The sequence below is a fragment of the Pseudomonas sp. LAIL14HWK12:I10 genome, from assembly GCF_900184205.1.
In the GTDB taxonomy this organism is placed as follows: domain Bacteria; phylum Pseudomonadota; class Gammaproteobacteria; order Pseudomonadales; family Pseudomonadaceae; genus Aquipseudomonas; species Aquipseudomonas kermanshahensis.
This window is the reverse complement of sequence record NZ_FXWU01000006.1, coordinates 57,672-173,014: the sequence shown is the minus strand read 5'-3', so window position 1 is coordinate 173,014 and position 115,343 is coordinate 57,672. Positions and strand designations below refer to the sequence as shown.

The 115,343-nt window shown below is 63.4% G+C and carries 91 protein-coding genes and 3 pseudogenes (2 of these 94 cut by a window edge); 39 read left to right on the top strand and 55 right to left on the bottom strand.

The window, feature by feature from the left end:
• Positions 1–2,196 carry the 3' portion of a TonB-dependent receptor gene (locus tag QOS90_RS15380; protein WP_085273302.1) on the top strand. It extends 222 nt beyond the left edge of the window, so only the last 2,196 of its 2,418 coding nucleotides appear in the window; its start codon lies beyond the left edge, outside the window; it ends in the stop codon at positions 2,194–2,196.
• Between the two features lie 22 nt (positions 2,197–2,218).
• On the opposite strand, the gene QOS90_RS15375 is transcribed toward QOS90_RS15380, so the two are convergent.
• Entirely contained in the window at positions 2,219–3,031 is an 813-nt protein-coding gene (locus tag QOS90_RS15375) for a helix-turn-helix domain-containing protein (RefSeq protein ID WP_085273303.1), read from the bottom strand.
• A 110-nt stretch (positions 3,032–3,141) separates the two neighbouring features.
• Here QOS90_RS15375 and QOS90_RS15370 point away from each other — a divergent pair, with 110 nt between their 5' ends.
• Complete coding sequence (locus QOS90_RS15370) at positions 3,142–3,474, top strand: DUF2834 domain-containing protein (protein ID WP_085273304.1); 333 nt, start codon at positions 3,142–3,144, stop codon at positions 3,472–3,474.
• Between the two features lie 149 nt (positions 3,475–3,623).
• Here QOS90_RS15370 and QOS90_RS15360 read toward each other — a convergent pair whose 3' ends face one another.
• From QOS90_RS15360 to QOS90_RS15350, 3 genes are read right to left on the bottom strand one after another with little or no spacing between them, the layout of a single operon-like run.
• Positions 3,624–4,952, bottom strand: coding sequence for a TolC family outer membrane protein (locus QOS90_RS15360; RefSeq protein ID WP_027593774.1), 1,329 nt, complete (start codon positions 4,950–4,952; stop codon positions 3,624–3,626).
• A gap of 1 nt (position 4,953) precedes the next feature.
• Complete coding sequence (locus QOS90_RS15355; RefSeq protein ID WP_085273305.1) at positions 4,954–6,294, bottom strand: HlyD family type I secretion periplasmic adaptor subunit; 1,341 nt, start codon at positions 6,292–6,294, stop codon at positions 4,954–4,956.
• A gap of 6 nt (positions 6,295–6,300) precedes the next feature.
• A complete protein-coding gene (locus QOS90_RS15350) occupies positions 6,301–8,037 on the bottom strand; it encodes a type I secretion system permease/ATPase (protein WP_085273306.1) in 1,737 nt (578 codons plus the stop codon).
• Positions 8,038–8,492: 455 nt separating this feature from the next.
• Here QOS90_RS15350 and QOS90_RS15345 point away from each other — a divergent pair, with 455 nt between their 5' ends.
• On the top strand, positions 8,493–19,319 hold the full coding sequence (locus QOS90_RS15345; protein ID WP_085273307.1) for a peroxidase family protein: 10,827 nt from the start codon (positions 8,493–8,495) through the stop codon (positions 19,317–19,319).
• Between the two features lie 176 nt (positions 19,320–19,495).
• On the opposite strand, the gene QOS90_RS15340 is transcribed toward QOS90_RS15345, so the two are convergent.
• The 12 genes from QOS90_RS15340 to QOS90_RS15285 all read right to left on the bottom strand — a co-directional run bounded on the left by QOS90_RS15340 (position 19,496) and on the right by QOS90_RS15285 (position 36,196).
• Positions 19,496–19,792: a chorismate mutase gene (locus QOS90_RS15340; RefSeq protein ID WP_027593770.1), complete on the bottom strand. Its 297-nt coding sequence runs from the start codon at positions 19,790–19,792 to the stop codon at positions 19,496–19,498.
• A gap of 57 nt (positions 19,793–19,849) precedes the next feature.
• Complete coding sequence (locus QOS90_RS15335) at positions 19,850–20,635, bottom strand: ABC transporter ATP-binding protein (RefSeq protein WP_027593769.1); 786 nt, start codon at positions 20,633–20,635, stop codon at positions 19,850–19,852.
• A gap of 11 nt (positions 20,636–20,646) precedes the next feature.
• On the bottom strand, positions 20,647–21,402 hold the full coding sequence (locus QOS90_RS15330; RefSeq protein ID WP_085273308.1) for an ABC transporter permease: 756 nt from the start codon (positions 21,400–21,402) through the stop codon (positions 20,647–20,649).
• Positions 21,403–21,412: 10 nt separating this feature from the next.
• Positions 21,413–22,165, bottom strand: coding sequence for an ABC transporter permease (locus tag QOS90_RS15325; RefSeq protein WP_027593767.1), 753 nt, complete (start codon positions 22,163–22,165; stop codon positions 21,413–21,415).
• A gap of 362 nt (positions 22,166–22,527) precedes the next feature.
• A complete protein-coding gene (locus QOS90_RS15320; RefSeq protein WP_085273309.1) occupies positions 22,528–24,975 on the bottom strand; it encodes a TonB-dependent receptor plug domain-containing protein in 2,448 nt (815 codons plus the stop codon).
• 141 nt (positions 24,976–25,116) lie between these two features.
• The gene (locus tag QOS90_RS15315; RefSeq protein ID WP_085273310.1) at positions 25,117–27,360 is read right to left on the bottom strand and encodes a TonB-dependent receptor; all 2,244 of its coding nucleotides are present in this window, start codon (positions 27,358–27,360) and stop codon (positions 25,117–25,119) included.
• Positions 27,361–27,663: 303 nt separating this feature from the next.
• Positions 27,664–28,722, bottom strand: coding sequence for an ABC transporter substrate-binding protein (locus QOS90_RS15310; protein WP_027593764.1), 1,059 nt, complete (start codon positions 28,720–28,722; stop codon positions 27,664–27,666).
• Entirely contained in the window at positions 28,719–29,783 is a 1,065-nt protein-coding gene (locus QOS90_RS15305) for an ABC transporter substrate-binding protein (RefSeq protein ID WP_027593763.1), read from the bottom strand. The genes QOS90_RS15310 and QOS90_RS15305 overlap by 4 nt, the downstream gene beginning before the upstream one ends.
• Positions 29,784–29,801: 18 nt before the next feature.
• Positions 29,802–30,953 (bottom strand): LLM class flavin-dependent oxidoreductase, encoded by a 1,152-nt coding sequence (locus QOS90_RS15300; protein ID WP_085273311.1) that lies wholly within the window; start codon positions 30,951–30,953, stop codon positions 29,802–29,804.
• Positions 30,954–31,211: 258 nt separating this feature from the next.
• Positions 31,212–33,062, bottom strand: coding sequence for an ABC transporter ATP-binding protein (locus QOS90_RS15295; RefSeq protein WP_085273312.1), 1,851 nt, complete (start codon positions 33,060–33,062; stop codon positions 31,212–31,214).
• A complete protein-coding gene (locus QOS90_RS15290) occupies positions 33,055–34,830 on the bottom strand; it encodes an ABC transporter ATP-binding protein (protein ID WP_085273313.1) in 1,776 nt (591 codons plus the stop codon). Before QOS90_RS15290 ends, QOS90_RS15295 begins: the two co-directional genes overlap by 8 nt.
• Before the next feature lie 133 nt (positions 34,831–34,963).
• Positions 34,964–36,196 (bottom strand): acyl-CoA dehydrogenase family protein, encoded by a 1,233-nt coding sequence (locus tag QOS90_RS15285; protein ID WP_027593759.1) that lies wholly within the window; start codon positions 36,194–36,196, stop codon positions 34,964–34,966.
• Between the two features lie 378 nt (positions 36,197–36,574).
• On the opposite strand from QOS90_RS15285, the gene QOS90_RS15280 reads away from it, so the two are divergent.
• The 7 genes from QOS90_RS15280 (at position 36,575) to QOS90_RS15250 (ending at position 45,006) form a co-directional block, all read left to right on the top strand.
• Positions 36,575–37,630, top strand: coding sequence for an ABC transporter substrate-binding protein (locus QOS90_RS15280; RefSeq protein WP_027593758.1), 1,056 nt, complete (start codon positions 36,575–36,577; stop codon positions 37,628–37,630).
• Between the two features lie 27 nt (positions 37,631–37,657).
• Positions 37,658–38,389, top strand: coding sequence for a class II aldolase/adducin family protein (locus tag QOS90_RS15275; RefSeq protein ID WP_027593757.1), 732 nt, complete (start codon positions 37,658–37,660; stop codon positions 38,387–38,389).
• Between the two features lie 174 nt (positions 38,390–38,563).
• Positions 38,564–39,751 (top strand): LLM class flavin-dependent oxidoreductase, encoded by a 1,188-nt coding sequence (locus QOS90_RS15270; RefSeq protein ID WP_027593756.1) that lies wholly within the window; start codon positions 38,564–38,566, stop codon positions 39,749–39,751.
• 10 nt (positions 39,752–39,761) lie between these two features.
• Complete coding sequence (locus tag QOS90_RS15265; RefSeq protein WP_027593755.1) at positions 39,762–41,336, top strand: ABC transporter substrate-binding protein; 1,575 nt, start codon at positions 39,762–39,764, stop codon at positions 41,334–41,336.
• Entirely contained in the window at positions 41,329–42,408 is a 1,080-nt protein-coding gene (locus QOS90_RS15260) for an ABC transporter permease (RefSeq protein WP_085273315.1), read from the top strand. Before QOS90_RS15265 ends, QOS90_RS15260 begins: the two co-directional genes overlap by 8 nt.
• Positions 42,401–43,228, top strand: coding sequence for an ABC transporter permease (locus QOS90_RS15255; RefSeq protein WP_027593753.1), 828 nt, complete (start codon positions 42,401–42,403; stop codon positions 43,226–43,228). Before QOS90_RS15260 ends, QOS90_RS15255 begins: the two co-directional genes overlap by 8 nt.
• Positions 43,225–45,006, top strand: coding sequence for a dipeptide ABC transporter ATP-binding protein (locus QOS90_RS15250; protein WP_085273316.1), 1,782 nt, complete (start codon positions 43,225–43,227; stop codon positions 45,004–45,006). Before QOS90_RS15255 ends, QOS90_RS15250 begins: the two co-directional genes overlap by 4 nt.
• Before the next feature lie 149 nt (positions 45,007–45,155).
• Here the strand turns inward: QOS90_RS15250 and QOS90_RS15245 are convergent, their stop codons facing one another.
• The 6 genes from QOS90_RS15245 to QOS90_RS15220 form a co-directional block, all read right to left on the bottom strand.
• Positions 45,156–46,244: an LLM class flavin-dependent oxidoreductase gene (locus QOS90_RS15245; RefSeq protein ID WP_027593751.1), complete on the bottom strand. Its 1,089-nt coding sequence runs from the start codon at positions 46,242–46,244 to the stop codon at positions 45,156–45,158.
• Between the two features lie 28 nt (positions 46,245–46,272).
• Entirely contained in the window at positions 46,273–48,849 is a 2,577-nt protein-coding gene (locus QOS90_RS15240; protein WP_027593750.1) for a TonB-dependent receptor, read from the bottom strand.
• A 106-nt stretch (positions 48,850–48,955) separates the two neighbouring features.
• Entirely contained in the window at positions 48,956–50,509 is a 1,554-nt protein-coding gene (locus QOS90_RS15235) for an ABC transporter substrate-binding protein (protein ID WP_027593749.1), read from the bottom strand.
• A gap of 4 nt (positions 50,510–50,513) precedes the next feature.
• Complete coding sequence (locus tag QOS90_RS15230) at positions 50,514–51,713, bottom strand: LLM class flavin-dependent oxidoreductase (RefSeq protein WP_027593748.1); 1,200 nt, start codon at positions 51,711–51,713, stop codon at positions 50,514–50,516.
• A gap of 12 nt (positions 51,714–51,725) precedes the next feature.
• A complete protein-coding gene (locus QOS90_RS15225) occupies positions 51,726–52,949 on the bottom strand; it encodes a lipase family protein (RefSeq protein ID WP_027593747.1) in 1,224 nt (407 codons plus the stop codon).
• An 11-nt stretch (positions 52,950–52,960) separates the two neighbouring features.
• The gene (locus QOS90_RS15220; RefSeq protein WP_027593746.1) at positions 52,961–54,034 is read right to left on the bottom strand and encodes an ABC transporter substrate-binding protein; all 1,074 of its coding nucleotides are present in this window, start codon (positions 54,032–54,034) and stop codon (positions 52,961–52,963) included.
• On the opposite strand from QOS90_RS15220, the gene QOS90_RS15215 reads away from it, so the two are divergent.
• The gene (locus QOS90_RS15215; protein ID WP_027593745.1) at positions 54,033–54,290 is read left to right on the top strand and encodes a hypothetical protein; all 258 of its coding nucleotides are present in this window, start codon (positions 54,033–54,035) and stop codon (positions 54,288–54,290) included. The genes QOS90_RS15220 and QOS90_RS15215 overlap by 2 nt on opposite strands.
• A gap of 76 nt (positions 54,291–54,366) precedes the next feature.
• A complete protein-coding gene (locus QOS90_RS15210) occupies positions 54,367–55,431 on the top strand; it encodes a sigma-54 interaction domain-containing protein (protein WP_027593744.1) in 1,065 nt (354 codons plus the stop codon).
• 145 nt (positions 55,432–55,576) lie between these two features.
• Here QOS90_RS15210 and ttdB read toward each other — a convergent pair whose 3' ends face one another.
• Genes ttdB through QOS90_RS15195 form a run of 3 tightly spaced genes read right to left on the bottom strand, consistent with a single transcriptional unit; the run spans position 55,577 to position 58,480 of the window.
• Positions 55,577–56,185 (bottom strand): L(+)-tartrate dehydratase subunit beta, encoded by a 609-nt coding sequence (gene ttdB, locus QOS90_RS15205; protein WP_027593743.1) that lies wholly within the window; start codon positions 56,183–56,185, stop codon positions 55,577–55,579.
• Complete coding sequence (ttdA, locus tag QOS90_RS15200) at positions 56,182–57,081, bottom strand: L(+)-tartrate dehydratase subunit alpha (RefSeq protein WP_027593742.1); 900 nt, start codon at positions 57,079–57,081, stop codon at positions 56,182–56,184. Before ttdA ends, ttdB begins: the two co-directional genes overlap by 4 nt.
• A gap of 49 nt (positions 57,082–57,130) precedes the next feature.
• The gene (locus QOS90_RS15195; RefSeq protein WP_027593741.1) at positions 57,131–58,480 is read right to left on the bottom strand and encodes a dicarboxylate/amino acid:cation symporter; all 1,350 of its coding nucleotides are present in this window, start codon (positions 58,478–58,480) and stop codon (positions 57,131–57,133) included.
• A gap of 192 nt (positions 58,481–58,672) precedes the next feature.
• On the opposite strand from QOS90_RS15195, the gene QOS90_RS15190 reads away from it, so the two are divergent.
• From QOS90_RS15190 to QOS90_RS15175, 4 genes are all read left to right on the top strand, one after another.
• Positions 58,673–59,599 (top strand): LysR family transcriptional regulator, encoded by a 927-nt coding sequence (locus QOS90_RS15190; protein ID WP_027593740.1) that lies wholly within the window; start codon positions 58,673–58,675, stop codon positions 59,597–59,599.
• Positions 59,600–59,709: 110 nt separating this feature from the next.
• A complete protein-coding gene (locus QOS90_RS15185; RefSeq protein WP_027593739.1) occupies positions 59,710–60,219 on the top strand; it encodes a sigma-70 family RNA polymerase sigma factor in 510 nt (169 codons plus the stop codon).
• A 3-nt stretch (positions 60,220–60,222) separates the two neighbouring features.
• Complete coding sequence (locus QOS90_RS15180) at positions 60,223–61,170, top strand: FecR domain-containing protein (protein WP_027593738.1); 948 nt, start codon at positions 60,223–60,225, stop codon at positions 61,168–61,170.
• 327 nt (positions 61,171–61,497) lie between these two features.
• Positions 61,498–63,975 (top strand): TonB-dependent siderophore receptor, encoded by a 2,478-nt coding sequence (locus QOS90_RS15175; RefSeq protein ID WP_027593737.1) that lies wholly within the window; start codon positions 61,498–61,500, stop codon positions 63,973–63,975.
• 51 nt (positions 63,976–64,026) lie between these two features.
• Here the strand turns inward: QOS90_RS15175 and QOS90_RS15170 are convergent, their stop codons facing one another.
• On the bottom strand, positions 64,027–64,467 hold the full coding sequence (locus QOS90_RS15170) for a GNAT family N-acetyltransferase (protein WP_027593736.1): 441 nt from the start codon (positions 64,465–64,467) through the stop codon (positions 64,027–64,029).
• 167 nt (positions 64,468–64,634) lie between these two features.
• Between QOS90_RS15170 and QOS90_RS15165 the strand changes: the two genes are divergently transcribed.
• The 4 genes from QOS90_RS15165 to QOS90_RS15150 all read left to right on the top strand — a co-directional run bounded on the left by QOS90_RS15165 (position 64,635) and on the right by QOS90_RS15150 (position 68,650).
• Positions 64,635–64,889 carry a helix-turn-helix domain-containing protein gene (locus tag QOS90_RS15165; protein WP_027593735.1) on the top strand — a complete coding sequence of 85 codons (255 nt, stop codon included), beginning with the start codon at positions 64,635–64,637 and terminating at the stop codon, positions 64,887–64,889.
• Positions 64,873–66,111 carry a type II toxin-antitoxin system HipA family toxin gene (locus QOS90_RS15160; protein WP_027593734.1) on the top strand — a complete coding sequence of 413 codons (1,239 nt, stop codon included), beginning with the start codon at positions 64,873–64,875 and terminating at the stop codon, positions 66,109–66,111. Before QOS90_RS15165 ends, QOS90_RS15160 begins: the two co-directional genes overlap by 17 nt.
• A 111-nt stretch (positions 66,112–66,222) precedes the next feature.
• Positions 66,223–66,702 (top strand): cysteine hydrolase family protein, encoded by a 480-nt coding sequence (locus QOS90_RS15155; protein WP_027593733.1) that lies wholly within the window; start codon positions 66,223–66,225, stop codon positions 66,700–66,702.
• A gap of 97 nt (positions 66,703–66,799) precedes the next feature.
• Complete coding sequence (locus QOS90_RS15150) at positions 66,800–68,650, top strand: DUF3857 domain-containing transglutaminase family protein (RefSeq protein WP_027593732.1); 1,851 nt, start codon at positions 66,800–66,802, stop codon at positions 68,648–68,650.
• A 35-nt stretch (positions 68,651–68,685) separates the two neighbouring features.
• Here QOS90_RS15150 and pbpG read toward each other — a convergent pair whose 3' ends face one another.
• The 3 genes from pbpG to QOS90_RS15135 form a co-directional block, all read right to left on the bottom strand.
• On the bottom strand, positions 68,686–69,609 hold the full coding sequence (pbpG, locus tag QOS90_RS15145) for a D-alanyl-D-alanine endopeptidase (RefSeq protein WP_027593731.1): 924 nt from the start codon (positions 69,607–69,609) through the stop codon (positions 68,686–68,688).
• A 240-nt stretch (positions 69,610–69,849) separates the two neighbouring features.
• Positions 69,850–70,032, bottom strand: a complete 183-nt coding sequence (locus QOS90_RS15140; RefSeq protein ID WP_027593730.1) for a hypothetical protein — start codon at positions 70,030–70,032, stop codon at positions 69,850–69,852.
• Between the two features lie 94 nt (positions 70,033–70,126).
• Positions 70,127–70,474 carry a hypothetical protein gene (locus QOS90_RS15135; RefSeq protein ID WP_027593729.1) on the bottom strand — a complete coding sequence of 116 codons (348 nt, stop codon included), beginning with the start codon at positions 70,472–70,474 and terminating at the stop codon, positions 70,127–70,129.
• Positions 70,475–70,633: 159 nt separating this feature from the next.
• On the opposite strand from QOS90_RS15135, the gene QOS90_RS15130 reads away from it, so the two are divergent.
• On the top strand, positions 70,634–71,458 hold the full coding sequence (locus QOS90_RS15130) for a shikimate 5-dehydrogenase (RefSeq protein WP_027593728.1): 825 nt from the start codon (positions 70,634–70,636) through the stop codon (positions 71,456–71,458).
• A 115-nt stretch (positions 71,459–71,573) separates the two neighbouring features.
• Here QOS90_RS15130 and QOS90_RS15125 read toward each other — a convergent pair whose 3' ends face one another.
• From QOS90_RS15125 to QOS90_RS15115, 3 genes are all read right to left on the bottom strand, one after another.
• A complete protein-coding gene (locus QOS90_RS15125; protein ID WP_027593727.1) occupies positions 71,574–71,816 on the bottom strand; it encodes a hypothetical protein in 243 nt (80 codons plus the stop codon).
• Between the two features lie 95 nt (positions 71,817–71,911).
• Positions 71,912–72,439 carry a lactoylglutathione lyase gene (gene gloA / locus QOS90_RS15120; RefSeq protein ID WP_027593726.1) on the bottom strand — a complete coding sequence of 176 codons (528 nt, stop codon included), beginning with the start codon at positions 72,437–72,439 and terminating at the stop codon, positions 71,912–71,914.
• Between the two features lie 221 nt (positions 72,440–72,660).
• Complete coding sequence (locus tag QOS90_RS15115) at positions 72,661–73,020, bottom strand: histone-like nucleoid-structuring protein, MvaT/MvaU family (RefSeq protein ID WP_027593725.1); 360 nt, start codon at positions 73,018–73,020, stop codon at positions 72,661–72,663.
• A 359-nt stretch (positions 73,021–73,379) separates the two neighbouring features.
• Between QOS90_RS15115 and QOS90_RS15110 the strand changes: the two genes are divergently transcribed.
• Positions 73,380–74,669: an OprD family porin gene (locus tag QOS90_RS15110; protein WP_027593724.1), complete on the top strand. Its 1,290-nt coding sequence runs from the start codon at positions 73,380–73,382 to the stop codon at positions 74,667–74,669.
• A gap of 91 nt (positions 74,670–74,760) precedes the next feature.
• On the opposite strand, the gene QOS90_RS15105 is transcribed toward QOS90_RS15110, so the two are convergent.
• Positions 74,761–76,332, bottom strand: a complete 1,572-nt coding sequence (locus tag QOS90_RS15105) for a metallophosphoesterase family protein (protein WP_050580742.1) — start codon at positions 76,330–76,332, stop codon at positions 74,761–74,763.
• Between the two features lie 159 nt (positions 76,333–76,491).
• Between QOS90_RS15105 and cobF the strand changes: the two genes are divergently transcribed.
• Complete coding sequence (gene cobF / locus QOS90_RS15100) at positions 76,492–77,241, top strand: precorrin-6A synthase (deacetylating) (RefSeq protein ID WP_027593723.1); 750 nt, start codon at positions 76,492–76,494, stop codon at positions 77,239–77,241.
• Between the two features lie 67 nt (positions 77,242–77,308).
• Here cobF and QOS90_RS15095 read toward each other — a convergent pair whose 3' ends face one another.
• On the bottom strand, positions 77,309–77,659 hold the full coding sequence (locus tag QOS90_RS15095; RefSeq protein WP_085273317.1) for a response regulator: 351 nt from the start codon (positions 77,657–77,659) through the stop codon (positions 77,309–77,311).
• 249 nt (positions 77,660–77,908) lie between these two features.
• Between QOS90_RS15095 and QOS90_RS15090 the strand changes: the two genes are divergently transcribed.
• From QOS90_RS15090 to QOS90_RS15070, 5 genes are read left to right on the top strand one after another with little or no spacing between them, the layout of a single operon-like run.
• Positions 77,909–81,376, top strand: coding sequence for a response regulator (locus QOS90_RS15090; RefSeq protein WP_085273318.1), 3,468 nt, complete (start codon positions 77,909–77,911; stop codon positions 81,374–81,376).
• Positions 81,373–82,194 (top strand): CheR family methyltransferase, encoded by an 822-nt coding sequence (locus QOS90_RS15085; RefSeq protein WP_085273319.1) that lies wholly within the window; start codon positions 81,373–81,375, stop codon positions 82,192–82,194. The genes QOS90_RS15090 and QOS90_RS15085 overlap by 4 nt, the downstream gene beginning before the upstream one ends.
• Positions 82,191–82,766 carry a chemotaxis protein CheB gene (locus QOS90_RS15080; protein WP_027593719.1) on the top strand — a complete coding sequence of 192 codons (576 nt, stop codon included), beginning with the start codon at positions 82,191–82,193 and terminating at the stop codon, positions 82,764–82,766. The genes QOS90_RS15085 and QOS90_RS15080 overlap by 4 nt, the downstream gene beginning before the upstream one ends.
• Positions 82,760–83,986, top strand: coding sequence for a hybrid sensor histidine kinase/response regulator (locus QOS90_RS15075; protein ID WP_027593718.1), 1,227 nt, complete (start codon positions 82,760–82,762; stop codon positions 83,984–83,986). The genes QOS90_RS15080 and QOS90_RS15075 overlap by 7 nt, the downstream gene beginning before the upstream one ends.
• Positions 83,987–84,030: 44 nt before the next feature.
• Complete coding sequence (locus tag QOS90_RS15070) at positions 84,031–84,408, top strand: response regulator (protein ID WP_027593717.1); 378 nt, start codon at positions 84,031–84,033, stop codon at positions 84,406–84,408.
• 117 nt (positions 84,409–84,525) lie between these two features.
• On the opposite strand, the gene QOS90_RS15065 is transcribed toward QOS90_RS15070, so the two are convergent.
• The 3 genes from QOS90_RS15065 to QOS90_RS15055 are packed head-to-tail and all read right to left on the bottom strand — an operon-like array spanning position 84,526 to position 87,171.
• A complete protein-coding gene (locus QOS90_RS15065; RefSeq protein ID WP_027593716.1) occupies positions 84,526–85,113 on the bottom strand; it encodes a TetR/AcrR family transcriptional regulator in 588 nt (195 codons plus the stop codon).
• A gap of 12 nt (positions 85,114–85,125) precedes the next feature.
• Complete coding sequence (locus QOS90_RS15060) at positions 85,126–85,974, bottom strand: 3-hydroxybutyryl-CoA dehydrogenase (RefSeq protein ID WP_027593715.1); 849 nt, start codon at positions 85,972–85,974, stop codon at positions 85,126–85,128.
• A gap of 12 nt (positions 85,975–85,986) precedes the next feature.
• On the bottom strand, positions 85,987–87,171 hold the full coding sequence (locus QOS90_RS15055; RefSeq protein WP_027593714.1) for an acetyl-CoA C-acyltransferase family protein: 1,185 nt from the start codon (positions 87,169–87,171) through the stop codon (positions 85,987–85,989).
• Positions 87,172–87,339: 168 nt separating this feature from the next.
• Between QOS90_RS15055 and QOS90_RS15050 the strand changes: the two genes are divergently transcribed.
• Positions 87,340–88,356 (top strand): AraC family transcriptional regulator, encoded by a 1,017-nt coding sequence (locus QOS90_RS15050; protein WP_027593713.1) that lies wholly within the window; start codon positions 87,340–87,342, stop codon positions 88,354–88,356.
• 10 nt (positions 88,357–88,366) lie between these two features.
• Here the strand turns inward: QOS90_RS15050 and QOS90_RS15045 are convergent, their stop codons facing one another.
• Positions 88,367–88,804: a carboxymuconolactone decarboxylase family protein gene (locus QOS90_RS15045; RefSeq protein WP_027593712.1), complete on the bottom strand. Its 438-nt coding sequence runs from the start codon at positions 88,802–88,804 to the stop codon at positions 88,367–88,369.
• Positions 88,805–89,003: 199 nt separating this feature from the next.
• Between QOS90_RS15045 and QOS90_RS15040 the strand changes: the two genes are divergently transcribed.
• Both QOS90_RS15040 and QOS90_RS15035 read left to right on the top strand, forming a co-directional pair.
• A complete protein-coding gene (locus QOS90_RS15040; RefSeq protein ID WP_027593711.1) occupies positions 89,004–89,462 on the top strand; it encodes a nucleoside deaminase in 459 nt (152 codons plus the stop codon).
• Entirely contained in the window at positions 89,459–90,655 is a 1,197-nt protein-coding gene (locus QOS90_RS15035; protein WP_027593710.1) for a cyanate transporter, read from the top strand. The genes QOS90_RS15040 and QOS90_RS15035 overlap by 4 nt, the downstream gene beginning before the upstream one ends.
• On the opposite strand, the gene pdxR is transcribed toward QOS90_RS15035, so the two are convergent.
• The 9 genes from pdxR to QOS90_RS14990 form a co-directional block, all read right to left on the bottom strand.
• Positions 90,648–92,081, bottom strand: coding sequence for a MocR-like pyridoxine biosynthesis transcription factor PdxR (gene pdxR, locus QOS90_RS15030; RefSeq protein WP_027593709.1), 1,434 nt, complete (start codon positions 92,079–92,081; stop codon positions 90,648–90,650). The two genes, QOS90_RS15035 and pdxR, sit on opposite strands and share 8 nt — an antisense overlap.
• Before the next feature lie 77 nt (positions 92,082–92,158).
• A complete protein-coding gene (locus QOS90_RS15025; protein ID WP_027593708.1) occupies positions 92,159–92,497 on the bottom strand; it encodes a hypothetical protein in 339 nt (112 codons plus the stop codon).
• A gap of 383 nt (positions 92,498–92,880) precedes the next feature.
• Entirely contained in the window at positions 92,881–94,104 is a 1,224-nt protein-coding gene (gene glcF / locus QOS90_RS15020; RefSeq protein WP_027593707.1) for a glycolate oxidase subunit GlcF, read from the bottom strand.
• Positions 94,105–94,113: 9 nt separating this feature from the next.
• Entirely contained in the window at positions 94,114–95,166 is a 1,053-nt protein-coding gene (gene glcE, locus QOS90_RS15015) for a glycolate oxidase subunit GlcE (RefSeq protein ID WP_027593706.1), read from the bottom strand.
• The gene (glcD, locus tag QOS90_RS15010; RefSeq protein ID WP_027593705.1) at positions 95,166–96,665 is read right to left on the bottom strand and encodes a glycolate oxidase subunit GlcD; all 1,500 of its coding nucleotides are present in this window, start codon (positions 96,663–96,665) and stop codon (positions 95,166–95,168) included. Before glcD ends, glcE begins: the two co-directional genes overlap by 1 nt.
• Before the next feature lie 132 nt (positions 96,666–96,797).
• Positions 96,798–97,115, bottom strand: a complete 318-nt coding sequence (locus QOS90_RS15005; RefSeq protein ID WP_027593704.1) for a DUF2388 domain-containing protein — start codon at positions 97,113–97,115, stop codon at positions 96,798–96,800.
• Positions 97,116–97,356: 241 nt separating this feature from the next.
• Positions 97,357–98,805 carry an aldehyde dehydrogenase family protein gene (locus tag QOS90_RS15000; protein ID WP_027593703.1) on the bottom strand — a complete coding sequence of 483 codons (1,449 nt, stop codon included), beginning with the start codon at positions 98,803–98,805 and terminating at the stop codon, positions 97,357–97,359.
• Entirely contained in the window at positions 98,802–99,770 is a 969-nt protein-coding gene (locus tag QOS90_RS14995) for an NAD(P)-dependent oxidoreductase (protein ID WP_027593702.1), read from the bottom strand. The genes QOS90_RS15000 and QOS90_RS14995 overlap by 4 nt, the downstream gene beginning before the upstream one ends.
• 11 nt (positions 99,771–99,781) lie before the next feature.
• On the bottom strand, positions 99,782–101,173 hold the full coding sequence (locus tag QOS90_RS14990; RefSeq protein WP_027593701.1) for an NAD(P)/FAD-dependent oxidoreductase: 1,392 nt from the start codon (positions 101,171–101,173) through the stop codon (positions 99,782–99,784).
• A gap of 312 nt (positions 101,174–101,485) precedes the next feature.
• Between QOS90_RS14990 and QOS90_RS27650 the strand changes: the two are divergent.
• Both QOS90_RS27650 and QOS90_RS27645 read left to right on the top strand, forming a co-directional pair.
• Positions 101,486–102,115, top strand: a pseudogene (locus QOS90_RS27650) (Tc toxin subunit A); the annotation flags it as partial.
• A gap of 1,312 nt (positions 102,116–103,427) precedes the next feature.
• A pseudogene (locus QOS90_RS27645) lies at positions 103,428–103,688 on the top strand (neuraminidase-like domain-containing protein); the annotation flags it as partial.
• A gap of 222 nt (positions 103,689–103,910) precedes the next feature.
• Here QOS90_RS27645 and QOS90_RS27640 read toward each other — a convergent pair.
• Together QOS90_RS27640 and QOS90_RS14980 are read right to left on the bottom strand one after the other, a co-directional pair.
• Positions 103,911–104,675 (bottom strand): annotated as a pseudogene (locus QOS90_RS27640) (toxin TcdB middle/N-terminal domain-containing protein); the annotation flags it as partial.
• Between the two features lie 49 nt (positions 104,676–104,724).
• Positions 104,725–105,354 (bottom strand): hypothetical protein, encoded by a 630-nt coding sequence (locus QOS90_RS14980; RefSeq protein ID WP_256577407.1) that lies wholly within the window; start codon positions 105,352–105,354, stop codon positions 104,725–104,727.
• On the opposite strand from QOS90_RS14980, the gene QOS90_RS14975 reads away from it, so the two are divergent.
• The 4 genes from QOS90_RS14975 to QOS90_RS14960 all read left to right on the top strand — a co-directional run bounded on the left by QOS90_RS14975 (position 105,349) and on the right by QOS90_RS14960 (position 109,081).
• Positions 105,349–105,867 (top strand): toxin TcdB middle/C-terminal domain-containing protein, encoded by a 519-nt coding sequence (locus tag QOS90_RS14975; protein ID WP_143491070.1) that lies wholly within the window; start codon positions 105,349–105,351, stop codon positions 105,865–105,867. The two genes, QOS90_RS14980 and QOS90_RS14975, sit on opposite strands and share 6 nt — an antisense overlap.
• Positions 105,868–105,947: 80 nt before the next feature.
• Complete coding sequence (locus QOS90_RS14970) at positions 105,948–106,553, top strand: RHS repeat protein (protein ID WP_085273323.1); 606 nt, start codon at positions 105,948–105,950, stop codon at positions 106,551–106,553.
• Positions 106,554–106,660: 107 nt separating this feature from the next.
• Positions 106,661–107,905, top strand: a complete 1,245-nt coding sequence (locus tag QOS90_RS27510; protein ID WP_085273324.1) for an RHS repeat domain-containing protein — start codon at positions 106,661–106,663, stop codon at positions 107,903–107,905.
• A 114-nt stretch (positions 107,906–108,019) separates the two neighbouring features.
• Positions 108,020–109,081 carry a GlxA family transcriptional regulator gene (locus tag QOS90_RS14960; RefSeq protein WP_085273325.1) on the top strand — a complete coding sequence of 354 codons (1,062 nt, stop codon included), beginning with the start codon at positions 108,020–108,022 and terminating at the stop codon, positions 109,079–109,081.
• A 72-nt stretch (positions 109,082–109,153) separates the two neighbouring features.
• Here QOS90_RS14960 and QOS90_RS14955 read toward each other — a convergent pair whose 3' ends face one another.
• The 5 genes from QOS90_RS14955 to QOS90_RS14935 form a co-directional block, all read right to left on the bottom strand.
• Positions 109,154–109,492, bottom strand: a complete 339-nt coding sequence (locus QOS90_RS14955) for a RidA family protein (protein ID WP_027593698.1) — start codon at positions 109,490–109,492, stop codon at positions 109,154–109,156.
• Positions 109,493–109,503: 11 nt separating this feature from the next.
• Positions 109,504–109,854, bottom strand: coding sequence for a cupin domain-containing protein (locus QOS90_RS14950; RefSeq protein ID WP_085273326.1), 351 nt, complete (start codon positions 109,852–109,854; stop codon positions 109,504–109,506).
• 12 nt (positions 109,855–109,866) lie between these two features.
• Positions 109,867–111,246: an MFS transporter gene (locus QOS90_RS14945; RefSeq protein WP_027593696.1), complete on the bottom strand. Its 1,380-nt coding sequence runs from the start codon at positions 111,244–111,246 to the stop codon at positions 109,867–109,869.
• A 213-nt stretch (positions 111,247–111,459) separates the two neighbouring features.
• Entirely contained in the window at positions 111,460–112,230 is a 771-nt protein-coding gene (locus QOS90_RS14940) for an NAD(P)-binding domain-containing protein (RefSeq protein ID WP_085273327.1), read from the bottom strand.
• A gap of 12 nt (positions 112,231–112,242) precedes the next feature.
• Positions 112,243–113,562, bottom strand: a complete 1,320-nt coding sequence (locus tag QOS90_RS14935; protein WP_085273328.1) for an NAD(P)/FAD-dependent oxidoreductase — start codon at positions 113,560–113,562, stop codon at positions 112,243–112,245.
• A gap of 190 nt (positions 113,563–113,752) precedes the next feature.
• Between QOS90_RS14935 and QOS90_RS14930 the strand changes: the two genes are divergently transcribed.
• Both QOS90_RS14930 and QOS90_RS14925 read left to right on the top strand, forming a co-directional pair.
• Complete coding sequence (locus QOS90_RS14930; protein ID WP_085273329.1) at positions 113,753–114,397, top strand: glutathione S-transferase family protein; 645 nt, start codon at positions 113,753–113,755, stop codon at positions 114,395–114,397.
• A gap of 201 nt (positions 114,398–114,598) precedes the next feature.
• Positions 114,599–115,138, top strand: a complete 540-nt coding sequence (locus tag QOS90_RS14925; protein ID WP_256214984.1) for a hypothetical protein — start codon at positions 114,599–114,601, stop codon at positions 115,136–115,138.
• Positions 115,139–115,270: 132 nt separating this feature from the next.
• Here QOS90_RS14925 and sfnR read toward each other — a convergent pair whose 3' ends face one another.
• Positions 115,271–115,343, bottom strand: the 3' end of a protein-coding gene (gene sfnR, locus QOS90_RS14920; protein ID WP_085273331.1) for a sigma54-dependent transcriptional activator SfnR. 1,025 nt of this gene lie beyond the right edge of the window; 73 of the gene's 1,098 nt are visible here — the last part of the coding sequence; its start codon lies off the right edge, out of view; it ends in the stop codon at positions 115,271–115,273.

Below are 115,343 nucleotides of genomic sequence, written 5' to 3'. Positions count from 1 at the left end.
GAAGGCCTGTACAGCCCAGGCCTCAACGGTCGCTATTCCCCGCGTGACGGCATGGCGCAACTGCTCGCCGGCAGTGGGCTCGAACTGGTCGAGCTGGGCGACGGCAGCTTCAAACTGATCAGGCAAGTGGCCAGTGGCGACGGCCTAACCCTGGCCGCGACCACCATCGACGCCAACAGCATGCGCCACGAAACCCTGCCAGAGGCTTATGCCGGCGGGCAAGTTGCCCGTGGCGGGCGGCTGGGCATGCTGGGCAACAAGGACGTGATGGACACGCCCTTCAACGTCACCAGCTATACCGCCAAAACCCTGTCGGATTTGCAGACGGTCACCGTCGCCGATGCCCTGGAGCGTGACCCTTCGGTGCGCTCCACGGGGCAGACCGGTGGCATCGTCGATTCGTTTTTCATTCGTGGCTTCCCTGTCGGTGAGGGCAACCTAGGGGAGCTTGCTTTCGACGGCGTGTATGGCGTGGCGCCCAACTACCGCGTGTTTACCGAATATGCCGAGCGCGTCGAGGTGCTCAAAGGGCCAGGCGCGCTGATGTATGGGATTTCGCCTAACAGCGGGGTCGGCGGCGTGATCAACATCGTCCCCAAGCGCGCCCTGGCCGAGGACCTGAGCCGTTTCACCGCCAGCTACAGCTCTGACACACAGACCGGTGGCCACCTCGACATCAGCCGCCGCTTTGGTGATCAGCGGCAATGGGGCGTGCGTTTCAACGGCAGCCTCGCCCAGGGCGACACGGCCATCGATGACCAGCAACGGGCGTTGGATATCGGTGCCATCGCCCTGGATTACCAAGGTGAGCGCCTGCGCCTGAACCTGGACTTCATCAGCCAGCGGGAGCGCTGGGATGCCGCGTCTCGGCCCTTCACCGTGGCGCCGGGTGTCGACGTGCCTTCGGCCGCCAATGGCCGCACCAACCTGCCACAGGACTGGGGCTGGTCGGACACCCGCGAGCAATCCGCGCTGCTGGGTGGGGAATACGACTTGAGCGATTCGTTGACTGTGTTTGCCCATGCGGGTGGCGGCAGGGCGGATGTCGCGCGGATGTCCGACCAGGTGCCGAAAATTCTCAATGACGCGGGCGACACCAGCAATACTCCGGGCTACTACAAGTTCAATGTCGACCGCTCCACCGCCGACGTGGGCGTACGCGGGCTGTTCGAAACCGGGCCGATCAACCATACCGTCACGCTCATGGCGACCCGTTACCAGGATGAGCTGTCGCGGGGCATCAACAATGGCACGGAAATAATCTCGAACATCTATCACCCCGTAGCGGTGCCCAAGCAGTACATCAGTGCGCCAAACGTGAATCGGGTGTCTGAAGCCGAGTTGTCCGGCGTAGCCATGACCGACACCTTGGCGGTGCTCGATGACCGCGTGCAACTGACCCTGGGCGTGCGCAGGCAAGCGATCGAGTCGCGTAACTACAGCACCGCAGGCGCTATGACTACCCGCTACAAAGACAGTGCGACGACGCCCGTTGTCGGGGTGGTGGTGAAACCCTGGGAGAATGTCTCGCTGTACTACAACTACGTCGAAGGCTTGAGCAAAGGCGATGTGGCACCGGCCACGGCGGACAATGCCGGTGAAGCCTTTGCCCCCTATGAAACCAAGCAGCACGAACTCGGGGTGAAGTTTGAACGGGACACCTTCATGACCACCTTGGCGCTGTTCCAGATCGAAAAACCCAGTGGCGAACTGGGCGCTGGCAACCTGTTTTCGGTGCAGGCGCAGCAGCGCAACCGTGGCATCGAGTTGAGCATGTTCGGTGAAGTCGCGCCCGGTACCCGATTGCTGGGCGGCGTGACCCTGCTGGACGGCGAACTGACCGATTCGGCCACGGCGGCCAACAAGGGCAATGAGCCTGTGGGCGTGCCCGATGTGCAGGCCAACCTCTGGGCCGAGTGGGACACGCCTTGGGTCGAAGGTGTCACCTTGACCGGTGGCGCGATCTACACCGGCAGCCAGTACATCAACCAGGCCAACACCCAGGAGCTCGATGCTTGGACACGTTTCGATGTGGGCGCGCGCTACACCACCCACATCGAAGGCCGTCCTACCACCTTCCGGGCCACGGTGCAGAACGTCTTCGACCGTGAGTACTGGTCGGGGGTCGCTTCGTATGGCGCGATATCGCCTGGCTACCCACGCGCCCTGCAGCTGTCGGCCACGGTCGATTTCTGAGGCCGGTTCGGCCTGGGCGCGTTCAGGGTTTTGCGGTCACTTGTTCATACGCCAGGGTCATGGTGTGCCAGGTATGCGTGTCTGCAGGTATCAGGTGTTCTATGCGCAGCGAGGCCACGGTCACGTCCAGCGGCATGCCAAAGGTGGTGAAGGTGGACAGGAACTTCAGCTCACCGTGGGCCGAGCGCAGGCGCGTCAACACGACCGGCGAAGGCGATGGGGCAATCGCCAGCGCGGCGGGGCAGGGCAGGTCTTGCAGTAGCTGCGCCAACTGAGGGTTGCCCGCCGCTTCCCGCGAGGCCCTGTGCCACGCGGTGGCGCGGATTTCATCGGCATTGATCAACTGGTCGCCCAGGCCCTCGGGGCACAGCAGCGTTTCCAGCAGGTTGAGCGGCGCATCATCACGGGGCTGTACCCCCGCCATCTGCAACAGCAGCCCGGCGCTGGTGTTGGCGGCGGTGATGTACCACCTGCTATCCAGGACGATCGCAGGGGCAGGGTTGTTGGCCTGCAAAATATGCGCAATCGCCTCGTGCACCATTGCCATGGCGGGCGCATTCAGCGGCGACGCGGTGTAGCGGGGCGCATAACCTGCCGCGAGGAAAACCTCGTTGCACTCCTCCAACGGTACGTCCAACGCAGAAAGCAGGGCATGCAACGTGCCTGGGCTTGGTTTGGCGCGACCGGTCTCCACGCAGCTCAGGTGACGCTGGGATACGTTGGCGCGTAGCGCCAGCTCAAGCTGACTCAAACCTGCCTGTTGACGGTGCCGGCGCAAGTGGTTGCCTGCCGGGTTACCGGCTGAGGCGGTCGGGTGGAAAGGGTGGTTACTCATGGGGCAACTCTGACGGGGCGTGAGCGGGGGCGTCGATGACCTGTGAGGTCATTGAGCAGGCTGCAACCATAGCACTACCTTGGCGCGGTATTGGTTAAGGAGCGTTGCAGATGAAAAGCACGTGGATCGCGCTGGCTACCCTGATGTCATTTTCGCTATACACCGGCTGGACGATGCTCATTGCAGAGCAATCATTGCTCGCATTTGGCCTTGAACTGATGGCCCGGCCTGACACCGCGCAGGTTGTAATCGACTTGTACGTGATGGCTGGGCTTGCGTGCGCCTGGATGATCTCGGATGCCCGTTCGAAAGGGCGATCGTGGTTACGGGTTGCCCCTTTTTTGCTGCTCACGGCTGTGTTTGTGTCGGCGGGGCCGCTTCTGTACATCGTGTTTGAAGGCTTTGGCAGGCGCTCGGCACATCCTGCTCAGGAGGGGGCGTGATGCACGGTGCCCTGTCTGTCTATGCGGTCTGTGTGGTCGCGCTGTTCCTGAAGATGCTGGCGATTTCTTGCTACCAAGGCTATTACCGCCTGCGTTACCAGGCCTTAAGCGCCCCCAACAATCTCAAGCTTAAACAAAGCCAGAGCAGGTCAGTTACTCACCATCAACTCCGGCCCAAGGTAATTATTGACCAGCTCGATATCGTCATCCCCCAGGCTGCCCACCGATGACGCCAGGCGCAGGCGCGACATCAGGTAGTTCAACTTGGCCTCGAACAGGTCATGCCGTGCGTCGAACAGCAATTCCTCCGCATTAAGCACATCCGAGTTGGTACTGGTACCGCCCTCCTTGAAGCCTTTGCGTGTCGAGGTCAGCGAGCGTTCGTTGGACGCGACGGCCTTTTCCAGCGCATGGATACGCATGGCGCCACTCTGCACACCTCGGTACTCACGGGTGGTGCCGGAGATGACTTCCTGGCGGGTGGCGTCGAGCTCGTCCAGCGCTTTCGAACTGTTGGCGCTGGCCTGGCGGGTCAGCGCGCTGGTGCTGCCGCCGCTGTACAACGGGATGTTCAGTTCCAGGCCGATCGAGCTGTACTGGTTGCGCTGGTTCAGCTCCGAAATCGATTGGCTGCTGCCCGCGGTGTAACCCGCAACGAAGTCCAGGGTCGGCCAGTGCCCGGCCTTGGCCCGGTTCACCTCTTCTTCTGCCAGTTCGTAGCTGTGCCGGCGGGCGTGAATCAGCGGGCTGTCGGTTTGTGCTTTGACCAGCCAGTCCTGCAGGTTGCCCGGTAGCAGCGGCGGGGTGGTGAAGCCTGGCTGCAAGGTGGTCAGCGATGCCGGGGTTTCACCGATGTACTCCTCGAGCTTGCGACGGGCGTTGACCAGGTTGTCCTGCGCCTCGATCAGGTCGGCTTCTGCCAGGTCGCGGCGAGCGACCGATTCGTCGATGTCGGTCACCGTGCCGGCGCCCAGCTCCATGCGCCGTTTCGCTGACGCAAGCTGCTCCTCGAAAGCGTTCAGCTTGGCCCTGGCCAGGGTGATGGTTTCGCTGGCCAACAGCACATCGAAATAACTGTCTGCCAGGCGCACCGCGGCATCCTGGCTCTTGGCATCGAACACCGCGACGCTGTAGTCGGCACGCTGCTGGCCCTGGCGGTATTCGGCCATCTTCTGCTTGTTGAACAGCGGTTGGCGCAGGCGCACGCTGGCGCCTTTGGAGTCGTAGTCCAGGTCGTTGTCCTGGCCGCTCTGGCGCTGCGAGCCATTGACCTTGTTGTAATAGGCCGTGGCATTGATCTGCGGCAGCAGGCCGGCTTGGCCGATGGCCCGGTTTTCCAGGCCGGCTTGTTTCTCATGCTCGGCGGCATGGTAGATGGGCCCTTGGTACTGCAGCAGGTCCCAGGCTTGCTTCAGGTCCATGGCACTGGCTGGCAAGGACAACCCCAACAGGCACAACATCAGGCAGTGACGGTTCATCTCATTGCTCCTTGAAAGCGCTGTCGACGCGTTCGAGCATGGGTTTGAGCAGGTAGCTGAGCAGGTTGCGCTCGCCGGTCTTGATGGTGACGGTGGCCGGCATGCCGGGGCGTATGTGGTTGCTGCCCAGCAAGCTCATACCGGCGGGTGAAACGTCCACCTGCGCCAGGTAGAACGGCTGCTTGCTCTCTTCATCGAGCAGGCGGTCGGCAGAGATGGTTTTCACACGGCCGGGGATGTTTGGGGTCTGAGCGTGGTTGAAGGCCGGGAAGGCGATGTCCACGGCAAGCCCTGGGACCATTTTGTCGATGGCCTGCACTGGGATCATCGCGTCGACCTGCAACGGCTCGTCGAGCGGGACGATTTCCATCAGCTTGGCGCCAGGCTGGATAACCCCGCCGACCGTGGCGATGCCCAGCGCCTGGACCATGCCATCGATGGGTGAGCGGATCACCGTGTGGGTCACTTCGTAGTCCAATGCACGCAAGCGGTCGGCCAGGGTGGTGTTTTCCTTGGCGGTGTCGGTCAGTTGCGACTCGACCTCTTTCAAGTAATCGTGCTGGCGCTGAAGCATGCGCAGCTTGATCTCGGTGGCCTGGCTGCGCACCCGGGCGATGTTGTTGAGGTTCTCGGCCTGGCCGGCGGAGAGGTCGGCGTTGCTGCGCTCCAGTTCCAGCAGGCGGTTGCGCGGCACATAACCTTCGGCGGCCAGCACGCGGGTCCCTTGCAGCTCCTGGCCGAGGAAGTTGATCTGCGAGGCGCGGGCGCCGTACACCTGCTGCAGGCCTTTGAGCTGCACGGCCGATGCCGCCAGGTTCTCTTCGAGGATGCTGAGCTCGCCCGCCAGGCCGGCGCGGCGGGTGTCCAGCAAGCGCTGCTGCAAGTCCATGGCAGCCAGCAGGCGTGGGTCTGCGCTGAAGCGCTTGAGCAGCGCGGGGTCGAAGGTTACCGAGTCGCGGTTGTCGCGCTCGGCTTCGAGGCGGTTTTCCACGGTCTTGCTGACAATGTACTGGGCGCTGACTGCGCCCTGTTCGGCCACGGCTCGCAGGGCATCGAGGCGAACCAGTTCCTGGTCCTTTTTCACCACGTCGCCTTCGCGCACCAGGATCGCCTCCACGGTGCCGCCGCTCAAGTGCTGCACGGCCTTGCGATTGCTGGTGACCTTGACCGTGCCGGTGGCCACCACGCCGGCATCCAGCGGCGCCAGCCAGGCCCACAGCAAAAAGCCGCCGAAGCCGGCCAGCACCAGCCACAGGCCCCAGCGCACCGGCTTGCCGGCATCCAGGTCGATCAGGCGCTTGGCCTCGGCAGGGATCAACTCGGTCGGTTGGCTCATGTGCATGATCGGTTACTCCCGTACTTTTACCGAAGCCAGCGGCGCTGCTGCGGCCGCCGGTATCACGCTTGCCTTGCGCAGGGCGGCAAAGACTTCGTCGCGCGTGCCCAGCATCTGCACGCCGCCGTCACGCAGCATCAGCACCTTGTCGACGGCGCACAGCACGTTGGGCCGGTGAGAAACCAGCACCACCGTGGCGCCACGGCCTTTGAGTTCGCCCAGGGCATCGACCAGGGCCTTTTCCCCAACATCGTCAAGGTTGGCGTTGGGCTCATCCAGCACCACCAGGTTAGGTTCGCCATACAGCGCACGGGCCAGGGCAATGCGCTGTTTCTGGCCACCGGAAAGCGGGCTGCCATCGGTGCCCAGGCGGGTGTCGTAGCCCTGCGGGAAGCGCAGGATCATCTCGTGCACGCCGGTGCTCTTGGCTGCGCGGATGACCGCATCGCTGTCCACCTCGGCAAACCGCGCGATGTTGTCGGCGATGGTCCCTTCGAACAGTTCGACGTCTTGCGGCAGGTAGCCGAGCCACGGGCCCAGTTCGCCTTTGTTCCAGGTGAAGATGTCGGCGCCGTCCAGGCGCACCTTGCCGGCCTGGGTCGGCCAGACGCCAACCAGCAGGCGGGCGAGGGTGGACTTGCCCGAGGCGGAGGGGCCGATGATGCCGAGGCTTTCGCCCGGCGCCAGGCTGAAGCTCACCCCGCGCAGAATGGTGGTGTTGGTGCCGGGGGCGCCAGCAAACACGTTCTCCACGGCGAGCATGCCCAGGGGCCGTTGCAGCGACATGCTCGGTGGGCGGCGCGGGTAGTCCTGCAGCAGTTCGGTCAGCCGCCCCCAGGCTGAGCGGCAGCCAAGCAGTTGCTTCCACGAGGCGATGACTTGTTCCACCGGCCCCAGTGCGCGACCGGTGAGGATCGAGCAGGCGATCATCATGCCCGGGGTGATCTTGCCTTCGATCGCCAGCAGCGCACCGGTGCCGAGGATCAGCGATTGCAGGGTGATGCGCACGAAGCGCCCGGTGCTGCTGATCAAGGCCGCACGGTCGGACGCCAGCGTCTGCATCTGCAGGATGCGCAGATGGCTCTGGTACCAACGCTTGCTGATCGACGGCAGCATGCCCATGGCCTCGATGACTTCGGCATTGCGCAGGTTGTTGTTGGCGTAGTTGGCAGACGACAGCGCCGCGTGGTTGGCCTCGGCCAACGGCTTGTGCGTGGCCTTCTCGGTGAGGTACGCCAGGCCGGCGAGGATCATCGAGCCGATCATCGTGACCAGCCCCAGCAGCGGGTGGATCAGGTAGCACACCAGCAGGTAGATGGGCGTCCACGGTGCGTCGAAGAAGGCGAACAAGCCATTACCGGTCAAGAACTGGCGGACCTGTGCCAGGTCTTGCAGGGCCTGGGCCGGGTTGCCACCGGCGCGGTTCAGGTTGCGCTCGAAGGCGGCGCTGAAGATGCGCCGGTTGAGGTCCATGTCCAGGCAGTTGCCGACCCGGATCAACACGCGGGTGCGGATCATTTCCAAGGCGGACATCAGCAGGAACAGCCCGACCACCAGCACGGTGAGCATCGTCAATGTGGTGACGTTACGGCTGACCAGGGCGCGGTCGTAGACCTGGAGCATGTAGACAGCTGGCGTCAACATCATGACGTTTATCACGCCACTGAAGCCTGCCAGTGAGTAGAAGCTGCGGCGCAGGCGAAAGAGCGCCTCTGCCAGCTCGGAACGGGTGCGCGGCTGCTTGTGCATCTGGGGCCTCCCTCTGTACCAAACCGGAGGCCGTTGCGGCGCTCTGGACTGCTCTAGATGTGGCTTCTGGACGGCACGCAGGCGGGTCGCTCTGTAGGCGAATCATCCGAAAACGCTGCGGTGCCCCACAAGCACGAGCGTAGGTTGCAACGAAATATCTTGTAATATCATTTCGCTCTATAAATTCTTTGAACTTTTTATAAGTCACGTAAAAACAGCGAGTTGCAACGCATTATCATCGAGAGTCATTTTTTCGACGGCTTATTGACAAGGCTTGAACCTACGACTTTAGTCTTGATTATTCGGGCCGCTCCAACGGGCCGCGCTTGACCAGAAGTCATCGCACCACCGATCCCGGAAAACCGAACCACGAACTGCGCACGTCAGTACTGACTGGGCGCGGGATGGACCCTGTTGCCCTGTGTCTTTCTCCCGATAGATCGAGGGCAATCTAAATGGCCAATTTCAGCAAGTCGGACCTGGAGTTCATCCTCAAGCAGATCTTCATCGCCGAAGCCCACGCCAAGGGCGCCAATCTCATCGATCTGCTGCCCAACAGCCAGGTGCCGTTTGGCTTGCGCACCGTGGACGGCAGCTACAACAACCTGGTGGCCGGGCAAAGTGAGTTCGGTGCCGCCGACAATTCCTTCCTGCGTTTGCTTGATGCGTCGTACCGCGCGGCCTATGCCGGCACCGGCACGGTGGTCGACGGGCAGCCGCGTACCATCAGCAACCTGATCGTCGACCAGACGCCGAACAACCCCGCCGCCGTCGAAGCCAATGGCGGCGCGGCGCCGGTGATGAGCCCTGGCCTCGATGGGGTGTTCGGCACGGCTGACGACAAGCCCGTGTTCTTCATCCCCAACCAGTCTGCAGACGCGGGCCTGACGGCCGGTTTCAACGCCTGGATGACTTTCTTCGGCCAGTTCTTCGATCACGGCCTGGACCTGGTGACAAAGAGCACCACCGACATCGTGTTCATCCCGTTGCAGCCGGACGACCCGTTGTACGTGCCCAACAGCCCGACCAACTTCATGGTGCTGCCACGCGCCGTGCGCACGGCCGGCGCGGACGGTGTGCTGGGCACGGCCGACGATGGCCAGCCCAACACCACCTCGCCGTTCGTGGACCAGAGCCAGACCTACAGCTCGCACCCTTCGCACCAGGTGTTCCTGCGCGAGTACATGCTCAACGCCGCGGGCGACCCGATTGCCACCGGGCGGCTGATCACCAACCGCGATCTTGGCGACGACGGCAAGTTCGGCACGGCCGACGATGGCAATAGCGAAAATGGCGGCATGGCCACCTGGGCCGTGGTCAAGGCCCAGGCCCGCGACCTGCTCGGTATCAACCTGACCGATGCCGACGTGCACAGCGTGCCGCTGCTGGCGACCGATGCCTATGGCAATTTCCTGCGCGGGCCCAATGGCATGCCGCAGGTGGTAATGCGCGTCAGCAATGGCGCCGATGGGGTTGCCGGCACGGCCGATGACGTGACTCAACTGGTCGAGGGCAATCGCGCCGCGCCGATCAGCTTGGCCAATGCTGTCAGCACTGGGCACGGCTTCCTCGACGATATCGCCCACAACGCCGCGCCCGTGGTGGTCGGCGGCGTGCTGCAGGCCGACGGCGACACCGCGGTGGGCAATGCGCAGCTGGTGGGCCCAGGTGGCAACAACCTGACCTACGACAACGAACTGCTCGACGCCCACTACATCGCCGGCGACGGCCGGGTGAACGAGAACATCGGCCTGACCGCCGTGCACCACGTGTTCCACTCCGAGCACAACCGCTTGGTCCAGCAATCCAAGGACACCATCCTCGCCGCAGGCGACCTGGCCTTCCTCAACGAATGGCTGGTGGATGACGTTGCCGTGCTGCCGACCACACCTGCCGCCATCGCCGCGCTGGTGTGGGATGGCGAACGCCTGTTCCAGGCCGCCAAGTTCGGCACCGAGATGCAATACCAGCACCTGGTGTTCGAGGAGTTCGCCCGCACCATCCAGCCGCAGATCGACGAGTTTCTGGCGCCTAACGGTTATGACACCTCGATCAACCCGGCCATCCTCGCCGAGTTCGCCCACGTGGTGTACCGCTTCGGCCACTCGATGCTGACCGAGACCGTCGATCGCTTCGACCCCGAGTTCAACCCCGTCCTTACCGACCCCAACAACCCCGACCAGCAGCTTGGCCTGATCGCTGCCTTCCTCAACCCGCTGGCATTCGCTGGTAGCGGGGCGACGGCCGATGAAGCGGCAGGGGCAATCATTCGCGGCGTGACGCGCCAGGTCGGCAACGAGATCGATGAGTTCGTCACTGAAGCCCTGCGCAACAACCTGCTGGGCCTGCCGCTCGACCTGCCGGCGCTGAACCTTGCCCGTGGGCGCGACACCGGCATCCCCTCGCTGAACGAAGCGCGCCGTGAGTTCTATGCCGCGACCGGCGACAGCCAGCTCAAGGCCTACATCAGTTGGGTCGACTTTGCCGACCACCTCAAGCACCCGGCATCGCTGGTCAACTTCATCGCCGCCTACGGCACCCATGCGACGATCACCGGGGCGACCACGTTGGCTGACAAACGTGCCGCCGCCATGGCCTTGGTGTTCGGGGGCGATGGCGCGCCGCTCGACCGCCTGGACTTCCTCAACGGCACCGGCGCCTGGGCCAACGTGACCCGGGCCGGCAAAGACGGCGTGCTGGGCACTGCGGACGACGTGAGCGGGGTGACCATCACCGGCGTCGACACCATCGACTTCTGGGTCGGTGGCCTGGCCGAGCAGAAGATGCCGTTCGGCGGCATGCTGGGTTCGAGCTTCAACTTCGTCTTCGAAACCCAGCTGGAGGCGCTGCAGAACGGCGACCGCTTCTACTACTTGTCGCGTACAGCGGGCCTGAACTTCGGCACGGAGCTTGAAAACAACTCCTTCGCCAAGCTGATCATGCTCAACTCCGACGTCACCCACCTGTCCAACACGGTGTTCCTGACGCCGACGTTCACCCTCGAAGTGAACCAGGCCAACCAGTTCACCGGGCTGGGTGCCGACGGCAAGGCCGACCCTACCGGCGGCATCATGATCTACGGCCAGGAAATCGTCCCGCTGGTGATCCGCGACAACCCGGATACCGTGGGCCCCGACAGCAACTACCTGCATTACACCGGCCTGGACCATGTGGTTCTGGGGGGCACTGCGGGCAATGACATCATCATCTCCAGCGAGGGTGACGACACGCTCTACGGCGACGGCGGCGATGACCGCCTCGAAGGAGGCGCCGGCAATGATGCGGTGCTGGGTGGCGCGGGCGATGACATCATCACCGATTCGTTCGGCGACAACCGCCTGGAAGGCAACGCCGGCAACGATGTAATCGTCGCCGGCAGCATGGGCGTTGCCGGCAACCTGATCCTGGGCGGCGATGGCCAAGACTTCATCATCACCACCGAAGACATCAGCACCACGTTCGGCGGCCAGGGCGACGACTTCATCCTCGGCGCCAAGACCAACCTGCCGCCCACCGGCAACGAGGGCGATGACTGGATCGAGAAGGGCACCCAGGACGGTGCGCCCGGCGACAACTTCGCGCCGCTGCTGGGTGACGAAGTGATCGGCAACGACATCTTCGTCGGCGGTGGTGGCTTCGACGAGATGATCGGCGAAGGTGGCGATGACATCTTTGTCGGCAGCGATGCCCAGGACAAGATGGACGGCATGTCCGGTTTCGACTGGGTCACCTACAAGAATGACCAGGTCGGCGTCACTGTCGACCTGAGCCTGGCCGCGCTGGCGCAGCCCCATGGCAACGCGCCTAACCAGAACGCCGGCGTGTTCAACCCGGTCGGCGCCTCGCCGGCCTCGATCCTCGACCGCTTTGCCGAAGTCGAAGGGTTGTCTGGTTCCAAGTTTGGCGATGTGCTCAAGGGTGACGACGTCGATGCAGTCACCATCCTCAACCACGGCGGTGCCACTGGCAGTGCGCTGACCAACGTGGCGCTGATCCACGGGCTGCAGCAGTTCCTGGCTGACGCGGGTTTGCCCACCACCGGCTTTGCCACCGGCAACATCATCCTCGGTGGCAATGGCAGCGACCTGATCGAGGGCCGAGGCGGCGATGACCTGATCGACGGCGACAAGTGGATCAACGTGCGCATCGCGGTGTATGCCGCCGGCGACGTCAACCATACCGGGCCGGAAATCGCCAGCTTCGACAGCATGGTCGACATGATCCCGTTCATGCTCGACCGCACCTATAACCCAGGCCAGCTCAAGGCCGTGCGGGAAATCCTGCCGGGCACTTCGACGGGCGGCGCGGCGTTCGATACCGCTGTATTCTCCGGTGTTCAGGCCGACTATGTGGTTACCCAGAACAACCGTGGCACGGCCGATGTGTCGGACGATGTATGGACGGTGACCGACACCGTTGCCGGCCGTGACGGCGTCGACACCCTGCTGCATATCGAGCGCCTGCAATTTGCCGATGGCCAGCGCGTACTGGTGACCGGCGTGAATGCGCAGCCAACCGGCAGCCCGACTGTCACCGACAACAACGCTGGCGCGATCACCGTGGGCGACATGCTGACCGTGAGCATGGCCGGGGTGCGCGATGGCGACAATGTGTCGCTGACCAATCCGCAAGGCGTGCTCAACAACACCTCGGTGTCGTACTACTGGCAGTTCGAGGCGGACCCGGGCAGCGGTGTGTTCGAGGACATCATCCTGCTGCCGGCCGGCGACCTGGCGTTCCAGAGCGCCGATGGCACGGCGTTCAAGGTCTCGCCAGACCTTGCCGGGCTGTCACTGCGGGTGAAGGCGATCTACCAGGATGCGCACGGCACCACTGAAGTGCTGTTCTCGCAACCCACGGCCGTGGTCGAGGCGGGCGCCCCCGTGGTCCCGACCGCGCCGACGCCGGTGGTTGACGCCAGCGAAGGTGGCGCGGGCCTGCACATGGTCCGTTCCGACCTCAACTTCATCCTCGCGCAAATCAAGATCGCCGAGGCTGATGCCGCCGGGCAGGACATCCTCTCGCTGATACCGAACATCCGTGCACCCCTGGGGCTGCGAGCAGTCGACGGTTCGAACAACAACCTGATGAACCTCAACGGCATCAACAACACCCAGTTCGGGGCGGCCGATAATGTCTTCCCACGCCTCACCGACCCGGTGTTCAACCCCGCTGAAGGCGCGCCTGCCGGCTTCTTCGGCCCAGGCTCGCCGGCCATTCCAGGGTCGTCCTACCAGCAAACCAGCGGCGCAGTATTCGATTCGCAGCCGCGCACCATCAGCAACCTGATCGTCGACCAGACCTCGAACAACCCGGCCGCCTACGCCACAGCCTATGACCCTGGCGCCGACGGCGTGCTCAACTTCGGCACACCGGGTAACGACGATGTGCTCAAGGATGGCGTGCGGGTCGTCGCCAGCCCCGGCCTGGACGGGCAGTTCGGCACCAATGACGACCACGACGTGTACCTGTTTGAAAACACCACGGCGGATGCCGGGCTGTCTGCGCCGTTCAACGCCTGGATGACCTTCTTTGGCCAGTTCTTCGACCATGGCCTGGACCTGGTCACCAAGGGCGGTTCGGGTACCGTGTACATTCCGCTGCAACCGGATGACCCGCTGTATGTGCCGGGTGGCAACACCAACTTCATGGTGCTGACCCGGGCCACCAACCAGCCAGGGCCGGATGGCATTCTCGGCAACGCCGACGATATCCATGAGCACAGCAACACCACCACGCCATTCGTGGACCAGAACCAGACCTACAGCTCGCACCCGTCGCACCAGGTGTTCCTGCGCGGCTATCAGATGACGGACCATGGCCCCGTCGCCACGGGCCGGTTGATCACCAACCGCGACCTGGGCGCCGATGGCAAGTTCGGCAGTGCCGACGACAGCGAAATCGGTGGCATGGCGACCTGGAAAGTGGTCAAGGCGCAGGCCAATGACCTGCTCGGCATTCACCTCACCGATGCCGACGTCAACAACGTTCCGCTGCTGGCGACCGATGCCTATGGCAACTTCATCAAAGGGCCCAATGGTTACCCGATGGTGGTCATGAAGGGCGCCGATGGCCTGGGCGGCACGGCGGATGACGTGCTGGTCGAAGGCAACCCGTTGGCGCCGATCGACCTGACCAACGCCGTGCGCACAGGGCACGAGTTCCTCGCCGACATCGCCCACAATGCCGTGCCAGTGTTCAACGGTGGTGTGTTGGCACCCGATGCCGGTACCCAGGTCGGCAACGCCGTCCCGGTCAACCCGCAGACCGGCGCCAACCTGGCCTACGACAACGAGTTGCTGGATGCGCACTACATCGCGGGCGACGGCCGGGTTAACGAAAACATCGGCCTGACCGCCGTGCACGCGATCTTCCACGCCGAGCACAACCGGCTGGTGGCGCAGACCAAGGACACCGTGCTCGACTCGGGCGACGTGGCCTTCCTCAACGAGTGGCTGCTCAACCCGGTCAACGCACTGCCGGCCAGCCAGGCCGAGATCGATGCACTGGTGTGGAATGGCGAGCGGTTGTTCCAGGCAGCCAAGTTCGGTACCGAGATGCAGTACCAGCACTTGGTGTTCGAGGAGTTCGCCCGCACCATCCAACCGCGTGTCGACCTGTTCTTCGCCCCGACCCAGGTGTACGACGTCGACCTCGACGCCTCGATCGTCGCCGAGTTCGCGCACACCGTGTACCGCTTCGGCCACTCGATGCTGACCGAGACCGTCGACCGTTTCGACATCGACTTCAACGTGGTCAAAGACCCCTCCAGCGCCGACCCCGACCAGCAGTTGGGCCTGATCGCCGCGTTCCTCAACCCGCTGGCGTACGCCGCCAGTGGCGTCACCCCCGAGGATGCGACCAGTGCCATCGTGCGCGGGGTTACCCGCCAGGCCGGTAACGAAATCGACGAGTTCGTCACCGAGGCGCTGCGCAACAACCTGCTCGGGCTGCCGCTCGACCTGCCGGCGATCAACATCGCCCGTGGCCGCGATGTCGGTATCCCTTCGCTCAACGCCGTACGCCGCGACATCTATGGGCAAACCGGCGATACCCAACTCAAGCCGTACACCAGTTGGGTCGACCTGGTGCAACACCTCAAGCATCCGGAGTCGTTGATCAACTTCATCGCCGCCTATGGCACGCACAGCACCATCACCGGGGCAACCACCCTGGTGGACAAGCGTGCGGCGGCGATGGCGCTGGTGTTCGGCGGCGATGGTTCGCCGCTTGATCGGCTCGACTTCCTCAACGGCACCGGGGCCTGGGCCAACGTGACACGGCCGGGCAAGGACGGCGTGCTGGGCACGGCCGATGACCTGAAGGGCGTCACGGTGACCGGTGTCGATGCCATCGACCTGTGGATCGGCGGCCTGGCCGAGGCGAAAACCCCGTTCGGCGGCATGCTCGGTTCAACGTTCAACTTCGTGTTCGAGAACCAGCTGGAAAAACTCCAGGACGGCGACCGCTTCTACTACCTGGAGCGCACCGCTGGCCTGTCGATGAACGCGGAACTGGAAAGCAACTCGTTCGCCAAGCTGATCATGGCCAACACCTCGGCCACCCACTTGCCGGGGCTGGTGTTCTCGGACCCGGCGTTCTACCTCGAAGTGGACCGCAGCAAGCAGTACAACGATGGCCTGGGCAATGCCGACCCGCTGGGCGAGAACGGCCAGCAGGTGGTGTTCCGCGACAGCCCGCTGACCGCAGGGCCGGACAGCAACTACATCCGCTATGCCGGTGACGAGCACATTGTGCTGGGTGGCACCAACGGCGCCGATGTGCTCGTCTCCGGCGGGGGGGACGACACGGTCTGGGGCGATGCCGGCAATGACCGCATCGAAGGCGGCAACGGCAACGACCAACTGCGCGGCGGTGCCGGCGACGACATCATCAGCGACATGGGCGGTGACGATAATATCCAGGGCGGCGACGGCAACGACGTGCTGCACGGCGGTAATGGCATCAACCTGATCATTGGCGGTTTCGGCAACGACTTCATCGTCACCGGTGAAGACGCCTCCGAGGCCATCGGTGGCCAAGGCAATGACTTTATCCTGGGCAGCAAGGCCAACGAACAGGACATGGGCAACGAAGGGGACGACTGGATCGAGAAGGGCACCTCGGACGGTGCCCCTGGCGACAACTTCGACCCGCTCGGCAACGACCCGATCATCGGCAACGATGTGTTTATCGGTGGTAACGAGAACGACAAGTTCAACGGCGAAGGGGGCGACGACATCATGGTCGGCAGCCTCGGCTTCGGTGACCGCTATATCGGTGGCTCGGGCTACGACTGGGCGACCTTCAAAGGGCTGGCCCAAGGCGTAACCATCGACTACAGCGACCGCTTCTTCGATGTGCCGCCGGTACCGGGTTCGGGGGCGTCGGCGCTGGTGCGTTTCGACATCATGGAGGGCCTGTCAGGCTCGGCGCACGGTGACTTCCTGCGCGGCGACAACGAAGATGCCGCCTCGCTGCCCACCGCCGGTGCCAATGGCAGCGTGCTGACCAACATCAACCTGATCAACGGCCTGGCCGATCTGCTGGCGGCTGGCGCGACGTTCTACGACGGCGGCAACATCATCCTCGGCGGCAGCGGCAGCGACCTGATCGAAGGCCGCGGCGGTGACGATATCCTCGACGGTGACAAGTGGCTCAACGTGCGCATCAGCGTACGCGCCAACAGCGATGGCACCGGCCCGGAAATCGCCTCGTTCGACAGCATGGAGCCGATGGTGCCGTTCATGCTCAACGGCACCTACAACCCCGGGCAACTGGTGATCGTGCGGGAGATCCTGAAAGGCACTGACAACTTCGACACTGCGCTGTTCTCAGGCGTGGCGACGGACTACAACGTCGTGGTCGATGGCAATACCGTGATTGTCACCGACCTGGTAGCGGGGCGTGACGGGGTCGATCGGCTGACCGGCATCGAGCGGCTGCAGTTCTCCGACCGGGCCATCGCCTCCGGTGTCGGCACGGCCGCCAACGCAGGCCCGTCGGGCCACCTGGTGATCCTCGACGATGCCACCGGCGTACGCGATGACACACCGGTGGCTGGCCAGCTGCTGCGGGTCACTGACCTGGCCGTGCATGATGCGGACAACGCCAGTGCAAGCAACCCGACCGGTGCGGTCAACGGGCCGGTGGCTTACTACTGGCAGGTCGAGCAATTGCCGGGTTCGGGGGTGTATGAGGACATCACCTTCGTCGCGGCCGGCGAAGTGTCGCGGGCCATCGGCAGCACCTACCGGGTGACCGACGATGTGGCGGGGCTGAGCATTCGGGTGCGGGCGGTGTATCAGGATGCCAAGGGCACCCTGGAAATTGTCGACTCGGCGCCCAACAGCGCGCCGAGCGCCGGGCCGGCCGTGACCGGCTTGCTGATACAGAACCAGACGCTGACGGCCAACCCGGCCACCATTGTCGATGCCGACGGCCTGAGCAACCCGCAGTTCACCTTCCAGTGGCAGTCGAACCGGGGCGTTGGCTGGGTCAACATTGCCGGTGCCATCAACAGCACCTTCGTCCTGACCCAGGCGCAGGTGGGGCAGAACATGCGGGTGGTGGTCAGCTACGTGGATGACTTCGGCGTGCACGAAAGTGTTGCCTCCGACATCCTCGACCCGGTGGCCAACGTCAATGATGCACCGACAGGCGCGGTGCTGATCAGCGACACCACACCCGACCGCGGCCAGGTGCTGACCGCGCTCACCGCTGGCATTGCCGACCTCGACGGGCTGGGTGCGTTCAGCTTCCAGTGGCAGCAAGGCAGCGGCAGCAGCTTCAGCAACATCGTCGGCGCAACGGCGGCCACCTTCACCCCGGGCTTTGCCCAGGGTAACCAGCAACTGCGGGTGATCGTGCGCTACACCGACGGCTTCGGCACGCTGGAGACGCTGACGTCGGCAGCAACCGCGCCCGTGGTGGTGCCGCCCGGTGTGACCCTGGTCGGTACCAACGCGGCCAACACCCTGACCGGTTCGGCGGGTAACGACGTGATCTCGGGCCTGGGCGGTAACGATACCCTCAACGGATTGGGCGGCGCGGACCAGCTGTTCGGCGGCCTGGGTAACGACGTGCTCAACGGCGGTGACGACCCCGACATCCTCAACGGCGACGATGGCAACGACACCCTCAACGGCGGGCTTGGCGCGGACGCCATGAACGGTGGTGCCGGCAACGACACGTTCGTGGTCGACAACGCCGGTGACACGGTGACCGAGGCGCTGAACGGCGGGACCGACCTGGTGCAGACCAGCCTGGCAAGCTACACGCTGACGGCGAATGTCGAGAACCTGACCTACACCGGCAGCAGCAGCTTCACCGGCACCGGCAACGCTTTGGCCAACACCCTCACTGGGGGGGCCGCCAACGATGTGCTCAATGGCGGTGCGGGGGCTGACCGCCTTGTGGGTGGCGTCGGCAATGACACCTACGTGGTCGACAATGCCAACGATGTGGTGGTCGAAGCGTCGGGTGCCGGTACCGACACCGTGCAGACCTCGCTGGGTACCTACACCCTGGCCGGCAACGTCGAGAACCTGACCTTCACCGGGGTGGGCAACTTCACTGCCACGGGCAATGGGCTGGCCAACCTCATCAACGGCGGGGCAGGTAATGACACGCTCAATGGTGACGGCGGCAACGACATCCTCAATGGCAACGCGGGCAACGACACGCTCAACGGTGACGCCGGCAACGACCAGCTGTTTGGTGGGCTGGGCATCGATACCTTGAACGGCGGCGGTGGCGATGACAGCCTCGATGGCGGTGATGGCAATGACTCACTGCTGGGGGGCGCTGGCAACGACACGCTGCTGGGTGGCCTGGGCAACGACACCCTGGACGGTGGCGTCGGCGTCGATTTGCTGCAGGGTGGCGATGGCAACGACACGCTGTTTGGTGACGTCGGCAACGACACCTTGCTGGGCGGTGCCGGCAACGACTTCATCAACGGTGCCGCTGGCAACGATACGGTCACAGGTGGGGCGGGCAACGACACGATGATTGCCACTGACGGCAATGATGTCTTCCAGTTCGCTGCAGGCTTTGGCAACGACCTGATCATCAACTTCGATGCCATCGCGTCGGGCGGCCAGGACCGGCTGGACATCACCGCGCTCAATATCACGGCTGCCACCTTCGCTGCCAGCGTCACCATCGCCGATGTCGGCGCTGATACGCTGGTCAGCATCGGCGCTGCCGACTCGATCCGCCTGGTGGGGGTGGCCGACGCCACGACGGTGACGGCGGCAGACTTCATTCTGGCGGGGTGAGTGGCTGAGCGTTCGTCGTCCCAGAGTTGACGCGCTCTCGTGTAGGAGCAGCCTTGTGCTGCGAAGAGGCCGGTAACAGCACAGCGTATTTTTGCTGCTGTCACCGGCCTCTTCGCAGCTCAAGGCTGCTCCTACCGGGTTCACGCATGACGAAGGGGTATGGAAGCGACCGCGGTTCACTCACGGCTCAATGCGGCATGCAGTTTCAGCTCTTCATCGATAAAGGCCGCAATCATCGCCCGGTACACCCGTTCCACCACGTCGGGCGACGCCCCGGTATCGCTGGCAATTGCACGCACCTTGGCAATCACCTGCTCGACCCGCGCCGGTGCGCGCACATCGTCGGTGGTCTTCTTGAAGGTGGCTGCCTGGGCGACCAGTTGGCCGCGTTGGGCGAGCAGCGCGACCAGGTTCTGGTCGATGTGGTCGATGCGCGAGCGAACGTCCTCGATCGATGTGCAACGTACGTCCATGTAGGGGGCTCCATGTTGATGGGCAAGCAAGTCGACCGACATTAGCACAGGCGCACCTCAATGCCCCACCAGCTCGCCCAGCAACCGCTGTTTGTACGCGTGCAGCACCGCACTGTCGCGCTCACGCGGGTGCGGCAAGTCGATGCGCAGGTCCTCGCGGATTCTGCCAGGGTGGGCATCCATCACGATCACCCGGTCACCCAGGTACAGCGCCTCCTCGATGTCATGGGTGACCATGATCACGGTGCACCGCTCCTGCACCCAGATGCGCTGCAGCTCTTGCTGCAGCCTCACCCGGGTCAGGGCATCGAGGGCGCCGAGCGGCTCGTCGAGCAGCAGCACCTTGGGTTTGTTCACCAGCGCCCGGGCAATGGCCGCGCGCTGGGCCATGCCGCCTGAGAGCTGGTGCGGGTAGGCGTGTTCGTAACCGCTCAGGCCCACCAGCTCGATGTGCTCAGCCACCAGGCGGTCCTTGTGCGTGGCTGGCATGGTGTGGTTTTTCAGGGCCAGGGCGATGTTCTGCTGCAAGGTCATCCATGGGAACAGGCGGTGGTCCTGGAACACGATGCCGCGTTCCAGGCCCGGCCCGCGCACGGGTTGCTGGTCGAGCAGGATCTGCCCGTGATAGTCCTGGTCGAGGCCGACGATCAGCCGCAGCAGCGTGGACTTGCCACAGCCGCTGGCGCCGACAATGCTGACGAATTCGCCAGGTTGGATGTTCAGCTCGATGTCCTTGAGCACTTGCATCGGCTTGCCCTTGAGGGCGTAGGTCTTGCTCAGGCCACGAAGGGTCAGTGCGCCGTGGGTGGCGGTGGTGGGTAGAGCATGGGCGATGGCGTTCATGGTCGGGCCTTTCAACGGGTCGGGCGCCAGCGCAGCAGGCGGCGGGAGAGGAGGGTGCAGAGCCAGGACATCAGGTAGCCGCACAGGCCGATGCACAGCACGCAGACCACGATGATCTCCATGCGCGCGCTGGCCTCGGCGGTCATCATCAGGCTGCCGAGGCCGGCACCGGACGACAGGAACAGCTCGCTGCCGACCGAGGTCACCCAGGCGAATGCCAGTGCCTGCAGCACGCCAGCGGCGATGCCCGGCAAGGCGGCAGGTAGCAGGATCAGGCGCAGTTGCTGGGCGCGGCTGAGCATCAGCACGCGGGCGGCTTCACGGTGCTGGCCCTCGACCTGGCGCAGGCTTTCGAAGGTGTTGAGCACCATGGGGTACAAAGCCGCAAGGCTGACGATCAGCAGCTTGGCGCTTTCGCCGTTGCCCAGCCACAGGGCGATCAACGGGATCCAGCCCAGCATCGGCACCTGGCGCAGGGCATGGAACAGCGGCGCGATCAGGCGGTTGGCAGGGGCGGACAGGGCCATCAGCGCGCCCAGCCCGATGCCACCGACGATGCCCACCGCCAGGCCGGTGCAGGTGCGCACCAGGCTTGCCCACAGGTTGATCAGCAGCTCGCCGCTGCCCAGCAGTTCGACCCATGCCGACCCCACCTGCGCCAGTGGCACGAAGGCGTAGGCGCCGGCGGCGTCCTGGCGCGAGGCGTATTCCCAGGCGCCGAGCAGCAGCAATGGCAGTACCAGGCCGCGGGTATTGTGTCGTTTCATCACTGCCTCCTCAGCGGCTTTGCCAGCCAGACAAGCGCCGCTCCACGCGGCGCAGGGCAAAATCCAGGGTGAAGCCGATCACACCGGTGATCACCACCCCGACCATCACGACATCGATGCGCAGCATCTGCCGGCCCATTTCAATCATCTGCCCCAGCCCGCTGTCGGCGGCCAGCAGCTCGCAGGCCACCAGCACCACCCAGGCGCGGGTCAACGCTACGCGCACGCCGGTGACGATCGCGGGCACGGCAGCGGGCAGGGCAATACGGCCGACCAACGTGGTCCAGCGCAGGCGGTACACCGCTGCGACCTCGAAGTGACTGCGCGGAATGGCGCGCACCCCTTCACAGGTGGCCAGGGCCACGGGGAAGAACGCGGTCTTGGCGACGATGACGATCTTGAAGGTTTCATCGACGCCAAACAGCAGCACGAACATCGGGATCAAGGCGATGCTGGGCACCTGGCGAAGCGTGTGAAACAGCGGTGCGCAGTAGGCCTCCACGGTGTATGACAAGGCCAGCGCCGTGCCGAATGCCAGGCCGCCGAGCGCGCCGCCGACAAAGCCCAGAGCCAGGCGCGAAAGGCTGCCAGAAAGGTGTTCCTGCAGCTCGCCGGTGGCCAGCAGTTCGGTGAAGCTGTGCCAGACCTCCAGCGGTGGCACCAGCAGGTTGGCAGGGAACAGCCCAGCGTTGGCCAGCACGGCCCAGAGCGCGAGCAGGGCTGCAGGGGAGATCAACCAGGAGAGGGGCGAGAGCAAGCGCATGGCGGGCCTTGGGGGAGCAGACGATACAAAGGGCTATCGCAAGAGCTGTGCCAGGCGCTGAAGGCCCGGAAATACGGGGGATGAGAATGTGGTGGTGCTGGAGCAGCACAGGGCTGCTGCTCCAGCAGCAGGTCGTCAGCACTACGTGTGCTGGCTTCATCGCGGGCAAGCCCGCTTCCACAAGTACGCAGAGTACAAAGATCGCAAGCGAGTTGCTGACCCTGTGAGAGCAACTGTCTTGTGGTGCTTGTTCTGGCCTCATCGCTGGCAAGCCAGCTCCCACAGGTGCGGTGCTAGCTTTGGAGGCTACACAGTTCGGGTGGGAGCGGGCTTGCCCGCGAAGAAGCCAGCGCGGTCGCTGATCAGAAATCGTAACTGACGCTGGTGTAGTAGAACGCCCCCTGCGCCCCCTCGGGGCTGGTGATGGAATACTTCGGCACCCCATACAGCTGCGCGCCTTCGAGCTTGTCTGGGTGGCTGTCGAACAGGTTGATCGCGCCCGCCGACAAGGTCAGGCCAAGGTCGAAGCGGTACGACACATCCAGGTCGGTCACCCACTGCGCAGCAAACGTCTGGTCCAGCGCCGGGTTGGCGGCGTTGCGGCTCTGCCATTCGCCATAACGGCGCTGGGCCACGGTGACGCTCCAGCCGTCATACAGCCAGTTGGCGCTCAAGGTCAGTTTGTCCTTGGGCGTACCGTCCTCGATCAGGCCTTGGGTGTTGCGGCCGATGATCTGGTTGCCGGAGATGCTGCCCACGTCGTCCAGCCCGGTGATACGGGTGTTGTTGCGCGCATAGCCGCCGTTGAAGTCCAGCCGGCCCCAGCCGCCCAGCTCGAGCTGGTAGTGGCCGGCCAGCTCGAAGCCATCGGTGCGGGTGTCGGCGATGTTGGTGTAGAACGCCGCACTCTGGATATTGGCGTAGGGCGTGCCGGCGAAAATCGGCGTGACCACTGACGACGGCAACTGGTCGGACAAGGTGATGCGGTTGTCGATGTCGATGCGGTAGGCATCCAGCGTCACCGAGGCATTAGGCAGCGGGCGCCAGACCAGGCCCACGGAGAAGTTGGTCGACTCTTCGGGCTTGAGCGACTTGCCACCCAGCAGCGCCGCTTCCGGGCTGTCGGCCCGCAGGGTGCGCTGTTGCACCTCGACCCAGTTGCCACTGCCCGGCGGTTGCTCCACCACCTGCACGCTGAACGAGGACAACCCGCTCTGCACCAGTGAAGGCGCGCGGTAGCCGGTGCTGGCGCTGGCCCGGGCGGCGATTTCGGGGGTGAAGTCATAGCGCAGCGACAGTTTGCCGTTGGTAGTGTCGCCAAAGTCCGAGTAGTGCTCGCTACGCACCGCCACGCCGGCCTGGAATTTCTCGGTGAGCTGGGCCTCGACATCCAAGTAGGCGCCGATCACCCGGCGGTCGAGCGACACCGCATCGACCTGGGTGATGCCCGAGTAATAACCGGGAATACGCCGGCCAGAAACCGGGTCGACGGTGTTGAACAGCGGCCCGTTGGACCAGCCGGCGGCGTCACCTTCGGTCAGGTCGAAGTTCTCCTGGCGCCAGGCCAGCCCTGCTGAAACGGTCAGTGGCTTGAACAGCCAGCCGTTGCCGAAGTCGCGTGTCCAGTCCAGGGTCAGGTTGGTCTGGTCGGCTTCGCGCCGGCCGGTGTAAATGGTCGAGGGGCTGGCGGTGCCCCAGCTGGGGTTGATGGCGTCGCGGTCGGTGGAGTCGACGCGATTGTTGCCGTAGTTCAGCGCCAGGTCGAAATTGCCCAGTGCTTCATTCTCCAGGCGCAGGCCACTGGTGACGGCGAAGTCTTCCAGGCCATAGCGGGTAATTGGCAAGCGGCCGTCGGGGTAGCGCGCCAGCGCCACGCTGCCGTAGTTGTTGCGCAGGGTGGTGGGCGGGTCGAAAAAGTTCTCGGCGTCGGTGTTCTTGTGCGCGTAGGTGGCGAAGCCATAAGCGCTCAGGCCCTCGCTCAGGCCCATCTCGGCGTTGGCGGTGAAGTTGTACTGGTCCGAGACGTTGCCCGAGCCCCAGCGCCAGTTGCGGTAGCGGTTGTTCTGTTCACGCGGGGTGTCGATGCTGGTCGAGCCGGGGTAGAACAGGCGGTTGTCGTCGCGCGTGTCGCTGGCCGGGTCCTGGCTGCCAGCGTCGAAGGCCAGGGTAAGGAAGCCGTCGTTGGGCAGGGTAAAGCCTTTCCAGCCGCTGAGCTTGCGTTGCAGGCCATCGCCTTTCTTGTAGCCGCCGAAGCGGTAGCCGGCGTTGCCGCCGTCGTCGCGTTCCTTGAGGACGATGTTGATCACCCCGGCGATGGCGTCCGAACCGTATTGGGCGGCGGCGCCATCGCGCAGGATCTCTACCCGCTCGATGGCCGACAGTGGGATCAGGCTGAGGTCCACTGCCGCCGCGCCGCGGGCGTTGACCAGGCCTTGGCGGGTAACGTTGGCGCTGGTGTGGCGGCGTTTGCCGTTGACCAGCACCAGCACCTGGTCGGAAGCCAGGCCGCGCAGCGAGGCGCCCTGGGCGATGGAGCCGGCAAAGGCGCCTTGTGGCGATTGCGGGAAGCTGAACGACGGTGACAAGGCCGTGAGCGCGGCGGACAGGTCGCTGGCGCCGGTTTCCTGCAGTTTTTCGCCACTCAGGACGTCGACGGGCGCAGCGCTTTGCAGGGCGGTGACGTCGCTGCGGTGGGTGCCGACCACGACCACGGTGTCGAGGTTGGTGGCGGGTTCGGCGGCGAATGCGGGCACGGCAAGGCTGCCGATGGCCAGGGCGATGGCGCTGGCCAAGGGGGTGTGGTGGGGCATAGTGGGTTCCTGCTGGAATAGGTGTTGTCAGTGCTGACGTCTTCGCGGGCAAGCCCGCTCCCACAGGAACCCCATTGTGTTCAGGGGAGGTGTTGAACCTGTGGGAGCCGGCTTGCCGGCGATAGGGCCTTGCACGGTGACTTAGAAGCGGCTGGTGACACTCAGCCCGACCGTGCGTGGGTCGCCATAGGTGATCACGTACTGCCCGGCAGTCCCGTTAGGCCGGCCATGCACTTGGTAGCGGCGGTCGGTCAGGTTGTTGACGAAGCCGGTCACGCTCAGCTTGTCGTCGGGGCTGAACCAGGTCAGGCGGGCGTTGGCCAGGGTGTAGTGGGGCTGGCTGAGGGTTTCGTCAGCGCTGCTCTGGCGGTCAGCAAGAAAGTATTCCTTGTCGCGGAAACTCACGTCGCCGCCGGCCACCAGCTTGCCGCCGACCTGCAACGGAAAGGTGTAGTCGGCACCCAGCGACACCACGTTGCGTGGCGAGCGCACGAAGCTGTTGCCGCTGTAGTCGCCGGTCACCGCGCCAGTGGTGGGGTTGGTGTTCTTGAAGTCGGTGTATTCGGTGTCGAGGAAGGACACCGCCGCACGCACGTGCAGGCGGTCGGTCGGCTGGCCTTCGATCTCCAGCTCCGCCCCTTTTACCTTGCCCTTGGCGCCGTTGGTCAAGGCGGTGGTGAGCACGCCGTTGTTGACCGTCAGCAGGTTCACCTGAATGTCCTTGTAGTCGTAGTAGAAGACGTTGGCGTTAACCGTCAGGCGGCGGTCGAACCACTCGGATTTCAGGCCCAACTCGTAGGCATCCAGCTCTTCCGGGTCCACCGTGGTCAGCTGTGCAAGGCTGGTCGATAGCCCGGTGTTGAAGCCACCAGAGCGGAAGCCATGGGCATAGCGGAAGAACACCCGCAGGTTGTCGTTGATGCGGTACTCGGGGGTCAGGTCGTAGGTCCAGGCTTCCCAAGTCTTGTCTTCCTGACGATTGCCGTTGGTGCCCACGCCTGCCAGCGGGATCAGCGGGCCGTTGGCGGTGGCGCGGGTCAACTGGGTCAGGTCCAGGTCGATGTCTTTTTTCTCCTGGGTCCAGCGCAGGCCACCCGTCACGCTGAAGTCATCGGTGAAGTCGTAGGTGAGGTTGCCAAACAGCGCGTAGCTGTCGGTGCGGTGGTCATAGCCCAGGTCGCGGAACGCGGTGGTGCCGACCTGGTTCGAACCGGTGCCGTTGGGTGTCGGGCCCGGGGTGACGATGCGCTGGGCCGCGCTGTCGAGGTCTTCATGGAAGTAGTGCGCGCCCGCCAGCCAGTGCAGCGGGCGATCTTCCGGCGATGCCAGGCGCAGCTCCTGCGACCACTGGCGGTAGCTGTTGTCGGTGATCGACGCGCCGTTGACCTCGTACGGGGTGTAGTCGGCGTCGCTGGTCGAGCGGTTGCGGATGTAGTCGTAGGCGCTGATCGAGGTCAGGGTGTAATCGCCCAGGTACCAGTTGAAGGTCAGCGACGCGCCGTCGTGGTCGAGGCGGTAGTCCTCGTTGACGTTGAGCGAAATGTCGCGGCCATTGGGGCGCTCGTAACCGACGTTGTAATAGCGGCCCACCGGCAGCGCGCCGTTGCTGCCATCGCCCTTGAACTGGCGGCTGTGCAGCTTCAGCAAGGCGTCCAGGTCGGGGTTGAGCTGGGCGAGGAACTGCAGGCGGATGGCTTTTTTGTTGACGTCGCCATAGGTGTTGCCGTCGAAGTCGTTGTGCTGGAAGCCATCGCGTTCTTCGGAGTACAGCGACACCCGGCCGGCCAGTTTTTCGTCCACCAGTGCGCCGCCGATGGCACCGGTGAGGATCCGTTCGTTCTTGCTGCCGACGCCGACCGTGCCGTAGCCGTCGGTGTCGAAGGTCGGCTTCTTGGAGATCACGTTGACCGCGCCCGCCGTGGTGTTCTTGCCATACAGGGTGCCCTGCGGCCCGCGCAGGATCTCGATGCGTTCGAGGTCGAACAGCGGGCCGCCGCCGGCGATCGGTGCGTTGAGGTAGACGTCGTCGGCGTAGATGCCCACCGGGTAGACCGTCGCGGCGCCGGTGTCACCGGTGCCCAGGCCACGGATGTACCAGCGCGGCCGGCCATCGCCGTCGGGGTTCTTGGCCGAGGCGTTGGGCACGAAGGTGGTGATGTCGCCCATCGAGCGCACGCCGTCGGCAGTGATGCTGGTGCCCTTGATCGCCGACACGGCGACCGGGACTTCCTGCAGGGTCTGCTCGCGGTGCTGGGCCGTGACGGTGACGGTTTCCAGGGCGGGCTCGGTCTTGGCGTCTTCGTTGGCGGCGACGGCCTGGCCGCCGGTGCCGGCCAGCAGCAGCGCGAGGCTGATCTGGCGGGCCAGTGGGTGGAGCTGGTGCATGGTGAATCTCCCCGTATGTAAAGCGTTGTTGGGGAGAGCTAGAGCAGGGACTGTGCCATGTTTTTAAGATATTGAATTATATGAATTTAATTGGATTTTTAGGGGCCTGTTGCCGGTAGGGCAGCAGTGGGGTGCTTGGCGGGTGTTGCTGGGGCAGCAGCGTTTGGATGAGCGTGTTGGGGCCGCGTTGCGGCCCTATCGCCGGCAAGCCGGCTCCCACCCGAACTGTGTGGCCTCCAAGGCTAGCGCCGCACCTGTGGGAGCGGGCTGGTCCCGCGAAGGGGGCGCATAGCGCCCCCAGGGTCACACAGCCAACCGCGAAGTCGAACCGATTACACGCTCCAGCACGCTGAAGTCGATCCACTCCCGCACATCGAACCGGCGCGGTATGAACCCCCACCTGAACAGGAACTCGGTAAAGTCCTGCAACGCATCGATCGAGCGGCTGTCCAGGGTCGTGCGCAAGCGCCGGTGGGCATCGTCGCCATAAGCCGCCGCCACCCAGTACTCGCTGGTGTTCAGCTCACGGGCAAGGAAGCGCCGGGTCTCTTCCGGGTTGGCCCACGCCCACTGCTCGGTGCGCAACACCGTGTCGACCAGTGTACGGCTGGCATCGAAGTGCTCTTCCAGCAAATGCCGGTCCACGGTCAAGGTGCGCGGTGTGCCGTTGTTGCTGCGGATCAGCGGGTCGGGGTGGCTGCCGGTATCGACGACTACACGCAGGCCAAACTCGTGGGCCAGGTGCACCGCATGGGCGCCCTTGAGGAAGATCGCATCGATGTCGCCGCGCAGCAGGCCGATCAGTTCGTTGTTGCGGCGGCTGAAACGGCTGGTGTCCAGGCTCACTTCGGCGCCATACAGGTGCTGCTTGGCGTCGTCGCTGTAGGTACCGCCGTAGGGGTAGTCGACCAGTTCGACATCCGCCACGCTCAAGCCTTCGAGCTTCAGCGCGTTTTCCAGCCCGCGCAGGGCCTGGGCGCGGGTGAAATCGATCTGCACATTGGCCCACTTGGGCAAGCCGAAGCGACGGTTTTTCAGGTCGCGGATACTGCGCACACCGCTTTCTTCGGTGGTCAGGATCAGTTGCACTTCATCGCTCCACGACAACCCCAGCACGCGGGTCTCGACACCACTGGCGTAGGCCCAGATTGCCGGGATGTTGCCGCCGTGGCGCACTGAGTTCTGCAGGTGGTGGTCGTAGTGGGCTTCGCGCACTTCCCGCTCGCTGGATTCGCGCAACGACTGGATGTTGGTGCCGAACGGCGCAAAGGCCTCGGCCAGGCGCCCGGATTGCACGGCGATGCCGAGGCCGGTGGGCACAGGGCTGTGGGTGTACCAGAGCGTTTCCAATGGCTTGGTCATGGGGTAACGGGCTTCCTGTCCAGGGGAGTGGGGGCCAGCAAGTGGTCCAGGGGTTGGCGGGCGATCCAGTCACGTACCTCGAACCGGTTGGGGATGAAGCGCCAGCGTTTGAGAAATTCGACAAAATCCTGCAGGGCGTCGATAGCCTGGTCATCCAGGCGGGTGCTTAGGCGCAGGTGGGCATCGGCGCCGTACGCGACCGTGACCCAGTATTCACTGCTGTTGGTTTCACGGGCCAGGTAGCGGCGGGTTTCGTCCGGGTGCTGATGGGCCCAGCGTTCGGCGCGCAGTACGGACGAGAGCAGGGTGCGCACCACCTGCGGGTGTTGCGCCAACAGGTGGCTGTCCACAGCGAGGGTGCGCGGCGTGCCGTTGTTGCTGCGGATCAACGGGTCGGGGTGGCTGCCGGTGTCTATGACCGTGTGCAGGGCAAAGGCATGGGCCAGTTGCACGGCGCTCGCGCCCTTGAGAAAGATCGCATCGACCTCGCCGCGCAACAGCCCGGCCAACTCCAGGTTGCGGCCTTCGCTTTGCGTGCTGGACACCGGTGTACCCGCCACATTGCGCACTGGGCGGTCGCTGAAGGTGCCGTCGTAGCGGTAGTTGACCAGCGCGACGTCGCCCACTTGCAGGCCTTCGAGTTTCAGGGCGTTTTCCAGCCCGCGCAGGGCTTGTGCGCGGGTGAAGTCGATCTGCGCCGAGGCCCAGTCGGGCAGGCCGAAGCGCCGGCCCTTGAGGTCCTTGACCGTGTGGATGCCGCTGTCCGGGCGGGTCAGGATCAACTGCGCTTCATCGGCCCAGGACAGGCCGATCACACGGGTTTCGCGACCTTGCGCGCGAGCCCAGATGGCCGGGATGCTGCCGCCGTGGCGGACCGAGTTGAGCAGGCTGTGGTCGAAGTGCGATTCGCGCACGGCCTGCTGGTCGGATTCGCGCAGGGATTGTACCTGGGTGCCCAGTTTGGCCAGGTCATCCTGCAGCCAGCCTTGCTGCACGGCGATGCCCAGGCCAGTGGGGACTGGACAGCGGGTGTACCAAAGGGTGTCGAGGGGTGTGCTCATGTTCCGGCTCCGTCGGGTTCAGGCGCTGGCCTTCAAGGGGGTGGTGGCGGCAGCCTGTTGCACCAGGGGCAGCACTTCCTGGCCGATGCGCAAGGCTTCTTCCAGGTGCGGGTTGCTGGCCAGAATGAACGTGCTGAAACCCGCATCACGGTATTCGGCCAGGCGCTCGGCGATGTTCTGGTGGCTGCCCACCAGGCCCACGGTCGGGCCGGGCTTGGCCTTGGCGAAGCCGGCCCACAGGTTGCGCGCCAGGATCAGTTCGTCGAAGCCTTGCAAGCCTTGGTGATAGGCCGCCTGGCGAGCGCCGCCGACCGAGTCGGAGCCGGTCACGAAGCCCTTGGCCGAGGCGCTGGCCTTGCCTTCCAGGCGCTCGAACTGCTGGCGCAATTCCCGCCATGCCTGTTCCTCGGTCTCACGGGCGAACAGGTCGACGCGCAGGCCGAAGCGCACGGTGCGCCCTTGTTTGTCGGCCAGTTCCCTGACCCGCTCGATGTGCGGTTTGAGCGTGTCGATCGGCTCGGCCCAGTTGAGGTACACATCGGCGTGGCGCGCCGCCACGTCCAGCGCTGCATCGGAAAACCCGGAGAAGTACACGCCCGGTTTGCGCTCGTGCTGCAGGCCGGGTGGCAGGCTGCCGTTTTCCAGGCGATAGATGTCGCCGTCGTAGGAAAATTTGTCCTGTGCCCATAGGCCCTGGATCACGTCGAGGAACTCACCGGTGCGCTTGTAGCGCAGGTCATGTTCGAGGAAGTCGCCGTTGGCCCGCTGGCTGGCCGGGTTGCCGCCGGTGATGATGTTCCAGTCCAGCCTGCCACCGCTGAGGTTTTGCAGGATCGCAGCCTGCTGTGCCGCATAGGCGGGCAAGGTCCAGGTGGCCTGGAACGCGATCAGAAAGCGTATGCGGCGGGTTTCGCGGGCCAGCGCTGCAGCAGCGATCCACGGCTCGGGGCCGGTGGGCAGCAAGGCACCCTCGAAACCTGCCAGCTCGGCGGCCTTGGCCACCTGGGCGATGTAGTCGATGTAGGTAAAGCCGTCGCTTTCGCCGTTGGGCAGGCGACCGGGGGCGATGTTGCCGGCGCGGTGCTGCGGGTTGCCACGGTTGTGGCGGTCGGTGGACAACTGCGGGCCATCGGTGCCCAAGGGCAGGCGCCAGAAAAATTCGGTGGTCATGGGGGCTCCTGAAGGGGAGGTTGTGCGGATGGGGAGGGTGGTGCAACGGCTGTGCCATGCGTGGCGTTGGGCTTGTGTGGCGGGGGTTTGTGGGTCAGCAGAGGGGTGGGGTGCTGCTGTGGCAGCAACCGGGAAGCAGTGGATGCTGGGAGGGCAGCATGGGCAGGCCTGGCCCTTTCGCGGGCAAGCCCGCTCCCACAGGGTCGGCGCTGGGCTCCGACCCGTGGCAGCGGGCTTGCCGGCGAAGAGGCTGCTGAATCAGGCCGGGGTAACTTCTATCGGCACCTCCCCGGCACTGCGCAGGTAGGCCTCATACAACGCCGCATAAGCCCCACCCCGGTCAATCAGCTCGGCATGCGCCCCTTGCTCCACCACCTGCCCATGGCGGACCACGGCGATGCGGTCGGCATCGCGGATGGTCGCCAGGCGGTGGGCGATGATGATCGCCGTGCGCCCTTGGCACAGCCGCCGCAAGGCCTGCTGGATACGCCGCTCGGTGTGCACATCCACCGCCGAGGTGGCCTCGTCGAGCACCAGTACCGCCGGGTCGGCCAGGTAGGCGCGCACCAAGCACACCAGTTGCCGTTGGCCATGGCTCAGGTGCGCGCCCAGAGGCCCGACTTCGGTATGGTAGCGCTGCGGCAGGCGCTCGAGCACTTCGTCTGCCCCCAGTTCGCGGGCGGCTGCCACCAGGCGTGTATCGTCGGCACCAGGTGCCGCCAGGCGCAGGTTGTCGAGGATGCTACCGCTGAACAGCACGTTGTCCTGCAGCACCACGCCGACGTTGCGCCGCAGGTCATGCTGGGCCAGTTCGCGCAGGTCGATGCCGTCCAGTTTCACGGCGCCGCGTTGCACTTCGTAGAAACGCGTCAGCAACTGCACCAAGGTACTTTTGCCATGCCCGGACGGGCCGACGATGGCCAACACTTCACCGGCGCGGATGTGCAGGTCGAGGCCATCGATCACCGGGCGCGGGCCGTTTGGGGTGTAGGCGAAGCCTACCTGTTCGAAGTCCACCTGGCCGCGTGCCCTGGCCAGCGGGCGGGGTGATTGCGGGTCGAGTACCTGTGGGCGGGTGTCGAGCAGCAGGAAGATCCGCTGCGCCGACGCACTGCCGGTGGCATAGCGCTCGAACAGGTCCGACAGCTCTTGCAGTGGCCCCAGGAACAGGAACACGTAGAACAGGCTCTCGGCCACCTGGCCGACAGTGACCTTGCCTTCGGCCAGGCCGTGGGCGCCTACCAGCAGCAATACGGCCATGCCTGCCGTGCTCAGCAGTGCCGTGAACGGCGCGAACCAGCCGGCGCGCAGGCTGCCGCGGATCAGGGCCTGGTTGAAGTCCTCGAGCAGGCGCCGGTAGCGCGTCTGGTTTTTTTGTTCCTGGCCACATTGCTGAATCAAGCGCACGCCGCTGACGCTCTCGACCAGGTGCGCGGTGAAGCGGCTGCGCTGTTCGGCGACCTTGGCCCAGTTGCGTTGCGACACCCGCTTGAAGCGCCAGGTGGCCAACGCCAGCAGTGGCACCGTGGCGGCCAGGCTGTAGAAGAAGCTCGGCTCGATGCGCCACAGCATCACCGCCGCCAGGCCGCAGCGCAGCAGGGCGCCGAGCAGCTCTGGCGGGCCTTGCACCAACAACGGTTCGAGCGCATCGACATCACGGTCAACGCGAGAAATGATGCGCCCGGCGCGGGTCTGGTCGAAGTAGCTCACCGACAGCGCCTGCACGTGGGCAAACACCTTCACCCGCAGGTCGTTGAGCACGCGGATCGCCGCCCGCCCAGCAATGAACTGCGACACGCCTGCCAGCAGGAAGCGCCCCAGCCAGCTGGCCGCCAGGCCCAGGCCCAGCCACAGCACCAGGCGTTCGTCCAGCAACCAGTGATCGGCGCTGGCCACCAACCCCTTGTCGAGCAGCTCGCGGACGAACCAGGGCCGCAGGAACACGGTGAACACCAGCAGCAGTTCGATGCCGATCACCGCCAGAATCTGCCGGCGAATGGGCCGCAGCAGCGGCAACAGGCGGTGGAACATGCCACGGTCCAGGGCCTGGCGCGCCAGGTGCTGCTCGATCTCGATATCGCTGGGGGCCTTGTTGGGTGCATTACTCATGGTCGATCCCCAGCAGGTCGCGGTAGTGGGCATTGTTCGCGCTCAGCTCGGCATGGCTGCCACTGGCGCTGATGCGGCCGTTTTCCAGCATCACTACCCGGTCGGCCAACAGCAGGGTCGAAAGGCGGCTGGTGATCAGCAGCAAAGTCGGCCCCTGGCCCGTGTCGCCGCGCAGGCGGCGGATGTTGTGCAGCACCTGGCGCTCACCCAGGGCATCCAGGGCGCTGGTGGCGTCGTCCAGGCACAGGATGTCCGGCGCGCCGAGCAGTGCGCGGGCCAGGCACAGGCGCTGGCGCTGGCCGCCGGAGAGGGTCACGCCACGGTCGCCCAGTGGCGTGTCGAGGCCATGGGGCAAGCGTTCGAGTACATCGTCTGCCGCCGCCAGGCGCAGCCCTTCGCGCAATTCAGCGGTGCTGGCATTGGCTGCCGCCAGGCGCAGGTTGGCCGCCAGGCTGTCAGAGAACAGGAAGCTTTCTTGCGGCAACACCTGGACGCGTCGGCGCAGGTCGGCCAGGTCGAGCGCGCGCACATCCTGCCAGCCCACGGCGTCACTGCCGACCAGCACGGCGCCGCCTTGCACGTCGGCCAGGCGCGGCAGCAGGCTGGCCAGCAGGCTCTTGCCGGTGCCCGTGGCGCCGACCAGTGCCACCACCTCGCCGGGCTGCAGGGTCAGCGAGCAGTCCTGCAGGATGGCGCGCTCGCCCGTAGGGGCGCTGACGCGCACCTGGGCCAGTTTCAGGCCCAATGGCCCAGGGGGCAGGGTGGCCTGGCCGCCAAGGATCGCCGGTTGCTCGTCCAGCAGTTGCCAGATGCGCTCGGCACTGGCGCGGGCATCGGCGAAGGTCTGCATGACCCGGCCGATGCCTTCGATACGGAACACCAGCGTGGTGGCCACCAGCAGCGAAGTGACCAGCTCGCCGATGCCCAGCGCGCCCGCCGCCACGCGGTGGGCACCGTACACCAGGATCCACACATGCCCCAGCGCCACCACCGCCTGTGGCAGCGGGATGCGTGAGCTGGCATAGGCCAGGGCCGAGCGCGCGTGGCCGGTGAACACGCCAACCTGCTGGGCGAACCGCTCGATGCGCTGGCCCTCCAGGCCGAACGCTTTGATCACGCGCACGCCACCGATGCCTTCTGCCAGGTCCTGGCTGACCTGGTCGTAGGCAGCACCCACGGCGCGATCGAGCGTGACCAGGCGATCGGTCTGCACGACGAACAGCCACAGCCCCGCCCCGGTCAACAGCAGCGGCACCAGGCCGAGCAGTGGGTCATACCCGCTCAGCAGCCCCACGGCGGCCATTACCACCAAGGGGGTTTCGATGATCTGTCGCCAGAAGGTGATCAGCGCATCGCGCACCTTGTCGGCGTCGCGGGTGGTGCGGGTCACCAGTTCACCCATGCCGTGGCGCCAGTGGTAGCCCAGGTGCAGGCGCTGGACCTGGGTGAGGATGCGCTCGCGCAGGCGCGTCAGCAGCGCCTGGCTAAGCACCAGCGACAGCACCGCGGCGGCGTATTGCAGCACACCACGGCCCAGGGCGATGGCCAGCAGCAGCCATAGCCAGTGCCAGGCCACGGCGGCATCCAGGTTGCCGTCGGGCAGGCGCACCACGGCGCGGCCAGCGCTGACATCGTCGACCGCGTGGCCAATCAGCCATTGCTGCCAGACCAGGCCAAGGTTGCCGGCGATGTACAAGGCGGTCACGAGGGCGAAGCGCCAGGGCATTTCACGGTAGATGGCCAGGGCGCGAAGAAGAGGGTGGTTCATGTAGAGGCTCGGTACTGGGGCTGCTACGCAGCCCATCGCAGGCAAGCCAGCTCCCACAGGTACGGTGGCGTGGCTTGGTGTGTGGGCGCTGGCTTGCCTGCGATGGGCCGCGCAGCGGCCCCCAGGGTTAGGTTCAACGGCGCGTTGCGCCCTGGGTTTCCTTGGCATTGAGCACGGCGGTGTACTCCCCTGGGTCGGCGCCATTGAGGTAGTAGTTGCCGACGTTGTGCAGCCGCCAGCGAATGGGGTCATGGGTGGTGTGCACCCGCGCGTTGCGCCAGAAGCGGTCGAGGTTCCACTTGCTCAACGAGGCACTGGCCCCAAGCAGAGAAAACAGGTCGCTGGAGATCTTCAGTGACGCCGCATCGGCGTGGGCGCGGGCAGTGGCCACCGAGAGAATCAGTTCATCCTGCAGGGCTTTGTCCTCCGGGTCGCGCTCATGCGCGTCGAACACCCGTGCGGCATCGCGCAGTACCGACTCGGCACCGCGCAGCGCCACGGCGTACTCGCCAATCTGGCGAATCACGTGCGGCTCGTCACTGGCGCGGTCCACGCCACTTTCCACCCAGGCCCGGGCATGCTCGCGCAGGTAGTCGACGCCTGCCTGCAGCGCGCCGGCGGCGATGCCGGTGTCGATGGCGGCATGAAGAATCTGCGGGAAGGTCAGCCCTGTGCGCTTCATCGGGCCGGTGCGCCGCGACAGGTAACGCTCGTCCAGCACGATCTCGTCGAAGTTGACCGTGCCGCTCACCGAGTTCTGCTGGCCGAAGGCCTGCCAGTCATCGACCAGGGTCAGCCCAGGGGTGTCGCGGTGCAGCAGCACACCGACGCCGCCGTCTTCGCTGGCGGCCGTCAGCGAGATCCAGTCGGCCAGGTAAGAGCCGGTGGAGTAGAACTTGCTGCCATTGAGCACCAGCTTGCCATCGGCGCGGCGCTCGACCCGGGTTTTCAGGGCGAACTTGTTCTTGCCGCCCACCTCGGCCAAGGCATTGCCGAAACGCTTGCCGGCCAGTACGTCGGCGATCAGGCGGTCGCGCACGTCGTCGGCGTAGCTGGTGAAGATGCCGCGCAGCATCACGTTGTGAATCTGCAGCAGTTGGCCGACACCGCCGTCGGCGGTGGAGATCAGGCGCACGGTTTCGACGATGGTTTGCACCGAGGCGCCAAGGCCGCCGAATTCGGCCGGTACGGCGATGGCGGTGAGACCGCTGCTGGACAGCAGGTCGGCCTGGCGGCGCGGCAGCTGGCCGTTGTTGCTGGGGTCGGCGGCGAGCACGGCGATTTGCGCGGCGACCTCGCGGGCGGCGGCGATGGCTTCGGCTTCGCTGGTCAGGCGGTGGATAGGGCTGGGTTCGATGGCGCTCATGGGTCGTCTCGCAAGGGTCTTCAAGGGCCAGTGCGCCTGCTTCGCGGGCAAGCCCGCTCCTACAGGTAAGGTGCCGGTTTCAAGGGCAATGAAGGTCCTGTGGGAGCGGGCTTGCCCGCGAATGGCCGCACCGCGGTCCCATAGCCTTGAGCAAGTTCTTTGCCATGACTCACCAGGCCCCGTGTTGCTTGGCTTCGGGCCGCGCCTGCTGCCCCAGCAACAGCCCGCCTGCTGATCTGGCAGCACCCCGCCCGCAATCCTGCTCCGTGCCCAGCACCCAACGCCTGTAAATGACACTCAAGTCCCCGTAAATCAAGGCCTCCAGCGGTTGGCACGCACGCTGCAATAGCGCTTTCACGACGCCCAAGGAGCCACCCCATGACACGCGCTACTGCCGCAACGCAAACCGACGACCCCACTGCCCTGGACCGCATCTGGTTTACCCGCTGCCCGGTGCCCACCGCTTCGGGCATCGCCTACAAGCTGGGCTGGCTGGACGAAGAATTCGCCCGCGACGGCCTGCCGGTCTCGACCCTGCAGGAAACCCGCCAGCTCGGCCATCACCACTACGATCACCAGCTCCCGGGGTTGTTTCGCGAGGGTGGCAACGTGCCGGCCTTGGCCGCCCGTGCAGCAGGCTCACCGAGCCGGCTGATCGGCCTGACCTGGATCGAGGAATGGCAGACCATCCTGGTCCGCCCGGACTCAGGCATCCGCAACGCCGCCGACCTGCGCGGTAAGCGCCTGGCACTGCCGGCCTGGGCTGACAGCCGCCCCGGCAGCATCGCCCGGGCCATGAGCCTGCACGGCTACAAAGGCGCCCTGGCCTCGGCCGGCCTGCACCTGGACGACGTGCAACTGGTGGAAGTGGCGTTGCTCGACCAGGCCAGCGCCGCCACCCCGCAGCTGGGCCTGCAGCGCCTGTGGTCGGGCCTGGATTACCTGGCGCGCGGCGAGGTCGATGCCGTCTACGTCAAGGGCGCGGCCGCTGCCGATGCGGCGCGGCGCCTGGGCCTGGTGGTGGGCGTCGATCTCGACCTGCTAGCCGACCCGCGCCACCGCATCAACAACGGCACGCCAAGGCCGATCACCGTGCACCAGAGCCTGCTCGACAACCACTTCGAGCTGGTCGCGCGCTTCCTGGCCCAGACCCTGCGCGCTGCCGAATGGGCGGCCGGCAACCGCGATGCGCTCAATAGCTTCCTTGAGGACGAGACCCGCGCCGGCAGCCAGGGTGTTGCCGAAGCCTATCGCGGCGCGTTCCACACCACCTTGGCGCCGGACCTGTCCGAGCAGCGCCTGGCGTTTCTGGGCACGCAAAAGGACTTTCTCTACCTGCATGGCTTCCTCGAAGCCGACTTCAGCATCGCCGACTGGGTCGACCCACGGCCCCTGCAGGCTGCCCATGAACTGCTGGCCCAGCGCCGCGCCTGACTTTGCATCCGCCTCCGGAGATTGAACATGACCGTACTGATCAACGAACGCCCCGTCACTGCCGAACTGCACGCTTTCATCGACCAGGTGGTCGCCGAAGCCGAAGCGGCGTTTACCGTATTCCGCGAGACCAACACCATCACCGCCAATGGCACTGTCGGCTTCATCGAGCGTGTGCCCGGTGAAGACCTGCTGGTGTCCGTCAACTACGGCGGCCCGTGGAACCACCGCAAACCGCTGCAGGCGACCGTGACCGACTTCTCCGGCAACGTGATCGTCGGCAAGGGTAAAGGCGGGCTGGGGCGCTACACCAAACTGTTCCAGACCCACGCTGACATCACCACGATCTCGCATGTGCACAGCCCATACCTCGGCGCCTGGGCCCAGACCCACCGTACCTTGCCGTTCCACTATGTGCCGGTGCAGCGCTATCAGCTGGCGCGGGAGCTACCGGTGTACATCGACCGGCGCCAGGCCGAGGTGGACTTCATCCTCGACAAGATCGCCGAAAACCCGTTCAACCTGGCCATTCTCGAAGCCAATGGCGGCTCGACGGTGTGGGGTAAGCAGGGGCTTCGTGCGACGGCCGAGTTCATCCTGCTGTTGGAAGAAGGCGCGCAGATTCAGCTGCTGGCCGATGCGCTGGGCGGTTCGCGGCCGTACGGGCCAGGGGTGCTGACGCAGCAGTGGAAGATGAGTGGGTTATACGAGCGCGCTACCGAGCTGGGGCTGGTGCCGGGTATCGATCGACGCAGCTGATTCGCAGTTCCAAGCCCACCACGCCCTCCTTTGTAGGAGCAGCCTTGTGCTGCGAAGAGGCCGGCCCGCCAGATGCAGTTGCTGCGCCTGGACTGGCCTCTTCGCAGCACAAGGCTGCTCCTACAGGGGGACGAGTGACAGTTTGGTATTTCACTCCAAGCAAGGACCACCCCCATGGCAGTAAAAATCCTCTGGTACCTCACCACCCCCGACGGTCCCTATCCCTGGGAGCCCGAAGGCCGCTGGAAAACCGACTTCGAGCACCTCAAGCAACTGGCCATCGCCGCCGATCGCCTGGGCTTCTACGGCTCGCTGCTCGGCTCCAGCCCCAACGAAAGCCTTGCGGTATCGGCCGCGCTGATCGACGCCACGTCACGCCTGCGCTTTCTGGTCGCACAACACCCAGGCGAGCTGTCGCCTGCGGTGTTGGCCAAGTGGGCACTGACCTTCGACCAGTTTTCCAACGGCCGCTTGCTGTTCAATGTGGTCAACGGCAACGACGCCGGCCTGGCCACGCTGGGCGTGCATTACCCACACGATGAACGTTACGACTTCAGCCTGGAATACTGGCGCGCGTTCCAGGGCTTTTACGCGGGTGAAACGGCAGGCTACGACGGCCGTTACGTCAAGCTTTCGCCACGCTCACCTGCGGCGGCCAGCCACCCCCTGGGCGGTTGGCACCCACCCAAGCAAAAGCCTGGCATTCCGTTGTGGGGCGCGGGCACATCGGCGCCGGGCGTGGCCCATTCGGTGCAGTTACTTGACGTCTACTTGAGCTTTGCCGATACCCCGCAAAAGCTAGGCGACAAGTTCCGCAGGGTGGCCGCCGAGGCAGCAAAAATCGGCCGCGAGCTGACCTACGGCACACGCCTGCAAGTCATCGTGCGCGAGACCGAAGAAGAAGCCTGGGCGCATGCCGAACGCCTGCTGCAGCGCACCTCGCTGGCCACCGCCCGCGCGGCCATCGAGCGTCAATTGCCGGCAGGGCAGACCCTGGACACCTACGTCAGCGACGACCCGCGCATTCAGCGCAACCTCGACAGCATTCGCGCCGGGCGCCTGCCCACTGCCCGCGAGCTGGAGATCTACCCCAACGTCTGGCTGGGCCCCAGCCTGTTCGGCTTCAACATCCTTGGCCCGGCTGCGGGTACCTACCTGGTCGGCAGCGCCGAACAGGTGGCCGAGCGCATCCGCGAGTACGAAGCCCAAGGCACGTCGGCGTTCATCCTGTCGGGCTTCCCGCTGATCGACGAAGCCCACCGGGTGGCCGACCTGCTGTTCCCGCTGCTCGACCTGGACCACGGGTTCGAGGTGCCGCGCCTGAGCGCCCGCACTAAGCCGACCGTGGCCCAACCGGCGTAAGGAGAGGGTGATGAGTGAGTTTTCGCGCCGGGTATTTCTCGGCAACAGCCTGGCCGTCGGGGGCGGCCTGCTGCTCGGTGGCGGGCTGCTCAGCGGCTGCGATGGCGGCGCGCCCGCTGCCACGGCTGACGGTATCGCATTACCCGCCACGCCGGTACATGGTGGGCGGTTGCGCGTGGGCATCATCGACGGTGACCAGGCGGGCAACCTCGATGCGCACAAGCCGGTGGGCGGCGGCATCATCCGCGGCTGGGCGCTGTACGCCAAGTTCTGGGAATGGAACCCGGATGTCAGCACGCGCCTGGCCCTGGCCGAGTTCGCCGAACCGAATGCCGATGCCAGTGCCTGGACCATCCGCCTCAAGCCAGGGCTGGAATTTCACCATGGCAAAAGCATCACCGCCGACGACATGCTGTTCTCGATCCTGCGTTTGACCGACCCGCAGTTGGCCTCGCCGTTTGCCGGGCTGGTCGGCGCCATCGACCGCCAGGCGCTGCGCAAGCTGGATGCGCGTACGATCGAGATCCGCTTCAAGCAGGGGCAAAGCTTCTATCCCTTGGATGAAACGCTGATCAGTTTCGGCGGCATCGTGCCGACCGATTATCATCCGTTGACCAACCCGGTCGGCGCCGGGCCCTACAAGCTCAAAAGCTTCATCCCTGGCCAACGCTCGCTCTACACCCGCTTCGAAAACTACTACAAACCCAACCGCCCTTATGCGGATGAGCTGGAGATCATCGAATTCAAAGACCAGGTCTCGCGTGCGGCGGCCTTGCGCGCAGGGCAGATCGACGTGGCCAGCGGGGTGCAGGCCGAGCACAGTGCCTTGCTCAAGGCTGACCCGCGCCTGCGCCTGTACGCTTCGCCCAGCACCTCGTTTACCGGTTTCAACCTGAACCTGGCCAAGGCGCCATTCCAGGACGTACGTGTGCGCCAGGCGTTCCGCCTGCTCGCCGACCGGCAAGAGCTGGTGGCGCGTGGGCTCAATGGTTTCGGCCGTATCGCCAACGACCTGTATTCGCCACACGACCCGACCTACAACCACACGATCGCCCAGCGCCCGTACGACCTTGATCAGGCCCGTTCACTGCTGCGCCAGGCCGGGCAGGACGACTTGCGTGTCGAGTTGACCACCACACCAGGGCCAGGGGTAAACGCGGCGTTGGTGTTTGCCCAGCAGGCGCAGAAGGCGGGGGTGCAGGTCAAGGTCAACCAGGTCGACGGCTCGGTGTTCAATGGCCCACAGCGCGAGCAGTGGCAGCTGTCACCGGGTTCGACGCCGGCCCGCGGTTTCCTCGCCTCGGCGCTGCACAACGATGCGCCGCAAGCCATCTACAACCGCAGCAATTTTCACGACCCACGGTTTACCGAACTGTACGGCCAGGCGCTGGCGCAGCCCGACCTGGAGCGGCGCAAGGCCTTGGTGCATGAAGCCCAGGTAATCCAGCACGAACGTGGCGGGCTGTTGATCTGGGGTTTCTCGGACGTGCTCGATGCAGCGTCCGCCAAGGTCGGCGGGCTCGCCCCCGAACAGACCACCTTCGCCTCCTGGCGCTTCGACGAACTCTGGTTGAACCATGCCTGATCACGCTCACCGTTCCCCACGTACGCCGGCCTGGCTGGCCTGGTTCATTGGCCGTCTGGGCTACGGCCTGCTGACCGCCTGGGTCATCAGCTTGGTGGTGTTCATCGCCACCCAGGCGCTGCCCTCGGACCCGGCGCGGGTCATCCTTGGCCCCGATGCGCCACTGGACAGCATCGTGACCTTGCAGCGCCAGCTGGGCCTCGACCAGCCGATCCTGGTGCAGTACCTGCGTTGGCTGGGGGCGGCACTGCGCGGTGACCTGGGCATCTCGCTGGACTCGCAGGTGCCGGTGGCACAGCTGCTGTTCGGGCGGCTCGGCCACACCCTGGCCTTGCTGGCCGGCGTGCTGGCGCTGGTGGTGCCACTGGCGCTGATCCTGGGCGTGAGCCTGGCACTGCGCCGTGACCGGCTGCTGGACCGCTGGGGGTTGTCGGCCTTGATCCTGTTGAAGGCTACGCCGAGCTTTCTGCTGGCCATCGGCCTGGTGCTGTTGTTTTCCATGCCCGGCATGGGCTGGCTGCCGGCGGTGTCGATCCTCGACCCGCAATTGCCTTTGTGGCGGCAGTTGCCATCGTTGGTGCTGCCGGTGGTTGCCCTGAGCCTGTCGGCGCTGCCGTACCTGACACGGATGGTCCGCGCCTCGATGATCGAGGCGCTGGAGTCCGACTACGTGGTGGCCGCACGCCTGCGCGGTATACCGGAGCGGCGCATCGTCTGGCGCCATACCTTGCCCAACGCCCTGACTCCGGCCATCCAGGGCGTGGCGCTGACCCTGCGTACGCTGGTCGGTGGCGCACTGTTGGCCGAAGTGATCTTCAGCTACCCCGGCATCGGCACGGCCCTCAATGCAGCGATCCAAATGCGCGACCTGCCGATGATCCAGGGCGTGGTGCTGGTCATCACCCTGGCTGTGGTGCTGATCAACCTGCTGGCCGACCTGCTGACTGTTCTGCTCACCCCCAAGCTGCGCACCGCGCGCCGGGTCAAGATGATCCGCCGCAACCGGCGCGGCATTCGCCCGTGGTGGCGACGCGCACGCCGTACACCTGCCCAGGAGGCAACCCATGACTGAGACCCGCTGGCTGGCCGACCCGCAGGTGCGGCGCGGCGCCGTGATTACCGCGCTGGTGATGTTGCTGGCGCTGCTGGGCCCTTGGCTTGCGCCGCATGCGCCGACGGCCATGGTCGGGCCGGTGTATGGGCCGCCGACTGCCGGTGCGCCGCTGGGGCGTGATTTTCTTGGCCACGACTTGTTGTCTCGCTTGCTCAGCGGGGGCGTGTCGGTGCTGTGGATGTCGGTGGCGGCGGCCACCCTTGCGCTGGTGGTCGGCGGCAGCCTTGGGTTGTTGGCCGGTTTTTCGCGGCGCCGCCTGGACCAGGCGATCAGTTGGGCGGCGGATGTCTCGCTGGCTTTTCCGGACCTGATTCTGGTGTTGCTGATCGTCTCGATGCTCGGCCGTGCGCCGTGGCTGATCGTGTTGACCGTGGCCATCGCGTTTACCCCAGGGGTCGTGCGCCTGGCGCGTGGCAGCGCGGTGGCGGTGGCGGGCCAGGAGTTCGTCGAGGCGGCGCAGATGATGGGCTACTCACGTTGGCGCATCCTGTTCAGCGAAATCCTGCCGAACATCCTGACGCCGCTGCTGGTGCATTTCGGCAACATGCTGACCTGGGCGGTGGGCATGCTCTCGGGCTTGAGCTTCCTGGGTTATGGCGTAGCGCCGCCGGCGGCGGACTGGGGGCTGATGATCAACGAAAACCAGGCCGGCCTGCTGGTGCAGCCCTGGGCAGTATTGGCACCGGCGCTGCTGATTGCCGTGTTCGCCTATGGCACCAACATTCTGGCGGAAGGTATCGGCCGGGTCAGTGCACGTATTGGGGAGAAGCAACCATGACGGCGGCGTTGAAAGTCGACAGCGACGTGTTGCGAGTCAGCGACCTGCGGGTGCAACTGGCCGGGCAGGTCGATGTGCTGGCCGATGTCTCGTTCAGCCTGGCGGCGGGAGAGATCGTGGGGTTGGTGGGCGAGTCCGGTTCGGGCAAGACCACCCTGGCCACGGCCTTGCTGTGCCATGCGCGGCAAGGTGCGCGGATTACCGGCGGGCGCATTGTGGTGGCGGGGCAGGCGGTGCTGGAGCTTGAGGGCGAAGCCTTGCGCCTGGCGCGGGGCGGGTTGGTGGGCTACGTCGCCCAGGACCCGGCCACAGCGCTGAACCCGGCTCTGCGCATAGGCGCCTTGTTGCGTGAAACCGTGTTGGCGCATCAGCCCAAGCTGACTGCAGATGCATTGCAGCAACGCATCAATGAGACCCTGGTGGATGTCGGCTTGCCAGACGACGCAGCCTTTCTGCGGCGTTTTCCTCATCAGTTGTCCGGGGGGCAGCAACAGCGGGTGATGCTGGCACTGGCGTTTGTTCTGCGGCCTAAACTGATCGTGCTCGACGAGCCGACCACGGCGCTCGATGTGACCACCCAGGCGCATGTGCTGGAAACCCTCAAGCGCCTGTGCCGGGGGCACGGTGTGGCGGCGTTGTACGTGACGCACGACCTGGCCGTGGTGCGCGACCTGGTTGACCGGGTGATGGTGATGTATGCCGGGCGGCTGGTGGAGGTAGCAGGGCGCGAGACCTTGTTCAAAGCACCGGCACACCCTTACACCCGTGCCTTGCTCGCGGCCATTCCTGATATTGCCCGACGCCAGCCGCTGCAAGCCATCGCCGGCCATGCACCGGCGCCGGGGCAGCGGCCTGCGGGCTGCGCGTTTGCCCCGCGTTGTGCCAGGCGACGTGCCGAGTGTGCGGTAATCGAGCCTTCGCTGCTGGCGTTCGAGGGCGGTCAGCAAGTCGCTTGCCTGGCGCCCTACCGTGAGCCGCTGCCCCTCGGCGAGCAGGGTGTCGAGGTAGCAGCGGCGCCCAGCGCAGAGGTGTTGCTGGAGGTGCAGGGGCTGGATGTGGCTTACGACCGACAAGTGCTGTTCGATGTTTCACTGCAGGTAGCGCAAGGCGAATGCCTGGCGCTGGTGGGCGAGTCCGGGTCGGGCAAGACCAGCCTGGCCAGGGCCATCGCGGGGTTGGGCGAGAACGTTCAGGGGCAACTGCGTTACGGCGGCGAGCCGCTGGCGTTCACCGCGCGTCAACGGGATGCACGGCTGCGTCACCAGATCCAGTACGTGTTCCAGAACCCCTACCGGGCGTTGAACCCTCGGCAGACGATCGCGCAGACCCTCAGCGCGCCCCTGGCGCATTTCTTCGCTGTACGTGGCGATGAGGCGCGTCATCGGGTCGAAGCGGTACTGGCGCGGGTGTCGCTGCCGGCGCGTGTGGCCGATCTGTATCCGCACAGCCTGTCAGGGGGAGAACGGCAGCGCGTGGCGATTGCCCGGGCGTTGATCTGTGAGCCACGGCTGTTGGTTTGCGACGAGATTACCTCGGCGTTGGATGTGTCGGTGCAGGCGTCGATCCTGGCATTGCTGAGGCGTTTGCAGCGTGAAGGGCTGACCGTGTTGTTCGTCACCCATGACTTGGGCGTGGTGCGGGCGATAGCCGACCGGGTGTTGGTGTTGCGCCAGGGCAGGGTGGTGGAAGAGGGGGCGGCTGAGCAGGTGCTTGGGCGGCCTGTTGATGCCTATACCCGGACCTTGGTGGCGCATTCGCCTAGCCTGTCAGTAGGTTGAATTCTGCTGACGCGATCTCTGTAGGAGCGGCCTTGTGTCGCGAAAGGGCTGCGCAGCAGCCCCACGATCTAAGCATCGACGCTTAGATTGCTGGGGCCGCTTCGCGGCCCTTTCGCGACACAAGGCCGCTCCTACAGTAGGTTGGGGTATCACCCGACAAATCGCGCCTGCCGCCGCCGCACTTCCTCGCGCACCGCCGGAATCACCCAGCGCCCGTAATCCACCGTGTCGTACAACGGGTCATACCCGCGGTTGAGGAAGGTGCTCACCCCCAAATCGACATAATCCAGCAACGCCTGGGCAACGGTCTCCGGCGTGCCCACCAGCGCCGTTGTATCGCCATAAGCCCCCACCGCTGTCGCCGTCGGCATCCACAATGCCCGGTCATGCCGGTCCGCCCGGGCGGCGGCGGCGAGCAGGCGTTCGGAACCGGTGCCCTTGATGCGCTTCTGCCAGGGGCTGTCCGCCGCAAACTGCGGGTTGGCCTTGATCTGCGCGAGGATCTGCTCCGCGCGCTGCCAGGCCAGCTCCTCGGTGGCACCCAGGATCAGCCGCACCGACAAGCTCACCCGTGGCGCCGCCACGCCAGCGGCACTCGCCGCAGCCTTGAGCTTGGCGATCTGCTCGGCGACGCCGCTCAGCGGTTCACCCCACAGGGCATACAGGTCGGCATGTTTGACGGCGATCTGGTAAGCGATGTCGGACGAGCCTCCAAAGGAAATCGGGATATGCGGCTGCTGCAGCGGCTTAACCGGCGAAAAAGCGCCCTTGATGGTGAAGTAGCGGCCTTCGAAGTCGAAGGGCTCTTCGGCAGTCCAGGTGCGCCGGACAATCTCCAGGTACTCGTCGGCGCGCTGGTAACGCGCGGTCTTGTCCAGCAGTGTGTCGCCTTCTTGTGGCTCGGCCGTGATGCCGGTGATCGCATGCAGGCGAATGCGCCCGCCGCCGGTGGTGTGGTCGAGGGTGGCGAATGCCCGCGCGGCCACCGTCGGCGCGGTCAGGGCAGGGCGGTGGGCGATCATGAAGCCGAGGCGCTCGGTGTGCGCGGCCGCATAGGCGGCAATCTGCAGGCTGTCGGCACTGCCTGGGCCGCTGGCGATCAGTACCCGGTCGAAACCGGCATGCTCATGGGCGCGGGCGTGGTGGCGGATGAACGGCAGGTCGAAGTCGGGCGAGCGCACGCCGCGGGTCTCGGACCACTGGCGGGGGAAAATCATGCCGACGAATTCAATGGACATGGCGATGGCCTTTTACGTTGAGGAAGGGTCAGAACTGGTAATCGACCTGGGCCAGCAAGGTGCGCCCAGGCATGGGTTGCAGGAAGGTGTTGGTCGAGCCGGCCAGGCCGCTGACGAAATTCAGTTCGTCGGTGACGTTGAGCATGCGCAGCGTCACGCCCCACTGTGGCTGGCGGTAATACGCGGCAAGGTCGAGGTTGTATTCGTCGGGCACCTTCACCGTCTTGCTCAGGTTCAGGTACCAGCTGCTGGTCCACCAACCAGAGAGCTCCACGCCGAACCCGGAATCGAAGCGGTAATCGACATAGCCGCCGGCGTTGTACTCAGGAATCTGCACCGCATCGAACTTGCCGGACGGGCGCTGGTTGAGGCTGTTGTTGTCGCCGAACACGGTGCCGTTGTCGGGGATGAACCCTGCGGAGGCGAACCCGGCCTGGCTGGTGAACTCGTTGTAGGCACTGATGCGGCTGAGGTTGAGGCCGCCGCGCAGGTGCGGGTCCTGGTAGCGCAGGGTTGCTTCCCAGCCTTTGACGATCAACCGGGCGATGTTGTTGTTGCTGTCTGGCGACTGGTCGCGCGCCTGCTTGTAGGCGGCCAAGGTGAAGAACAACTGGTCGGGCATGGCCTCGACCTTCAGCCCCACTTCGTGCAGCACGCTAAGGCTCTCGAACGCCAGCGGGTTGAGCTGGTTGGCCCCGGCGCCACTGCCCCAGCCCAAACCATTGGTGAAGAACCCGGTGTTGACGGCGAGGGAGCGGTCGAAGGTGTAGTACAGGGTGCTGTTGTCGGTGGGTTTGAAATAGGGGCTGACCTGTACCGAGAACAACCGGTAATTGTCCGAGTCCTTGCGCGGGTTGCCGCCGGCGAGCACGAAGGGGTTTTCGATACGGGCATCGATCCAGCTGCGGCTGGCCCCCACGTTCAGCCCCACGCGCTCGCCCAGGCGCAGGTTGTGCTGGCTGAACAGGGTTTGGGTGGTCCAGGTGCTGTCGGCGGTGTAGGGCGCCACCGATTCAGCGTACAAACCGTGCCCTGCCGGGTACATGGCGGGCAGGTTGAGCCAGCCATAGTAATTGGACAACTGTGGCACGCCGGGCCGGCCGATCCAGGCTCCGTTGCCACCGGCGGGGTTGCGCCCACTCAGGCCGAGCAGGTCGCCAGGGTTTTTCAGCGTCGGGTCGAGGGCGAGGTCGTAGGCGTTGATGGTGGAGCCAAAATTGTTGTTGGCGGCGATCGACTCGTTGGTCTCGCGGCGGTAGATCAGCCCGCTGTTGCTGTCGTCGACCAGCGTCAGGCCGCCCAGCTGCCATTGGCCACGGGCGCGGAACTCGAAGCGGTTGTCGAAGATGTCGTCCTTGCCCTGCACCTGGAACGCGCCCACCGCGTCGGTGGTGTCGGTGGAGTGCTGGTAGAAAGTGCTGTTGGCCAGGGTGATCGACGGGGTCAGGTCGCCCTCGACGCGCAGTTGTGTGGTGAAGCGCCGCGAGCGGTTCTGGTCCTGCGCGCGCTGGCCGGTCTGTGACGACAGCGAGGTCTGGCCATTGCCTGCCAGCGACGGGTCGTACACCCAGCCGCGCAAGCTGCCTGGGCTGGCCTGGGTATTGGGTGAGGCGCCCTGGAAGCTGCCATCGACCACCTGGTACTGGCCCTGCGCGTTGCGCTGGCGCTGCACCCAGCCAAGTACCTGGGCATCGCTGGCACCCGATGACAGCACCGGCGACCACAGGCTGTTGCCGTTCTGGATGATCGGCGTGGCGCGCCCGGCGTTGTACCTGCCGTGGTCGACCAGGTCTTGGGTGGCGCGGTTCCAGCCGTGGGTGATGTTGTAGTCGTAGTAGTCGTCGTACGCGGCGTTCCAGTCCACCCGCAGGTTGTCGTTGCGCCAGGCGAGGGCGCCGTAGAACGCGTCGAAGTTGTTGTCGACGTTGTCGTAGAAGGTTTCCTGGCGCTGGCGGGTGATGCTGACCCGGTAGGCCAGGCTGTCACTGAGGGGGCCGGTGTTGTCGATGCTGAATTGGGTGGCATCGCGTGATTCGCCATCGGGGATCCAGCTGCCGATTTCGCCACTCAGGCGGGTGCGGAAGCGGTTGAAGTCGGGCTTCTTGCTTAGGTAGTTGATGTAGCCGCCGCTGCCACTGACCGAGCCGTAGGTGACCGACGAAGGCCCGGCGACGATGTCGGCGCCTTCGTAGGCGTTGAAGTTGGCGGGGTGGCGTACGCCGTAGGCGCGTTGGCCATCCTGGAACACCTCGGAGCTTTGCCCGCGCATTTGCGGGGCGATGCCGGCGTTCTGGCCGCCGCCACGGGTGATGCCGGGGGCGTATTTGACCAGGTCGTCCGAGCTCTGGATCGGGTCGCGGGCCAATTGCTCGGCGTTGATCTGGGTGACCGAGCGTGGGGTGTCGAGGACTTTGCTTTCCAGGCCGCCGTAGATCGAGGCCGGTGGGCGCGTGGGCAGGGCGTCGTCGTCAGCCTGTTCGGCTTGGACGGTGACGGTTTGCAGTTGGGTGTCCTCGGCGTAGGCCAGCGGTACGCTGGCGGCCAGGATGGCCAGTGCCAGGGCGCTTGGCTGGAATGTCGGGTGCAGCAAGGCAACGCGGAGCATGGGGCTGAGCCTCGTTCTGTTCGGGAATGGGAAAAGCGAGGGCGCAGCCGCGCCTGCGGTTATTGGGTGCCTATGGCTCCCACAGAAGATTGTGCTGGCCCAGCGTTTAGCTCTTGAGCCACAGGCTCTCGAACCGCCAGGTACTGAACAGCGATTGCTCCGCCTGCGCCCCACCGACCCGTGTGCTGACACTGTCGAGCAAGTCGGCAAAGCCCCAGATCAGCATGCCGCCCCGTTCGTACTGGATGCGTTGGGCGCGGTGCACCAGGGCTTTGCGTTTTTCAAGGTCGGGCTGGGCCATGGCAGCGAGGAAGGCCTCGCTGAATGCCGGGTCGTGGAAGTGGGTCTTGTTGGCCACGGCGAACGGCGCGTCGGTATGAATGGCGCTGGCCAGAAACGGCGCACCGATGCTGCCCCCAGTGCTCAACGTCCAGTCGTCGCGTTGCGGCCCCTGGAACGTCGCCAGGTCGACTTGGCGCACCGTGATCGTCACGCCGATGCGCCGTGCTTGTTCGGCCAGCACCAGGGCCGAGGCAAGCCCAGGCCCTGGGGTCGTGACCAGTTCCACCTGCAGGCCTTCGCGGCCCGCGTCCTTGAGCAATTGCGCCGCCCGTTGTGGGTCATGCGGCCGTGGCCCGAGGCTGTGGTCGAAGGTGGGGTCGAAAGGGGCGTACAGGTCGTTGGCCACCCGGCCCTGGCCATTGAGTGCCCGGCGCACCAAGTCCTCTCGGTCTGCCAGCAGGCGAAACGCCTCACGCACCCGCGGGTCGTTGAAGGGCGCTTTGGTGGTGTTCATGTCGAACGACAACCAGTTGCCACTCACCGACTTCAGCAGGCGCAGGCGTGGGTCGGCCTGCAGCACTTGCAGGTGCTCGGTGGACATGACGTTGGCCATGTCGATCTGCCCGGCGCGCAAGGCCGCCAGGCGGCCGGTCTGGTCCTTGAAGTCGATGATCTCCAGTTCATCGGCATACGGTTTGCCGGGCTTGTAGTAATTGTCGAAACGGGTGAACAGCGAGCGCTGGCCCGGGGTGAAACTTTTGAGTTTGTAAGGGCCGGCACCGACCGGGTTGGTGACCGGGTGGTAGTCCACCGGCACGATGCCGCCGAAGTTGACCCACGTCTCGGGCAACGGCAGGTAGCTGCGGCCTTCGCGAAAAGCCAGGCGCACGGTGCGATCGTCGAGCTTGACCAGGTTGTCGCGGTCGACCCAGTGCAGCAGCGCCGCATAGGGCGAGGCCAGCTGCGGGTCGGTCAGGCGCCTGATGGAGAAGATCAGGTCGTCGGCGTCGATGGTCTTGCCGTGGTGAAACTCCAGCCCAGGCTTGAGCCGCAACGTCCAGCCGCTGGCGTCGGCGTTGGGCTCGGCGAACTCGGCCAGGGCCAGGCGCGGCTGCATCTGCTCGTCCCACTCCCACAGCTTGCTGTACAAGGCAAAGCCGCGGACGATGCCGCTGCCGACCGGTTTATGAGCGTCGAGGTTGCCGCTTTGGTTGCCATCGATGATGCCAAGACGCAGGCGCCCGCCATGGCGTGGCTGATCGGCAACCGCGTCGCCGGGGCTGTCGCTTGGGCCGCAGCCGGCCAGCAGCCCACCGGCCAGTACGCCGGCATGGCCAATGAAGGCGCGCCGGCTCAATGGGTAACCGTCCCAGGCCATGGCGTCAGCCCCCGTTGCTGGCGTGCAGTTGCACGGGGGTGGGCGCCGGGCGGGCGAGGGCGGCGCGCTGGCCACGGAAGTGCGGCAAGATATGCTCGCCGAGGCGGTAGGCTTCTTCCAGGTGCGGGTAGCCGGCAAGGAAGAACAGGTCGATGCCGATGCCGTGGTACTCGCGGATACGCGCCACCACGTTGGCGTAGCTGCCGACCAGCGCGCAGCCTGGCGGGATGCCGATATAGCCGAAGCCGGTCCACACGTTGGGGTGGATGAAGAAATCGTCGAAGGCCTGCTGCTCGTCCTTGTCGCTGTAGCCGTGCTCGTAGCTCAGCTTGCGTGCGGTGCGCAGGCCCGCGTGGGCGGCGCGGGCCTTGACCGTGCCCTTGGCCACGCCTTCGTCGAAGAAACGTTTGGCCTCGGCCCGCGCGGCCTCTTCGGTCTCGCGGGCAATCACGTCGATGGACAGGCCGAAGCGAATGTCGGTACGTCCCCACTTCAAGGCGCGGGCGCGGATGTCGGCGATCAGCGCGGCGATCTCGTCCGGGTGTTCGGCACGCATCAGGTAGAAGTCCGCATGCTTGGCGGCGAACTCGCGCGCAGCTAGCGAAGAACCGGCGGTGCAGATCAGCGGCAGCTCGGCTTTTTTCAGCGGCCCGCGCAGCCCGCCGCCCTCGGCACGGTAATAGGTGCCCTCGTAGTGGAATTGCTCGTTGTGCCAGTAGCCGCGTACCACGTCCATGAACTCGGTGGCGCGGGCGTAACGTTCGTCGTGGCTCTCGAAGTCGCCGACCTGGCGCTGGAGGGCGTCGGAGCCGCCGTTGATGATGTTCCATACCAGCCGGTTGCCGGTGGCGCGCTGGTAGGTCGCGGCCTGTTGCACGGCCACCCAGGGCGTGTAGTGATAGGGCTGGAACGCGGTGACGAACTTGAGCGTGCGGGTTTCCCGTGCCAGCAGCGAGCACACGGTCCACGGCTCTTCGCCGGTGGGCGCATTGACCATCAGTGCGCCGCCGAAGCCGTTGATTTCCGCAGCGCGGGCGATTTGCCCGAGGTAATCGATGTAGGTGAAGTGATCACCTACCGCGAACCCGGAAACCGCACCGCTGCTATCGCCGCCTGCGTGCCAGTCGCCGCGGTTGCGTGGGTCGCCAGGCAGGTACTGGGTTTCGCCATGCAGTGGCAGGCGGGTGAAGAATTCGATGCTCATGGGGTGGCCTCCTTACTGGACGCTGGGGCTGCAGTTGGGCGTGACTGGCTGGCCGCTGATGACCTGGCGGGCGAAGGGGATCGAGTCCTTGAGCGAGGCGTTGACCGTTTCGCTATGGCCCAGGCCTTTGTACAGGTGGCCCTGCACCACCGAGCCGGCCTTGCAGGCATCCTGCATCAGTGCAACCTGGGTCGCGGCGGCAGGGGTCTTGTCCTCGGCACCGGTGCCGATGAAGATCGGCTGGGCCAGTTTGAGGGTGGGGTACGACACTTGGGCCAGCCACGGTTTGAGCTGGTCGCCCTGGTAGTCCTTTTTGGCGTTGGCGGGGGTCAGGCCGGTGCCGACCACATCACTGACCAGTGCCGACAGGCAACTGGTGCGCGCCTGCTCGAACAGCGGCAGGGCCTTGTCGGTGTAGAAGTCGCGCGGGTCGATGCTCGGGTCGTACTGCTGTGCGGCGAGCAAGGTGTAGAAGCCGTAGGCCAGGGCCGGGTCGACCTTGTTCTGGTCCTGCTCACCGACGTTTTTCGACCCCACGGTGTAGATCACGCCGGTGCCGATGCTGCCCTTGACCCCCAGTTTGGGTGCATAGGTTGCGGCATAGGCACCGGCTGCAAAGGCACCAGCGCCACCCTGGGATTGGCCGATGATCAGGACCTTGTCAGCCAGCCCCGGTACGCCGGCGACCACGGCCTTGGCGGCATCGAGAATGCCGTAGGCGGCCATGCGGTTGTTCAGCAGCGGGTGGCCACCGGGCACACCCAGGCCTTGGTAGTCGGTGGCGACGATGGCATAGCCCTCTTCGAGCCAGCGGTTCAGGTATTGCACATCGCGGTAGGAACGCCCGGCCCAGGACGGTGCGCAGATATCCGCCACCCCGACGGTGCCGTGGCCCCAACTGGCGACCGGCCAGCCACCGGCGGGCGCCGGGCCCTTGGGAATGAACAGCGCGCCAGAGACCACGATTGGCGTCTTGCCGTCGATGCCGTCCAGCGAGGTGTAGAGGATGCGCTGGGCACTGGCGGCGTTGGGCAAGCTGAGCGCTGAGTCCAGCGGCTCGCTGCGCAGCAGTTTACCGGGGGTGTCTGGGATTGCCTTGGACCAGGTGTAGAAGCTCGAAACGCGGCCGTCGCCTTGTTGCGGGTCGGGTTTGGGGGCGTAGGTGTCGGCGGCCAGGGCACCAATGGAAAAGGCCAGGGCACTGAGGCCGAAAACGATGGAAACAGGCAATTTCATGGAAGATGTTCTCAAGGTTGTTGGCTGATTTGAGCGTCCAGGGACGGCCAGTAGTGGGTGAGCTGCAGGTCGATCAGCGCCTGGCGGGTGAAGCCTGTGGCCAGGTCGCTGCTGATGTCGTAGGGCGTGCGGATCAGGCGGTTGGCCAAGGCGTAGTGGCCCAGGGCGTCGTAGTGGGCTTTGAGTTGGGCATCGCTTTTCGGCGCCCAGCGCGCTTTCCAGGCCACCGGGTCGTCCTGGTCATCGCGGCGCAGCACGCTTTCGGCCACCCCGGCGCGGGACGACAGCGCGTAATAGGCGTCGCGGTTCTGCGCTTGGGAGATCCACCAGGCCGCGCGCACCCAGGCCGTGGCCACCAGCTGCGTAAGGTCGGCGTGCTGCTGCACGAAGCGGTCGGTGCCCCACAGGTCGGACACCAGCCGCCAGTCGTTGGCGCCTTGCTTGGTCGACCAGAGAATCCGCGCCACGCCTTTGTCTTCCAGGGCGTAGGCTTCGTTGAGCAGCACGGCGGCATCGACCTTGCCGGCCGACACGGCGGCGGCACCGACCTGCGGGTTGAGGTTGGCGATCTTGAAGTCGGTCAGCTTGAGGCCCTGGCTTTCCAGGAAGTTGCTGAAGGCAAATTCCCAGGGCCGCCCGCGGTGCAGGGCCAGGCGCTTGCCTTTGAGGTCCTGGATGCTGCGCACCGCTGAGCCGCTGGGCACCACCAGGTAAATGTTGTTGCCGCTGCCACCCGGCACGATCAGCTTGCCGGGCACTTGGCCGGCGCCAGCGATGACCGAGGGCAGGTCGCCGCGTACGGCGAAGTCCAGGCTGTCGTTGCTGAAGCCTTCGTTGATTTGTGGCCCGGCGCCGGCGTGGGGCAGGGCGGTCCATTGCAGTTTCACGCCGCGGGCGGCCAACTGCTGTTCGAGCCAGCCGTCTTCGATCACCCGCCCCGGGATGCCCCCGAAGACCGGCGCGCCGCCTTGGGTGAAGGCAACGATGGCGATGCGCACCGCTGCCGGTGGCTCGGCGGCCAATGTGGTCAGGCTGAGTAACAGGCCGCCCAACAGGGCCAGGCCGTGACGCCAGAGTGTGTTCATGTGCGGCTCCAAACAAGGGTTCAACAGGTCTGGGCCGCGTGCTGCAGCGAACCAGGCATTGCCAGGCCAGGAGCGAAATGCATGCCAGTCTTTGAAAAGGTGGCTGCAGGCCTTTAACGGCGGGGCCTTCAGCACATGGGAGGGGCGCGGCGTGGAGCCCAGCCTGCTGATCGGCACGCAGGGCAGTGCTGGCGCGTTGCTGCTGCAGCAGCAGTCGGCTGCTGGAAAATCAAATATTCAAAAATGGAATATATAAAGATGAATTAATAATTTTTTGATCTAATTTGTTTCGGGCACTATGAGGCTGCGCGTCAATTGCCAGGAATGCCCCCATGTCGCTGATCACCCACCCTAATGCCCGAGAGCTGACCAAGTCGGTACGTGCCACCGTGCTTGTGTTCAAGGACCCTCGCTCCCAGGAGCTGCTCAGCCGTATCGAGCGCCTGGCGCCCAGCGAGGCCAATACCCTGATCATCGGCGAAACCGGAACCGGCAAAGAACTTGTCGCTCGCCACATCCATCAGCTGAGCCGCCGTGGCCGCGAACCGTTCGTGGCGGTGAACTGTGGTGCCTTTGCCGAAACCCTGGTGGAAAGCGAACTGTTCGGCCATGAGAAAGGGGCGTTCACCGGTGCCACCTCGAACAAGGCCGGTTGGTTCGAGGCGGCCAATGGCGGCACGCTGTTTCTCGACGAGATTGGGGACCTGCCGTTGAGCATGCAGGTGAAGTTGCTGCGGGTGCTGCAGGAGCGCGAAGTCGTGCGGCTGGGCTCGCGTACACCGATCCCGATCAACGTGCGCCTGGTGGCCGCGACCAACGTCAACCTGGCCGACGCCGTGGTGGCGGGGCATTTTCGCGAAGACCTGTTCTACCGCCTGCACGTCGCCACCATCCGCCTGCCACCGCTGCGTGAGCGGCCCGGCGACATCCTGCCCTTGGCCGAATTTTTCATCGAAGAGCATTGCCGGCGCCTGGGTTATGAACGTGCGTCGCTCAGCCCGGATGCCGAGCGCAAATTGCTGGCCCACAGCTGGCCGGGCAACATCCGCGAGTTGGAAAACGCGATCCACCATGCCTTGCTGGTATGCCGCTACCAGGTGGTAGCGCCCGCAGACCTGCACTTGGTGGACATGAGGCCGCAAGGGGCGGCCCAGGTGTATGCCACGCAGGCCAACGCACCGGCCGCGCTCGCGGCGCCGCCTAACCTTGAAAGCGCCTTGTTGGCGTTGTTCGAGCAGAACGTGCCGAACCTGTATGAGCACATCGAGGAGACGGTGTTCCGGGCGGCGTATCGGTATTGCCACGGGAACCAGCTGCAGACCGGGCGGTTGTTGAACATCAGCCGCAACATCGTGCGGGCGCGGCTGGAGAAGATTGGCGAATTGTCGAAGGCATGAGGTGCCTGTATCGGGGCTGCTGCGCAGCCCATCGCCGGCAAGCCTGGCTCCCACAGGTACTGCACATGGCTTGAGGTCTGTGCAGTCGAGGTGGGAGTCCGGCTTGCCGGCGATGGGCCGCATTAGCGGCCCCGATTTGGCGCGGTTATTTGATGAAGCGAACCTGGCTGTTGATCTTCTCGATCACCGCCCCTTTGCGCGCGTTGAAGCGGGCCTTGTTCTGTTCGAACAGGTTATTGCCCTTGGTGTCGATGGAAATGATCAGCGGGCCGAACGCCCGTACCCGGTTGACCCACAGGGTTTCAGGCATCCCCAGGTCTTGCCACTCGGCACGTTCGATCTCTTCTACCTGCGTTGCAGCCAGCACCGCACAGCCCCCTGGGAACACCGCATGCACGGCTTTGTTTTCCAGGCAGCCGGTGGTGGTTTCCGGCCCCATGCCGCCTTTACCAATGATCAGCTTGACGCCGGTTTGCTCGATGAACTGCTTTTCGAACTTCTCCATGCGCATGCTGGTGGTCGGGCCAATGGACACCATCTCGAAACTGCCATCGTCTTTTTTTCGCACGATAGGCCCAGCGTGGAAGATCGCACCGCCGCGCAAGTCAACCGGCAACTCTCGCTTGAGCTCGATCAAACGACGGTGCGCGACGTCGCGGCACGTCACCAACTGGCCGGTGAGATAAACCACATCGCCGACATTGAGGTTGGCCAGGTCTTCGTCTTTGATCGGGGTGGTCAGGATCTTTTTCACAGTACTACCCCTTCGTGCGAGAGGATGTCGTAGGACAGGTCGGCGTTGATGCGGATCTTGCCGCGGCGGTGCGCCCAGCAACCGGTCGATACCGCGACGCCAATGGTCGAGGGGTGACGCGCGGAAGACTCGATGTTCACGCCCATGACACTGCTGTTGCCAGTCAGCCCCTGCGGGCCGATGCCGATTTCGTTGAGGCCGTCTTCCAGGAGCTTTTCCATCATGGCGGCGCTTTCGTTCGGGTGGCTGGAATCGACCGGGCGCAGGATCGCCTTTTTCGACAGGCGCGCAGCGGTCTCCACCGAGGTCGACACGCCAACGCCAACCAGCAAGGGCGGGCACGCATTGACGCCTCGCGAAGTGATCACGTCGAAGACGAACTCGGTGACCCCTTCATAGCCCTGGCCTGGCATCAGCACCTTGGCCGAGCCTGGCAAGGTGCAGCCACCACCGGCCATGTACACATCGACAATGGCGTAGTCGGCATCCGGGATGATTTCCCAGTCCAGCCACGGGATCTTCGAGCCGGTGTTGGTGCCGGTGTTCTTCTCGATGAAGGTTTCTACCGCGTTGTGGCGCAGTGGGCCCTTGATGGTGGCCTCTTTGGTGGCGTTTTCCAGAATGCCTTCAAGCTCGCTCAGTAGCGGGAACCTGGCCCCCGCCGAGATGAAGTACTGAATGACCCCGGTGTCCTGGCAGCTGGGGCGGTCGAGCTTGTCGGCGTACTCCTGGTTGTCGGCCATCGAGTCATACACGGCGATGGCCAGCGGGTTGGTTTCTGCGGCGCGCAGTTTTGCGGTTTTCTCCTTGACGTCTTTGGGCAGGCGCTTGCCGATATAGGCGGTGAACTTCGCCATCACGTCGGTGAGCGATGACACGGCTGATTCTTTATCCACGGTTTTTTCCTCACTGCATCACAAGGCTGATTGTTCGATGTCTGGGTGTTCAGGGGGCCAGGGTGCCGCTGGTGCTGGCCTCCCTGTGTAGAAGCGGGGTGTGTAGCTGAGTGGCCTCGGGTTTTTCGGGTTCTGCGGGTAGCTGGCCGTCCAGCACCTGGGCCATGCGCGGTTTGTCCAAAGCGCCAACCCAGTGCGCGATGGCCACGGTGCCGACGGCGTTGCCGATGGTGTTGGTGATGGCGCGGGCCTCGGACATGAAGCGGTCGACGCCCAGCAGCAGCACCATGCCGGCCACCGGGATGTTGTCCATGGTTGCCAAAGTTGCGGCCAGGGTGATGAAGCCAGAGCCGGTCACGCCTGCAGAGCCTTTGGAGGTCAGCAGCAGCACGCCCAGCACGATCAACTGGTCCATCAGCGTCAGTGGCGTGTTGGTGGCCTGGGCGATGAAGATGGCCGCCATGGTGTAGTAGATGCATTGCCCGTCCGGGTTGAAGGTCAGGCCGGAAGGGATCACCAGGCCCACCACCGGTTTGGACACGCCGACCTTCTCCAGCTTGTTCATCAGTTGCGGCACCACCGACTCCGATGAACTGGTGCCCAGTACGGTGAACAGTTCTTCCTTGAGGTACTTGAGGAACTTCCACAGGCTGAAACCGGACAGCCGAGCGATGGCGCCCAGCACAATCACCACGAACAGGAAGCAGGTCAGGTACATGGTTGCCATCAGCTTGCCGAGCGAGACGATCGAGCCCAGCCCGTACTTGCCGACGGTAAATGCCATTGCACCGCAGGCCGCGAGCGGCGCCACGCGCATGATCATGCCGACGATGAAGAACATGCCGTGGGAGAACGCTTCAAGCACATCGACCATCGGTTTGCCGCGCGGGCCCAGGTGCGAGAGGGCGATGCCGAACAAGGTCGAGAACAGCAGGATCGGCAAGATCTCATTCTTGGCAAAGGCATCGGTCACGCTGCCGGGGATGACATGCAACAGAAAGTCGATGAACCCGCCCGAGCTGTTTGCAGCTGCCGCGGTGTAGGTGGAAATGCTTTTGGCATCGAGGGTGGCCGGGTCGACGTTCATGCCTTGCCCAGGCTGTACAAGGTTGACCACGACCAGGCCCAGCACCAGGGCAAAGGTGGACAGTACCTCGAAGTAGATCAGCGCACGTACGCCCACGCGGCCGAGCTCTTTCATGTTTTCCATCTTGGCGATGCCCAGCACCACCGTGGCGAAAATGATCGGTGCGAAGACCATCTTGATCAGTTTGATGAAGGCATCGCCCACCGGCTTGAGGTCGGCGCCGACCTGTGGCCAGAACACCCCGATCAGTACCCCGAGGGTTACCCCGATCAGCACCTGCACGTACAACTTGCCTAACACTCGCTTGGCCATTGCCGTCTCCGAATTATTGTTGTGAGTCGGTTCTTGTGGCGGCTGGGCTTATCGGTGGCGGCAGGCAACACCTGGCCGTGGCAGCTCGATAGCCCAGGTTTCTTAGGGTTAATCACGCAGGGCCAAGGTAATGGTTTTTCAAAAACCGTGTAATACAATGAAATTCAACTCATTGTTTCCTTCAGGTTAATTATGAACCCAGTGTCCGAGCTGGCTTTTTTCACCCAGCTCATCCGCGTGGGCAGCCTGGCTGCCACCGCGCGTGAGATGAACCTGACCCCACCTGCGGTCTCCAAGCGCCTGGCGCAATTGGAACAGCGGCTGGGCGTGCGGTTGCTCAACCGCACCACACGCAGCATCAGCCTGACCGCCGAGGGCGAGACCTACCTGGTCAATGCCCGGCGCATACTGGGTGAGATCGAGGAGATGGAGCGCCAGGTGTCCAGCAGTCGCGCCGAGCCCAAGGGCCTGCTGCGGGTCAATGCGCCGTTGGGCTTTGGCCGTACCCATGTGGGGCCGGCGATTTCATCGTTTGCCAAGCGTTACCCCGAGGTGGAGGTGCAACTGCACCTGACCGATCGGCCCATCCAGCTGCCCAATGACGCAATCGATGTGGCTATCCGCTTTGGTGAACTGCCCGACTCGCGCCTGATCGCGCGCAAGATCGCAGCCAACCGTCGCAGGCTGTGTGCCGCACCCAGCTACTTGGAAGCCTGCGGAACACCCGAGGTGCCCAAGGACCTGGCTGCACACAATTGCATCGTGTTACGCCAGAACGATGCCGCCTTTGGCGTCTGGCGCTTGAGCCGTGGCAAGCAGTCAGAATCGGTCAAGGTGCGTGGAAGCCTGAGCACCAACGATGGTGAGGTGGCGTTGAACTGGGCGTTGGAGGGGCAAGGCATCCTGATGCGGGCCGAATGGAACCTGGCGGACCACTTGCGCAGCGGGCGCCTGGTGGAGGTGTTGGGTGATTACCAGACACCGCCGGCGGATATCTACGCGGTTTACCTTGAGCGTTTGAACCTGTCCGCGAAGGTGTCGTGTTTCATCGAGCACTTGAGGGCGTTTTTTAAAAGCCATGCCGATGGACCGGAAGACAGCTTGGCGGCATGGCAGTAGCCGCATGAATGAAGCCATGAATGATGTCGCGTGAATGAAGAGTTGCAGAGCGTTGGATGGCTCATGTTAAATGAGAGTCATTATTAAAGACGTCCTGACCGGTTCACCCCATGTCCTGCGCTGACCCTTCCCTGCAAAAAACCGTGCATACCCTATACGCGGAGCACCATCCCTGGCTGTGCGGTTGGCTACGCAACAAGCTGGGGTGTGTCGAGCATGCGGCGGACCTGGCCCAGGACACGTTCATCCGCGTGCTGACCCTGCGCAAGGCGGCCGAGCTGCGCGAGCCACGGGCGTACCTCTCCAGCATCGCTCGTAGCTTGATGATCGACATGTTCCGCCGCCGTGCTGTTGAGCAGGCCTACTTGGAAACGCTCGCCGCCCGCCCCGAGCAGGTCGACGTTTCGCCCGAGGCGCGTACGTTGATCATCGAAGCGTTGATGGAAATCGACCGCCTGCTCGACGGCCTGGGCGCCCGCACCCGGGAGATTTTCCTGATGGCCCAGCTGGATGGCTTGAGCTATGTCGAGATCGGGCGACGCCTGGACATTTCGGTTACCACCGTCAAGAAGCATGCAGTGCGGGCACTGACCCATTGCCTGATGCTGGCTGAGGACTGAACCGTGGCCGGGGCCCCGCCACTGGATCGGAACGTGCTCGAAGCCGCGGCGAGTTGGTATGTCGAGTTGCGCTGCGATGCCGATGAACATACGCGCGCCGCGCATCAGCGCTGGTTGCTCAGCGATCCACTTCACCGGCAGGCCTGGGAGCGCCTGGCGCGCTTGCAGGGCACCTTCGAGCACGTGGCACCGGGCATCGCTCGGCCAACCCTGAGCAGTGCCAGGGCCAAGCGCCGCGAAGTGCTCAAGGTGATGTCGATTGTGCTGGCTGCGGGTGGGGCAGGGGGGCTGGCCTGGCACGAGGGGGGCATCGCGCGGTTAATGGCCGACCAACGCACAGGGGTTGGCGAGCGCCGTTCGCTGCGCCTGGAGGATGGCAGCCGCTTGCAGTTGAACACCGCCACCGCCGTCGATATCCGTTACACCGCCCAATGGCGCGCCTTGCACCTGTTGGGCGGGGAGATCCTTGTGCAAACCGCGCGCGACGCGCAGGCCCGAGCGTTCATCGTGCACACCGAACAAGGCAGCATTCGCGCCCTGGGCACGCGTTTTACTGTCCGCTGTGATGCTGACGTCACTCGGGTTTGCGTGCTGGAACATGCCGTGGAGGTACGCACGGCGAACTCGCTGGCGGCCGTGCGTGTCGAGGCCGGTCAGCAGCTAATCTTTCGCGCGGATGAAGCCGGCCTGGTGCAGCCCGCGACAGCGCTGGCGGATGCCTGGACCCGCGACATGCTGGTGGTGGACGACTGGCGCCTTGCCGATGTTGTTAGCGAACTGCAACGTTATCGGCCCGGCCATTTGGGGTGTGACGCGGCCGTGAGCGAGCTGCGCCTGTCCGGCGCGTTTCAGCTGGGCAATATCGATACTGCCCTGGACAACCTCACCCGCACCTTGCCGGTACGCATTCGGCGGTTCAGCCGGTTCTGGACGCGGGTCGAGGCTGTTTGAGGGCTTAGGGGGGAAGGTGTTCGCTCAGCATTTTCAGCGCCTATGAGATCGAGCGCCGCCCGCGCGGCGCTTCGCAGTACAAGGCTGCTCCTACAGTTGTTTCGGGCCAGTCGCGCCTGTGCGCAGGAATAATTGCCCCGAAAAAATGTAGGAGCAGCCTTGTGCTGCGAAACGCCGCGTGCGGCGCTCGATAGACGCCTCACCTCAAAACCAAAAGCAGGCACTCTTTTACCCAAGGGGGGTTATCGATTTCAATTCTCATTCGACTTGTTAAGTAGAGGCGCATCAGACGCCGTAAAAAACTGCCGCAGGGCGAAAGGAATACCCATGCTCCCTTCAGACACTCGCAACCCCGTTATCCTCATCAACTGTGCCAAAAACCCCTTGACGCGGGCGGTCAATCGCGCGCTGTTCAGCATCGCGCTCGCGACGCCTCTGGCTGCGGCGATGATCGCCCCGCCAGCCATGGCCCAGACCCGTGTCGAAGCCGCATTCGACATCCCGGCCGGCCCGCTGGGCGCTGCGCTCACCCAGTTCGCGGAGGCGGCGGGGGTGACCGTGTCGTTCGAGCCGTCCTACGTGCAGTCGTTGAAGTCGCCAGGCTTGCATGGCCGCTACAGTGCCGAGGCCGGGCTGCGCCAATTGCTGGTAGGCAGCCAGTTGCAGGTGCTGCGCCAGGCCAATGGCAGCTATTCGCTGTTGCCCATGGTCGGGGATGCGTCGACGCTGCAACTCGACAGTACCAGCATCACCGGCACGTCCGTGGAGTCGGCCTACGGGCCGGTAACCGGTTACGTCGCCACCCGCAGCGCGACGGGGACCAAGACTGATACGCCGATTCTGGAAATCCCGCAGGCCATCAACGTCGTCACTGCCGACCAGGTACAGGCCCAGGGCGCGCGCAACCTGACCCAGGCATTGCGTTATACGCCGGGGCTGGCAACGGGGGGGTTCACCGATCGCAACAGCATTGCCGACGAAATCACCAGCCGCGGCTTCGCCCCGACCCCGCTGTACCTGGATGGCGCGTACCTGCCGTATGCGGGCAGCCTGGGCGGCGCGCCACAGATCGACCCCTATACCCTGGAACGCATCGAGGTGCTCAAGGGCCCATCGTCGGTGCTTTACGGGCAAAACCAGCCGGGCGGGCTGATCAACATGGTCTCCAAACGCCCGACCCGCGAGCAGCGCAACCAGGTCAAGCTGGGTGCCGGCAGTTACAACCGGGCCAACGGTGCGTTCGACACCAGCGGCCCATTGGATGAGCAGGGCGCGTTCACCTATCGCCTGGTCGGTGTGGCCGACAAAGGCAACGAGCAGGTGGCGCACACCCACAGCGAACGCCTGCTGCTGGCGCCAAGCCTGACCTGGGCGCCGAACGAAGACACCGCCCTGACGGTGCTGGCACAGGTGCAGCGCGACGACGGCCTTGCCGACTACCAGTCGCTGCCGATGATCGGTTCGCTCAAGCGTGGCCCGACGGGCCAGCGCATCGACCGCGACTTCTTCTCGGGCGACTCGCATTACAACGATTACAAGCGTAACCAGTACATCTTCGGCTACGACTTCAGCCACCGTTTCAGCGATGACCTGGCGGTACGTTCCACAGCGCGCTACACCGATGTGCGTGACCGCTACAAAGGCTTCTACCTGCGCAGTTTCGTTTCGGACGACGAGGGGGTGGATTACACCCGGGCCAACCGGGTCAAGCTCGACTGGCGCCAGCACAATATCGCCTACACCCTCGATAACAATCTTGAGTACAAATTCAATACCGGCGCGCTGCAGCACACCACACTGGCCGGCGTGGACTACCGCCACTTCTCCCGCAAATACGATGGCTATAACGCCTACAACGTGTTGCCCGTCGACCTCTACGGCAAGAACAACTACGACACCAGCAGCGTAACCCCTGTGCTGGACACCCAATGGGATAATACCGTTCGCCAGACTGGGGTGTATGTGCAGGACCAGATCAAGCTCGACCAGTGGATCTTGACCGTTGGTGGGCGCCAGGACTGGGCAGAAATCGACAACAAAGACCTGCTGGCCAAAAGCATCGCTTCACAGCGTGACAACAAGTTCACGGGCCGTATCGGCCTGACCTACGTCACCGAGTTTGGCCTGGCGCCTTACGTCAGCTATTCCCAGTCGTTCTTGCCGACACTGGGCACGGACAGCGCCGGCAAGTCGTTTGAGCCGACCGAGGGTGAACAGTACGAAGTGGGGGTTAAGTACCAGCCACTCGAGGGCACCTTGCTCACCGCGTCGTTGTTCCAGGTCAAGCAGAAGAACGTGCTGACTCAGGACGACGACAACCCCCAGTACCAGGCGCAGGACGGTGAGGTGCGCTCGCGTGGCGTTGAACTTGAACTCAAGTCCACCCTCGACAACATCGACGTGCTGGCGGCAGCCACCTACATCGACTCGTTCTACACCAAGAGCAACTACGGCGACCAAGGCAACCGCAGCGAGTCGCAGGCGCCGGTATCGGCGTCCCTGTGGGTGGATTACCACTTTACCCAGGCCATGCTCAACGGCCTCACCTTCGGCGCAGGTGCCCGCTACACCGGCCGTAAACCGGGTGATTCGTCCAACTCGTTCGACGTGCCGGCCTACGCGGTGTATGACGCTACCGTCAGCTACGACCTGGGCAAATTCGACGCGAGCCTGCGCGGTTTGCAGGCCAGCCTGAATGTACAGAACATCTTCGACCGCGAGTATGTGTCGGACTGCAACTACGCGTTCGGTTGCTATTACGGCCAAGAGCGCGTGGCGTCGGTGGAGATGACCTACGATTGGTGATCGGGGGGTAGCCATGACCGGTGTTCGCGGGTTCGCGTGCGAACACCCGCCTCACGAGAGGAATTTGACAAAGATGAGCTCGGGATCGCCTTCATCCAGGTTGTCGATCTGCCCGCTCCTGATGAAGCCCAGTTTGCTAAGAAGACCCTGCATCGGAGCATTCGATGCATTCGTCGAAGTGAACAACTTGCTACCCCTGCATTGCGCCTCCAATGTCCGCATGATGGCTCCGGCAATACCGCGGCGGCGTGCCGACTCCCTCACCACGACCAGCGCAATGAAGGGATGGTCGTAGAAGGCGTCGTTGAGTACGCCGTACCCCGTCAGTAGCGAGGCATCGTGCGCGTCCGCAGCTACCCAGCATTGGCGACTGGCGATTGCCTGGGCGATGAAGGATCGCCGTTGCGGCGCGTGCCGGGCAATGGCGTCCAGCGCTATAAGCGCATCGACGTCTTCGGGCTGAGCGAGGCGTGGGGTTGAGTGCAAATCCATTGTGCGGGCTGCCATGGAAGGAGAGTGGCGAGTTTAGCGGCGAAGACGAGTAAGCTGCGAGCACTCATCCGATTTGATCTATAAAACGCTATACAGCGTTTTTTGAATCAAATACGATGCATTTATCGGATTCTTCAATTAATGCACTGTATATGATGCGTGGCGATATGGGCGACCTAGGGCTTCTGATCAAAAAATTGCGTAAAGAGGCAGGCCTTTCCCAAGCGCAGCTTGCTCTACGGCACGGCATGAGCCGCGCGACCATCTCGGGGATTGAAAACAATACGATTGCGGAGGTCGGGATTCGCAAGGTTGCAGCGATCCTGGAGGGATTGGGGTATGAGTTGACGGCTATACCCAAGCGTCGACGCATGACGCTCGACGAACTAAAATCCGCAAGTGTCCATGATCATGGTCGCTGATCGTTTGTATATTGGTGCCAGCGGTGTGGCCGTCGGCACGCTCGGGCGCAGCGAGGCCAATACGCGCGATTCGATCTTCTCCTATAACGGGGCGGTCGCTCAGGAGCAAGCAGTCTCGCTGACCATGCCAGTACGTCTTGAGAGCTATACCTGGGAATACGGAATCCATCCACTGTTCGAAATGCACATCCCTGAGGGATACCTCAGAGACGAACTCGTGCGGCGTTTCAGCAAGTCAGTACGCGGTTTTGACGACTTCGCCTTGCTCGGTATCGTTGGTCCGCACCAGTTGGGCCGTATCAGCATCGCCCATCAAGTAAATGGCGAGCCGCTGCCGGGGGTCAAGCTCGCCTCGTTATTGATTCATGATGGGGCAAAGGATCTGTTTGATGATCTGATGAGAACTTACGCGTCGTACTCCGGGGTGTCAGGTGTACAACCTAAGGTATTGGTACGTGACATTGGCGATGCCGAGGTCGAGGTTGAGGTTGAGCGGCTCACGCATCGTGGTGCCACGCACATAGTCAAGGCGTTCAACGAATCTGACTTCCCGCAACTGGCGGCGAATGAGTTTTTTTGTATGCGGGCAGCATTCTATTGCGGTCTAGAGGTCCCTGAGTTTCAACTCAGTCAGCATGCAAGGTTCCTGGTTGTTAAGCGGTTCGACATCGGCGATAGCAACTACCTCGGCTTCGAGGACATGTGCGTGCTATCCGGCTGGGGGACAAGAAAGAAGTATGACGGCAGCTACCAGGGCTGCGCACAGCTGATCAAGTCCTACGTCACGCCTAGCCGAGTGACCAAGGCGCTGGAGGACTTTTTCATCATGGTGGCGCTTTCTGCGGGTATTCAGAACGGCGACGCGCATTTGAAGAATTTTGGTTTGCTCTATGAAAACTGCGCTGAAGACGCCGACATCTGGCTCGCACCGGTTTACGACCTAGTGACGACAACCGTGTACAAAGCCAATGACATCATGGGGCTGTTGCTGGGAGGGTCCAAGGCGTGGCCGAAGCGCAAGATGCTGGTTCAGTTCGGGCGTAGCGCCTGCAATTTCACAGAAGCCCGCTGCAACGAATTGCTCGGTAGAGTGCATACAGGGATGAACTCTGCACTGGCGGAGATTTCCGAGTACCGAAACCACCATCCTGAATTCGAGGTGGTTGGGGCAAAGATGGAAGCTGCGTGGATCGCGGGGATGGCTAGAAGTATCAGACCTTAGCATTGCATCGGCGGTAGCCTCGATGCGGGTCATGCAGGCACTGTTTTCAGCAAACCGCAGTGCTAGCACCACGTTATACTCGGCGCTTTTTGCCCATGGCCGGAGACCCTTATGCGCCAGGTTTTGCTCATCGTCGATGTTCAATCCACCTTCAGCCCGCCCGAATGGCTGGTCGACGGTTTGCGGCGGTTGTCGGCGAATATCCCGACCATCGCCTCGGTCGAACTGCACGATGAGCAGGCCACGCCGTTCCAGCGTCAGTTGGGCTGGCACCCGGCAGCCGAGGACGAGAGCCTGGTCGAAGCAGACCAGGTGTTCGTCAAGCATGGCTACGGGCAGACCGTCGAAACCCTCGAATACATCAAGCAACTGGGCGTGGAGCGGGTGCTGGTGTGCGGCATGCAAACCGAAACCTGCGTGCTGGCTGCAGGCTTTGCGTTGTTCGATGCGGGGCTCACGCCAACCCTGGTGACCGACATGACGGTAGGGTCGTCGCTGGACAGGTCCGGGAAGATGGGCATCGACCTGTGGAAGCACCACTTCCGCCAGGTGACGACGTCTGCCGAGGTGTTGGCCGCGCTGGCGATGTGAGCACAGGAAGTGCAATCATTTTGCTATCCTTCTACGCCAATGAGTATCATTGTCGATTAATGACGGCCTCGATACACCTGGATTGAGAAGGATCTCCATGCTGAAACAGTCTTACCTTGTCGCTGTGCTGCTGCCGCTTGCAATGAGCTGGTGTGGCTCGGCGCAAGCCTTCACCGATGGCACTGACCGCTCCGTGACCTTGGAAAAGGTCGAGCAGACCTTTGTCGTGCAGAAGGATGGCAGCCACCGCCTGGACGTCGACAGCGTCTTGCTGATCAATGACGAACGCGCCATCAAGGCCCGCGCCCAGCAGCCGGTGAGCTTCAACCGCTCGCTGGAAACCATGGAAGTGATCGAGGCCTACACGCAAAAGCCCGATGGGCGCAAAGTGCGGGTGGATGCCGCACACATCAAGGAACAGCAAGAGCAGGCGTCTGCGCAGGCGCCGATGTTTCAGGACAGCGTCAATAAGGTGATCATCTTCCCTGAGGTCGCGGTGGGGGATCGCCTGGTTCTGCATTACCAGCGCAACCGTGTCACGCCGCTGTTCCCGGGGCAGTTCGAAGACATCACCGTGCCGGAATTCCACCCGGTCGGGCAGTTCACGCTGACCTACGACATGCCCGAGGACATGCCCCTGCAAGCGGACGCGCGCAGCTTCAAGGCGTCGATGCCAGCGGCTGCACCCGGGCGCAAGGTCTACCGCTGGGATTACGTACCGGCGGACCGGGCGCGGATCGAAGCCAGTGCGGTGTCCTACCTGGACTACGGGCACTATCTGGCCGTCTCGACCTTCACCGATTTCAAACAGTTCGCCGAGGCCTACCAGGCACGGGCCAAGGTCGAGGTCACGGCACCGATCACCGAGTTGGCGCACCGCCTGACGGCCCACTTGCCTACCGCACGGGAAAAGGCGCTGACGCTCAGCGACTGGGTGCGTGAGAACATTCGCTATGTCGCCGTGTATGTCGGTGCCGGTGGGGTGGTGCCACATGCCGCGCAGACCGTGCTGGACAACCGCTACGGTGATTGCAAGGATCATGTGGCATTGCTTGAAGCGCTGCTGGCGGCGGCGAGTATCAAAAGCACACCGGCCTTGATCAACCTGGGCAATGCCTATGTGTTTCCCAAGGTCCCTGCGCTGGGGGTGTTGAACCACGTGATCACCTACGTGCCGAGCCTGGACCTGTATTTGGACTCCACCGACCCTTCGATTGCCGCAGGCTACTTGCCGCTGGGCACATTGAACAAGCGCGTGCTGCTGACTGCCACAGGCGAGTTCGGGCGTACCCCGGCCATACAGCTCAACAAGGTATCCAGCGACCTCAAGTTCAAGGTCAACGGCAAGGGAGCGGCGGACTTCACCAACGTTGCCACCGTGCAAGGCTGGGCCAGCGAGGTCAGCCGTTATGGGGTTAAATCGATGAAGCCGGCCGACCGTGAACTGCTCGTCGAAAAAGTGCTCGGCGCCTATGGGCAGCGCGGCAACGGCACGTTCGAGGTACGCCCGCCGAGCGCCAGTGGCGAGTTTGTCAGCACCGTCGATGGGCGCACGGAAAACCTCGTCAACTTGCCCGGGCCGGTGGGGGTGGTGGCCTTGAGCAGCCTGGCAGGGGGCATCTCGCAGAACGTCTACAGCTTCGCCATGGAAAAGGAGCGCAGCCAGCACTTCGTGTGCATTTCCAACGACACCGTGGAAACATCGCGCTTCGAATTCCCACCGGAGGTCAGCGTGCTGGCAATCCCCAAACAGGTGCGTCTGCAAGACGCCAATGTGGAATACAGCGCGCGGTACGCTCAGGAGGGAAATGCGGTGGTGATCGAGCGGCACTTCAAGTTCAGCCGCCCGAACGTGGTGTGTTCACCCGAGGATTTTGCCGCCATGAAGCCGACGCTCGAGGCGATGGTCAAGGACCTGCAGAGCCAGATCATCGTGCAAGCGAGCTAGCCCCCAGGTCGTACGCCAATAGCAACGCGCCTGGCTTACTCGGCCGCCAAGCGCCCCTTCACCCGGTCAGCCTTGTACTGCATGGCCACTGCTGGCGCAGGCTTGGCTGCACCGGTTTCCAGCCACTGGCGCATGCGGCTGGCATCGGCAAAGTGGGTGTACTTGCCGAAGGCATCGAGGATCACCATGGCCACCGGGCGGTTGTCCATGCGGGTCAGCAGCACCAGGCAGTGGCCAGCCTCGTTGGTGAAGCCGGTTTTGGTCAGCTTGATGTCCCAGTTGCTCTTGTTTACGAGGTGATCGGTGTTACGGAAGCCCAAGGTGTAGTTGGGCGCGCGGAAGGCCACGGTCTTCTCGCGGGTGGTCGACAGTTCGCTCAGCATCGGGTACTTGCGCGACGCCATCAACAGCTTGGACAGGTCGCGGGCGCTGGACACGTTCTGCGTCGACAGGCCAGTCGGCTCGACATAGCGGGTGTGCGCCATGCCCAGGCTGCGGGCCTTGGCGTTCATGGCTTTGATGAACGCCGGGTAGCCGCCGGGGTAGTGGTTGGCCAGGCTGTTGGCCGCACGGTTTTCCGACGACATCAGGGTAATCAGCAAGGTCTCGCGGCGGTTCAGCTGGCTGCCCAGGCGCACCCGCGAATACACACCCTTCATCTCCGGGTTGTTGGCGATGGTCATGGTGAGCATTTCATCCATGGGCAGCTTGGCGTCCAGCACCACCATCGCCGTCATCAGTTTGGTCACCGAGGCAATGGGCACCACGCGGTCGGCGTGGCTGGCATACAGTTCCTGATTGGTGTTCAGGTCGATCAGCAATGCGCTGCCCGAAGCCAAGTGCAATTTGGCCGGGTCACGTTGCACCTGGGCCGGGGGTTGTGCAGCAGCAGTCGACGGGAGGGTCGCGGTACCTGTGAGCAACAGCAGCAGGCTGAGGATGGACAGGGATGTTTTCACGTTGAGGCTCACTAAAAGTTGGTATGTCGTTGGCTGTGCAAGGGTTTTCCCCCAAAAAACCGCTGCATTGTGGAGTATGGTCGAAGTGCTGTCGATTGCTCGTTGAAGCGACCCGGCGAAATGAAAAAAGCTTCATGCTGGATCGGTTCTGCCGCCTCCACTCGTCGGATCACACGGGCAAAAAAAAAGACCCGCCAAGCGGCGGGCCATAAGGTAGGGAGCAACGCACAACAAATACTGTCAAGCGACCAGGGTATCTGGCTGCAACTGGTCGGCCAGGGCTTGAGCCGAGGCGCGGGTCGCCAAGGGGCCGCTCACGGGTTCACCGTTACGCACCAGGTACCAGCAGGCCAGCAGGCCCTGCTGGCGCAGTGAAGGGGGGACGGCGCTGCCGACGACGGACATGATCTGGATAGTGGCCATGTGGACCTCCTGTAAAACATGGCCCTACCTTACGCAGCGGCCGCAGCGGTTTGAAATTAACTGAGTTGATAGTGATCATTGGTTTTATCAACGATCACCAACGGGGTGGCCCGTAGTACACCGGGGGCGGGCCGTAATAAGGGCGATAGCCCGGTGGCGGCGGGGCCGGTGCATAGTAGGGCTGGTAGTACACCGGCTGCGGCGGCGGCTGTACGTAGACGGGCTGCGGTGCGTAATAGACTGGCTGGCGCTCCACATACACGGTGCGATCACGCCCGCCATAAACCGTTGCCCCCACCACGGCACCGACCACCGCCGCGCCTAACAGCGGGCCGGGTCCATACCAACCACCGCCACCACCATGGCCACCATGGGCAGCAGCTTGTCCGCTGATGGCCAGGGCACCGACCAGCAGGGCGATTACGGGAATGTGACGGTTCATAAAGCGTCCTCGCAGGGCAACCCACAGATGGGGCCCTAATACTATGACTCTGCCTCTGTCAGCTGAGCACAGGGAAACGGTAAAGGTTGTGTAAGGGACGACAAGCGGCTGCGTCTGATACGCTGAACAAACGATTCAGTTCTGAAAATGGAGCAGGTTATGTCGACAACTCCCAGCAGAGACACGGTGCTGTGCATCTCCCTGGCCGGGCGGCCCGGCACCTTCGGCGTGCGTTTCCACAACCACCTCTACCAACAATTGGGGCTGGACTTCTACTACAAGGCCATGAGCACTGACGACCTGCCGGCGGCGGTCGCAGGCATTCGTGCCTTGGGCATTCGCGGGTGCGGGGTGTCGATGCCTTACAAGGAAGCCTGCATGGCCTTGGTTGACGAGGTGGACCCGTCCGCTGCGGCAATCGAGTCGGTCAATACCCTGGTCAATACCGGTGGCCATCTGAAGGCCTACAACACTGATTACCTGGCGGTGCGACAGTTGCTGGCGCAACACGAGGTCGACCCGGCGACTGCGTTTGCTCTGCGCGGCAGTGGTGGCATGGCCAAGGCGGTGGCGAGTGCCTTACGTGACGCGGGCTTTACCCAGGGCACGATCGTCGCGCGCAATGAACAGGCGGGGCGGCAACTGGCGGACGTTTGTGGTTATCGCTGGGTGGCCGAGCTCGGAGACCTGTGCCCGCCGATGCTGATAAACGTGACGCCGATCGGCATGGCCGGCGGGCAGGAGGCCAACGCGCTGGCCTTTAGCGAACAGGCCATTGCGGCAGCCGAGCGGGTGTTCGATGTGGTGGCGATGCCGGCGCAGACGCCGTTGATTCGCCGGGCCCGGGCGTTGGGCAAGCCAGTGATCACTGGCCTGGAGGTGATTGCGCTGCAGGCGCTGGAGCAGTTCGTGCTGTATACCGGCGTGCGGCCTACGCGTGAGCAGGTGGAAGCGGCCGTCGCATACGCGCGCGACCCTCTGTAGGAGCAGCCTTGTGCTGCGAAGAGGCCGGTAGAAGGATCATCAATCTCTGATCGCTGCACCGGCCTCTTCGCAGCACAAGGCTGCTCCTACAGGAGGGCGCGCTATGTTGCGTCAATCAGAACGCTTTATGCCCCTCGTCCAGTTGCTGATCCACCAGCGCACGGCCATGGGCCAGCGACACATGCTGGGCATTCTCAAGGTCTGAGAAGAACTTCATCGGCATTGAGATGCGCTTGCTGGTGTGCCCTTCAGGGTCGGTGATCAGGCAGCCGGCGGCATAGGGCAGGGGGGAGTCGGGGTGGGGCATCACACTGGCGGTGATGGTGTACTTGCGGTGCTCACAGTGAAGAGATTGCATCGTCCTTACCTCGCTGTGCTTATGAAGCGGTTACCTTCATATACCACAGCAAGGGGCCGGGAGTTCCCGGCCCGACGAGCGAATAGCGTTGTGCCTCAGCCTTTGAGTTCGGTCGGCTGGATCACTTCGACCCAGTAACCGTCCGGGTCCTTGACGAAGGCCAGGTGATTCATGCGGCCATCTGCCAGGCGTTTCTGGAAGGGCACGTCGAGTGCTTCGAAGCGCGCGCAGGCCTCACGCACGTCCGGCACCGAAACGCAGATATGGCCGAAACCGCGTGGGTCGGTGTTGCCGTTGTGGTAGGCAAAATCGGCGTCGTTTTCGGTGCCGTGGTTGTGGGTCAGCTCCAGAACGCCTGGGATCGACTTCATCCACTGGTGGCGCGCGGCGTCATCGGCAGGGATCTGCGCCGGGTCGACCAGGGCCAGGAAGTACAGGCTGAAGGCGGCTTCCGGGAAGTCGCGCTTGTCCACCAGGCGGAAGCCCAGAACACGGGTGTAGAAGTCCAGCGACTTCTCGATGTCCTTGACCCGCAGCATGGTGTGGTTGAAGACGAACTTGGAGGTGGCGGCATCCGGCTGCGCGGTGACGCCAGGCAGGGTTTGCAGATCGTGCAGGCTCATGGGAACTCCTGAGACGGGGCCGGTGCGCGGCACCGGCAAAACAGACAGGCTGGCCATGATACGGCAGTGAAGCGATTGCGCAAATGAAAGCGCCCTGCACGAGGCAGGGCGCTTGAATTAGAGGCCCGCATGTGCGGGCGCGTGGGGTCGCTAGTCCTTTAGCTGTCTCGATACTGAGCCAGCGCTTGTGAAAAAAGTGTGAAGTCCATGTGGACGTTTCATCAGCGTACCCAGCTTTCAACGGTGGCAGCGCCGTACTCTTCTTTCCAGGCTTTCAGCCCGCGATGGTTGCCGCCTTTGGTCTCGATCAGCTCGCCCGTGTGCGGGTTTTCATAGACCTTGACCACGCGTGGGCGGCGCTGTTGTTTGGGGGCTGCGGCAGTAGGGCGGGTGGCAGCCTTGGGGTCGAGGATGGCGATGATATCGCGCAGACCCTTGTCATAGCTTTTCATCAGGCCGACTAGTTTCTGCTCGAATTCGATTTCGCGTTTGAGGCCGGCATCCTTTTTCAGCGCTTCCAGTTGAGCCATTTGTTCCTGAAGCGCTTTTTCGGCAGCTCGAAACTCTGCAAGTCTGGACACTGTAATCACTCCTGTACGTCTTTCGTGGCAGGGCGTGACGAACATTGAAGAAGAACAAAACGCCGGCCACGGGGTGGGTTCCGCTGTTCGCTGATATCGAGTGTAGTCATTCATCGCTACTGGGTAAACTGCAAACTTTTTATAAGTAAGCACGGAACTTTACAGGTTTTTCATGCGCCAGTTTTTGACGACTTCGACGGGGCCGGCGACTGGCTCTAGACCAAGGTCCAATAGCCCGGAATAGAGCCTTTGACCGATCCTTTCAGATGATGCTCGGCGACTGTTCGAGCGTGTCGCAGTACCGCAGCAGGTGTTTGCTGCAGGTTGTTTTTCGCCTTTCTTTCTGGATATTTCCTCGCATGTTTGCCCCCCTCCCTCACGCCCCTGGGCGCCGTGTTGTCGGCCTGTTCCTTTTGTGTGCCGGCGTCAATGCCCAGGCCGCCGGTTTTCTTGAAGACAGCAGCGCCAAGGTTGAAGCGCGCAATGTCTACTTCAACCGGGATTTCCGTGACGGCTATAGCAGTTCCAGCCAGGGCGCGTCCAAGCGCGAAGAGTGGGCGCAAGGCTTTATTCTCAATGTTCTGTCGGGTTACACCCAAGGGCCGGTAGGGTTTGGCGTGGATGCGCTGGGCATGGTCGGTTTCAAACTCGACTCCAGCCCTGCGGACAGTAACAGCGGCCTGTTGCCGTCGTCTGGCCATGATCCACGGCACTCGGCTGATCAATACGCGAAGATGGGCTTGGCGGCCAAGGTCAAGGTGTCCAGCACCGTGCTCAAGTATGGCTCGATGATGCCGGATGTGCCGTTGCTCAAGTACAACGATGGGCGCTTGTTGCCGACGATGTTCCATGGCGCGATGCTCACCTCTGAAGAAGTGCGCGATTTGAAGTTTACCCTGGCCCGCCTGGACAAATACACCGCGCGTGATTCCACCGATCGCCAGGACATTCGTGTGCACTGCAAGAACAAGCGCTATGCCTGCGACATCGAAGCCGACCACTTCGACCTGGCAGGCCTCGATTACCGTTTCAATGACCGCGTCAGCGCTCAGTATCAAGTGGCCAAGCTTGAAAACATCTATCGCCAGCACTTCCTCGGTCTGGTGGCCAGCCAGCCGCTGGCGGTAGGCAGCCTGTCGGCCGACCTGCGCGTGATCAAGAGCGACGACATCGGCAATGCCCGCGCCGGCGACATCGACCACCGCGCCTTCAGTGGCATGCTCGGCTACAGCCTGGGCGGCCATAAGGTCAGCGCCGGCTGGCAGCGCATGTACGGCGAAAGCGCCATGCCTTACCTGGATGGCAGCAACCCGTACCTGGTCAACTACGCCCAGGTCAACGACTTTGCCGCCGCCCAGGAGCGTTCCTGGCAGTTGCGCTACGACTATGACTTCAAGGCACTGGGTGTGCCCGGCCTGACCTTCTTCACCCGTTACATCAATGGCGACCACATCAAGGTCCCGGGTAGCACGGCCGAAGGCAAGGAATGGGAACGCGACACCGAGTTCAAGTACCAGGTGCAAAGTGGCACGTTCAAAGACGTCAGTGTGCGCCTGCGTAATTCCACCTACCGCAGCAACTATGAGAAGTGGGCGCGAGATATGGATGAGACTCGCGTCATTGTAAGTTACAACTTTTCTGTGTGGTGATATATGTGAGCCCAGGCCTATATGACCTGGGCTCACTCCGCAGGGCTGATGCTTGTCCTCGCGCCGTTAGCGCACAGGCCTGTAGGTTGGCTCAGGTGCCACAGCCTTGAAACATATTTTTCAGATCAAGGGTGGCATCCTGCCCATCCACCAGTCCGGCGGATTGGTAACGTACGTGAATACGCGTGTTCATGAAGTTGTCTGGTTCCGGAAATAGAATTTCACGAGAGCGACTTCCTTGAGCAGCCCCCCTAAGCTCACTTATGAAATTGCCTTGAAGCGTATAAAGCGCAACACGGAACCAGTAGTTGCCCGGCGCATAGTTAGGGTAGGGCGGGCTCCATTGGATGCGGAAGCTATTGTTGGGGTTGCCGGGTTCCCCTAGGCTCACATAACACACGTCTTTCGGGGACAACAGCGCATTCAAGGTAGTTGCTGTGCCGTCGTACGTTTTGACGGGGGTAGCACTGCCACTGTCATACACGCGAATGCGGTAGTTGTAGCGTGTGTAGGGCGTCAGGTTCTCAATGGTTACCTTTTTTCTGCTGTCGGAGCGCACGTACGGCTTTCCATCAATCGAAACTTCGAAATGGGAGATGTCGCGGTCCCGTACATGAAGTAACGGTAATGTGAAGTCTAGCGATTCGGGCCAGGGTAAAACGGCCGGCTCTGGTACATAGAATCTAATAGGGATTGTCAAAAGGGGGCGCGTCAGCAGGGTATTATCCTTTGCCTGCTTAACCGTGAACGCATTGGCTTGAGGGTCAGCTTCACCGACCAAAAAGGTTTGATAAATAGGGGATCCCGAGTCCAGAACAGGCACATCACCAATCTTGCCTCGAAGGGCAAGCTCGTGTGTATGGCCCATGAAGATGGCCAACACCTTGTATTTGTTCACCATTTCCTGGAACCGCGTTCGCTCGGCTGCGCTTCCCCAGTCGTTGTCTTCGGGGTGTCGATGCATGTTGATAATAATCAGCTTGCCGGCTTGGTCAGCAATTTTTAGCTGGCTCTCCAACCAATCGAGAGAGGGTTTGATGTGAACGGTTTTATCCTCCTGGTTAAACCAGCCGCTAAAGCTTTTTTTATACGCAAAATGATTGTGTAGTTGAATGAAAGCGAAATCTCCGAACGTTTTTCTGTAGGCCATGCTGCCGTGATATTTTTGCCAGGTAGGATTGCCATCGCCTTCTTGGTACTGGTCAAAAGCGTCCACATCCCAGCCCTTTATATCTTCGGTCAAGTGGGTAACGACGGAGAGCATGGCGCATTCATTGAGGCCGCAATCGTCGACGTTATTTTCATAGTCATGATTGCCCAGTCCATAATAAGTGCCAGCCAGCATCCGACCCTTCATGATGTTCCACTGGTACCGGTGGCCAAACTCAGTAACGTCGCCGTTGAGTATGATCGGTATGCCACCCCCATAAGCGTCTCGATAGGCCGTGATGGCAGCATTCTGCGCATCCAGAAGGGGTAACGACTCCCCGGGGTAGTCAGAACCGCTGGGCGAGCGTGGGTATTGAGTGTCTGATTGGAAAACGAAGCGTTGCGTTACGGTGTCGACTTCTGCAAGCGCACAATTATTAAGATACCCTGACAACAATAGGGTGCTGAGAAATACACGAGCGAGGGGGACTCGGCGTTTTTTAAAACTGAGCATATTTTAATCTCTTCGCGGAAGGTAGGCGAATGGTGAGTGCGCAGTCTGATAAAAGCCTGAACCCTTTATAACTAGGAGTTTTAAGGGTTGACAGATTAAAAATTCTGATTGTGGGTAGGGTGATTGGCGGTCGAAAAATCAAAAAAACAGGTCAAGACGATGAATACGATTTTATTAGTAGGAATCGGCGCCGGTGACCCGCGCCAAATTACCCTTGAAGCGGTCGAAGCGCTCAGGCGAGCAACGGTTTTCTTCGTGCTTGATAAGGGCGGGGAGCGGCAGGCGTTGGCTCGAGCCCGCAAGGCCTTGGTCGATCACTACGTGCAGCCCGGCAGTTACCGGTGGGTGCAAGTCGAAGATCCCTTTCGTGATGCAGATGCTATGGACTATGTCGCCGCCGTACAGGACTGGCACGTCCGTCGGGCGAGTCTGTATTCACGCCTATTGAGCGAGGAGTTGGGCCCCGATGATGTTGGCGCCTTTCTTCTCTGGGGCGACCCGAGCCTGTATGACAGTACGTTGAGAATTATTGAAAAGGTTCGGGAGCTGGGTGTGCGCGTACAGGTGGAGATTATCCCTGGCATCAGCAGCGTCCAGGCCCTGGCGGCCCGCCACCAAGTACCGCTCAATCGCATCGGTGAGCCGCTGACTGTACTGCCTGGGCGTCGCCTTGCCGAGCAGGAGCGTATCGACAATGTGGTGGTGATGCTCGACGGGCAGTGCGCGTTTGCCTCGCTGGATGACCCGGGTTTGATGATTTACTGGGGGGCTTACCTGGGCACCGCAGATGAGGTGCTGATTGCCGGGCCATTGCAAGCGGTGAAGGCGCAGATTCTGCAAGTGCGGGAGGAGGCGAGGACGCGCAAGGGGTGGATCATGGACACGTATCTGTTACGCCGCGAACTATAACCGGGTGCAGCCCCCACAGCCGTAAAAGACCAGCGGGGGCTTGCCCGCGAAACCCGCGACACGGGCATCAGGCCGTACCCAGTATGTCCACCACCTTGTTGCGCAATTGCTCGATGCTGAACGGCTTGCCAATCAGGTGCGTGCCTTCCGGCACGTTTACGTTCTCGGCATAACCGCTGGCAAACAACACCGGCAGCAGTGGACGAAGTTCGCGTGCGCGTTGCGCCAGCACTTCGCCGCGCATGTCCGGCAGGCCCACGTCTGTCATCATCAGCGCCAAGGCCTGCGCAGGGTCTTCGAGCACCCGCAGTGCTGCGGCGGCGTCTTCCGCTTCGATGACCGTGTAGCCCAACTCGTCGAGCACTTCGACCATCAGCATGCGTACGATGTCGTCGTCTTCGACTACCAGAAGATGCATGGTTTGGATCCTGTGAAAATGAATGTCTTTATTCTGTACGCCGGTCGACGGCAGAAGTTCCCGAGGATACCGATCCCTGCAATCAGATGGAACGATTCGCGCCTGCAACCTTCAAATGCTGGCTAAATGCCCTGTCAGCGCCAGCAAAGCTGGTTAGACTCGCTATTACCGGTGAGCGCGGCGGCAGACAATTATAACGGTCTTGGTGCCACACTTTTTCATGGATTCTTTTCGCTCGGGCGTTTTCAGATGATTCAAGTAGCCTCGATTGACCAGCAAAGCTTTCGCAAGCTGCTGAGTCGCAACATCGGCCTGCCCCTTGGGGTCGGCCTGCTGGGCGCAGTGGCGTTCGTCGCGGTGATCAACTACCTGCTCTCGGCCATGCAGTGGGTCGAGCATACGGACCGCGTGATCGGCAATGCCAACGAAACGGTCAAGCTGTCGATCGACATGGAAACCGGCATGCGCGGCTTCCTGATCACCGGCGACGAACGCTTTCTCGACCCCTACGAGGTGGCCAAGCCGAAAATTCTCGGCAGCCTGCAGAGCTTGCGCGGCATGGTCGAGGACAACCCGCAGCAGGTTGACCGTATCGATCGGCTGTTGGCCCTGCAAAAGGCCTGGAATGACTTCGGCAGCGAGATGATTACCCTGCGCCGCAGCGAGGGCAATTACCAGGCATCGATCGGCAATGGGCGCGGCAAGCGCATCACCGATGAAATCCGCAAGGAATTCGAAGGCCTGATCGACACTGAGCAGCAACTGCGCATGGCCCGAAACGAGAAAGTCAGCTCGGTCACCGTGACCGCGATCTCGGCCTTCGTGCTGTTCATCGTCGGCCTCAGCGCCTTGCTGGCCTACCTCGGGCGCCGCGACCTGCTGGCGCTGTCGAGCAGCTATGACGAAAACCTGCAGGCCCAGCAGCGTGCGGCCGAGCGCCTGGAGCACCAGGCCTGGTTGCGTAATGGCCAGACCCAGTTGGCCCAGCAGGTGCTCGGGCAGCTGACCCTGCCCATGCTGGGCGACAATATCCTGCGCTTCTTTGCAACGTACTTGGGCAGCGTGGTGGGCGCGGTGTATGCGCGCGACGAACATGGCCGCCTGGTGCGCGTGGCCACCTATGGCCTGAGCGCCGAGGAGCAGGCCCGTGAGCAGATCAAAGGCGACCACGATGGCTTGTTGGCCCAGGCCGTGCGCGAAGGCCGGCTGTTGTGCCTCGACGACCTGCCCGAAGACTACTACCGCCTGAGCTCGGGCCTCGGCAATGGCTTGCCGCGCAGTGCATTGCTGATGCCCGCCACCGATGATGGGCAGATCAATGGTGTGATCGAGCTGGGCTTCCTGCGCCCCTTGCAGCCGCGCGATGAAGAGCTGATGGAGCGGGTCGGCGGCAACCTTGGCATGTCCATCGAGAGTGCGCGTTATCGCCAGCGCCTGCAGGAAGTGCTGGCCGAGACCCAGCAGTTGAACGAAGAGCTGCAAGTGCAGCAGGAAGAGCTGAAAACCGCCAACGAAGAACTCGAAGAGCAATCACGGGTGCTCAAGGAATCCCAGGCCCACCTGGAAACTCAACAGGCCGAGCTTGAGCAGACCAACGAACAACTGTCCGAGCGCACCGACGCCTTGGACCGCAAGAACGATGAACTCAGCCAGGCCCAGCAAGAGCTGCAGGCCCGCGCCGACGACCTGCAGCGTTCGAGCAAGTACAAGTCTGAGTTCCTCGCCAACATGTCCCACGAGCTGCGCACGCCGCTGAACAGCTCTTTGATCCTGGCCAAGTTGCTGGCCGAGAACGGCGAAGGCAACCTTAGCGCCGAGCAGGTCAAGTTCGCCGAATCGATCTACTCGGCGGGCAATGACCTGCTGAACCTGATCAACGACATTCTCGACATCGCCAAGGTCGAAGCCGGCAAGCTCGAAGTGCGCCCTGAGACCACCCAGCTGGAGCGCCTGGTCGAAGGCCTGCGCGGCATGTTCCTGCCGCTGGCCGAGCACAAAGGCCTGGCCTTCGAGGTCAAGGTCGAGCCGCAGGTGCCAGTGACGCTGTTCACCGACCGTCAACGGCTGGAGCAGATCCTCAAGAACCTGCTGTCCAACGCCATCAAGTTCACCGACCACGGCCAGGTCAGCATGACCATCAGCCACCAGGCGGGTACCGGCATCATCTTCGCCGTCCGTGACTCTGGCATTGGCATTGCCGCCGACCAGCAGCAGGCGATCTTCGGCGCCTTCCACCAGGTCGACGGCAGCAGCAACCGGCGCTATGGCGGCACCGGCCTGGGCCTGTCGATTTCGCGTGACCTGGCGCACCTGCTGGGCGGGCAGATCAACGTTGAGAGCAACCCGGGGCAGGGCAGCGTGTTCAGCCTGGTCATGCCCGAACGCTACGAACATGAGGGCGAGGAAGTCGAGGCCCTGAGCCTGCGCCCAGCGGTAGACACTCTGCCGCCAGCGCCCAAGGCGTCCAACGCCGTGGCGCCGAAACTGCCGGCACCGACCTTCGCCGATGACCGCGAGCGGGCCCCCTTCAATAACCGCTGCATCCTGGTGATCGAGGACGAGCCGAACTTCGCCCGCATCCTCTTCGACCTGGCCCATGAGCTGGGTTACAGCTGCCTGGTGGCGCATGGCGCCGACGAGGGCTTTGCGCTCGCGTCCCAGTACATCCCCGATGCCATCCTGCTGGACATGCGCCTGCCTGACCATTCTGGCCTCACCGTGCTGCAGCGCCTCAAGGAGCTGGCCGGCACGCGGCATATTCCGGTGCACATTATTTCGGTGGAGGATCGCGTCGAAGCGGCCATGCACATGGGCGCCGTGGGCTACGCGGTCAAGCCCGCCAGCCGCGAAGAACTCAAGGAAGTGTTCGCCCGCCTGGAAGCCAAACTGACCCAGAAGCTCAAGCACATCCTGCTGGTGGAGGATGACGACCTGCAGCGCGAAAGCATCGCCCGCCTGATCGGCGATGACGATGTCGAGATCACCGCCGTGGCCATGGCCCAGGACGCCTTGGCGCTGCTGCGCGAGAACATCTACGACTGCATGATCATCGACCTCAAGCTGCCCGACATGCTCGGCAACGAGCTGCTCAAGCGCATGACTGCCGAGGACATCCGCTCATTCCCGCCGGTGATCGTCTACACCGGGCGCAACCTCACCCGCGAAGAAGAAACCGACCTGCTCAAGTATTCGCGCTCGATCATCATCAAGGGCGCCCGTTCGCCGGAGCGCCTGCTCGACGAAGTGACACTGTTCCTGCACAAAGTCGAATCGCAGTTGTCCCATGAGCGCCAGCGCATGCTCAAGACCGCGCGCAGCCGCGACAAGGTCTTCGAAGGGCGCAAAGTGCTGCTAGTGGATGACGATGTGCGTAATATCTTCGCCCTCACCAGTGCCCTGGAGCACAAGGGCGCCATCGTCGAGATTGGCCGTAACGGGCGTGAAGCCATCGAGCGCCTGGAGCAGCATGACGACATCGACCTGGTGCTGATGGATGTGATGATGCCGGAGATGGACGGCTTCGAGGCTACCCGGCTGATCCGCCAGCAACCGCGCTGGCGCAAGCTGCCGATCATCGCCGTGACCGCCAAGGCGATGAAGGATGACCAGCAGCGTTGTCTGCAGGCTGGCGCCAATGATTACCTGGCCAAACCGATCGACCTGGACCGCCTGTTCTCGTTGATCCGTGTATGGCTGCCGCAACTGGAGCGAATTTGACTAGCGAGCGCAACACCGACATCGAGATCCGGCTGCTGATCGAGGCGATCTACCTCAAGTACAGCTACGATTTCCGCAACTACTCCGGCGCTTCGATCAAGCGCCGGATCCTGCATGCCCTGCGCCAGTTCGACTGCCTGACGGTGTCGGCGTTGCAAGAGCGCGTGCTGCACGACCCAGGCATGTTCATGCGGTTGCTGCAGTTCCTGACGATCCCGGTCAGCGAGATGTTCCGCGACCCGAGCCACTTCCTGGCCCTGCGCAACGAAGTGGTGCCGCTGTTGCGGACCTGGCCGTCGATCAAGATCTGGGTCGCGGGGTGCAGCACCGGTGAAGAGGTGTACTCGATGGCCATCCTGCTGCGTGAGGAAGGCCTGCTTGAGCGCACCATCATTTATGCCACCGACATCAACCCGCATTCGCTGGACCGGGCCAAGCAGGGTATCTACTCGATGCAAAGCATGCGCGAGTATGAAGAAAACTACCGCCTGGCCGGTGGCCGCCGTGACTTTGCCGAGTACTACACCGCTGCCTATGGCAACGCCATCATGGACAGCAGCCTGCGCGACAACGTGACCTTCGCCGACCACAGCCTGGCCACTGACAGCGTGTTCTCCGAGACCCAGCTGGTGTCGTGCCGCAATGTGCTGATCTACTTCAACAAAGACCTGCAAGACCGGGCCTTGGGCCTGTTTCATGAATCCCTCTGCCACCGGGGCTTCCTGGTCTTGGGCAGCAAGGAGTCGGTAGACTTTTCGGCCTACAGCCAGCGTTTCGAGCCGCTGGTGAAGCCGGAACGGATCTACCGTAAGACATGAACGGCGCACGGGCAGTGGTGATGGGGGCCTCGGCTGGCGGGGTGGCGGCCTTGTTGCAGGTGCTCGGTGCGCTGCCGTCGGCGTTCGCCATCCCGGTATTGTGCGTGCTGCACTTGCCGGACGGGCGGCACAGCCAGCTGGCCGAAGTGCTGCAAAGGCGGCTGCAGCGCCCCGTGCGCGAGGCCAGTGACAAGGAACGGATCAGCGCTGGGATGATCTACGTTGCTGGGCCGGGGTACCACCTCTCGGTGGAGCGTGACCTGACGCTGTCGTTGAGCCAGGAAGCGCCGGTGCACTTCTCGCGCCCGGCCATCGACTTCCTGTTCATGTCGGCGTCCGATGCCTACGGCGCCAGCCTGCTTGGCGTGCTGCTGACCGGTGCCAATGAGGATGGCGCCGCGGGCCTGGCCTACATCAACAACAATGGGGGCCGCACGATTGTTCAGGACCCTCGCGACGCACAGGTCGCGCTGATGCCGGAAGCCGCCTTGGCCCTGCACCAGCCCGACCATATCCTTACTCTGAGTGGTATCGGGCAATTGCTCGCGACCCTGGAAACAAGCGCATGCTAAGCCACACCATCGCCAAACTGCTGATCGTCGACGACCTGCCGGAAAACCTGCTGGCGCTCGAGGCCCTGATCCAGGGCGAAGACCGCGAGGTGCACCAGGCCCAGTCTGCGGAAGCGGCATTGTCGCTGCTGCTTGAGCACGAATTTGCGCTGGCCATCCTCGATGTGCAGATGCCAGGCATGAATGGCTTCGAACTGGCCGAGTTGATGCGCGGCACGGAAAAGACCAAGAACATTCCCATCGTGTTTGTCAGTGCGGCGGGGCGCGAGATGAATTACGCCTTCAAGGGCTATGAAAGCGGGGCCGTGGATTTTTTGCACAAGCCGCTCGACACCTTGGCAGTGAAGAGCAAGGTCTCGGTGTTCGTCGACCTGTTCCGCCAGCGCAAGGTGCTTGGTCGGCAACTGGAAGCCCTGGAGCGTAGCCGTCAGGAGCAGGAGGTGCTGCTTGGCCAGCTGGAGTTGGCGCGGTGCGAGCTGGAGCATGCGGTACGCATGCGCGACGACTTCATGTCGATCGTCTCCCACGAAGTGCGTACGCCACTCAATGGCCTGATTCTGGAAACCCAGCTGCGCAAGATGCACCTGGCACGGGGCAACCTGGAGGCCTTCAGCGCAGACAAGCTGCAGGCCATGGTCGAGCGTGACGAGCGGCAGATCAACAGCCTGATCCGGCTGATTGAAGACATGCTGGACGTCTCGCGCATCCGTACCGGCAAGTTGTCGCTGCGGCCCAGGGTGTTCGATATTGGCCAACTGGTGCGCGGCCTGGTGGAAAACTTCAGCGCCCAGGCCACCGCGCTGGATACCCATATCGCGCTGCAACGTTGTGAAACGTTGCAGGGTGAGTGGGACGAATTTCGGATTGAACAAGTGGTGGCCAACCTGTTGTCCAATGCCTTGCGTTACGGTGAACGAAAACCGGTGCAGGTGCGGGTGTTCGCGGAGGGCGGCATGGCCTGGGTGCAGGTGCAGGATCACGGCATTGGCATCAGCGCCGTCAACCAGCAGCGCATTTTCCAGCAGTTCGAGCGCGTCGCAGCACACCAGGCCAGCGGCGGGCTGGGGTTGGGGCTGTACATCTCCGAGCAGATCGTCCAGGCCCACGGCGGGCGGATTCTGGTGGACAGCGAGGAAGGCGAGGGCGCCACATTCACGTTGCAATTGCCGCTGGCAACGTTCAAAGAACAAAACGACCAGGCGCGGGCAACCTCTGCGTAAGCCTGGGGTCAGATGGCCAACTGTAAGAATTTCAAGGCGTTATCATGAGTGAAGATGCACAAGATGTGGTGCTGGTGGTCGAGGACGAGCCGGCGATTCGGATGATTTTGCGCGACTACCTGGCCGGCGAGGGGTATCACGTGCTGGTAGCCGAAGACGGCGAGCAGGCGTTCAAGATCCTGGCGAGCAAGCCGCACCTGGACCTGATGGTCACCGATTTTCGATTGCCAGGGGGCATCTCTGGGGTGGATATCGCCGAGCCCGCGGTAAAATTGCGGCCGGAGCTGAAGGTGATTTTCATCAGTGGCTACCCGGCGGAGATTCTCGAATCGGGCAGCCCGATCACGCGCAAGGCGCCGATCCTGGCCAAGCCGTTCGACCTGGATACCCTGCACGAGCAGATCCAGAAGCTGCTGCGCTGAGGCTACCCGGATGTAGGAGCAGCCTTGTGCTGCGAAGAGGCCATCGCAGCCATAGAGAAGTAGGTGCCCATGCCGGCCTCTTCGCAGCACAAGGCTGCTCCTACAACAGCGTGAACGTTAGCGCAGGGTTCGCTCAATGCCTCCCAGCAACAGGCTTTCCATCAACCCCAGCCCTTCGCCTTCCGACAGGCGCCGCGCCTGCAGCAGCCCTGGCAACTGGTTGAGCAGCGTCGCCAGCACATGCGCGGTCGCCGCCAGTGCTTCGCCTTTGAGGCTTGCCCGCGGTGCAATCAGGTGCAGCACCCCGGTTTCGTAACGCCTGCGCAGCAGCAGCAGGCGCGCCTGTTGCGCTTCGCTCAAGCAGCAAAAATCCCGCTCGGCCAGGCGAAACTGCAATGGCCGCTCGGCATGCAACTGCCAATGCGCCGCAATCAGGCACGACAACGCCGAACCACCCCGTGCCATGGCCCTGCGCCCAAGGTCCAGGGTCGCCTGCAGCTCCTCGTACAACTCTTCGATCAAGTCGTACAGCAGGTCCTGCTTGCTGGGGAAGTGGTGATACAGCGAGCCCGCGGTCAGCCCGACGTGGGCCGCCAGTTCACGCATGCTGACCTGGCCGAAGCCCTTTTCGGCAAACAGCGCCATGGCCCGGTCACGTCGCTCTTCAAAATTGGCACAGCGCATTGCAGCGTTGACCGGGGGCATGGTACTTGCTCCTCAATAGGTGAAGAAACCGCGGCCGCTCTTGCGCCCCAGCCAACCGGCCGCGACCATTTCCTTGAGCAACGGCGCTGGGCGGTACTTGCTGTCACTGAAGCCCTCATGGAAGGCCTCCATGATTGCCAGCAGGGTATCCAGGCCGATCAGGTCGGCCAGTGCCAGTGGGCCGATCGGCTGGTTGCAGCCCAGGCGCATGCCGGTGTCGATGTCCTCGGCACTGGCTAGGCCTTCCTGGCGCACGAAGATCGCTTCGTTGATCATCGGCACCAGAATGCGGTTGACCACAAAACCTGGGCGATTGCCGGCGCTGATCGGGGTCTTGCCCACCTTCTCGGTCACCAGCAAGGCCTGGGCATAGGTGCTGTCGCTGGTCTGCAGGCCACGGATGATCTCGACCAGGGCCATCATCGGCACCGGGTTGAAGAAGTGCACACCGATGAACCGCTCGGGGTGCTCGATGCTCGCGGCCAATTGCGTGACCGACAGCGACGAGGTGTTGGTGGCGATCAGGCAGTCGGCGGCCACGCTGGCAGCCACTTGCTGAAGGATGCGCTGCTTGAGCTGCAGGTTTTCGGTGGCTGCCTCGATCACCAACTGCGCGCCACTGAGTTGCGCGTAGTCGGTGCTGGTGCGGATGCGGGCTTTCGCCGCCTCGGCCTTTTCGGCGTCGAGCGTGCCTTTGCTGACCTGGCGCTCGAGGTTCTTGCGCAAGGTGGCCACGCCACGCTCCAGCGCGGCATCGGAAACGTCCACCAGCAGCACGTGATAGCCCGCCACGGCGCACACCTGGGCAATGCCGTTGCCCATGGTGCCTGCGCCGATCACGGCAATCTGTTCGATGTTCATGTGTCAGTTTCCTCAGACGCGCTCGAAGACCACGGCGATGCCTTGGCCGCCGCCAATGCACATGGTGGCCAGGGCGTAACGGCCCTGAATGCGGTGCAGTTCATGGATGGCCTTGGTGGCGATGATCGCGCCGGTAGCGCCGACCGGGTGACCGAGGGAAATACCCGAACCGTTCGGGTTGACCTTTTCCGGGTCGAAGCCGAGCTCGCGGGCCACGGCGCAGGCCTGGGCGGCGAAGGCTTCGTTGGACTCGATCACGTCCAGGTCCTGGATGCTAAGGCCGGTTTTTTCCAGCACCTTGCGGGTTGCCGGGATCGGCCCCAGGCCCATCAGCTCGGGCTCGACGCCGGCATGGGCGTAGCCTACTAGGCGTGCCAGCGGTTTCAGGCCCAGGCGGCGCACGGCGTCACCATTGGCCAGCACCAGGCCGGCCGCGCCGTCGTTGATGCCACTGGCATTGCCGGCGGTGACGGTGCCGTCTTTCTTGAACACGGTCTTCATGCCGGCCAGCTGCTCGGCGGTGACATCGCCACGCACGTGCTCGTCGACGCTGAACTGTACGCTGCCTTTTCGGGTTTTCAGTTCCAGTGGGACGATCTGGCTGGTGAAGCGGCCTTCGGCAATGGCGCGCGCGGCGCGGCGCTGGCTGGTCAGGGCCAGCTCGTCCTGCATTTCACGGGTGATGCCGTGCTTGGCAGAGACGTTTTCGGCCGTGATGCCCATGTGGAAGTGTTCGAAGGGGTCTTGCAGCACGCCGACCGTGTAGTCAATACCTTGCAGGTCGCCCATGCGTGCGCCCCAGCGGGCTTGTGGCAGCAGGTACGGGCCGCGGCTCATGGACTCGGCGCCCGCCGCCAGGGCCACATCGGTGTCGCCGAGCAGTAGGCACTGTGCCGCCGAGACAATGGCCTGCAGGCCCGAGCCGCACAGGCGGTTGACGTTGAACGCCGGGGTTTCCTTGGGGATGCCAGCGTTCATCGCTGCAACCCGCGCCAGGTAGGCATCACGGGGCTCGGTGGGGATCACGCTGCCCATCACCACATGGCCGATTTGCCCGGCGTCCACGCCCGCGCGTTCGATGGCGGCACGGGTTACGGCGGTGGCGAGGTCGGCCAGCGGCAGGTCCTTGAGGGAACCGCCAAAGCCACCAATGGCTGAACGGACGGCACTGACGACGTAAATTTCTGCGCTGCTCATAGGGGCTCCGATTGCGAAGGCATGGCGGGACCGGGCCTGGCTCTGCGAGAATGGCGGGCGATCCCTTCGTTCATCCGAGTCTAGGCAAAGGCTCTGCCAGAGCCTATGCCGGATCTGTTCAATCAACCTGGCACTTTTTGCCACTCAGCATAGACAGCGAAATCCGCCATGCGCGATAGCGATACGGTCGCCGTGTACTTCCTCGAAGCCATGCTTCATGCCCTGCGCGAACGCCCGGACGTGCGCGATGCACACCTGCGTGCGGTCGGTATCGACCCGCAACTGCTCGAGCAGCCCCAGGCCCGCGTGCCGGCCAAGGCATTCGCTCAGCTGTGGCTGGCCCTGATCCAGCTGTTGGACGACGAGTTTTTCTGCCTCGACAGCCACGGCATGCCGCTGGGCAGCTTTGCCCTGATCTGCCGTGGCCTGATTCAGGAGCCGAACCTGGAAAAGGCCTTGCGTCAGTGCATGGGCGGTTTTGGCCTGTTCCTGCGTGACCTGCGCGGTAGCCTCACGCTACGCGGCGGCAGGGCGGTGATCAGCGTGCAGTCGAGCATTGCCGACCCCTTGACCCGTGTGTATGCCGAAGAAACCTACCTGGTGCTGATGATCGGCTTGCTGTGCTGGCTGGCAGGGCGGCGCATTGCCATCGACCGCACCGAGCTTGCGGTATCGCGCCCCGCGCAGGACGATGACCTGCTGCTGTGGGGGCCTGACCTGCGCCTGGGCAGTGGGCGTACCGAAGTGGAGTTCGACAGTGCCTACTTGCGCCTGCCGGTAGTGCAGGACCTGCCGGCCTTGAAGACCTTTTTGCGCAGCGCCCCCCAAGGCCTGGTTATTCGCTTTCGCAACCAGAACGGCCTGGTGGCCGAGGTCTATCGCCACCTGCGCGCTCGCCGCTACGGGCAATGGCCGACGTTGGCCGCGTTGGCGCAGGTGCAGGGAATCAGCGCCAGTACGTTCCGCCGTCAGCTGGAGCGGGAGGGCCGTTCGTACCAGCAGATAAAGGACGAAGTACGCCGGGCGATGGCCTTCGAGCACTTGCGCGAAGGGGTGCTGAGCATCGCCGAGGTTGCCGAGCAGGCCGGGTTCCAGGAGCCCAGTGCATTCCACCGGGCGTTCAAGAAATGGACCGGGCAGAGCCCCGGCAGCTATCGAGCCAAATTGACCGGGCGCAGTGGCTAAGCCGACACCATCAGGCCGGCACCATCGCAAAGCCGACGCCGAAGCGGTTCCAGGCATTGATGGTGGCGATGGCCAGCGTCAGGTTGACCACTTCCTGCGGCTCGAAATGCGCTTGCAGCGCTTCGTATTCCGGTTGTGGCGCACCGCGCTCCGGCAGCCGGGTCAGGCACTCTACCCACGCCAGTGCGGCACGTTCACGCGCAGTGAAGTAGGCGGTTTCCTGCCACACGCTCAGCGTTTGCAGGCGTGCTTCGGTTTCGCCGGCCTGGCGTGCGTCATTGGCATGCATGTTGACGCAGTAGGCGCAGCCGTTGATCTGCGAAGCGCGCAGGCGCACCAATTCGAGCAGTGAATTCTCCAGGCCGCACTTAGCCAGGGCCTGTTCCAGGCCGACCATGGCTTTGTAGGCTTCCGGTGCGTGCTTGGCCCATTCAATACGTGTGTTCATGGTGTTCTCCAGAAGGTGTTGGGTGGACATGGCGCTACCTTAGCGCTGTGCAGCGATCAGCCCGATAGCCAATCGCACACTTTGCCCGGAGGCCAATCTGGGCATTCAGGTGGCCACTGAGGTGCATCCAATCTCTTCATTTCTGCCAAGGCCGGCAAGCCGGGATAATGGCCAGGTCTTGCAGAAGGAGTACCGACTCATGTCCGAAGAACGCTATATGCGCGAAGCACTCGAACTGGCCCGCACCAACATCCAGGCCGGTGGCCGGCCCTTTGGTGCGGTGCTGGTCTACCAGGGGCAGGTGGTGGCGCGCGCGGTCAACGAGATCCACAGCACCCAGGACCCGACCGCCCATGCCGAGATGCAGGCCATCCGCAAGGCCGCGCATGCCTTGGGCCAGGCTCGTCTGGACGGTGCCGAGGTCTACGCCAGCGGTCACCCGTGCCCGATGTGCCTGGCGGCCATGCACCTGTGCGGCATCGAGCGTGCCTGGTTCGCTTATGACAACGATGAAGGCGAACCCTTCGGTTTGTCCACCGCTGCGGTGTATGCGCAGATGGCGCGCCCTCCGCAACAGCAGAGCCTGCCGTTGCGGCCGCTGAAACCCAGTGGCGAAGCCGGCCTGTACCTTGAGTGGAAGCAGGCCAACACGCAATGAGAACTGCCTTGAATCTGTTGCTGGTGGTGCTGCTGGCGCTGAACTTGCGCCCGATCCTCACCAGCGTCGGGCCGCTGCTTGAACCCATGCGCGCCAGTACCGGCCTGGGCTATCAGCAGGCCGCACTGCTGACCGCGCTGCCCGTGTTGTGCATGGGCCTGGTGCCGTTGTTGCAACCTTGGTTGCGGCGCTGGATCAGCGAACATGGCGGCATGCTCGCCGGCTTGTCGGCCATTGCGCTGGCGTGCTTGTGGCGCCTGCAACTGGACAGCGCCTGGGCATTGATTGCCAGCGCGGTGGTCGCCGGCCTCGGCGTGGCGGTGGTCCAGGGCATGATGCCGGGGTTGGTCAACCGTTGGTTCCCGACCCGCCTGGCTGGGGCCATGGGCATGTATTCCGCGGCCTTGATGAGTGGTGGCGGCCTGGCGGCGGTGCTTGGCCCGCATATCAGTGGGTACTTTGGCCATTGGCAGGCCGGGCTGGGCCTGTGGGCGATCCCGGCGCTTGTGGCGCTGCTGGCCTGGACGCTGCTGCGCCCACGGCAGGCTACGCCGACGCTGGCGGGTGCCACTGGCGGGCATTGGTTCGGCACCCGCCGTGCCTGGTTGCTGGCCGTGTATTTCGGCCTGATCAATGGTGGCTATACCAGCATGGTCGCCTGGCTGCCGGCCTATCACCTGGAGCACGGCGGAACCGCCCAGGGCGGTGGTGACCTGGTGGGGCTGATGACGATCTTCCAGGTTGCCGGCGCGCTGGGGCTGCCGTTGTTGCTGCGCCGCTGGGTGGACCGTCGGCCAGGTTTATGGCTGGCGCTTACGATCCAACTGGCCGGCTTTCTTGGGCTGCTACTGGCGCCCACGCTGAGCATGGGCCTGTGGGTGGCGATGATCGGCTTTGGCCTGGGGGCGTGCTTCAGCCAGAGCCTGACACTGACCCTGGAGCACCTGAAAACACCCGCCGAAGCGGGGAGCCTGGCGGCCTTTGTTCAAGGGATCGGCTTCATCATTACCGGGATCGTGCCGTACATCACGGGCTGGTTGCGCGACGTCAGTGGCGACTTCCAGGCGTCGTGGGTGCTGTTGACCGTGACCGTGGTGGCGATGCTGCTGGTGACGGCCTGTTTCGCGCCACGCGGCTATGCGGCAGCTATTGCCCGTTCGGTGCCGAACGGCCAGGCCGCGTCGGTCAGCTAAGGCGTTGCAGGGTATCGCGAACACGGTCGAGGGCAGGGTCGATGTCGAGCAGTTCGATGGCGCCGAAGCCCATTACCAGCCCAGGGCGCACAGGCACGTCACTGAAGAAGGGTGCCAGCGAGTAAAGGCCGACCTCCACCTTGCGTGCGAGGTTGGCCAGCAGTTCGACATCCACCCCCGGCTTGGCCAATGCGCTCAGGTGGAAACCGGCGCTGGCCGGCACGGCGCTGAACCAAGGCGCCAGGTCGCCGCCTAGGCGGGCGAGGATGCGCTCGCGGCGAGCACTGTAGACATCGTGGCAGCGGCGGATGTGCTTGTTCAGGTGGCCCTCGCTGATGAAGCGCGCCAGCGCCCATTGCAGCAGGGTCGGGCTGTGCCAGTCGCTCAGGTGCTTGGCCACACAGGCGGCCTTCAGCACCGCGGGCGGCAACACGGCGTAGCCCAGGCGCAGCTCCTGCAGCAGGGTCTTGGAGAAGGTCCCGACGTAGGCCACCAGGCCATGCCGGTCGAGGCGCTGCAAGGCGTCGGCGGGCGGCCCCTGGTAGCGGAATTCGCAGTCGTAATCGTCTTCAATGATCAACGCGCCAAGCTCGGCGGCGCGTGCCAATAACGCCCGCCTGCGCGGCTCGCTCATCGGCATGCCGAGGGGGAACTGGTGTGACGGGGTCACGTAGATCAGCCGCGTGCCGTCGGCGATCTGCTCGACGCACATCCCTTGATCATCGACCGGTATTGATTGCAGGCGTGCGCCCAAGGCCAGGAACAGTTGACGAGCCGGCGGGTAACCCGGGTCTTCCATGGCCACCGGGCAGCCCGGTTCGATCAGCACTCGGGCGATCAGGTCCAGCGCCTGTTGCGCGCCATTGCACACCAACACGTCCGCTGCGTTGCAATGCACGCCGCGGGCGTAGGCGATGTGGTGGGCGATGGCTTCACGCAGCTCAGGCAGCCCCTGGGCAGAGAACTGCCGCTCGGGGTGCCGCTGGCTGCGGCGCAGGGCGTAGTTCAGGCAGCTGCGCCACTGGTCGAACGGGAACTGCGTCTTGCTCGAAGCGCCGCCAACGAAGTCATAGCGCGACGGTGCTTGCAGTTGCGGCCTACCCAGCACGGTCGCGCGTTGCTGCCAGCGTTCGAGGGATGCCGCAGCCGCCAAGGGGATGGCCGTTGCCTCGTTGGAACGCAGGGGGTGGCGCGGAGTGATGAACGTGCCACGGCCGACCACGCCGCTGAGCAGGTTGTCATAGGTAAGCCTGGAGTACGCCTCGGCCACGGTCTTGCGCGACACGCCCAGTTGTTCGGCCAGCAGCCGGGTGGGTGGCAATTGGCTGCCGGCCGCCAGGTGGCCACTGTCGATGCCCGCGCGCAGTTGCTGGTAGAGCTGGTCGGCGAGGCCTTTACGGCCTTCCAGGCGGATGTGCAGTTCCATGAAACGATCCGGTGCGGGGGAGTGTTGAGGATAGCGGATCGCACTTCGACGTACAGTGCCAATGCACCGCGTTGTGCCTACAAGCGTGCCGTGCTGACCGTGATGTAGCCTTTGTCGGGCAGGGCGATGCGTATCACTGTTTCATCGGCCGGTGCCTTGTGTTTTTGCTTGATACGCACCCCGTCAACCGCAGCCGCTCGCATCCGGTGGGTGATGGCGCGGCCACTGGCGTCGAAGAAGGCTTCGCTGGCCAGCAGCTCGATGCGCTCGATCAACTGGCGGGTGCGCTCGTCGGTGGCACAGAAGAACAGCACACCCGACAGGTGCGGGTCGTCATCAGGGTTGCTGACCTTGTGGGCCAGCAGTTCACGCAGGGTGTGGCGCAGTTCGGCGGTGGGGCGAGCGGACTGGTGCATGCGGGGGGCCTCCTCTGAGTCGTCCAGAGGGGATCATGTTTTCAGCAGTCAGGCGCGACAAGTAGGGCATTTCTGACGTGGTTGTGGGGGATTTCTGAAAGTGTTCGGCCTTGGGATTTTCTGCGCTTATGAGATCGAGCGCCGCCCGCGCGGCGCTTCGCAGCACAAGGCTGCTCCTTCATCTGTTTCGGGCCAGTGAGGCCTGTGATATTGGCGCGCGACCGCCTTGTTGGTCCAACTCGATATTGAGGTGGGCGGTAAGGGGCCGCGCGCCCATGGAACAGGAATGACTGGCCCGAAACAGATGTGGGAGCAGCCTTGTGCTGCGAAGCGCCGCGCGGGCGGCGCTCGATCTCATAGGCGCTGCACATCTAACGTCATACCTATCCCGCCCCCAAACCCGCATCAACAATTTCAACCCAATGCCGCACCGGCGTGCGCCCGGCCCCAGCAAGGTGGGCCTGGCAACCGATGTTGGCGGTAACAATGACCTGCGGCATGCCGCTCTCCAAGGCCTTCAATCGATTGTCCCGCAACTGCCGCGACAGCTCAGGCTGGGTCAGCGAATAGGTCCCCGCCGACCCACAGCACAAATGGCCATCCGGCACCGCGGTCAGGGTAAAACCGAGGCGAGTCAGCAGGCCTTCGACCGCGCCGCCAAGCTTGAGCGCGTGCTGCAAGGTGCACGGACAATGAAAGGCCACACGCTGCTCGGCGCACAGCCCAAGCTGCTCGACCGGCGCTTCGCACAGCACTTCCACCAGGTCGCGAGACAAGGCACTGACCCGCGCCGCCTTGGCGGCATACCGCGGGTCCGCCTCCAGCAAGTGGCCGTAATCGCGCACGAACGCGCCGCAGCCGCTGGCCGTTTGCACGATGGCTTCAGCCCCCGCTTCGATGGCCGGCCACCAGGCGTCGATGTTGCGCCGGGCGCGGTCCAGGCCTTGGGCCTGGGCATTGAGGTGGTAATCCACCGCACCACAGCAACCGGCTTCGCGAATCGGTTCGACGCTGATCCCCAACCGGTCCAGCACGCGCGCGGCAGCGGCATTGGTATTGGGCGACAGCGCCGGTTGCACGCAGCCTTCGAGCAACAGCACCCGGCGCGCATGCCGTGGCGCCGGCCGTACGCCGGGTGCGGTCACCTGGGCGGGCAGCTTGCTTTTCAGGGTTGCCGGCAGCACCGGGCGCAAGGCTTGCCCAGTGCGGCACAGGGCCTTGAACAGCGCAGGGCGCGGCACCACCGCCCGCAGCCCTCCCTGCAGCAGGCGCTGGCCAAGCGGGCGTGGCACTTGCTGTTCGACCACGGCGCGGCCGATGTCCAGCAAATCGTGGTATTTCACGCCTGAAGGGCAGGTGGTTTCGCAGTTGCGGCAGGTCAGGCAGCGGTCCAGGTGCAGTTGCGTGCTGGCGGTGATTGGTGCGCCTTCGAGCACTTGTTTGATCAGGTAGATGCGCCCGCGAGGGCCATCCAGCTCGTCGCCGAGCAACTGATAGGTGGGGCAGGTGGCCGTGCAGAAACCACAGTGCACGCAGCTACGCAGAATGCGTTCGGCTTCTTCGGCGCGGGGCAGGCGTTTGGCGGCTTCACTCAGGTTGGTTTGCATGGTGTGCCCTCATAGGTCTGGGTACAGGCGGCCAGGGTTGAAGATGCCCTGGGGGTCGAGCTGCTGCTTGAGGGCTTTGTGGTAGCGCAGCAGGGCGGCGGGCAATGGTGCGCTGCTCTGCTCGCCAGGTGCGTAGCAAGTGGCATGGCCGCCGACGTTGGCAACCGCTGCGCGAATCGACTCCACTGGCGCGCTCGACTTCAGCCAGCGCTGCGCGCCGCCCCAGTCGATCAGTTGGCGCCCGGGCAGGTTCAGTTCCCCGGTGGCGTTGGGCACGGACAGCCGCCACAGCGGTGCCGGGTCGTCAAAAAAAGCCAGGCGCTGTTCGCGCAGGTCGTTCCAGAAACAGCTGTCGAGCACGTCACCTCCCAGGCGTTGGCGTGCCGACTGCACCGAGCCTTCACCCCCTTCCAGACGCAGGTACAGCGCCTCGCCGTCATGGCAGGCAGCGCTGATCGGCAGCGGCTGCTGGCCCCAGGCGGTAAGCGCCGCCAGCGCCTGGTGACGGTCCATCGGCAGGCATAGGCTCAGGCATTGGCGCGGGCGCGGCAGTACTTTCAGCGACACCTCGGTCAGCAGGCCAAGGCAACCGAAACTGCCGACCATTAGCCGCGAGACGTCATACCCGGCGACGTTCTTCATGACTTCACCCCCAAAACGCAGCAGTTTGCCGTGGCCAGTGATCACCCGGGTGCCGAGCACATGATCGCGCACCGCCCCGGCCCAGGGCCGGCGTGGCCCAGACAACCCCGCCGCAACGACACCGCCGAGGGTCGCTTCGGGGCCGAGGTGCGGGGGCTCGCAAGGCAGCATCTGGCCAGCCTCGTGCAGCGCTGCCTCGACTTCCTGCAGCGGCGTGCCGGCGCGTGCGGTCAGCACCAGTTCGGTGGGGTCGTAGCTGACGATACCGCGATGGCCGCGGGTATCGATGACTTCCCCGGCGACCGGGCAGCCGAGCATGGCCTTGCTGTTGCCGCCCTGGATTCGCAGCGGTGTGCCCAGGTTCAGGGCCTGGTTGACCTGCTCCAGCAGGGCCTGGCTGATGTCGCGGTCCTTGCCCATCAGAAACGCTCCAGGTCGGGGAAGGGCAACTGCCCGTGGTGCACGTGCATCGCGCCGAATTCGGCGCAGCGGTGCAGGGTGGGGATGTTCTTGCCAGGGTTGAGCAACCCTTGTGGGTCGAAGGCGGCCTTCACGGCGTGGAACAGGGTGATTTCGTCGCTGTTGAACTGCGCGCACATCTGGTTGATCTTCTCCCGCCCGACGCCGTGCTCGCCGGTAATGCTGCCGCCTACCGCCACGCACAGTTCGAGGATCTTGCCGCCAATGGCTTCGGCACGTTCCAGTTCGCCGGGCAGGTTGGCATCGAACAGGATCAGCGGGTGCATGTTGCCGTCGCCGGCATGGAACACATTGGCCACGCGCAAGCCGTACTGTTCGGACAGTGCGCTGATGCCCTTGAGTACGCGCGGCAACTCGCGGCGTGGGATGGTGCCATCCATGCAATAGTAGTCGGGTGAAATGCGCCCCACCGCCGGGAAGGCATTCTTGCGCCCGGCCCAGAAACGCGCGCGTTCTGCCTCGTCGCAGGCCAGCCGCACCTCGCGTGCGCCGGCTTGGGTCAGCACGGCCGCGACCCGCTCGCAGTCGTCATGCACATCGGCTTCGACACCATCGAGTTCGCACAGCAGGATCGCCGCGGCATCCACGGGGTAGCCTGCGTGGATGAAGTCCTCGGCAGCGCGAATCGCCAGGTTGTCCATCATCTCCAGCCCGCCGGGGATGATCCCGGCGCCGATGATCTCGGCCACTGCCCTGCCGGCGTCCTCGACGCAGTCGAAGCTGGCGAGCAACACCCGCGCCACCTGGGGCTTGGGCAGCAACTTGACGGTCACTTCGGTGACGATGCCGAGCATGCCTTCAGAGCCGGTGAACAGTGCCAGCAGGTCGAAACCGGGGCTGTCGAGGGCGTCGCTGCCCAGTGTCAGGCGTTCACCCTCGACTGTGAGAATCTCCACCTTGAGCAGGTTGTGCACGGTCAAACCGTACTTGAGGCAATGCACGCCCCCGGCATTTTCGGCCACGTTGCCGCCGATGGAGCAGGCGATTTGCGAAGACGGGTCGGGGGCGTAGTACAGGCCATAGGGCGCGGCAGCCTGGGAGATCGCCAGGTTGCGTACCCCGGGCTGAACACGGGCGAAGCGCCCCTCGGGGTTTATCTCGAGAATGCGGTTGAAGCGCGCCATTACCAGCAGGATGCCTTTGGCCAATGGCAGGGCACCCCCGGAAAGCCCGGTGCCGGCCCCGCGCGCCACCACCGGTACGCCGCGTTGGTGGCAGAGCTGTAATAAGGTCTGAACCTGTTCCAGGCGTTCGGGCAGCACCACCAGCAGTGGCACCGTCCGGTAGGCGGAGAGGCCGTCACACTCGTAGGGTTTGAGGTCTTCTGCGCGATGAAGAATCGTCAGGTCCGGCAGCGCATCGCGCAGGGCCTTGAGCAGGGCGGGCAGGTCCACGTCAGGCAGCGCTCCATCGACCCGCTCGTCGTAGAGGATGTTCATGGGGCTCACTCGGCGGCAATTGTTATTGTCGTTGGAAGCGTATCACCCCTTCAGCCTGCGTGTGCCCGCAGCACACCCACGCCTGCTAAATCTGCGAAGAGAAGCAGGCGTGGGTGTGCTGAGTGCAAGGTTTCAATGATGTGCTACAGGATCGTCCTGGGAGAGAATGGCCCGGGCCAGTTCTTCGTCATTGGCCTGCAGGCCGGGGTGGTCCTTGCGTGCCTGTTCCAGCGCCGATTCCACGTAGGCACCACGGATAGCACCGCCGCTGGCGACGAAGGCAGACAGCTCGTCACGGGCCGGGATAATCCGTTTATCGTCCTTGAAGGTCGAATACAGCGAAGCGGAAACACCGGCCGAGGTGGCCACGTCGCCCGCATCGACGCGGGCCAGGGCAGCACCGGCAGGCAGCAGGAGCAGCAGCGCGGGGGCGAGGAATAGGTGGCGCATAGTGTGTTCTCCAGTAGCGTCAAGCCCAAGGAAATAAACCACTCACTGAGTAAGAGCGCTTGGGTGTGCGAGTAGTTCAATCCTTGCCTGGGGACTGCCGCACGTGCGGGTCATGCACGGTCTTGCGTCCTGTGTAGGAGCAGCCCTGTGCTGCGAAGAGGCCGGTGATGCCACACCAACTTTTGTGTTGCATTCACCGGCCTCTTCGCAGCACAAGGCTGCTCCTACACAGTGCGTAAGATCAGGCCAACTGATACGTGGTTTTTACCCGGGTGAAGAACTGCCGTGCGTGAGTGCCTTGCTCTCGTGAGCCCAGGCTCGATGCACCATTGCCACCAAATGGCACGTGGTAATCCACCCCTGCCGTGGGCAGGTTGATCATGACCATGCCCGCCGAACTGTTGCGCTTGAAATGCTCGGCATGGCGCAGCGACGTGGTGACGATCCCGGCCGACAAACCAAACACGGTGTCCTCGGCAGCCGCAAACGCCTCGTCGTAGTCACGCACCTTCAGCACACTCAGCACCGGGCCGAAGATTTCTTCGCGGTAGATGCGCATCTGCGGCGTCACGTCGGTGAACAGCGCGGGTGTAAACAGGTATGCCCCGTCCTTGTTGTCGATGCGCTCCCCGCCGCACACCAGCTTCGCGCCTTGCTCAAGGCCTGAGGCCACGTACGACAGGTTCTGCTCCAACTGCCGGCTATCGACCACGGGGCCTATGTCGGTGGTGGGCTGCAATGCATCGCCCACCTTCAGCGCCCGGGTACGCTCGGCCAGGCGCGCCACGAACGCGTCATGAATACCCGCGGTGACAATCACCCGGGAGCTAGCCGTGCAGCGTTGGCCGGTGCTGTAGAACGAGCCGTTCAATGCCACGTCCACGGCCTGCTCCAGGTTCGCATCGTCCAGCACGATCAATGGGTTTTTGCCCCCCATCTCCAGTTGCACTTTCTTCATGCCATCGGCCGCCAGCCTGGCGATCTGCCGGCCGGTGTGCTCGGAGCCGGTGAAGCTGATGCCATCCACCAGCGGCGAGCGGATCAGGGTGTCACCGACGCTGCGCCCCGGCCCGATTAGCAGGTTGAACACACCGGCGGGCAAACCGGCCCGCGAGATGATTTCGGCCAGCGCCCAGGCCGAGGAGGGCACCAATTCGGCCGGCTTGAACACTACACAGTTGCCGAAACACAGGGCTGGGGCAATCTTCCAGGCCGGGATGGCGATCGGGAAGTTCCACGGCGCGATGATGGCGACCACGCCCAGCGGCTGAGTGAACACGTCGATGCCTACGTCCTGGCGTACCGACGGGTATTTTTCGCCTTCGGCGCGCAGGGCTTCCTGGGCGTAGAACTTGAACGAGCGGCCGGCACGGTCGACTTCGCCCAGTGCCTCACGCACCACCTTGCCTTCTTCGCGGGCCAGCAGTGTGGCCAGCTCTTCTCGGCGTGCGAGAATCTCGCTGCCGATGAAGTCCAGCGCATCGGCGCGTTGCTGCGGGTTGCTGCGCGCCCAAGCGGGCGCGGCGCGGCGGGCAGCAAGCAGGGCCTGTTCGGTCAGTGCCTGATCGGCGCGGGCGAAGCGCTCGATCACTTCGCTCGGGTTGGACGGGTTGCGGTTTTCCAGCACATCGCTGCCGCCTGGGGCGACGAAGGCGCCATCCACATAGCTGCTCTTGGTGACCAGGGTCATGCGGTTCGGCTCCTTTTTACGTTGGCTTGGCGGGCGACGAAGTCGCTGATGTTGTCCACGGCGCTGTCCATCAATTGCTGCATGGCATCTTCACTGCTCCAGGCGATGTGCGGGTTGAGCAGGAAATCATCACGCTCGATCAGCTGGAACAGCGGGTTGCTCGGGTGCAGCGGCTCATGCTCGACCACATCCAGCGCCACACCGCCCAGTCGGCCGTCCCGAAGCGCCTGGATCAGCGCAGCTTCGTTGACCACGCCGCCACGGCCGGTGTTGACCACCAGGGCGTCCGGCTTCATCAGGGCCAGTTGTTCGGCATCGATGAGGTTGTAGGTGTCGGGCGTCAGCGGGCAGTTTATCGACAGCACGTCGCAACTGCGCAGCAGTTCGGCCAGCGGTCGGCAGTCCGGCCCCTGGCGCTTGCCGCCACGGTCTTCGAACAGCACCTGCATGCCGAAGGCCCGCGCCAGGTGCGCCAAGCGCAAGGCGATCGGGCCGCTGCCGATGATTGCCAATTGCTTGTCGCGCACGTCACGGATGCGGTGGTTGAAGTAGATGTTCTGCTGCGGCTTCTCGCCCGCATGCACCTGGCGCATCAAACGCGTGAACGCGGCCGGGCGGCGGAACAGTTCGAGGATCATCGCCAGGCTGTGCTCGGCCACGGTATTGGCGGCATAGCCCGGCACACTGGCCACTTCGATGCCATGGGCATCGCAGTAATCGACATCGACGATATCGCGGCCGGTGAGGGCCAGCGAAATCATCTTCAGTTTCGGCAACTGGCGCAGGTGTTCCTCACGCAGCGGCACGCTGCAGGTAAAGGCGATGGTTGCGTCCTTGAGGTGCTCGAGCACCTGCTCGGGGTGGGTGTAGGCAAACTGCTGCCAGGTGTGCTCGCAGGCCGGGCGCTTGAGGCGGGTGGAGGGCGCCAGGCCCTCGTCGTCGAGCAGTACGATATGTTCGCTCACGGTCCGTTTCCTTATTTTTTCTGGGCCGGCACGTAGCCGGCTGGGGCCATGGCCACCAGACGGCGGGTGAGGAAGCCGGCGTCCTGATCATGGTCTTCGAGGGACTCCTTGCGGACCAGGGCATCACGCACCATGTGCGCGCCAAAGAAGCGGAACGGCTCTGGCGGCAGCATCTTCATCTTCTGGTTGACCAGGCCGCAGTTGGCCCATTCGTCATTGGCATGCTCGACCAGCGACTTGATGATGCGGCTGGCAAACACGGTGGTGGCCACGCCATTGCCAGAGAAGCCGATGCCGTAACTGATGTTCTGGTGGTGATCGAGGTAGCCGAAGTTCGGCAAGCCTTTCATGGCCCGGTCGATGGGGCCGGTCCAGCTGCTGACCACCGGTACATCGGCAAGTTGCGGGTACAGCCGGCGCAGCTCGGCAGCCACCTTGTCGGCAGCAGGGGAAGGCTTCTCGTAGAGGTTGCCGATGCGTCCGGCATAAGCGAACTGGCCCAGCGGCTTGCCGAAGACTACGCGGCCATCAGGGGTGTTGCGCCAGTAGTTGAGCACGGTGCGCGAGTCGGTCATGCATTCGCCGCGGCTGAAACCGATGGCATCGAGCTTGGCCTTGACGGGTGCTGTCGCCACCATGTCGCTGGACATGATCGCGATCATCCGGCGCAACTCCGGGAACTGCGCGCCCCAAGCGTTGAGTGCCAGCACCACGTGCTTGGCCTTCACATGGCCCTTGGCGGTGTGCACCACCGGGTTGGCGCCACGTTGCAGGTGGGTGAATGGCGATTTCTCGAAGATCTGCACACCAAGCTTCAGCGCCACCCGGCGCAGGCCCCGCGCGAGCATGGCGGGCTGCACGGTGGCGGCGTTGGGGTCATAGATGCCACCCAGTACCAGCGGTGAGCCGACGCGCCCGCGAATGGTCTGGCGGTCAAGCTCTTGGAACGGGTTGACGTCTAGCTTTTGCAGGCCATCGGTCAGCACCCGCCAGGAGTTCATCTGGCGTTGGTTGGTGGCCGTCCACAACCAGCCATCCTTGCGGTACTGCGCGTCGATGCCGTGTTCCTGGCAGAAGCTGCCGATCTCATCGATGGCCGACTCTGCCGCCTCGCAGATGCGCCGCGCCTCGACGTCGCCGCAAATGGTCCGCACCGACAGGTACTTGCCCCACCAGTTGGTGGCAACGCCACCGTTGCGCCCGCTGGCGCCCGAGCCACAACGGTCGCGTTCGACGATGACGATGGTTTTTTCCGGGTGGGCCTGCTTCAGGCGAATGGCCGACCACAGGCCAAGGAAGCCACCGCCGACAATGCACACGTCGGCTTGAATCGAGTCCTGCAGGGCAGGGGCGAGGTCGCTGTCCAGGTCCAGCGCCTGGGCATACCAGAATCCACGGTACATGAGGGGTGCCTCTGAGCATGTTTGTCTTGTGTACACATGATGCTCAGTGCGGTCGGGGCGCGATATTACAGTCATGACAATTGATAGGACGTGGGCGCGTGCCTGGAGGGGGCGCTCTGAAAACGCTTACATCATGAGGGAATAAAACGGACGGCATGTTTTGGAGGGTTACAGTTACTAGCTAGCAGTTCTGAGAGGTCTTTTTTTAGGAGTGATCCATTAGTGTTGCCGCGTTTGAATTGGCTCGCCAAGTTTAAAAGTTGCTCACCTTGGGGTGGGCTTGTCTAGTGGTTATTGCGGCAAGGTTATCTAATGATTCAAGATTTTTCTGAACAAAGTAAGTCTCTCATGAGCCAGCTTAAAGTCGATTCGCTGGCGGGTATGGATGATCTGTCCTTTGAAGAACTGTGTGAGCAATTGGGCGATATGGTTGATATTGGCGAAGCTCGCCAGTTGCACGAACAAGTACGCCGGGCACGCAACCAAACCCTGCTCGATGAGAAAAGTATTATCATCCGTCATTCTCCGCTTGTGCCGAAGCGTCTCCAGGACGTTAACGATGGGCCGATCGAGCGCCCAGGACGATACTGTGCCCCTGGGGATGTGGCCTCGATGTTTTCGCCGGCGGCTTACCTGGCAGAGCTGTATAAACAGGCGAAGGAGTTGTATCCCGCGAAAAACCCCTGGCATATCGACGAACGCCGCCCCGACCTGCGGCAATTGGTACTCAGCCAGAACAATCTGGACACGCCGATCAGTGCCCTCAGCCTGTCCAATGAGATCTTGCTGAGCCGGGCGATTGCGGCGCTTACCCAGGAGGGCAGCCCGGCGTTGAATAATGACCAGCTCCTTGAAGCCCTGTCGGCTGATGTCGGTACCAGCACTACGCCATATCATCATCATTACAACCGCCTGCGTCAGGTGTTCGTCCAGAACGATGCGGATTTGTCGCACTTGCTGGCGGCCCCCCGTTTCGCCAAACATCTGAATGACGCTGCACTGGCGTGCCTTCACTACGATATCTCGCCCGCGTTGCGCTGTTTATTGACGGACGACATCAACGAGGAGAATGCTGAGGCGCAGTTTATCAAGTACTTCCCTGGCATGACGCCAACCTCCATGATGCAGCCCGCGCGCTTGCGCAGTTGGTTTGGCCTGACAGACGCTGAGCTGCAAGGCTTCATGGGGGAAATGGATAAAGCTGAATACATTGGGCGCACGCTAACTGCACGTGCCGATGACGAAATTATCCAGTTGACGCTGAGTGATACGCCTCCCAATATGCGTTATGTTCGATTGTATCCATTGCATAACGGCACCTGGCAGTTGGCGTTCAAGTTTCAGATCAATCGCGTTGTTAAATTTGAACTCAGCGGTCCTTTTGCGCTTGAACTGAGAGCTTCAGATTTTGGATACGACTTGTTCTTGCCCGATGAAGAGTATCGGCACAGTTTCGAATGGGCCGACGTGCCGGCCGAGGCCGCGCTCACCGCTAAATGGACGCGGTCCGCTAGCGCTGACCATGAGAGCCGTGAAAGCACGTTAACTGTTACCTGCACGCGGTTGTCGATCGCAGCGTACCTGCTTCAGTTGAACAAGATCGTGCGCCTGTACAAAGTGACCCAGCTGTCCCCACGGGCACTGCAAGACATCATAAACAGTGTCGACCCAAGCCAGATCACCGACCAGACGCTGGCCGTTGTTTTCCGCACCGCCCATTCAGTAAAGCGTTACGGCATCGATCACCAGGACGCGCTGCTCATGGCCAGGGGGTTTATCTCCGAAGCGTCCGACGGCATTGAAAAAAGCCAGTTCGACCGCCTGTTCAATGACCCGCCACTGGTTGCAGGCGGTTTGATCAGGGACAATACGCGGCTGCGCCTGCACCCGGACCATGCCAGCGAGCATGCCGACATCAAGGCAACCCTCAAGCGTGCCTGCCAAACCGATGACGAAGGGCTGCTCGAGCTGGGCCGGCTTATCAGTGGCCTTGCGGATGCCGACGTCGGCATGAATGTCATCATGTCCCATTTGTCCGCGCTGTACACCTTGAGCCTGTGGGCTCGGCATCACGGTCTGACGCTTACTGAGCTGCGCCAACTGCTGCAGATGATGGGCGCGCCGCATCCGATGCATTCGCTGGACAACAGCGGATGGCAGCTGTTGTTGCAGGAGGTGCGCAGTACCACCGACTGGATGGCTGCCCGTGGCTGGACCGTTCACGATCTGCAACTGATGACCCGCGCTGACGGGCGTGCTGGGCGCGAAAGAGCACTTCACTGTCGAAGGGCTGAACAAGCACCTGTTGATCGACGTCCTGAACGCCGAACAGGTGATAAGCAGCCGTATCGCCGAAGCGATGTCGGCCCTGCAGCAGTTCATCCACTGCACCCTGTCGACCCCAGAGGACCCGGCCAACGTGCGCCATGCTGTGCTGGGTCGCCAGTTCTTCAAGGACTGGACGCGTTGGAACGCCAGCTATGCCAACTGGGCAGCAGGGCAAATGCTGATGTACTACCCAGAAAACTACATCGACCCGACAGTGCGCCTGGGGCAAACCCCGGCAATGGACGACATGCTGCAAACGCTGGGGCAGGCGCAGATCAATGACGATACCGTGGGCGATGCCTTCCAGGGCTACCTGAGTGCGTTCGAGGAAGTGGCCAACCTGGAGACTATCAGTGGCTATCATGACAGCCGCGAAGGCCAGGCTCTCTATTGCCGTTACCAAGGCCGCAGGCCGGTCGGCGTGCGCGGTCTCGTAAACCCGCACTTGCCAGCGCTGACGGGTGATGCTGTACGGCACCCCAGCGTGTTCAGTGCCGTCAAGGCCGTAGGTTTCACTGCGCACTTGCGCCCCTTTCAAGGCACAAAGCAGCCAACGCCGGGCTGCACCTTGCGGCGAGTAAGGCACATCGCAGTCACCTTCAAGGCGAGTGAAGCGCACCGGTTGCAAGGGAAAGTCCTCCTCTGCGCTGCGCTGCCCATCAAAGCCCTGTGGCGCGATGCTATCCAGGTCTTCGATGCCACTGAGGAACCAATGGCGTATTTGCGCCGGCGGCGAACGCTCGGCGGCCGTGCCCTGGGCGTCGCTCAGGGTGTCGGTCTGAATCAGTTGCCTGAAACCGCGAAACTCCCGCTCGACAGGGTCCCAGACAGGGCTCTGATAGCGCATGCCACTGACGGTACGCAGGCCACTGATGTCGTCCACAAGGGTCACCTGGGCCAAGGTGTGAACCGGGAACGGCAAGCGACTGATCGCCGCCTTGCCGTCCCCTTGCAGGGCACGCTTTTCATCCAGCCAGCTCTGCGCCGAACTGCGGTAATCGAACAGCGTACGGCCACCGGTGTTGCTGCACACCTCAGCCAGCAACCAGGGGCGTCGGTCATTGAAACGGTACGCCCAGCTAAGGGGAGAGAGGTGCGGCACAGTCAGCACCAGCTCTGCACAACCCTGCCCGCGCAAATCGACCAGTTGCAGCTTACAGCTGGCATCGAGCACGACCCCCTCTGGCGCCGGCACGCAATGGCTTTCGACGAAGCGATTGCCGTTATGGCTGACGAATACCCGGATGCGGTCCGCGTCTACATAAAGGATATCGGTAGTACCACTGCCGTCGGTATCGCCAAGCAATACCCGCGAGGCGTTGAAATGTTCGATGGCAAAACCCGGCATCTGCACAGGGTTCGCCGTGATAGGAAGCGTTGTACACCGGAAGCGTCAGACGCACGACGACGCCAAGTTTCGGCTCGGGCATGTGCTGGGTGTCGTAGTTCAAGATAGAGTCGATCCCCGACACCGCCTTTACCGTCAGCTCCCGGGCGAACAGGGTGTTGAGGCGGGTTACCTGCCCTCTGTGCGCCAGATACTGAGCGCCTTGATCAGTGGCACCGATGATGGCGGTCTTGAGTACATCGGCATCTTTGTAAACCTTGACGGTGTAGTTGCGGGTATTGCCGTTGCCGAACTGGAACTCGATGCGGTGCAGGGCTTCGCTACCCCCATCCCACTCGCTGATGTCGCCCATGGGTGCAGTGGTGTTCAACTGTACCTGCGCCGGCCCTTGTGACAGATCGTACTCCTGGTTGGCCGTTACGGTTTTAAAGCGCGTGCCATCGACGCTGTAGATGCGGCACAACACTTCCTCAGCAGGAACGCTGCCAAGCAGGTGCAGGTGCATTACCCGCGCCGCGCTGCAGTCTCCCCATCGCCTTACCCAGCCTCGCTGCCAGCCGGGTTGCTGGACGATGCCCGCGACCCTCAGCAGGACATGGCCTGGCTTGAGCACGCGCGCCATCGGGTACGCAACCTGGAGGACGGCCATGATTACGTGTCCGGGCTCATCGAAGCGACCCGTACCGATGTGCTGGCGCTGCCAGCGCACGCGATGCCGCAGGGCGGCTTCAGCGTGGAGCATCTGCTGGTACCCGATGGCCCGTTGGAGGGCCTGGATGCTGCCACGCTGTCGGGCTACGACAACAAAGGCCAGCCTGTGCGCACCTGGTTGCCGTACTACCTCGATGACTGGCGCCCTGTAAGCGATGACAGCGGCCACCCCGGGCTGTATGCCGATACCCAGCTGTATGACGCCATGGGGCGCGTTTACCGCGTCCTCACCGCCGCGGGCTGGGAGCGGCGTACCGAGTACTACCCCTGGTTCACGGTAGCGCAGGACGAGAACGACACGGCCTGAGCGCGACCTTGATGGCGCGCGCTACCTGGCGCGCGCCATCCACTCAACCCCATGCAGAATTCAAGAACAGGAGGCACGCGATGCCTGCCCTTTCGGACAACGCTGTCCATCGCAATACCCCTACCGTCACGGTCGTGGACAACCGCGGCCTGGTGGCCCGGACTATCCACTACCACCGCCACCCAGACACGCCGACCCTGACGCAACCTCGGATTACGCGTCAGCAGCATGACGCCAAGGGTTTCATGACCCACAGCAGCGACCCGCGCCTGCACGCCAGCGGCCGGGGTAACTTTGCCTGGCTGACCGACCTGGCCGGCACCCCGGTGTGCATCCAAAGCGCCGACGCCGGCGTGTCGATCAACCTGAGCGACGCAGCAGGGCGCCCGTTGCTGGCCGTATCGCGGATCGCGCTCGATGAACACGGCGAGCACCTGCGCAGTGAAGCGGTCACCCGCACCTGGCATTACGAGAACGCCAACCTGCCAGGGCGCCTGCTGGGCATCAGCGAACAGGCCAATGGCCACGTGGCGTGTCGGCTGGAGCGGCTGATTTATGCCGGCAACAGCGCCGCAGAAAAAGCCCACAATTTGGCGGGCCAGGCAAGCCGGCACTACCACACCGCCGGTTTGCTGCAGACCCATGGCGTTGGCTTGACCGGCGACTCGCATGACTCTGCTCTTTAATGAGAGCACGGAGGGAACCCCTCCAGAAAGACTTACACCTGCGGTTTTGGGCTACACACAGATCGTAAGGGAAGACACCTTCTACCCTCAGGATTACCTGAACCTGCATGCGCACGCAACGTGTGCAGTACCTGCCAGGCCTTGAGCTGCGCAGTACAACCCAGGGCGGCACGCTGATCGAGCAGTTGCAGGTGGTGCTGGTGGGCGAAGCTGGGCACGCCCAGGTGCGGGCCTTGCACTGGGCTGCAGGTAAGCCGCCAGAACTTGCCGACGCGCAATTGCGTTACAGCTACGCCGACCAGCTGGGCAGCGGTTGCCTGGAGGTCGATGGCAGTGGTGCGGTGATCAGCCAAGAGGAGTACTACCCGTACGGCGGCACTGCGGTATGGGCCGCTTGCAGCGAAGTGCAGGGGCGCTACAAGTTCGTTCGTTATTCGGGCAAGGAGCGTGATGCGACAGGGCTGTATTACTACGGGTATCGCTATTACCAGCCTTGGCTGGGGCGGTGGTTGAGCGCGGACCCTGCAGGCACTGTGGATGGCTTGAATTTGTACGCGATGGTGCGTAACAACCCGATGACTTTGGTTGATGAGTTGGGGTTGATGCCTAAGAAAAATGACGACAGAAACAGTTCAGGAGCAAAAGACACGCGGGTTGTCAGCCGAAGGGGTGACGCTGATCCTGCGCCTGTCGCGCCAACCACATCTTCGGCAGAGGGGAGCCGTGACGGTGCTGGTGCGGTGGCCTTATCTTCCCGCCCAGAACTACCTGCTGCAGATAGTCCGGTCGAAGAGGAATGGGAAACCGTACCTACTCGTCAGGGCAGACAGGAAAGAAAGGCGGAAAAAAAGAAGGAGAGTACGGGAAAGGAAGTCAATTTCAAGAGTGAGTTCGCTATTCCCGGCAAACCACTATTTGAACGTCTGGCGCGGGAGCTCCCTTTGAATAGACAAGCGAATATGAGCAGCGTTAAGGCAATAGGCCAAAGGATAAACCCTGATACTGGCCAACGACAGGTTGTTTTCTTGGATCAGGGTAATAAGGATGAGGGATTAAGCCATATCACCTCCAGACACAGAGCCGAATTCGAAGCCGCAGGAATTGAAAAAGGACCAGGCATCATCAGTGCGGTGATGACGGCCTTGATCGACGGCAAGATGGTCGGCATCCAAGGTGCCCAGACAGGTAGAGCCGGCCGACCGATCTATGAGTTTAAATTCAAAGGGAAAAATCAGATCCTCGCGGTTCAGCTCAAAGATGACGGCAGTGTGTTGGGTGCCAATACTAAGGCGCAGGGCGTAAGTTTCAGAGAGAAAGAGGCCTTAGCCTTGGCGCAGTCGCGTAAACGGTAGTGGAGGAGCCATTTCGTGTCGGAAATCTTCTATTTTCAGCACTAAATATGATAGGACGGACGCCTAAAGACGCCTAGAATGATACCCACTTCGGATGTCATGTGAGCAGCGTCCATGGTCGCCCTACAAGATCAACAACAAACACAGCCCCCCGAAGCCGCCTCGCAGATAAAACCTGAACTGCGGGTTGGCTTCGTGCTCCTCAACCAGTTCACCCTGGTCCCGGTCGCCGGCCTGGTCGACTCGTTGCGCTTCGCTGCCGACAAGTCGTTCCGCAGCCAGCAAGTGTATTGCCAATGGGACTGGATGACCCTGGACGACCAGCCGATCACCGCCAGTTGCGGCATGCCCATTTCGCCGACCAAACCGCTCAACCTGTTTGCCCAGTACGACTACATTGTGCTGGCGGGCGGGCTGCTGGGCGAAACGCGTAACCCCCCAGACTGGCTACTCGATGCGCTGCGTGAGGTGTACGCCGCCAATATCCCGATCATCGCCCTGTGTTCAGGTTCGTTCGTGCTGGGTAAGGCCGGCCTGCTCGATGGCCGGCGTTGCGCGTTGCATTTCACCTTGCGCGATGAGTTCAAGGAGCGTTTCCCGCTGTCCACCGCCGTGATCGACAAGAGCTATGTGGATGACCGCGGCATTATCACCTGCCCGGGCGGCACGGCCATCGACCTGGCGGCCAACCTGATTCGCCGGCACTGCGGAGCGGTGCGTGCGCAGAAGGGCTTGGAGTACCTGCTGGTGGACGAGCGTGCCGACGCGCAAGAGGACAAGGCCGCCAGCGAAAGCGTTTACCAGAACGACCGTGTGCAGCGGGCCATTGCCTTCATGCGCGCCAACCTGGATGCCTCGATGACCCTCAAGGCGGTGGCCGAGGCAGTGGGCACGCACCCGCGGCAGTTGCACCGCGAGTTCGTTGCCAACACACAAGAGCCACCGGCCAACTACTGGCGCAAGCTGCGCCTGGACCATGCCCGGCGCTTGCTGGTGAATACCAGCCAGAACATCACCACCATTGCCTTGGCGTGTGGCTTTTCCGATGCATCGCACTTCATCTTGTGGTTCCGCAAGCAGTACGGCGAGACGCCTTACAGCTTTCGCAAACGGCGGCATGAAGTGGAGCGGTTTGACTGGCATGGGGACAAAGTAGGCTTGGACCCGGAGCTGTAGCTGTGTAGCCATCTCCTACCCGTGTAGGCGCTGGCTTGCCTGCGAATGGGCCGCAAAGCGGCCCCGGCGCTATCAAAGCTGACCAAATGCCTGAATTTCGATCCGATACTCAGGCGCCGCCAGCGCAGCCCCTACACACGCCCGCACCGGTGGTTGCTGCCCGACCCAGGCGTCATACACCTCATTCATCGCCGCAAACTCCCCCATGTCAGCCAGCCAGATCTGCACGCGGGTGAGGTTGCCCTTACCTGCGCCAACCTGTGCCAGCCACTGCTCCAGCTGCGCCAGCACGCACCGCGTCTGCGCAGCGATATCGCCCGGCGCAAGGGCGACGATCCCGGAGGTTTCCAGGCGGCCATCCACCAGAACCATCTGGCTGGCCCGTTTGCCGGGGTTGATACGTTCGATCATCCGCGCGCTCCTCAGAACAGTACGTAGGTCTTGCGCAGGGTCTCGCGGATCTCCCACACGCCTTCGCAGTTCTCCGGGAACAGCACCGCATCGCCCGCCCGCAGCTCGACCGGCTCGCCACCGTCGGGGGTAAAGGTGCAGCTGCCGCTGACGATATGGCTGAATTCGCGGTTTTTCAGGAAGCGGCGGAATACCCCGGGGCTGCTTTCCCAGACGCCGATGCTGGCGTCCACCGCTTCATCGGTCTGGTCCTGGGCACTGGCGGCGTGGGCGATCGGTTCGCCGATCGGCAGACGGGCAGGGGCTGGCACACCCAGCGGCGAGGCAGCGGCATTGCGGACAACGGTAAGTACTTGGCTCATGATGTGGCTCCTTCAGGCTTTTCGGGCAACGGTTTTGTAGGACGGTGACGGTGCAGGGGCGGCCCCGCCCAACGCGGCGGCTTGCTGCAGGTCGAGCTTGCTGGTCTCTGGGGCCAGCCACCACGAGATCAGTGCACCGAACAGTGAGATCAACGCGGCGGCGAACATGGTATTGGCAATGCCATAGGTGGCCAGGGAAATAGGCACCAGGTAGGTGCCCACGGCCGCGCCGATACGCGACAGCGAAGTGGCCAGGCCAACGGCAGACGCGCGGATCTCGGTGGGGAACAACTCGTTGGGGTAGACGTACTCCAGCACTTGGGCGCCGCCAATCAACACTGCGTAGGCGCCAAACAGCACCAGCACGGTGGTGGGCGATGCGTCGGGGAACACGCCCAGCAACACCAGCGACATGCCCGACCAGAGGAAGCTGTGGATCAGCATCTTGCGCCGCCCCAGGCGATTGATCAGCTTGGTTGCCAGCAGGCAGCCGAGGGTGAACAGCAGGGTGATGGCGATCGAGCCGTAGGCGGCCCAGTCGCCGGTGAGCTTCAGCGCCTGCAGCACCTTTGGGGCGAACGCGTAAATGGCGAACAGCGGGACGATGGCGCAGGTCCAGAACAGGGTGACGAAGGCCATGCGTTTGCCGTAGCCGGAGTGGAACAGCGACCACACCGACACCGGTTTGCCGCTGACGTGTTCGGGCAGGTCGGCGATGGAGTAATCCGGGCCATAGACGCGTTTGATCACGGCATCCGCCTCGGCAGTGCGGCCCTTGCTCAGCAGCCAACGTGGCGATTCTGGCGTACCGCTACGGGCAATCAGGAACAACGCACCCGGGACCAACGCACTGGCCAATACCCAGCGCCAGCCGTCATCGCCGCCGACGCGCAGCAACAGTTCACCGACCACATAGGCCACGGCGGCCCCGGCGAACCACATCAGTACCATTGCCGCCAGCAGCGGCCCGCGTTGCTTGCGTGGCAGGAACTCGGCCAGCAGCGAGGTAGCGATCGGGTAGTCGGCGCCGACCGCGATACCGATCAACAACCGCCAGGCGAACAATGCCCAGGCCGACTCGACCCAGAACTGCGCCACCGAAAAACCGACAATGGCGATGAGGTCGACCAAGTACAGCACCTTGCGCCCGTATTTGTCGGTGAACCAGCCACCCAGGAAGCCGCCGAGGAACACCCCGATCAGCGCCGAAGCTGCAATCAGCCCCTCCCAGAAGGCCGACAGTTGCAGGGCCTGGGTGATCTGCAGCATGGCCACGCCGATGATGCTCAGCACATAGCCGTCGAGGAACGGGCCACCGGCGGAATAGACCGTCAGTTTGCGGTGGAACGCATTGAGTGGCGCATCTTCGACGGAGCGTTTGGGGACAGACATTGGACTTACCTCTTGTTGTTATTTGACGCACTTGCGTGGCGGCACTATGGCACCGGGTTGCAGGGGTTCCCTATAACGGTTCGGACGGGTCGTGGGATGGCATTGCGAAGTGTGAATGGCACTGTAGGAGCAGCCTTTTGCTGCGAAGAGGCCGGCGACATCAGCCAAGATTTACGGCGTTGTCACCGGCCTCTTCGCAGCGCAAGGCTGCGCCTACCGCGACCGAGTCAACAGCGCATCCAGCACCACTTCGCAGGCCGCGCCCCAGCTGGCACTTACCGGTTGATGCATCAACACGGCCAGCCCATCGGCGGTAAAGGTGCCCGGCGTGGCAATCGCTTGCCCCAGGGCCTTGAGCGTGTGTTCGGGTTGGCGCTGGGCACTGCTCACACAGTCGTGCAGGTTGCCCAGTACCAAAGCGCGTGCGTCGGTTGCGGGCAGGCCTTTGTCGGTCAGCCACTGCTGCAGGTCGTGCAAAAGGAAGTAGAACCAGCCATTCATGCACGCGGCCACCGTGGCCAGCTCGAACGCCGCTTCATCCTGCAATACCACCAGGTTGCCCAGCCCGGCCAGGCATCGCTCAGCGGGGGGATCCGGGGGGTAGACCACTACTGTGGACTGGTTGTGTTGCGCGGCATAAGACAGCATCACGCGCACGCAGTGAGCGGCGGGGAAGGCGGCTTGCAGCTGTTGCAGGTTCACACCTGCTGCCAACGACAGCAGGCGTTGCCCGGGGTGCAGGCGTACCTCGCCGGCCAGGTGTGCCAGTGATTCCGGGCGCACGCCCAGCATCAGCACCTCGGCCTGATCGACTACCGCCTGATTGCTCGGCAGTACCTGACAACCGTGTGTGTGGGCCAGTGTTTCGGCGCGTTGGGCGTTGCGTGGCGACAGCAGGATCGCGCCGTCGAAACCACCGCGGCGCAGGCCGATAACGACTTTTTCGGTCAGCTCGCCGACCCCGAGGATGCCCAGGCTATGCATGATGCCTCCTTGTCAGCTTTCCAGGCCGGCGCGGCGCTGGCCCCAGTGCAGGTTCAGGTTGACGCCCAGGCCCAGCAGCGGCTCCGGCGGGTTGCGGTTGGGCCCGGCCGAGCCCAGCAGGAAGTCGATCAGCTCGTCACGCTCGCCACTCAGCCAGTCGGCCAACAGGGTCCCGGTGGCAGTGCCCCGTGTAATTCCCAGGCCGTTGCAGCACAGCGCCGCATGGACATTGGGTGCCAGCGTGCCGAAGTGCGATTGGTGGTTGCGCGACAGGCACATCGAACCGCCCCAGGTGAATTCGAACGGCGTACCCGCGAGCATCGGGAACCGCCGCTCGAACGACGCCCGGTGCTGTCGCCCGGCGCGTTGCAGGTGGCGCTGGTTGGCGCGCCCATCGGCGTTGAAACTGAAGCTGTTGCGCACCAGCAGGCGCTGGTCCGGGGTGCGTCGCAGGGTGCTGCCAAACGGGTCGGCGGGGATGATGCCCCAGGTCGCCTTGCCACCCAGGCGTGCTTGTTCGTCTTCGCTCAGGGGCCGGGTCATGCTGGCGTAGGTGAAAATCGGCAGCAGCCGCCCCGGCAGGAAGCCGAAGTACGAGGCGAAGGCGTTGTTGGTTAGCAGCAACTGCTCGGCAACGATCTCGCCATGGGCATGCGTGAGGGTGATGCGCGTGCCCTGTTCGATGCGGGTGATGGTGGTGTGTTCGTACAGCGTCACGTTGCTGGGCAGGCTGTCTGCCAGGCCTTTGGCCAAGGCGGCCGGCTGCAGTAATTGGGTGCCTGGGGTGTACAACGCTTTGCGGTAGAACGCGGTGCCGAAGTGCTCGGGCAGGTCACGGGCATCGATCATCTGGTAAGGCTGGCCGAGTTTCTCCAGGCCGCTGCGGTACGCTTCGAGCACCGCCAACCCCTTGTCTTCGACCGCCGCCTGGTACTTGCCGTCCGGGCGGATCTGGCAGTCGATGCCATGCTGCTGGATCAGCGTGTGCAGTATCGACTGCGCGCGCAGGTTGAGCTTGAGGTTCATCCGCGCCGTGGCCAGTTCACCGATGTAGTCCGGTGCGCCGATGTCATGGGGCAGGTCGATGGCAAAGCCCGAGTTGCGCCCCGAGGCGCCAAAGCCGACTTCCTGGGCTTCGAGCAGGATCACCTCGTCATCCGGGTGATGCAGCGCCAGCTGCCGCGCGGCGGCAAGGCCGGTGAAGCCAGCACCGAGTACCACCCAGCGCGCTTCGCTCCGCCCCCGGTGCGCGGCACGTGGCTGGCGCATGGAGCTGAGGTGGAACCAGCCGCAACCGTTGTCGTCCGCGGGGGTAGAGGTGTTTCTGTACATGGGTTTTATCCGTGTTGTTTTCTTCACTGTCGCATGGCCCGGGCGGGGGGCATATAACGGGAATGACGGGTCGTGGGAGGTTTTGAATTGACCGCGACAAGCCCTGCGTGATTTGCTCGGTTTGCCGGTGACTGGCCCGAGCAAAAGCCCCGGCACTTAACGATCATTCAAAGGAAACTGAAGGTCTGCCATGTCCGAATACACGCTCCACTGCTTCGCCGAATCCGGCAATGCCTACAAAGCCGCCCTCATGCTCGAACTCACCGGCCAGCCTTGGCAGCCGGTGTTCGTCGACTTTTTCAACGGCCAAACCCGCGAGCAGGCCTGGCGCGATGAAGTGAACGAGCAGGGCGAGGTGCCGGTGCTCGAACACGCGGGCAAGTCGTTCACCCAATCGGCCTTGATCCTGGAATACCTCGCTGAGCAAACCGGCCAGTTTGGCCCACGCGATGAGGACGAAAAGCGCGAGATCTGGCGCTGGATGCTGTTCGACAACCACAAGTTCACCAGCTACTACGCGGCGCTGCGGTTTATCTATTGCCTGAAACAGATGGGCGAAACCGATGTGACCAAGTTTTTGCGTGATCGCGCCACGGCGGCCTATCGCATCGTTGATGCACATTTGGCGAAGACGCCGTTCATGGTCGGCGGGCGCTTGACCATCGCCGACCTGTCGTTGGCGGGGTATGTGTTCATGCCTGAAGACACGGGTATCGCGCTGGACGAATTCGTTCATATCGAGGCCTGGAAAGCGCGGATCAAGAGCACGCCAGGCTGGAAGCACCCCTATGACCTGATGCCGCGGACAGCGCCTGTTCAAGCGCCATTCGGATGACTGGTCGTGACAAGCGCTAGCGCGTGACTACGCTCAGGACGTAAGACACATTCTGCAACAACTGGCCAGTTGGCCCTGATGGATCTCGCTCACCCGCTGCAGATGGAAGGCCGCACTGGTTTGCAGGTCGCCCCATGGGGGGGGCCGGAACTCACGGGGTGTCATGTGCAACCCCCGTGCTACTCCAAGCGGAGGCTCTACATGCTCAAAAAATGCTTGTTGGCTTTGGCAATCGGCGCGGTTTTGTCAGCGTCGGCCGTGTTGGTGCCTGACTCCATTGGCGGTGCGTCCAGCGCGTATGCGAAGGATGGCGGTGGTGGAGGTGGCGGTGGTCATGGTGGCGGCGGTGGCGGCGGTGGTCATGGCGGCGGTGGGGGTGGTAGCGGTGGTGGAGGTGGCGGCGGTGGCGGTGGTCACGGCGGCGGCAGCGGTGGTGGAGGTGGTCATGGTGGTGGCAGTGGAGGCGGCGGCAGTGGCGGTGGTGGAGGCCACGGCGGCAGTGGGAGCGGACACAGCGGCGATGGCGGCGGACATGCCAGCTCAGGCCGTGGTGAAAGTGGACGCAATGGCGCCGATGATGGTGCCAACCATGAGGCCAACCATGAGGCCAACCATGAGGCCAACCACGAAGCGAATCACGAAGCGAATCACAGTGTTGGCGAGGCCCACGGTGTAGGGCATGGCGCCGATGATGGGGCCGATCATGATGTCGGCGATGATCATGGCGGTGACCGCACCTAGCATTTGAGTGGCCCGTACCGGCCTTTTCGCGGGTAAACCCGCTCCCACAGGATCTTCACTGGCCTTGAAAGCAGTGGAATACCTGTGGGAGCGGGCTTGCCCGCGAAGAGGCCGGTACAGGCACTGCACATTTCAAATCGACAACCGCACCACCCGGTTATCCAGAACTTGCGATGCTTGCCCCCGCCTTTTGTTCACCACCAAC

Coding starts and splice junctions, on each gene's coding strand:
- QOS90_RS15135 (WP_027593729.1), bottom strand. CDS start 70,474: ATGAACCGTCACATTCCCGTAATCGCCCTGCTGGTCGGTGCCCTGGCC.
- QOS90_RS15255 (WP_027593753.1), top strand. CDS start 42,401: ATGACTGAGACCCGCTGGCTGGCCGACCCGCAGGTGCGGCGCGGCGCC.
- QOS90_RS14940 (WP_085273327.1), bottom strand. CDS start 112,230: ATGCATAGCCTGGGCATCCTCGGGGTCGGCGAGCTGACCGAAAAAGTC.
- QOS90_RS15295 (WP_085273312.1), bottom strand. CDS start 33,062: ATGAGTAATGCACCCAACAAGGCCCCCAGCGATATCGAGATCGAGCAG.
- QOS90_RS15350 (WP_085273306.1), bottom strand. CDS start 8,037: ATGCACAAGCAGCCGCGCACCCGTTCCGAGCTGGCAGAGGCGCTCTTT.
- QOS90_RS15345 (WP_085273307.1), top strand. CDS start 8,493: ATGGCCAATTTCAGCAAGTCGGACCTGGAGTTCATCCTCAAGCAGATC.
- QOS90_RS15250 (WP_085273316.1), top strand. CDS start 43,225: ATGACGGCGGCGTTGAAAGTCGACAGCGACGTGTTGCGAGTCAGCGAC.
- QOS90_RS15310 (WP_027593764.1), bottom strand. CDS start 28,722: ATGACCAAGCCATTGGAAACGCTCTGGTACACCCACAGCCCTGTGCCC.
- QOS90_RS15235 (WP_027593749.1), bottom strand. CDS start 50,509: ATGGCCTGGGACGGTTACCCATTGAGCCGGCGCGCCTTCATTGGCCAT.
- QOS90_RS15265 (WP_027593755.1), top strand. CDS start 39,762: ATGAGTGAGTTTTCGCGCCGGGTATTTCTCGGCAACAGCCTGGCCGTC.
- glcE (WP_027593706.1), bottom strand. CDS start 95,166: ATGGGCAAGGACCGCGACATCAGCCAGGCCCTGCTGGAGCAGGTCAAC.
- glcD (WP_027593705.1), bottom strand. CDS start 96,665: ATGAACATCCTCTACGACGAGCGGGTCGATGGAGCGCTGCCTGACGTG.
- QOS90_RS15165 (WP_027593735.1), top strand. CDS start 64,635: ATGGGCGACCTAGGGCTTCTGATCAAAAAATTGCGTAAAGAGGCAGGC.
- QOS90_RS27510 (WP_085273324.1), top strand. CDS start 106,661: ATGCGCACGCAACGTGTGCAGTACCTGCCAGGCCTTGAGCTGCGCAGT.
- QOS90_RS15060 (WP_027593715.1), bottom strand. CDS start 85,974: ATGAACATCGAACAGATTGCCGTGATCGGCGCAGGCACCATGGGCAAC.
- QOS90_RS14935 (WP_085273328.1), bottom strand. CDS start 113,562: ATGTACAGAAACACCTCTACCCCCGCGGACGACAACGGTTGCGGCTGG.
- QOS90_RS15110 (WP_027593724.1), top strand. CDS start 73,380: ATGTTTGCCCCCCTCCCTCACGCCCCTGGGCGCCGTGTTGTCGGCCTG.
- QOS90_RS15025 (WP_027593708.1), bottom strand. CDS start 92,497: ATGCACCAGTCCGCTCGCCCCACCGCCGAACTGCGCCACACCCTGCGT.
- QOS90_RS14925 (WP_256214984.1), top strand. CDS start 114,599: ATGCTCAAAAAATGCTTGTTGGCTTTGGCAATCGGCGCGGTTTTGTCA.
- QOS90_RS15195 (WP_027593741.1), bottom strand. CDS start 58,480: ATGGCCAAGCGAGTGTTAGGCAAGTTGTACGTGCAGGTGCTGATCGGG.
- pdxR (WP_027593709.1), bottom strand. CDS start 92,081: ATGGAACTGCACATCCGCCTGGAAGGCCGTAAAGGCCTCGCCGACCAG.
- QOS90_RS15330 (WP_085273308.1), bottom strand. CDS start 21,402: ATGAAACGACACAATACCCGCGGCCTGGTACTGCCATTGCTGCTGCTC.
- QOS90_RS15125 (WP_027593727.1), bottom strand. CDS start 71,816: ATGCAATCTCTTCACTGTGAGCACCGCAAGTACACCATCACCGCCAGT.
- QOS90_RS15280 (WP_027593758.1), top strand. CDS start 36,575: ATGACACGCGCTACTGCCGCAACGCAAACCGACGACCCCACTGCCCTG.
- QOS90_RS15245 (WP_027593751.1), bottom strand. CDS start 46,244: ATGTCCATTGAATTCGTCGGCATGATTTTCCCCCGCCAGTGGTCCGAG.
- QOS90_RS15055 (WP_027593714.1), bottom strand. CDS start 87,171: ATGAGCAGCGCAGAAATTTACGTCGTCAGTGCCGTCCGTTCAGCCATT.
- gloA (WP_027593726.1), bottom strand. CDS start 72,439: ATGAGCCTGCACGATCTGCAAACCCTGCCTGGCGTCACCGCGCAGCCG.
- QOS90_RS15290 (WP_085273313.1), bottom strand. CDS start 34,830: ATGAACCACCCTCTTCTTCGCGCCCTGGCCATCTACCGTGAAATGCCC.
- QOS90_RS15170 (WP_027593736.1), bottom strand. CDS start 64,467: ATGGATTTGCACTCAACCCCACGCCTCGCTCAGCCCGAAGACGTCGAT.
- QOS90_RS15275 (WP_027593757.1), top strand. CDS start 37,658: ATGACCGTACTGATCAACGAACGCCCCGTCACTGCCGAACTGCACGCT.
- QOS90_RS15370 (WP_085273304.1), top strand. CDS start 3,142: ATGAAAAGCACGTGGATCGCGCTGGCTACCCTGATGTCATTTTCGCTA.
- QOS90_RS15355 (WP_085273305.1), bottom strand. CDS start 6,294: ATGCACATGAGCCAACCGACCGAGTTGATCCCTGCCGAGGCCAAGCGC.
- QOS90_RS15160 (WP_027593734.1), top strand. CDS start 64,873: ATGATCATGGTCGCTGATCGTTTGTATATTGGTGCCAGCGGTGTGGCC.
- QOS90_RS15230 (WP_027593748.1), bottom strand. CDS start 51,713: ATGAGCATCGAATTCTTCACCCGCCTGCCACTGCATGGCGAAACCCAG.
- cobF (WP_027593723.1), top strand. CDS start 76,492: ATGAATACGATTTTATTAGTAGGAATCGGCGCCGGTGACCCGCGCCAA.
- QOS90_RS15150 (WP_027593732.1), top strand. CDS start 66,800: ATGCTGAAACAGTCTTACCTTGTCGCTGTGCTGCTGCCGCTTGCAATG.
- QOS90_RS15105 (WP_050580742.1), bottom strand. CDS start 76,332: ATGCTCAGTTTTAAAAAACGCCGAGTCCCCCTCGCTCGTGTATTTCTC.
- QOS90_RS15050 (WP_027593713.1), top strand. CDS start 87,340: ATGCGCGATAGCGATACGGTCGCCGTGTACTTCCTCGAAGCCATGCTT.
- QOS90_RS15325 (WP_027593767.1), bottom strand. CDS start 22,165: ATGCGCTTGCTCTCGCCCCTCTCCTGGTTGATCTCCCCTGCAGCCCTG.
- QOS90_RS14970 (WP_085273323.1), top strand. CDS start 105,948: ATGCCTGCCCTTTCGGACAACGCTGTCCATCGCAATACCCCTACCGTC.
- QOS90_RS15005 (WP_027593704.1), bottom strand. CDS start 97,115: ATGCGCCACCTATTCCTCGCCCCCGCGCTGCTGCTCCTGCTGCCTGCC.
- QOS90_RS15340 (WP_027593770.1), bottom strand. CDS start 19,792: ATGGACGTACGTTGCACATCGATCGAGGACGTTCGCTCGCGCATCGAC.
- QOS90_RS15335 (WP_027593769.1), bottom strand. CDS start 20,635: ATGAACGCCATCGCCCATGCTCTACCCACCACCGCCACCCACGGCGCA.
- QOS90_RS15220 (WP_027593746.1), bottom strand. CDS start 54,034: ATGAACACACTCTGGCGTCACGGCCTGGCCCTGTTGGGCGGCCTGTTA.
- QOS90_RS15075 (WP_027593718.1), top strand. CDS start 82,760: ATGCTAAGCCACACCATCGCCAAACTGCTGATCGTCGACGACCTGCCG.
- QOS90_RS15035 (WP_027593710.1), top strand. CDS start 89,459: ATGAGAACTGCCTTGAATCTGTTGCTGGTGGTGCTGCTGGCGCTGAAC.
- QOS90_RS15090 (WP_085273318.1), top strand. CDS start 77,909: ATGATTCAAGTAGCCTCGATTGACCAGCAAAGCTTTCGCAAGCTGCTG.
- QOS90_RS15260 (WP_085273315.1), top strand. CDS start 41,329: ATGCCTGATCACGCTCACCGTTCCCCACGTACGCCGGCCTGGCTGGCC.
- QOS90_RS15225 (WP_027593747.1), bottom strand. CDS start 52,949: ATGAAATTGCCTGTTTCCATCGTTTTCGGCCTCAGTGCCCTGGCCTTT.
- QOS90_RS15155 (WP_027593733.1), top strand. CDS start 66,223: ATGCGCCAGGTTTTGCTCATCGTCGATGTTCAATCCACCTTCAGCCCG.
- QOS90_RS15185 (WP_027593739.1), top strand. CDS start 59,710: ATGTCCTGCGCTGACCCTTCCCTGCAAAAAACCGTGCATACCCTATAC.
- QOS90_RS15300 (WP_085273311.1), bottom strand. CDS start 30,953: ATGACCACCGAATTTTTCTGGCGCCTGCCCTTGGGCACCGATGGCCCG.
- QOS90_RS15130 (WP_027593728.1), top strand. CDS start 70,634: ATGTCGACAACTCCCAGCAGAGACACGGTGCTGTGCATCTCCCTGGCC.
- QOS90_RS15140 (WP_027593730.1), bottom strand. CDS start 70,032: ATGGCCACTATCCAGATCATGTCCGTCGTCGGCAGCGCCGTCCCCCCT.
- QOS90_RS14955 (WP_027593698.1), bottom strand. CDS start 109,492: ATGATCGAACGTATCAACCCCGGCAAACGGGCCAGCCAGATGGTTCTG.
- QOS90_RS15045 (WP_027593712.1), bottom strand. CDS start 88,804: ATGAACACACGTATTGAATGGGCCAAGCACGCACCGGAAGCCTACAAA.
- QOS90_RS15360 (WP_027593774.1), bottom strand. CDS start 4,952: ATGAACCGTCACTGCCTGATGTTGTGCCTGTTGGGGTTGTCCTTGCCA.
- QOS90_RS15210 (WP_027593744.1), top strand. CDS start 54,367: ATGTCGCTGATCACCCACCCTAATGCCCGAGAGCTGACCAAGTCGGTA.
- QOS90_RS14960 (WP_085273325.1), top strand. CDS start 108,020: ATGGTCGCCCTACAAGATCAACAACAAACACAGCCCCCCGAAGCCGCC.
- QOS90_RS14950 (WP_085273326.1), bottom strand. CDS start 109,854: ATGAGCCAAGTACTTACCGTTGTCCGCAATGCCGCTGCCTCGCCGCTG.
- QOS90_RS15305 (WP_027593763.1), bottom strand. CDS start 29,783: ATGAGCACACCCCTCGACACCCTTTGGTACACCCGCTGTCCAGTCCCC.
- QOS90_RS15040 (WP_027593711.1), top strand. CDS start 89,004: ATGTCCGAAGAACGCTATATGCGCGAAGCACTCGAACTGGCCCGCACC.
- QOS90_RS15000 (WP_027593703.1), bottom strand. CDS start 98,805: ATGACCCTGGTCACCAAGAGCAGCTATGTGGATGGCGCCTTCGTCGCC.
- QOS90_RS15315 (WP_085273310.1), bottom strand. CDS start 27,360: ATGCACCAGCTCCACCCACTGGCCCGCCAGATCAGCCTCGCGCTGCTG.
- QOS90_RS15240 (WP_027593750.1), bottom strand. CDS start 48,849: ATGCTCCGCGTTGCCTTGCTGCACCCGACATTCCAGCCAAGCGCCCTG.
- QOS90_RS14990 (WP_027593701.1), bottom strand. CDS start 101,173: ATGTACCGTGGATTCTGGTATGCCCAGGCGCTGGACCTGGACAGCGAC.
- QOS90_RS15175 (WP_027593737.1), top strand. CDS start 61,498: ATGCTCCCTTCAGACACTCGCAACCCCGTTATCCTCATCAACTGTGCC.
- QOS90_RS15270 (WP_027593756.1), top strand. CDS start 38,564: ATGGCAGTAAAAATCCTCTGGTACCTCACCACCCCCGACGGTCCCTAT.
- QOS90_RS15215 (WP_027593745.1), top strand. CDS start 54,033: ATGTGCGGCTCCAAACAAGGGTTCAACAGGTCTGGGCCGCGTGCTGCA.
- QOS90_RS15190 (WP_027593740.1), top strand. CDS start 58,673: ATGAACCCAGTGTCCGAGCTGGCTTTTTTCACCCAGCTCATCCGCGTG.
- QOS90_RS15320 (WP_085273309.1), bottom strand. CDS start 24,975: ATGCCCCACCACACCCCCTTGGCCAGCGCCATCGCCCTGGCCATCGGC.
- QOS90_RS15065 (WP_027593716.1), bottom strand. CDS start 85,113: ATGCCCCCGGTCAACGCTGCAATGCGCTGTGCCAATTTTGAAGAGCGA.
- QOS90_RS14980 (WP_256577407.1), bottom strand. CDS start 105,354: ATGCACCTGCACCTGCTTGGCAGCGTTCCTGCTGAGGAAGTGTTGTGC.
- QOS90_RS14930 (WP_085273329.1), top strand. CDS start 113,753: ATGTCCGAATACACGCTCCACTGCTTCGCCGAATCCGGCAATGCCTAC.
- QOS90_RS15285 (WP_027593759.1), bottom strand. CDS start 36,196: ATGAGCGCCATCGAACCCAGCCCTATCCACCGCCTGACCAGCGAAGCC.
- glcF (WP_027593707.1), bottom strand. CDS start 94,104: ATGCAAACCAACCTGAGTGAAGCCGCCAAACGCCTGCCCCGCGCCGAA.
- QOS90_RS15095 (WP_085273317.1), bottom strand. CDS start 77,659: ATGCATCTTCTGGTAGTCGAAGACGACGACATCGTACGCATGCTGATG.
- QOS90_RS14945 (WP_027593696.1), bottom strand. CDS start 111,246: ATGTCTGTCCCCAAACGCTCCGTCGAAGATGCGCCACTCAATGCGTTC.
- QOS90_RS15070 (WP_027593717.1), top strand. CDS start 84,031: ATGAGTGAAGATGCACAAGATGTGGTGCTGGTGGTCGAGGACGAGCCG.
- QOS90_RS15375 (WP_085273303.1), bottom strand. CDS start 3,031: ATGAGTAACCACCCTTTCCACCCGACCGCCTCAGCCGGTAACCCGGCA.
- QOS90_RS15080 (WP_027593719.1), top strand. CDS start 82,191: ATGAACGGCGCACGGGCAGTGGTGATGGGGGCCTCGGCTGGCGGGGTG.